The sequence below is a fragment of the Slackia faecicanis genome (genome assembly GCF_003725295.1).
Taxonomy (GTDB): Bacteria; Actinomycetota; Coriobacteriia; order Coriobacteriales; family Eggerthellaceae; genus Slackia; species Slackia faecicanis.
In genome coordinates this window covers 460,070-575,412 of record NZ_QICB01000001.1, presented here as the reverse complement: position 1 = coordinate 575,412, position 115,343 = coordinate 460,070, and the positions used below count along the sequence as shown (strand labels likewise).

General features: G+C 63.8%; 93 protein-coding genes and 2 tRNA genes (2 of these 95 running past the window's edge). 68 read left to right on the top strand and 27 right to left on the bottom strand.

Going from position 1 to position 115,343, the window contains the following annotated elements; translation table 11 throughout:
• From rnr to DMP07_RS08690, 4 genes are all read left to right on the top strand, one after another.
• Nucleotides 1-1,596, top strand: partial view of a ribonuclease R gene (gene rnr / locus DMP07_RS02565; RefSeq protein ID WP_123197570.1) — the 3' portion only. Its footprint begins 435 nt before the window's first position; only the last 1,596 of its 2,031 coding nucleotides appear in the window; its start codon lies off the left edge, out of view; it ends in the stop codon at nt 1,594-1,596.
• Nucleotides 1,597-1,704: 108 nt separating this feature from the next.
• Nucleotides 1,705-2,169: an SsrA-binding protein SmpB gene (smpB, locus tag DMP07_RS02560; protein WP_123197569.1), complete on the top strand. Its 465-nt coding sequence runs from the start codon at nt 1,705-1,707 to the stop codon at nt 2,167-2,169.
• Between the two features lie 18 nt (nt 2,170-2,187).
• Entirely contained in the window at nt 2,188-2,856 is a 669-nt protein-coding gene (locus DMP07_RS02555) for a hypothetical protein (protein WP_123197568.1), read from the top strand.
• A gap of 223 nt (nt 2,857-3,079) precedes the next feature.
• On the top strand, nt 3,080-3,523 hold the full coding sequence (locus DMP07_RS08690; protein ID WP_148039628.1) for a hypothetical protein: 444 nt from the start codon (nt 3,080-3,082) through the stop codon (nt 3,521-3,523).
• A gap of 357 nt (nt 3,524-3,880) precedes the next feature.
• Here DMP07_RS08690 and DMP07_RS02550 read toward each other — a convergent pair.
• From DMP07_RS02550 to rlmD, 3 genes are all read right to left on the bottom strand, one after another.
• Nucleotides 3,881-3,954 (bottom strand) — tRNA-Gly (locus tag DMP07_RS02550).
• A gap of 77 nt (nt 3,955-4,031) precedes the next feature.
• On the bottom strand, nt 4,032-4,466 hold the full coding sequence (locus DMP07_RS02545) for a universal stress protein (RefSeq protein ID WP_123197567.1): 435 nt from the start codon (nt 4,464-4,466) through the stop codon (nt 4,032-4,034).
• 165 nt (nt 4,467-4,631) lie between these two features.
• A complete protein-coding gene (rlmD, locus tag DMP07_RS02540) occupies nt 4,632-5,957 on the bottom strand; it encodes a 23S rRNA (uracil(1939)-C(5))-methyltransferase RlmD (RefSeq protein WP_123197566.1) in 1,326 nt (441 codons plus the stop codon).
• A gap of 55 nt (nt 5,958-6,012) precedes the next feature.
• Between rlmD and DMP07_RS02535 the strand changes: the two genes are divergently transcribed.
• The 12 genes from DMP07_RS02535 (at nt 6,013) to DMP07_RS02480 (ending at nt 16,508) form a co-directional block, all read left to right on the top strand.
• Nucleotides 6,013-6,088 (top strand) — tRNA-Arg (locus DMP07_RS02535).
• An 84-nt stretch (nt 6,089-6,172) separates the two neighbouring features.
• Nucleotides 6,173-6,703: a peptidylprolyl isomerase gene (locus DMP07_RS02530; protein WP_123197615.1), complete on the top strand. Its 531-nt coding sequence runs from the start codon at nt 6,173-6,175 to the stop codon at nt 6,701-6,703.
• Nucleotides 6,704-6,742: 39 nt separating this feature from the next.
• The gene (locus DMP07_RS02525) at nt 6,743-8,122 is read left to right on the top strand and encodes a tetratricopeptide repeat protein (RefSeq protein WP_123197565.1); all 1,380 of its coding nucleotides are present in this window, start codon (nt 6,743-6,745) and stop codon (nt 8,120-8,122) included.
• Nucleotides 8,123-8,206: 84 nt separating this feature from the next.
• Nucleotides 8,207-8,614 carry a nucleoside-diphosphate kinase gene (gene ndk / locus DMP07_RS02520; protein WP_123197564.1) on the top strand — a complete coding sequence of 136 codons (408 nt, stop codon included), beginning with the start codon at nt 8,207-8,209 and terminating at the stop codon, nt 8,612-8,614.
• Between the two features lie 62 nt (nt 8,615-8,676).
• Nucleotides 8,677-9,741 (top strand): 4Fe-4S dicluster domain-containing protein, encoded by a 1,065-nt coding sequence (locus tag DMP07_RS02515; protein ID WP_123197563.1) that lies wholly within the window; start codon nt 8,677-8,679, stop codon nt 9,739-9,741.
• Complete coding sequence (locus DMP07_RS02510) at nt 9,731-10,645, top strand: FAD/NAD(P)-binding protein (RefSeq protein WP_123197562.1); 915 nt, start codon at nt 9,731-9,733, stop codon at nt 10,643-10,645. Before DMP07_RS02515 ends, DMP07_RS02510 begins: the two co-directional genes overlap by 11 nt.
• Before the next feature lies 1 nt (nt 10,646).
• A complete protein-coding gene (locus tag DMP07_RS02505) occupies nt 10,647-11,429 on the top strand; it encodes an NADH-quinone oxidoreductase subunit B family protein (RefSeq protein WP_123197561.1) in 783 nt (260 codons plus the stop codon).
• On the top strand, nt 11,429-12,709 hold the full coding sequence (locus DMP07_RS02500; protein ID WP_123197560.1) for a Ni/Fe hydrogenase subunit alpha: 1,281 nt from the start codon (nt 11,429-11,431) through the stop codon (nt 12,707-12,709). The genes DMP07_RS02505 and DMP07_RS02500 overlap by 1 nt, the downstream gene beginning before the upstream one ends.
• Before the next feature lie 459 nt (nt 12,710-13,168).
• Complete coding sequence (fixA, locus tag DMP07_RS02495; protein WP_123197559.1) at nt 13,169-13,927, top strand: putative electron transfer flavoprotein FixA; 759 nt, start codon at nt 13,169-13,171, stop codon at nt 13,925-13,927.
• Nucleotides 13,928-13,947: 20 nt separating this feature from the next.
• Nucleotides 13,948-14,835 carry an electron transfer flavoprotein subunit alpha/FixB family protein gene (locus tag DMP07_RS02490; protein WP_123197558.1) on the top strand — a complete coding sequence of 296 codons (888 nt, stop codon included), beginning with the start codon at nt 13,948-13,950 and terminating at the stop codon, nt 14,833-14,835.
• A 78-nt stretch (nt 14,836-14,913) separates the two neighbouring features.
• On the top strand, nt 14,914-16,206 hold the full coding sequence (locus DMP07_RS02485; RefSeq protein ID WP_123197557.1) for an FAD-dependent oxidoreductase: 1,293 nt from the start codon (nt 14,914-14,916) through the stop codon (nt 16,204-16,206).
• The gene (locus tag DMP07_RS02480) at nt 16,203-16,508 is read left to right on the top strand and encodes a ferredoxin family protein (protein WP_123197556.1); all 306 of its coding nucleotides are present in this window, start codon (nt 16,203-16,205) and stop codon (nt 16,506-16,508) included. Before DMP07_RS02485 ends, DMP07_RS02480 begins: the two co-directional genes overlap by 4 nt.
• 524 nt (nt 16,509-17,032) lie before the next feature.
• Here DMP07_RS02480 and DMP07_RS02475 read toward each other — a convergent pair.
• Nucleotides 17,033-17,257, bottom strand: a complete 225-nt coding sequence (locus DMP07_RS02475; protein ID WP_161957006.1) for a response regulator transcription factor — start codon at nt 17,255-17,257, stop codon at nt 17,033-17,035.
• Nucleotides 17,200-18,477, bottom strand: a complete 1,278-nt coding sequence (locus DMP07_RS02470) for a hypothetical protein (RefSeq protein ID WP_123197554.1) — start codon at nt 18,475-18,477, stop codon at nt 17,200-17,202. Before DMP07_RS02470 ends, DMP07_RS02475 begins: the two co-directional genes overlap by 58 nt.
• 560 nt (nt 18,478-19,037) lie before the next feature.
• Between DMP07_RS02470 and DMP07_RS02465 the strand changes: the two genes are divergently transcribed.
• The 7 genes from DMP07_RS02465 (at nt 19,038) to DMP07_RS02435 (ending at nt 28,500) form a co-directional block, all read left to right on the top strand.
• Nucleotides 19,038-20,315 carry an MFS transporter gene (locus DMP07_RS02465; protein ID WP_123197553.1) on the top strand — a complete coding sequence of 426 codons (1,278 nt, stop codon included), beginning with the start codon at nt 19,038-19,040 and terminating at the stop codon, nt 20,313-20,315.
• A 154-nt stretch (nt 20,316-20,469) separates the two neighbouring features.
• A complete protein-coding gene (aes, locus tag DMP07_RS02460) occupies nt 20,470-21,438 on the top strand; it encodes an acetyl esterase (protein ID WP_123197552.1) in 969 nt (322 codons plus the stop codon).
• Between the two features lie 106 nt (nt 21,439-21,544).
• Nucleotides 21,545-22,696: a crotonobetainyl-CoA dehydrogenase gene (gene caiA / locus DMP07_RS02455; RefSeq protein ID WP_123197551.1), complete on the top strand. Its 1,152-nt coding sequence runs from the start codon at nt 21,545-21,547 to the stop codon at nt 22,694-22,696.
• A gap of 100 nt (nt 22,697-22,796) precedes the next feature.
• Nucleotides 22,797-24,011 carry an L-carnitine CoA-transferase gene (gene caiB / locus DMP07_RS02450; protein ID WP_123197550.1) on the top strand — a complete coding sequence of 405 codons (1,215 nt, stop codon included), beginning with the start codon at nt 22,797-22,799 and terminating at the stop codon, nt 24,009-24,011.
• A 94-nt stretch (nt 24,012-24,105) separates the two neighbouring features.
• Complete coding sequence (caiC, locus tag DMP07_RS02445) at nt 24,106-25,707, top strand: crotonobetaine/carnitine-CoA ligase (RefSeq protein ID WP_123197549.1); 1,602 nt, start codon at nt 24,106-24,108, stop codon at nt 25,705-25,707.
• A gap of 124 nt (nt 25,708-25,831) precedes the next feature.
• Nucleotides 25,832-26,722 (top strand): MaoC/PaaZ C-terminal domain-containing protein, encoded by an 891-nt coding sequence (locus DMP07_RS02440; protein ID WP_123197548.1) that lies wholly within the window; start codon nt 25,832-25,834, stop codon nt 26,720-26,722.
• A gap of 275 nt (nt 26,723-26,997) precedes the next feature.
• Nucleotides 26,998-28,500: an MFS transporter gene (locus tag DMP07_RS02435; protein WP_123197547.1), complete on the top strand. Its 1,503-nt coding sequence runs from the start codon at nt 26,998-27,000 to the stop codon at nt 28,498-28,500.
• A gap of 471 nt (nt 28,501-28,971) precedes the next feature.
• On the opposite strand, the gene DMP07_RS02430 is transcribed toward DMP07_RS02435, so the two are convergent.
• The 3 genes from DMP07_RS02430 to DMP07_RS02420 form a co-directional block, all read right to left on the bottom strand.
• A complete protein-coding gene (locus tag DMP07_RS02430) occupies nt 28,972-29,757 on the bottom strand; it encodes an enoyl-CoA hydratase/isomerase family protein (RefSeq protein WP_123197546.1) in 786 nt (261 codons plus the stop codon).
• A 682-nt stretch (nt 29,758-30,439) separates the two neighbouring features.
• Nucleotides 30,440-31,837 (bottom strand): NAD(P)H-hydrate epimerase, encoded by a 1,398-nt coding sequence (locus DMP07_RS02425; protein ID WP_123197545.1) that lies wholly within the window; start codon nt 31,835-31,837, stop codon nt 30,440-30,442.
• A gap of 191 nt (nt 31,838-32,028) precedes the next feature.
• Complete coding sequence (locus DMP07_RS02420) at nt 32,029-32,700, bottom strand: NAD(P)H-dependent oxidoreductase (RefSeq protein ID WP_123197544.1); 672 nt, start codon at nt 32,698-32,700, stop codon at nt 32,029-32,031.
• 266 nt (nt 32,701-32,966) lie between these two features.
• Between DMP07_RS02420 and DMP07_RS02415 the strand changes: the two genes are divergently transcribed.
• Nucleotides 32,967-33,728, top strand: a complete 762-nt coding sequence (locus DMP07_RS02415) for a MerR family transcriptional regulator (RefSeq protein WP_244594817.1) — start codon at nt 32,967-32,969, stop codon at nt 33,726-33,728.
• A gap of 288 nt (nt 33,729-34,016) precedes the next feature.
• On the opposite strand, the gene DMP07_RS02410 is transcribed toward DMP07_RS02415, so the two are convergent.
• Entirely contained in the window at nt 34,017-34,715 is a 699-nt protein-coding gene (locus tag DMP07_RS02410) for an HAD family hydrolase (RefSeq protein ID WP_123197542.1), read from the bottom strand.
• Between the two features lie 153 nt (nt 34,716-34,868).
• On the opposite strand from DMP07_RS02410, the gene DMP07_RS02405 reads away from it, so the two are divergent.
• Nucleotides 34,869-35,105, top strand: coding sequence for a hypothetical protein (locus DMP07_RS02405; protein WP_148039627.1), 237 nt, complete (start codon nt 34,869-34,871; stop codon nt 35,103-35,105).
• A gap of 89 nt (nt 35,106-35,194) precedes the next feature.
• On the opposite strand, the gene DMP07_RS02400 is transcribed toward DMP07_RS02405, so the two are convergent.
• On the bottom strand, nt 35,195-36,496 hold the full coding sequence (locus DMP07_RS02400; protein WP_123197540.1) for a solute carrier family 23 protein: 1,302 nt from the start codon (nt 36,494-36,496) through the stop codon (nt 35,195-35,197).
• Between the two features lie 359 nt (nt 36,497-36,855).
• Here DMP07_RS02400 and DMP07_RS02395 point away from each other — a divergent pair, with 359 nt between their 5' ends.
• Nucleotides 36,856-37,053 carry a hypothetical protein gene (locus DMP07_RS02395; protein ID WP_123197539.1) on the top strand — a complete coding sequence of 66 codons (198 nt, stop codon included), beginning with the start codon at nt 36,856-36,858 and terminating at the stop codon, nt 37,051-37,053.
• A gap of 83 nt (nt 37,054-37,136) precedes the next feature.
• Nucleotides 37,137-39,839, top strand: a complete 2,703-nt coding sequence (locus tag DMP07_RS02390) for a tetratricopeptide repeat protein (RefSeq protein WP_123197538.1) — start codon at nt 37,137-37,139, stop codon at nt 39,837-39,839.
• Nucleotides 39,840-39,962: 123 nt separating this feature from the next.
• On the opposite strand, the gene DMP07_RS02385 is transcribed toward DMP07_RS02390, so the two are convergent.
• The 3 genes from DMP07_RS02385 to DMP07_RS02375 are packed head-to-tail and all read right to left on the bottom strand — an operon-like array spanning nt 39,963 to nt 42,535.
• On the bottom strand, nt 39,963-41,867 hold the full coding sequence (locus DMP07_RS02385; protein WP_123197537.1) for a heavy metal translocating P-type ATPase: 1,905 nt from the start codon (nt 41,865-41,867) through the stop codon (nt 39,963-39,965).
• 33 nt (nt 41,868-41,900) lie between these two features.
• Nucleotides 41,901-42,119, bottom strand: a complete 219-nt coding sequence (locus DMP07_RS02380; protein ID WP_123197536.1) for a cation transporter — start codon at nt 42,117-42,119, stop codon at nt 41,901-41,903.
• A gap of 41 nt (nt 42,120-42,160) precedes the next feature.
• Nucleotides 42,161-42,535: an ArsR/SmtB family transcription factor gene (locus tag DMP07_RS02375; RefSeq protein ID WP_123197535.1), complete on the bottom strand. Its 375-nt coding sequence runs from the start codon at nt 42,533-42,535 to the stop codon at nt 42,161-42,163.
• Between the two features lie 201 nt (nt 42,536-42,736).
• Between DMP07_RS02375 and DMP07_RS02370 the strand changes: the two genes are divergently transcribed.
• From DMP07_RS02370 to DMP07_RS02360, 3 genes are all read left to right on the top strand, one after another.
• On the top strand, nt 42,737-43,420 hold the full coding sequence (locus DMP07_RS02370; protein WP_123197534.1) for a response regulator transcription factor: 684 nt from the start codon (nt 42,737-42,739) through the stop codon (nt 43,418-43,420).
• 92 nt (nt 43,421-43,512) lie between these two features.
• Complete coding sequence (locus DMP07_RS02365) at nt 43,513-45,291, top strand: sensor histidine kinase (protein ID WP_161957005.1); 1,779 nt, start codon at nt 43,513-43,515, stop codon at nt 45,289-45,291.
• Between the two features lie 206 nt (nt 45,292-45,497).
• A complete protein-coding gene (locus DMP07_RS02360) occupies nt 45,498-46,394 on the top strand; it encodes a TVP38/TMEM64 family protein (RefSeq protein ID WP_123197532.1) in 897 nt (298 codons plus the stop codon).
• Here the strand turns inward: DMP07_RS02360 and DMP07_RS02355 are convergent.
• Nucleotides 46,324-48,201, bottom strand: coding sequence for an MFS transporter (locus DMP07_RS02355; RefSeq protein ID WP_123197531.1), 1,878 nt, complete (start codon nt 48,199-48,201; stop codon nt 46,324-46,326). The two genes, DMP07_RS02360 and DMP07_RS02355, sit on opposite strands and share 71 nt — an antisense overlap.
• 808 nt (nt 48,202-49,009) lie before the next feature.
• Between DMP07_RS02355 and ahpC the strand changes: the two genes are divergently transcribed.
• Together ahpC and DMP07_RS02345 are read left to right on the top strand one after the other, a co-directional pair.
• The gene (ahpC, locus tag DMP07_RS02350) at nt 49,010-49,573 is read left to right on the top strand and encodes an alkyl hydroperoxide reductase subunit C (protein WP_123197530.1); all 564 of its coding nucleotides are present in this window, start codon (nt 49,010-49,012) and stop codon (nt 49,571-49,573) included.
• A gap of 110 nt (nt 49,574-49,683) precedes the next feature.
• Nucleotides 49,684-51,336, top strand: a complete 1,653-nt coding sequence (locus DMP07_RS02345) for an FAD-dependent oxidoreductase (RefSeq protein ID WP_123197529.1) — start codon at nt 49,684-49,686, stop codon at nt 51,334-51,336.
• Between the two features lie 291 nt (nt 51,337-51,627).
• On the opposite strand, the gene sstT is transcribed toward DMP07_RS02345, so the two are convergent.
• From sstT to DMP07_RS02330, 3 genes are all read right to left on the bottom strand, one after another.
• Entirely contained in the window at nt 51,628-52,863 is a 1,236-nt protein-coding gene (gene sstT / locus DMP07_RS02340; protein ID WP_123197528.1) for a serine/threonine transporter SstT, read from the bottom strand.
• Nucleotides 52,864-53,086: 223 nt separating this feature from the next.
• Entirely contained in the window at nt 53,087-54,715 is a 1,629-nt protein-coding gene (locus DMP07_RS02335; RefSeq protein WP_123197527.1) for a sensor histidine kinase, read from the bottom strand.
• Entirely contained in the window at nt 54,712-55,467 is a 756-nt protein-coding gene (locus tag DMP07_RS02330) for a response regulator transcription factor (protein WP_244594816.1), read from the bottom strand. Before DMP07_RS02330 ends, DMP07_RS02335 begins: the two co-directional genes overlap by 4 nt.
• A gap of 151 nt (nt 55,468-55,618) precedes the next feature.
• Between DMP07_RS02330 and DMP07_RS02325 the strand changes: the two genes are divergently transcribed.
• The gene (locus tag DMP07_RS02325) at nt 55,619-56,398 is read left to right on the top strand and encodes an ABC transporter ATP-binding protein (protein ID WP_123197525.1); all 780 of its coding nucleotides are present in this window, start codon (nt 55,619-55,621) and stop codon (nt 56,396-56,398) included.
• Nucleotides 56,388-58,493, top strand: coding sequence for an FtsX-like permease family protein (locus tag DMP07_RS02320; protein WP_123197524.1), 2,106 nt, complete (start codon nt 56,388-56,390; stop codon nt 58,491-58,493). The genes DMP07_RS02325 and DMP07_RS02320 overlap by 11 nt, the downstream gene beginning before the upstream one ends.
• A 370-nt stretch (nt 58,494-58,863) precedes the next feature.
• On the opposite strand, the gene pdxR is transcribed toward DMP07_RS02320, so the two are convergent.
• From pdxR to DMP07_RS02285, 7 genes are all read right to left on the bottom strand, one after another.
• Nucleotides 58,864-60,573: a MocR-like pyridoxine biosynthesis transcription factor PdxR gene (pdxR, locus tag DMP07_RS02315; RefSeq protein WP_123197523.1), complete on the bottom strand. Its 1,710-nt coding sequence runs from the start codon at nt 60,571-60,573 to the stop codon at nt 58,864-58,866.
• 417 nt (nt 60,574-60,990) lie between these two features.
• Entirely contained in the window at nt 60,991-62,601 is a 1,611-nt protein-coding gene (locus tag DMP07_RS02310) for a hypothetical protein (RefSeq protein WP_148039626.1), read from the bottom strand.
• Nucleotides 62,602-62,788: 187 nt separating this feature from the next.
• Nucleotides 62,789-66,037, bottom strand: coding sequence for an AAA family ATPase (locus tag DMP07_RS02305; RefSeq protein ID WP_123197521.1), 3,249 nt, complete (start codon nt 66,035-66,037; stop codon nt 62,789-62,791).
• Complete coding sequence (locus DMP07_RS02300) at nt 66,034-67,194, bottom strand: exonuclease SbcCD subunit D (RefSeq protein ID WP_123197520.1); 1,161 nt, start codon at nt 67,192-67,194, stop codon at nt 66,034-66,036. The genes DMP07_RS02305 and DMP07_RS02300 overlap by 4 nt, the downstream gene beginning before the upstream one ends.
• Nucleotides 67,195-67,315: 121 nt before the next feature.
• Nucleotides 67,316-68,314 carry an acyl-CoA dehydratase activase gene (locus tag DMP07_RS02295; protein WP_123197519.1) on the bottom strand — a complete coding sequence of 333 codons (999 nt, stop codon included), beginning with the start codon at nt 68,312-68,314 and terminating at the stop codon, nt 67,316-67,318.
• Nucleotides 68,311-69,600, bottom strand: coding sequence for a 2-hydroxyacyl-CoA dehydratase (locus DMP07_RS02290; RefSeq protein ID WP_123197518.1), 1,290 nt, complete (start codon nt 69,598-69,600; stop codon nt 68,311-68,313). The genes DMP07_RS02295 and DMP07_RS02290 overlap by 4 nt, the downstream gene beginning before the upstream one ends.
• The gene (locus DMP07_RS02285; RefSeq protein ID WP_123197517.1) at nt 69,597-70,607 is read right to left on the bottom strand and encodes an acyl-CoA dehydratase activase-related protein; all 1,011 of its coding nucleotides are present in this window, start codon (nt 70,605-70,607) and stop codon (nt 69,597-69,599) included. The genes DMP07_RS02290 and DMP07_RS02285 overlap by 4 nt, the downstream gene beginning before the upstream one ends.
• 253 nt (nt 70,608-70,860) lie before the next feature.
• Here DMP07_RS02285 and DMP07_RS02280 point away from each other — a divergent pair, with 253 nt between their 5' ends.
• From DMP07_RS02280 to hflX, 21 genes are all read left to right on the top strand, one after another.
• Nucleotides 70,861-71,799 carry a LysO family transporter gene (locus tag DMP07_RS02280; RefSeq protein WP_123197516.1) on the top strand — a complete coding sequence of 313 codons (939 nt, stop codon included), beginning with the start codon at nt 70,861-70,863 and terminating at the stop codon, nt 71,797-71,799.
• Nucleotides 71,800-71,898: 99 nt separating this feature from the next.
• Nucleotides 71,899-73,836, top strand: a complete 1,938-nt coding sequence (uvrC, locus tag DMP07_RS02275) for an excinuclease ABC subunit UvrC (protein ID WP_123197515.1) — start codon at nt 71,899-71,901, stop codon at nt 73,834-73,836.
• 47 nt (nt 73,837-73,883) lie between these two features.
• On the top strand, nt 73,884-74,819 hold the full coding sequence (gene rapZ / locus DMP07_RS02270) for an RNase adapter RapZ (RefSeq protein WP_123197514.1): 936 nt from the start codon (nt 73,884-73,886) through the stop codon (nt 74,817-74,819).
• A 2-nt stretch (nt 74,820-74,821) separates the two neighbouring features.
• Nucleotides 74,822-75,967 carry a gluconeogenesis factor YvcK family protein gene (locus tag DMP07_RS02265; RefSeq protein WP_123197513.1) on the top strand — a complete coding sequence of 382 codons (1,146 nt, stop codon included), beginning with the start codon at nt 74,822-74,824 and terminating at the stop codon, nt 75,965-75,967.
• A gap of 6 nt (nt 75,968-75,973) precedes the next feature.
• Complete coding sequence (gene whiA / locus DMP07_RS02260) at nt 75,974-76,897, top strand: DNA-binding protein WhiA (RefSeq protein WP_123197512.1); 924 nt, start codon at nt 75,974-75,976, stop codon at nt 76,895-76,897.
• 359 nt (nt 76,898-77,256) lie between these two features.
• A complete protein-coding gene (locus DMP07_RS02255; protein WP_123197511.1) occupies nt 77,257-78,681 on the top strand; it encodes a sodium-dependent transporter in 1,425 nt (474 codons plus the stop codon).
• 156 nt (nt 78,682-78,837) lie between these two features.
• The gene (locus DMP07_RS02250) at nt 78,838-80,637 is read left to right on the top strand and encodes an ABC transporter ATP-binding protein (protein ID WP_123197510.1); all 1,800 of its coding nucleotides are present in this window, start codon (nt 78,838-78,840) and stop codon (nt 80,635-80,637) included.
• A gap of 270 nt (nt 80,638-80,907) precedes the next feature.
• A complete protein-coding gene (locus DMP07_RS02245; protein WP_244594815.1) occupies nt 80,908-82,923 on the top strand; it encodes a ribonuclease J in 2,016 nt (671 codons plus the stop codon).
• Between the two features lie 74 nt (nt 82,924-82,997).
• Entirely contained in the window at nt 82,998-85,925 is a 2,928-nt protein-coding gene (locus DMP07_RS02240; protein WP_123197509.1) for an FtsK/SpoIIIE family DNA translocase, read from the top strand.
• 20 nt (nt 85,926-85,945) lie between these two features.
• A complete protein-coding gene (locus DMP07_RS02235) occupies nt 85,946-87,229 on the top strand; it encodes a helix-turn-helix domain-containing protein (RefSeq protein WP_123197613.1) in 1,284 nt (427 codons plus the stop codon).
• 73 nt (nt 87,230-87,302) lie between these two features.
• Nucleotides 87,303-87,800: a YajQ family cyclic di-GMP-binding protein gene (locus tag DMP07_RS02230; protein ID WP_123197508.1), complete on the top strand. Its 498-nt coding sequence runs from the start codon at nt 87,303-87,305 to the stop codon at nt 87,798-87,800.
• Nucleotides 87,801-87,816: 16 nt separating this feature from the next.
• Nucleotides 87,817-89,163, top strand: coding sequence for a 30S ribosomal protein S12 methylthiotransferase RimO (rimO, locus tag DMP07_RS02225; RefSeq protein ID WP_123197507.1), 1,347 nt, complete (start codon nt 87,817-87,819; stop codon nt 89,161-89,163).
• Nucleotides 89,153-90,280, top strand: a complete 1,128-nt coding sequence (gene pgsA / locus DMP07_RS02220) for a CDP-diacylglycerol--glycerol-3-phosphate 3-phosphatidyltransferase (protein ID WP_123197506.1) — start codon at nt 89,153-89,155, stop codon at nt 90,278-90,280. Before rimO ends, pgsA begins: the two co-directional genes overlap by 11 nt.
• A gap of 326 nt (nt 90,281-90,606) precedes the next feature.
• Complete coding sequence (gene recA, locus DMP07_RS02215; protein ID WP_123197505.1) at nt 90,607-91,632, top strand: recombinase RecA; 1,026 nt, start codon at nt 90,607-90,609, stop codon at nt 91,630-91,632.
• A gap of 275 nt (nt 91,633-91,907) precedes the next feature.
• Nucleotides 91,908-92,438 carry a regulatory protein RecX gene (locus DMP07_RS02210; RefSeq protein WP_161957004.1) on the top strand — a complete coding sequence of 177 codons (531 nt, stop codon included), beginning with the start codon at nt 91,908-91,910 and terminating at the stop codon, nt 92,436-92,438.
• A 219-nt stretch (nt 92,439-92,657) separates the two neighbouring features.
• Nucleotides 92,658-94,199, top strand: coding sequence for a ribonuclease Y (gene rny, locus DMP07_RS02205; RefSeq protein ID WP_123197503.1), 1,542 nt, complete (start codon nt 92,658-92,660; stop codon nt 94,197-94,199).
• A gap of 130 nt (nt 94,200-94,329) precedes the next feature.
• Entirely contained in the window at nt 94,330-95,409 is a 1,080-nt protein-coding gene (locus DMP07_RS02200; RefSeq protein WP_123197502.1) for an ATP-binding protein, read from the top strand.
• Nucleotides 95,410-95,494: 85 nt separating this feature from the next.
• Entirely contained in the window at nt 95,495-95,836 is a 342-nt protein-coding gene (locus tag DMP07_RS02195; protein ID WP_123197501.1) for a stage V sporulation protein S, read from the top strand.
• A gap of 37 nt (nt 95,837-95,873) precedes the next feature.
• Entirely contained in the window at nt 95,874-97,229 is a 1,356-nt protein-coding gene (gene miaB / locus DMP07_RS02190) for a tRNA (N6-isopentenyl adenosine(37)-C2)-methylthiotransferase MiaB (protein WP_123197500.1), read from the top strand.
• The gene (gene miaA / locus DMP07_RS02185; protein WP_425303981.1) at nt 97,225-98,232 is read left to right on the top strand and encodes a tRNA (adenosine(37)-N6)-dimethylallyltransferase MiaA; all 1,008 of its coding nucleotides are present in this window, start codon (nt 97,225-97,227) and stop codon (nt 98,230-98,232) included. Before miaB ends, miaA begins: the two co-directional genes overlap by 5 nt.
• Before the next feature lie 16 nt (nt 98,233-98,248).
• Nucleotides 98,249-99,553 (top strand): GTPase HflX, encoded by a 1,305-nt coding sequence (gene hflX / locus DMP07_RS02180; protein WP_123197498.1) that lies wholly within the window; start codon nt 98,249-98,251, stop codon nt 99,551-99,553.
• A 98-nt stretch (nt 99,554-99,651) separates the two neighbouring features.
• On the opposite strand, the gene lexA is transcribed toward hflX, so the two are convergent.
• Complete coding sequence (gene lexA / locus DMP07_RS02175; RefSeq protein ID WP_123197497.1) at nt 99,652-100,329, bottom strand: transcriptional repressor LexA; 678 nt, start codon at nt 100,327-100,329, stop codon at nt 99,652-99,654.
• Nucleotides 100,330-100,436: 107 nt separating this feature from the next.
• Here lexA and DMP07_RS02170 point away from each other — a divergent pair, with 107 nt between their 5' ends.
• From DMP07_RS02170 to dut, 4 genes are all read left to right on the top strand, one after another.
• The gene (locus tag DMP07_RS02170) at nt 100,437-100,820 is read left to right on the top strand and encodes a hypothetical protein (RefSeq protein WP_123197496.1); all 384 of its coding nucleotides are present in this window, start codon (nt 100,437-100,439) and stop codon (nt 100,818-100,820) included.
• Between the two features lie 185 nt (nt 100,821-101,005).
• Nucleotides 101,006-102,289: a dicarboxylate/amino acid:cation symporter gene (locus tag DMP07_RS02165; RefSeq protein ID WP_123197495.1), complete on the top strand. Its 1,284-nt coding sequence runs from the start codon at nt 101,006-101,008 to the stop codon at nt 102,287-102,289.
• A 284-nt stretch (nt 102,290-102,573) separates the two neighbouring features.
• Nucleotides 102,574-103,026 carry a transcriptional regulator NrdR gene (gene nrdR, locus DMP07_RS02160; protein WP_123197494.1) on the top strand — a complete coding sequence of 151 codons (453 nt, stop codon included), beginning with the start codon at nt 102,574-102,576 and terminating at the stop codon, nt 103,024-103,026.
• Between the two features lie 126 nt (nt 103,027-103,152).
• The gene (gene dut / locus DMP07_RS02155; RefSeq protein WP_123197493.1) at nt 103,153-103,599 is read left to right on the top strand and encodes a dUTP diphosphatase; all 447 of its coding nucleotides are present in this window, start codon (nt 103,153-103,155) and stop codon (nt 103,597-103,599) included.
• A gap of 288 nt (nt 103,600-103,887) precedes the next feature.
• Here the strand turns inward: dut and DMP07_RS02150 are convergent, their stop codons facing one another.
• Nucleotides 103,888-104,757 (bottom strand): DegV family protein, encoded by an 870-nt coding sequence (locus DMP07_RS02150; RefSeq protein ID WP_123197492.1) that lies wholly within the window; start codon nt 104,755-104,757, stop codon nt 103,888-103,890.
• Nucleotides 104,758-104,993: 236 nt separating this feature from the next.
• On the opposite strand from DMP07_RS02150, the gene ileS reads away from it, so the two are divergent.
• The 3 genes from ileS to DMP07_RS02135 all read left to right on the top strand — a co-directional run bounded on the left by ileS (nt 104,994) and on the right by DMP07_RS02135 (nt 109,530).
• On the top strand, nt 104,994-107,840 hold the full coding sequence (ileS, locus tag DMP07_RS02145) for an isoleucine--tRNA ligase (protein WP_123197491.1): 2,847 nt from the start codon (nt 104,994-104,996) through the stop codon (nt 107,838-107,840).
• A gap of 5 nt (nt 107,841-107,845) precedes the next feature.
• A complete protein-coding gene (gene lspA, locus DMP07_RS02140) occupies nt 107,846-108,391 on the top strand; it encodes a signal peptidase II (RefSeq protein ID WP_123197490.1) in 546 nt (181 codons plus the stop codon).
• A gap of 182 nt (nt 108,392-108,573) precedes the next feature.
• Entirely contained in the window at nt 108,574-109,530 is a 957-nt protein-coding gene (locus DMP07_RS02135; RefSeq protein WP_244594814.1) for an RluA family pseudouridine synthase, read from the top strand.
• Between the two features lie 142 nt (nt 109,531-109,672).
• On the opposite strand, the gene DMP07_RS02130 is transcribed toward DMP07_RS02135, so the two are convergent.
• Nucleotides 109,673-110,083 carry a peptide deformylase gene (locus DMP07_RS02130; RefSeq protein ID WP_123197489.1) on the bottom strand — a complete coding sequence of 137 codons (411 nt, stop codon included), beginning with the start codon at nt 110,081-110,083 and terminating at the stop codon, nt 109,673-109,675.
• A 730-nt stretch (nt 110,084-110,813) separates the two neighbouring features.
• On the opposite strand from DMP07_RS02130, the gene rpsO reads away from it, so the two are divergent.
• The 6 genes from rpsO to trmD all read left to right on the top strand — a co-directional run.
• Complete coding sequence (gene rpsO, locus DMP07_RS02120; RefSeq protein WP_123197487.1) at nt 110,814-111,101, top strand: 30S ribosomal protein S15; 288 nt, start codon at nt 110,814-110,816, stop codon at nt 111,099-111,101.
• Nucleotides 111,102-111,236: 135 nt separating this feature from the next.
• A complete protein-coding gene (locus tag DMP07_RS02115; RefSeq protein WP_162843071.1) occupies nt 111,237-113,492 on the top strand; it encodes a polyribonucleotide nucleotidyltransferase in 2,256 nt (751 codons plus the stop codon).
• A 137-nt stretch (nt 113,493-113,629) separates the two neighbouring features.
• A complete protein-coding gene (rpsP, locus tag DMP07_RS02110) occupies nt 113,630-113,875 on the top strand; it encodes a 30S ribosomal protein S16 (protein WP_123197486.1) in 246 nt (81 codons plus the stop codon).
• A 2-nt stretch (nt 113,876-113,877) separates the two neighbouring features.
• Complete coding sequence (locus tag DMP07_RS02105) at nt 113,878-114,135, top strand: KH domain-containing protein (RefSeq protein ID WP_123197485.1); 258 nt, start codon at nt 113,878-113,880, stop codon at nt 114,133-114,135.
• A 117-nt stretch (nt 114,136-114,252) separates the two neighbouring features.
• Entirely contained in the window at nt 114,253-114,702 is a 450-nt protein-coding gene (locus DMP07_RS02100; protein ID WP_244594822.1) for a ribosome maturation factor RimM, read from the top strand.
• A 4-nt stretch (nt 114,703-114,706) separates the two neighbouring features.
• Nucleotides 114,707-115,343, top strand: partial view of a tRNA (guanosine(37)-N1)-methyltransferase TrmD gene (gene trmD, locus DMP07_RS02095; protein WP_123197483.1) — the 5' portion only. 95 nt of this gene lie beyond the right edge of the window; the window shows 637 of its 732 coding nt (coding positions 1-637); the start codon lies at nt 114,707-114,709; the stop codon falls past the right edge of the window.

Below are 115,343 nucleotides of genomic sequence, written 5' to 3'. Positions count from 1 at the left end.
GAGCCCGCGCAGGGCGTGGTCGAGGAGGTGGTGGGCCATACGGGAGACGCCGGCATCGATGTCGAGCTGATCGTGGCGCGCCATAAGCTAGAGACGCGCTTCTCGGCCGCATCGCTCGAGCAGGCGGCCGCGGTCGAGCACGATGCCGAACGCGCGCTGTCCGACGGGCGCTATCGCGACCTGACGGGCCGCACGGTGTTCACCATCGACCCCGACGACGCGAAAGATTTCGACGATGCGCTTTCCATTGAGCGTCTCGACGACGGGTCCATGCTTCTCGGCGTGCATATCGCCGACGTGTCGCATTATGTGGAGTGGGGCAGTCCGATTGATTTGCAGGCGCGCCGCCGCGGCACGAGCGTGTATCTGGTCGACCGCGTCATCCCCATGCTTCCCGAGTCGCTTTCCAACGATGTGTGCTCGCTACTCCCAGGCGAACTGCGCCGCACGATGAGCGTCGACATGAAGGTCTCGCCCGCAGGCGAGGTGCTGCGCGCCGATATCTATCCGTCCGTGATCGAGTCGTGCGCGCGCCTGACCTACGGACGGGCGCAGGAATGCATCGATGCGCTGCGTCGCGGCAAGTCCGACGCGGCCGCCAAGGCGGTAGGCGTGGCCTCCGATGCGCTGGCCCGCGATATCGCTTCGTGCATCGGCGCGTTGAACGAAACGGCGCAGCGTATCCATACGGCCCGCATCGCGCGCGGCGGTATGGATTTCGAAAGCGTCGAAGCGAAGGTGCGCCTCGACGAGGCGGGCAGGCCCGTGAGCGTGGACCTGCGCACCAAGACCGATGCCACCGCGCTGGTGGAAGAGGCCATGATCGCCGCTAACGAGGCGGTGGCGCGCTTTCTGCGCGACAGGAAGACGGCCAACATCTACCGTGTGCACGAGGCGCCGACGAAAAGCGACATGGCCCAGCTCAAACCGATCCTGCAGGAGTTCGGCTACGACGGACACGTGTCGCTCGACGCGTTTTCCTGCGCCGACCCGCGCGCGATCCAGCGCGTGCTGGCCTACGCGCGTGGCCGCAGGGAGGAATTCCTCGTGTCGTCGCTGCTCGTGCGCAGCATGAAGCGCGCCGTCTACCGCGACGTCTGCGAGCGCCACTTCGGTCTGGCAAGCGACGCATACTCGCATTTCACGAGCCCCATCAGGCGCTATCCCGATCTCATGGTGCATCGCATGGTGAAAACGGCGCTTTTCGGCCGCAGTCAGGAAACCACGGCGGAAGAGCACGCCATGGCGGCGATCGCCGAGCATTCGTCGGCTGCGGAGCGCACGGCGGAAGAGGCCGCGCGCGAATCGCAGGAGCTCAAGCTCTACGAGCTTTTGCAGCAGCAGGTCGGCCAGGTCGCCGAGGGCATCATCTCGGGCGTGACCGCATCGGGCTTTTTCGTGCGCTTGGAAAACACGGCCGAAGGCTTCGTTTCCCTGGGCGGACGCGAAGAGTATTTCGCGCTCGACCCGGTGCGTCGCATGCTCACGGGTTCCGACACGATGGCGGTCTATCGCTTGGGCATGCGCGTGCGCGTGCGCATCGGCGCCGTCTATCCCTACGAGCGCCGTGCCGATTTCAAACTGGTGGAGCGATAGGTCGCCTGACGGGCCTCGGTGTACTTGCGCGAAACGAACGGATATACTGAATCGATGCCGCGGCGCAGGGGCGCCGCATGGCGGACGAATGGAAGGTTTTCGAAACAGGTGGCGAAAGAGAAGAAGCAGATAGCGAAGAACCGCAAGGCGTTTCACGAGTACGAGGTGCTCGAGACGTTCGAGGCGGGCATGGTTTTGTCGGGCACGGAGGTCTGCTCGCTGCGCGAGAACAATTGCCAGCTGACGGATTGCTTCGCGCTGATTCGTCACGGTGAGGTGTGGCTGCACGGGCTGCACATCGCGCCGTATTCGCACGGCAACATCGCCAACCCCGACCCCGATCGCAAGCGCAAGCTGCTGCTGCATCGCAATCAGATCCGCTATCTCGAGGAGAAAACGCGCGAGAAGGGCATGGCTCTCGTTCCGCTGAATATCTATTTCGCCACGAACGGCCTGGTCAAGCTTGAGCTGGCCGTCGCGCGCGGTAAAAAGCTCTACGATAAGCGCGCCTCCATGGCGGAGCGCGATTCCAAACGCGAAATCGAGCGGGCGCTGAAGGCGCGTCTGCGATAGTCAAGGGGGTTTCGACCGATGGGTCTGTTCAGGAAGGCTACGCGCACCGCGGGCCGTGTCGCCAAAAACGTCGCCAAGGAAGCCGTGTTCGGCGACCTCGATCTTGACGACAGCAAGTCGTCCAAGAAGCATGGCCGCAGGGCTTCTGCGAAAAAGTCCAAAGAGCGCCGCGAGTACGAAGAATATCAGCGCCTGAAGGAGAAGTTCGAGCCCAAAGACGACGCCACCATGCGCGCCGAATGGGAGCGCTACTACGAAGAGCAGTGCGAAGGGGAGTGCGATACCTGCCCTTACTACGACTGGTGTCCCGATGAGTTCGAGGACGAGCAGGTCGAAGAAGAGGCCGAGGTTGTCGAGGACGCAGCCGAAGAGGTCGAGGAAGAAGCCGAACCCGAGCGCGAGATGACCGAAGAGGAAAAGGCCGCCAAGGCCGCGGCTGAAGAGTTCTACGAGGCCGGCTGCGATGGCGAATGCGAATCGTGCGAGCACTACGACTGGTGCCCTGCCGAGGAGGAGTCCGATCCTGACGACAAGGTCATCATGATGGGCATGACCCAGGGCGAGATGAAGGATATGGCGAAGGGCAGCGTCGAGCTTGCCCGCGAAGGCGCGCTTGCCGCCAAGGAGCTCAAAGAGGCCATGGACGACATCATGGGCGGACTCGATCTGAAGCGCTACCTGAAATAATGCGAAGCGCTCTTTGAAAGAGCATGCGTGAAGCCGGCGACTGCCGGCTTTCTCTTTAGGCGCGCGTCGTCGGCCCTCGCCTTGTCGCGCATGCGTTCATAAATTCCCTGGTCAGTTAGGTGCGCGTCTATTTCCCCATGCACTTCGTGCCGGGTCGTCCTGTCGCCGAGGGGCTGGGGCGCGGATAATAACTCGGACCTCCGGGGCCCCGATTGGAGTCCGAATGCGCGGCAAAGAAGATGTCGAGTCGTTCCCGCTCGCCCGTGACGAGGGAATGACCGTCGGTGAAGCGGCCGACTTCGCCGGGGTCGGGCGCAAGACGGGCCGAGCTTGGTCCGCGTTCGGTTTTACGTGGCGTGGTCGGGGGAGGCGCGCCACGGCTGGATTTCTCGCGATCTGGAAAAATAACGCCTTCGAGACCGAAAAAACGCCGGTTTGGCACGAAAACGCTCGACGAGGGTCGAAAGCGGATTCTTTCGCCGCTCAATATGCAACGTATAGCGTGAAACCGTCCATTAACTTAGTCATCGGAGCGCGTTTGTCCGTCGAATTCGTGCCAAAACGCGAAAAAGATGGCCGAGGGGGGCGAAATTTTCCAAGAAAGGCTTCCGCCGCCGTGTTTCAGCGTATCGAAGCGCGGCTGCGCGACGTTTCGGCCGTACCTTGACGCGTCGAAGCCGGCCCGGGCGACGTTTCGGCCCTGCTTTCCGCCTTGGCGTCGCCGGCGGGTCGCTTTACCGGCCGAAAGGCGCCTGATTGCATGTGGAATCGTGGGGCTAAATAGAAAATACGTGGGATTCGCCGAGCAGCCTCCGTATCGCCGTAAATAGTGCATAGATAGGCGCCCTTTTGAATAAGTATTCGCTTTGAAAAGGCCTGAAAAACCGACTTTTTCGGGGTCTTTTTTCGATATTTGGCGCACATTTGGCGCACCCTTTGGCGCACGATTTAGCATTCATATAGCATCGGATTGAGCATTGAAAGCAAAAGGCCAGGTCAAAAAGGACCTGGCCTGGGGTTTTGATGGAGCGGGTGACGGGAATCGAACCCGCGTCATGAGCTTGGAAGGCTCAGGTTCTACCATTGAACTACACCCGCGTTAGTGCGTTTGGATATGTTACTACTCTTCCGACCTTTGCACAAGATGTAATTTCGTCGGCGCGACGCGAACCGCGTTATTTGGCGATCAGGACGGGCTTGCTGCAGATGCTCAGCAACTTGTGGCCGACGCTGCCCAGATAGCCCTTGATGCCGCCGAGTCCGCGGCTCCCGATGATGACGATGTCGTAGTCATCCTGCTCGGCGAGCTTGGCGATCTCGGTGGCCGTGTCGGTGCCGTTGAGGATGTAGGTCTCCACGTCGTTGTCGATGTCGTGCTCGTCGAGGCGCGCCACGGCATCGGTAAGCAGGGCTTCGGCGTCGCGTTCCATCAAATCGAGCACCGATGCGAAGCTGACCAGCTGGTCATCGCTGAGCAGCGGAATTGCCACGACATTGACAACATCGATGCCGATTTCGTCGTTGCCCGCTCCGATATCGGCGGCCAGGTCGAGTGCGGCAGAAGCGGCTTCGCTGCCGTCGTAGGCAACGAGGATTTTCTCAAGAGCCATGATGCCCTCCTTCATGGTCGGCTCGCGACGGCGCTCGCTGCGTGCCCGTCGCTGCGCGGGCTATTCATCCGTGCAAGCCCAGTATACCGCTCTGCCGGCAAGCGCATGCGGGTTCCGGCTACGCCCGGCCGGGAGGGCGTTCGTCCTGGCCGGGCATGCGCGCCGTTAAGCCTTGCGCTCGAAGATCGACACCACTTCGGTGTGGTAGGTCTGCGGGAACATGTCGACGGGCGTGGCGCGCAAAAGGCCGTAGCCGGCCTCTTCCAGGCGGGCCACGTCGCGCGCCCAGGTGGACGGGTTGCAGCTCACGTAGGCCACGCGGCGCGGATTGGCCTCGGCGATGCTGCCGATGATCTCGGCCGCAAGGCCTGCGCGCGGCGGATCCACCACGAGCGCGTCGAGCTCGCCGAGCTCGGGAAGCTCGCGGGCCGCGTCGCCGCCGATGACCTCGATGTTGTCCAGGCCCGCCTCTTCGCTGACTCGACGCAGGTCGCGCACGCTGCTGCCGTAGCTTTCGACGGCGAACACGAGGTCGCAGGCGCGCGCCAAAGGCAGCGTGAACGTGCCCACGCCGCAGTAGAGGTCGGCCACCACGGCGTCGTCGTCGAGCTCGAGCCCCTCAAGGGCGATCTGCACCAGATGCTCCGCCTGGGCGGTGTTCACCTGGAAAAACGAAGGGGCGCTCACCTTGAAGTCCTCGCCGCAGACGGACTCGGTCCAAAAGCCCTTGCCGGCGAGCACCTCGACGCCTTTGAGCTTGCGGGCCTTGCCGCGGTCGTCGGTCATCACGCGCACGATGCTCGTGGCCTTGACGGCCTGCGAAAGGGTTTTGGCCACGGCCGCGCGGGGGAAGGCGCCGGGGTTGGTCCACAGGGCCACCTCGAGCGACTTGGTGCGCAGCGAATGGCGCACGCCCACGCGATAGATGCCCAGGTCGTTGCTGCCGCTCAGATAGCGCAGCGCGCCGCGGACGGCCTTCGGGGTATTCTCGATCGCCCTGTGCGCCAGCGGGCAGGAATTCACGGGCAGGATGTCGTTGGTGTGTTTGCGGTAGGGGCCGGTGACGAAGCCGCCGCGTGCGTCTTGCGCGCAGCCGAATTCCAGCTTGTTGCGATAACCCATCTGGCGCTTCGACGGCACGCAGGCGGCCACGAGCTCCTGGGCGCGCTCTTCGCCGAAGCCCGCCGTGCGGGCGAGCTGGGAAACCACGTTCTCGCGCTTGGCCTCGAGCTGGCGTTCGTAGGCGACGTGCTGCCACCCGCAGCCGCCGCATTCGGCCGCGTAGGGGCAGACCGGCGTCACGCGGCTCGGGGAGGGCGTGACGATATCGACTGCGCGCCCTTCGAGGTAATTGCCTTTGTCGGCGGTCATTTCGACCATCGCCACGTCGCCCGGGCAGCCGCCGTCGACGAAGACGGTCTTGCCGTTCGAGGCGCGTCCGATCGCGGCGTCGCCGTAGGCAAGTCGTTCTATGGTTATTTCTTCATGCATGCGTCCTCTTTTCTCGCGTCTCGCCATTTTAGCGTATAATTCCGAACGCTAATGTGCCCCCTTAGCTCAGGGGATAGAGCGTCTGCCTCCGGAGCAGAAAGCCGCAGGTTCGAATCCTGTAGGGGGCACCAGCCGTTATGAAGAAACCGCACGCCGCGCATGCGGCCTTGCTGCAGTCTTTTTACGGGTACGCACGAGAAAAGGAGCGCATGGGCATGGCTATGTACACCCCCGAATACCAGCCGAATGGCAACGAAATCGCCGTCATCAAAACCTCGAAGGGCGATATCCGCGTCCAGCTCGCAGGAGCCGACGCGCCGATCCACGTGGGCAACTTCGTCGAGCTCGCTCGCAAGGGCTTCTATGACGATCTGAAGTTCCATCGCTACGTTCCCGGCTTCGTGATCCAGGGCGGCTGCCCCAATACGCGCGACCTCGATTCCGAGCAGGTCATCGCCGCAGCCGGCAATCCGTGGGCGGGTCTCGGCACGGGCGGCCCGGGCTACACCATCAAAGAGGAGTTCAGCACCAACCCCAACAACTCCCACGAAGACGGCGCCCTCGCCATGGCACGTTCCCAGAACCCCGATTCCGCGGGTTCCCAGTTCTATCTGTGCCTCGGCCCCCAGCATAACCTGGACTCCGGCTACACGGTGTTCGGCCAGACCATCGAAGGCAAAGACGTCATCGCCTCGCTTCGCGTCGGCGACGTGATCGAGACCGTCGAAATCGAAAACGCCGACTAACGGCCTCATCGGCCGCATCGGCATCGAAGGAAGAATCTCATGGATAATCAATATATCGCCCAGGCTCGCGCAGCGTATCAGGCGCGCGATTTCCAGACCGCGCTCGAGCTGTTCAACCAGTGCCTCACCGACCTCGCCGTCGCGAAGGGGCCGGGCGATCTGGGCTATATCTACCATCAGATCGGCAACTGCTTCTTGCAGATGAAGGATTTCGACCAGGCCATCCACGCCTATACGCAGGCTACGGCGGACACCGCCTACGATGCGTGCGGCGCGGTGAACTGCAACCTGGGCAAAGCCTACGCCTTCCTGCATGATTACGAAAACGCCGTGTCCCATTTCGAAATCGCCGTTTCGGATGCGAAATACGACGCGCCCTACAAGGCGTATCTGGGCCTCGGCAACGCGCTGCTCAAGCTGGGCAAGAACGCCGAAGCGGGCGTCGCATTCCGCGAGGCCGCGCTCGACGTGAACAATCCCGACCGCACCAAGGCGCTGCTGAACCTGGGCGTGTGCTTCATGGCCCTGGGCCGTCCCGCCGATGCGGTGCAGTCCTACGAAAGCGCCCTGCAGTTCGACATGGACCCCGCCACGCGCAATAAGATGTATGCCAACCTCGGCCAGGCGTACGTGGCGTGCGGCCAGATGCAGCAGGCCATGAGCGCTTTCGAGGAGGCGCTGGCCGATAAGACCTACTTCCTGAGCGATTCCGCGAGCGTCGATTACGGTCGCGCCGCGCAGGCCGTGGCCACCGGCACCGCCGCCATGCAGCCCATCGTGGTTCCCGACGAGCCCGAAAACGACATGTCGGGCCTCGACGTGGCCGCCGACGGCGCGCCGCTGCCTCAGGAGGCCGTCTACGACCAGGCCACCCAGGCCTTCGAGCCCTACAACGACCCGCAGTACTATCCGGTCGAGGCATACGGTTACACCGTTCCCGACGGCTACGCCTCGGGCGACGAGCGCTTCTTCAACGCGAGCGACGAGGAGCTCGAGCGCTATTCGAAGGGCATCGCGAAGCAGGACCGCAAGCGCCGCAACGTGGGCCTGAAGATCCTGGTGGTCTTCTTCACGCTGCTGCTGATCGCGGCCGCGGGCTGCGTGTTCCTCTACACGCAGGGCTGGGGCTATCCCACGCAGGAAAGCGTCGCCCGCAGCCTGTTCTCCGACACCGCGAACGCCTCGCAGTATTTCGTCGAGAGCATGGGCGAAGACAACATCGATGCCGCGATGCGCGGCGTCGTGCAGGATGCGAACATCACGATCGACGGCGTGGACAAGAGCATGTCGAACTCCACGGTGTACGTCTCGGCGAAAACCGCCGAGGGCGGCGATGTCGACTACCAGGTGCAGATGGTCCGCGACCTTCTGGGCTGGAAGGTTTCCGGCATCGAGATGTCGTTCCCCTCGCAGCAATAATTCCGCGCGCCGCATTCGCGGCGCGTTTTTCTCGCACAGGTTCCCATTCCGCCGACCGGCGGATTCGAAGAAAGGAAAAAAGATATGGCAATCGAGAAGACCTACTCCATGCTCAAGCCCGACGCCGTGCGCAACCGCCACGTGGGCGAGATCATCGCTCGCATCGAGCGTTCCGGCCTGACCATCGAGCGCATGGAGCTCGGCATGGTCACCCCCGAGCAGGCTGCTGCCAACTACGCCGAGCATGAGGGCAAGCCCTTCTACAACGGCCTGATCGAGTACATCACCAGCGGCCCCGTGGTCAAGATGGTCGTTTCCGGCGAGGGCGCCGTCAAGAAGATGCGCACCCTCATGGGCGCCACCAACCCTGCAGAAGCCGCCCCTGGCACGATTCGTGGCGATTTCGGCCTCATCATGGACGAAAATGTCATCCATGGCTCCGATTCCCCCGAGTCCGCCGAGCGCGAGATCGGCGTGTTCTTCGGCGCGTAAGCGAACCGAATGCGGTGCGGCGGGGCCATCGATCGAGAGTCCCTGCATAGGAGGAGGAGCGCGTGCTCTACCGAATCATCGATGCCGATGACCTTCCGTCGCTGATCCGAGCTTTCATGGAATCATACGAACTTGTAGCCCCGGTCGCACAAGGCCAGGGCTACATTTTCGATGTGATCGAAAACCCCGACGACGTGGTGCTCGACTATCCCACCACGATGGCATCGCCGAAAAAATACTTCCTCCCTCCCGAGGAAACGCTTTTCAAATTCGATGTGGCCGAAAACGACGTGAGCGAATACGAGCTCGATGTGAAGCCTCGCGTGCTCTTCGGCGTGCATCCCTGCGACCTGAACGCTATCGAGCGTCTGGACGCCGTATTTCTCGATTCGCGCTATAGCGACCCGTATTACCGGGCACGCCGCGAAGCAACCCTTATCGTCGGCGTAGGCTGCATGCCCACGTCGAGCTGCTTCTGCCACCGCGTCGATGCCGACGAGGCTCCGCGCGGCTACGACCTGTTCCTGCAGGACCTGGGAGACCGCTACTGGGTCTCCATCTCTTCGGTCGCTGCGGCCGAAATCCTCGAAGAAAGCACCCATCTGCGCGAAGCGACCGACGACGACCGCGCCGCCTTCGCCGCGGCCAACCATCGCCGCGCCGCCGCGTTCGACGAATCCATTCCCAACGTGCAAGACATCGCCATGCTGATGGACACCTATCATCGCGATCCTTTCTGGGCCGAACTGGGCTCGCGCTGCCTGAACTGCACGGCATGCGCGGCGGTGTGCCCCACCTGCATGTGCTTCGACATCAAAGACATCCTTTCGCCCGACGCCAAGACGGGCGAGCGCGTGCGCACGTGGGATTGCTGCACCAGCCCCGAATTCGCCCAGGTGGCAGGCGGGCATAACTTCCGCGCCGACGAGCGCGGCCGCGTGCGCCACCGCATGTATCACAAGCTCAACGGCTTCAAGATGAAGCACGGTACCATGCTGTGCGTGGGCTGCGGCCGCTGCGTGCGCGCATGCAAGACCAACATCAATCCCATCGAAGTCTTCAAATTCTTCGCCGAAAAGACCCGTTCGTCGGCCGTGACGACCAAGGAGGCAAACGATGCCGAATAGCCATGCGCACACGACGTCGGTGCAGGTATCGCGCCTCGGCAGCGCCGACCATGTCAAAACGGGCGCCGAACTGATGGCGGAAAACCCGTACCGCCCCTGGCCTGCGCGCATCACGTCGATCACCGACCTGACCGCCACCGAGAAGCTTTTCGAATTCCGCCTGATCGACGAGCGCATCCGCTCGGCGTTCCATCAGGATCCGGGCCAGTTCGTCGAGCTGTCCATCTTCGGCGTGGGAGAGGCGCCCATCTCCATTTCGTCCGCTCCGTCCAAGCAGGGCTTCATCGAGCTGTGCGTGCGCCGCGCGGGCCGCTTCACCGAGGTGCTGCACACCATGCAGTGCGGCGACGTGGTGGGCATCCGCGGGCCATTCGGCCGCGGCTTCCCCTTCGAGGAAATGAAGGGCCACGATATCCTGCTTGTGGCAGGCGGCCTGGGCATCGCGCCGCTGAAGTCGCTCATCAACTACATCCACGACGAGCGCCACGCCTTCGGCAAGGTCACGATCATCTACGGATCGAAGAACCCGCGCGAAGTGATGTTCCGCCATCAGTTCGAAATGTGGAAGCATCGCAACGACTTCGACCTGCACCTGACCGTGGACAATTACGAAGAGGGCTGGGACGGCGAAGTGGGCCTGGTCACCAAGCCCTTCGAGAACATCGAGGTCGATTCCGAGAACACCTACGGCGTGCTGTGCGGACCTCCAGTGATGTATAGGTTCGTCGTCGAAGAGATGCGCAAGAAGGGCATTCCCTACGACCGCATCTACATGAGCTTCGAGCGCCATATGAAGTGCGGCATGGGTAAATGCGGCCACTGCCAGGTCGGTCACCAGTACGTGTGCATCGACGGGCCGGTGTTCAATTATTGGGAAGCGAAGAATATCCAGGGGTCGATGTAACATGGCTTGCTCGAACAATACGGCCGGCATGCCGCCTCGCGTGGTCATCGTGGGGCTTGCGAGCTGCTTCGGCTGCCAATTGCAAATCACCAACGACGAAGCGCATCTGCTCGACGTTTTGGGCCAGGTCGACCTGCGTTACTGGCAGCTGGCCTCGAGCGCGCCCGAGCCCGAAGGCGACGTGGACGTGGTGGTGATCGAAGGCGCGGTGACCACGGAGGAAAGCAGGCGCTGCGTGCAGCAGTGGCGCGAGCGCGCCCGCACGCTCATCGCGATCGGCGCGTGCGCCGTCACGGGAGGTATCCCCGGCATGGCCGCGAAGGGGCTCGATCCCCGCTACGACGCGGTCTACGGCGCCGACGTGCCCGAGGCATGCGGCGAGACCTGCGCGCCCTGCAGCGTGTCTTCGGTGGTCGACGTCGATTTCGAGGTGCGCTCGTGCCCGATCGACACGGCCGACTTCATCCGCATCCTGGAGCGCGCCCTGTACGGCAGCAATGCGCTCGATCTGACCGACACCATGTGCGGCAGCTGCAAGCGCAACGAAGGCGGCTGCCTGTGGCGCCAGGGCAAGCAGTGCCTCGGCCTGGTCACGCTTGCGGGCTGTGGCGCGAAGTGCGTGAACCTGGGCCGCGAATGCAATGGCTGCCGCGGGCTTTCCCCGCATGCCAACCTGCCGGCCGCGCGCGCCATGGTGGAGTCCATGGGCATGAGCGTGTCTGATTTCGACGAGGCGCTCGAGCTGTTCAACCAGACGAACCCGATGCTGCGAGAGGGGAAATAATGACGGCGACGACGCTGACCATGCATCATATCGCCCGTGTCGAAGGCCACGGCAACGTGCATGTTTCCATCGAAGACGGCGTGGTGCGCGACGTGCGCATGAACATCGTCGAACCCGCCCGCCTGTTCGAGTCCATGGTGGCGGGGCGTCCCTTCGGCAAGGTGAGCTACATCGCATCGCGCATCTGCGGCATCTGCTCGTCGAGCCACGTGGTGACCGACCTCATGGCCATCGAAGATGCATTCGGCATCGAGGTGTCCGAGCGCACCCGCATGCTGCGCGAGCTGCTCATCTACGGAAGCTATCTGCAAAACCACGCGTCGCATCTGTTCGTGTTCGCCGCGCCCGACTTCGTGGGGGAGGAGAGCCTGTTCCCGGTTGCGGAAAAGGACCCCGAGCTTTTCGAGGGCGGCCTGGCCGTCAAAGCGCTCGGCAACGAGCTGTGCACGAAGATCGGCGGCCGTTCGATTCATCCGATCACGGCGGTGGTAGGCGGCTTCACCCATGAAATCGAACGCGACGAATATCTCGAACTGGCCGACAAGCTGGCGGCCATGCGTCCGTTCGCGGAGCACGTGGTGGACGTGTTCGCGGCGTTTTCGGTGCCCGACATCGCTTCGAAGGGCGATTTCATGGCGCTCTACGAAGAGGGACATTATGCGGTGGCGTCAGGAAGCCCGCGCTTCGTGAAAGACGGTCGCGTCTTCGACGTGCACGATTATCGCGAGCTGATCGACGAGTACCAGGTTGATCATTCCGCCGCGTACTTCTCGCGCCGCGCCGACACGGGCGAGACGTTCGCCACGAGCGCTCTGGCGCGCATCAACACGAGCTGGAACGAGCTCACGCGCGAGGCGCGCTTGGCGGCGGCGAAGGCGGGCCTGAGGCCTCCTGCGCTCAATCCGTACGACAACAACGTGGCCCAGGCGGTCGAGCTCGTCGACGCGTGCGTGCGCTGCGAGGCTATGCTGCGCGAGCTCGCCGAGATGCAGGGCTCCAGCGCGCCCGTGGCGTTCGAGCCGCGCGCAGGCCGCGGCGTGGCCATGACCGAAGCGCCGCGCGGAACGCTCGTGCACGACCTCGAATTCGATGCGCAGGGCCGCGTGCTCAAGGCGAACATCATCACGCCGACGGTCCACAACCTCAGCGATACCGAGAATAACATCCGTCAGGTCGCCGAGCTCCTGACGGCCCAGGGCGCCGACGAGCCGATGCTTCGTCTTGAAATCGAGAAGCTCGTGCGCGCCTACGACCCGTGCCTTTCCTGCTCGGTCCACTAGGGCGGAACGCCTGTTTTCGAGAAGCCTTTCAAAGGGCGGCAGAGTAATTCTGCCGCCCTTTCTTTTTGTCGACCCGCGCCGCGCCGTACTGCTTTTTTCGGCGTGCTTCGGCGTGCTTCGGCGTGGCGGAAATGCGCCTCTTCGGGGCGCGAAAAGCGCCTTAAAGCCCTCTGCGAGCCGTTCGCGGGCGTCGGACGCTCAGAAAGCCATTAAATTCCCATTTTGCAAAACCCCACGTCAAACGCATAACGGGCATCACATGAAATTGAGTAAAAGCCGGTTCACGGTGTTTGCGGGATGAATCGGGCCCCGGAAGCGTCGCATAATGGCCGCGTTCGTTTTCGAGTCCCGCAGCACGGCGCGATAGCTTCTCGCGATAGCGGCGAGCGCTGGCACGAAACATGCTTAACAGGGATCAATGGATTGCTCCCATAAGAAATGAGAAAGGAAAGGTACAGGATGAAAATCGTTGTTTCTTTCAAGGTCGTCCCTGACGATCAGGACATCCAGGTGTCCGGCGACGGCAGCCTCGATTTCTCCAAGGCGCACAAGATCGTTTCCACCTACGATCTGAACGCGATGGAGGCCGCTGCTCAGCTCGCTGCTGCCAACGAGGGCTCTTCTGTCGTTGGCGTCACCGTGGGCGACAAGAAGATCGACGACTCCAAGCTGAAGAAGAACGTCCTCGCCCGCGGCGTCGACGAGCTCTTCATGACCGCCGATGATGCCTGCGCCGACATGGACGCCCATGCCACCGCAGCCGCTCTCGCCGAGCTGGTCGCCAAGGTCGGCGATTACGACCTGATCCTGTGCGGCGACGGTTCCGCCGACAACTACGCGCAGCAGGTCGACGTGCAGCTCGCTGCCAAGCTCGGTCTTCCCGTCGTCAACGGTGCGACCAAGATCGAGGCCGGCGACGGCTTCGTGACCGTCGAGCGTACCCTCGAAGACGTCGTCGAGACCGTCGAGGTTCCGCTCCCGGCTGTCGTTTCCGTCACCCCCGATGTCGCCCTTCCGCGCATCCCGGGCATGAAGGACATCCTGGCCGCAGGCAAGAAGCCGATGAACGTCGTTGCTGCCGAGGGCACCTTCGCCAACGCCATCAAGGTCGTCGACTGCAAGGCTCCCGAGCAGGCCGACCGTAAGCTTGAGATCATCGACGCCTCCGAGGACGGCGCCATCGAGAAGTTCGCTGCCGCCATCAAGGCCGCGCTGTAAGGGAAAGGTGGATCGTAAAGATGAAAGCACTCGTTCTCGCTGAACGTTCCGACGCAATCGCCGAGCTCTGCGCCGGCGCCCGTACCGTTGCCGACGAGGTCGTCCTGGTCGCTTTCGGCGACACCCAGGTCCCCGAGGCCGTCGCTGACAAGGTCGCTCACATCGCTCTTCCCGAGGGCGCTGTCGTCGACGATGCCGCCGACACCGTGATCGCCGCTTTCGACGCCGAGAAGGCCGACGTCGTCTTCGTCGAGCCGACCAAGCACATGAAGGTCGTCGCCGGTAAGCTCGCCGCTCACCTGGGCGCTTCCGTGATCACCGACGTCATCGCCTTCGAGGGCGACGTCGCCACCAACATGTTCTTCGGCGGCGTGGGCATGAAGAAGCAGAAGGCTGCCGGTGTCGCTATCTACACCGTCGGCGCAGGCGTGTTCGCCGAGGCTCAGGCTTCCGGCGCCAACGCCGTCGAGGAGCTGGCTTGGGTCGCTCCCGCCAAGGCCGTCAAGCTGGTTTCTTCCAAGGCCATCGAGAAGAGCGGCGTGGACCTGTTCAAGGCCGACGTCGTCGTGGCCGCCGGCCGCGGCTTCGCTGCCAAGGAAGACCTCAAGATGGCTGACGAGCTGTGCGAGAAGCTGGGCGCAGGCCTCGGCTGCTCCCGTCCGCTGACCGAGGGCGTCGACTGGCTGCCGACCGAGGTTTACATCGGCGTTTCCGGCCTCATGCTCTCCCCGAAGGTCTACATCGCTGCCGGCATCTCCGGCCAGATGCAGCACATGGTCGGTTGCAACCGTGCGACCACCCTGTTCGCCATCAACAAGGACAAGAACGCTCCTATCTTCAAGCAGTGCGACTTCGGCCTGGTTGGCGATATCAACACCGTTCTTCCCGCGCTGACTGCTGCTCTGTAATCAGCTTCGCTTTCGAGGACCGGCGCGGGCGCTGCTTGCGCCGGTCCTTTATCAACCATACAAGGAAAGGATGAGTCAATGGCAGACTTCGACGCGATTGTCGTCGGCTCTGGCTGCGCTGGCTCCGTCGCCGCCTACGAGCTCGCCAAGGCGGGCAAGTCGGTCCTCGTGGTCGAGCGCGGCAACTTCGCCGGTGCGAAGAATATGACGGGCGGCCGCATCTACGGACATTGCCTGCGCGCCGTGTTCCCCGACAACTTCGACGAGATTCCCTTCGAGCGCAAGGTGTCTCACGAGCGCATTTCGCTCATGTCTCCCGATTCGAACTTCACCATCGATTTCGCTTCCGACGAGCTTCTCAAGGACGGTCAGGAATCCTACACCGTTCTGCGCGGCCCCTTCGACCAGTGGCTGGCCGAGCAGGCTGAGAACGCCGGCGCCGAGTACATCTATGGCATCGCGGTCGAAAAGCTGGTGAAAGACGAATCCGGCAAGGTTATCGGCATCTTCGCCGGCGAGGACGAGATCACTGCCGACGTCGTGGTTCTCTGCGACGGCGCGAACTCCCTTCTGGTCGAGCAGGCCGTGGGCGCCAAGCGCGTTCCCGCCTCCCAGATGGCTGTCGGCGTGAAGCAGGTCTTCGAACTTCCCGAGGAAGAGATCGAGAAGCGCTTCCAGTGCAACCCGGGCGAGGGCGCCGCGTGGTTGTTCGCCGGCGACTGCACCCATGGCACCTTCGGCGGCGGCATCATCTACACCAACAAGGACTCCATCTCCATCGGTATCGTCGCGGGCATCGAGGCGACCGCCGAGAAGGCCACCGTCCCGGTGTATCAGATGCTCGAGGATCTGAAGAACCGTCCCGAGGTCGCTCCCGTGCTCAAGGACGCCAAGCTGGTCGAGCATTCCGGCCACATGGTTCCCGAGGGCGGCATCACCACGATGCCCGAGCTGACCGCCGACGGCGTGCTCATCGCAGGCGACAACGCCACGATGTGCGTGAACCTCGGCTACACGGTGCGCGGCATGGACTACGCCGTCGCCGCAGGCCAGATGGCCGGTCAGGCCGCCGTCAAGGCGCTTGACGCGGGCGACACCTCCAAGGCGGGCCTGAAGTGCTACATCGACGCCCTGGAGGACTCCTTCGTCATGAAGGACATGCGTCAGTTCAAGAACGTTCCCGCGTTCATGGAGAACTTCGACCGCATGTTCTGCGGCTACCCCGAGATGATGCGCGACATGATGAACACCATGTTCGTCGTCGACGGCACCCCGGTCGGCCCGATGAAGAAATCCATGATGCCTATCGTCAAGGGCATGGGCATGATGAACCTGTTCAAAGACGTTCGAGGAGCGATGAAGGCACTATGAGTGACATCAAATTCACGGTGAACGTCGACGAGTACCTGTCTCTGAACAAATACGAGGTCGACGAATCCAACGCGCACATCGAGCTCAAGGGCGGCGCCGAGGCGTGCGACCCCGCCGAGTTCGATAAGCTCATCCGCGTGTGCCCGGCCGCGCTGTACAAGCGCGACGAGGACGGCAAGCAGTCTTTCGACTACGCCGGCTGCCTCGAGTGCGGCACCTGCCGCATCGCATGCGGCGACACGATCGTCGAGAAGTGGGAGAACCCGCAGCCGACGATGGGCGTCGAGTACCGTTTCGGCTAGGATTTCAGCGGCCGTGCGAGCCGCCATCCGCATCCGTTGCATCCGAAAGGAGGCGATTCCCTTCGAGGGGTCGCCTCCTTTTTCGTTGTTCGCCGTTTTCGTCGCCGATGGGGCGAAAGGGGAGCGGGTCCCGACCGATGCGTGCGGAGAGCCTTTATAAGACGCGCGGTTCGATAATCCGAATCTGCACTCATCGGACATCCATACAAGCCCTGAGAATCGCTCTCAGGGCTTCGCTTTCGCGGGCATCGGCGGCATCGGCGTGGGTTCGGGCATGGCTGGCGCGCGATTGCGCGCAGGGCGCTTTCCCAGGCCCGGTTCACGCAGGCGCCCGCGCTGCCGCTTCCGCCGCGCGGGCGCCTGCGTTCTTCTCGCCTCGCGGACCGAACGGCGCGCTTCGTCGCGCGCGGAGGCCGATCGCGGGTCGTTTGCTCTTTCTTCGATTCGCGCCGTCCCAGCCGCTTTCAGGGCGAAAAAAGAGCCGCCCGAGAATCCTCGGGCGGCCCGTGCGAAGCCTTCGTGGGTTAATCGTTGTTGTCGCCGCGGTGCATGTTGATGTAGTCGAGCAGCTCGCTGCGCTTGTGCACGTGCATCTTCGAGTAGATGTGGCGCACGTGGGTCTGCGTGGTATACGGCGAAATGACGAGCTTTTTCGAGATGTTGTCGACCGTGTAGCCGCGTGCGATATACTTCAGGATCTCGCCTTCGCGCTTGGAGAGCGAGAACTCCTCGATGGCCGCGTCGCACACCTCTTCGATCTCGGACGGGCCTGCGTGAGCTGCACTAGCGTATTTTCTTTATGCAGCAGCGGGACCAGCATGGCGGCAAGCACGCATAAAAGCACGAGGGACGTGCCTTCGGTGAAATTATCCGCTAAAAATGCGTTGTGCTCGTATACAACGGCCCATGCGTCGCCGGCGAAGAAGCCCAGGCGAACGATGGCGCTCGAAATGGCGAATGCGAAGACGGGGGAGAGGTGCCCCTTGTTGGCAAGGGCTCCGAAGTAGGCGATCAAGAACACCTCGAACACGCCTGCAAGCGTCACGGTGATGACGAATGAGAAGTCGAAGTAGTTGGAATTTGCATTGACGAACACCGCCAGGGCGACGATGCATGTCACCACAAGCCACGGAAGCAGGCGATACGACGCGATATTGCGTTTCATGACTTTCTGCACGATCGCGATGGCAAGGCAGATGACTGCAGCGCCCATGATGCCTATCACATACGACAGGCCCTCGGGCAGCAGGTCATCCACGGGGATGATCGCGATGTTGAAATAACATCCCACGCAGGTGAAGAAAATCACCACGGAGATGACCGCAGTCGCCTTGGACGTTTTTGCGCGTGTGGCCTTGGGCAGAAGCGTGGGAAGCTCGCGGTCGCCCAGCTCGGCGTTTTCTTTCATATAGGCGAATGCGCTTGCGAGCGGGAACAGCGCGACGAATACGTCGACCACGTAGTGCGGTAGAAGCGACGATACGGTAATCGCGACGAGCATGACGCTTCCGAAGATGAATGCGAACTTGCTCAGCGAGAAGTTTGATTTGCGTCGCGCGTGGAATTCGCCCCATGCCACCCAGAACACGGCGTTGCAGGCTGCGAACAGCAGCGGAAACACCAGAAGCCCGAGCAGCGGAGACGCCAGTGTGAAGGCGAGCACGCCGAATGCGAACGTCGCCACGCTCATGATGCCTGCGACCACGAGGATGGCCTTCTGATGATCGTAGAAATGGATCTTCTTGAAGATCATGGGGGTCACGAGGAACGCGGCGCCTGTCAGGGCCAGGGTGGAAAGCCATGAAAAGGTGACGGCGTTGTCGGTTATCGTCGTGGACGTGAAGAAGTTCGGCGTGAACCAAAGGCAGTAATACCATGCCAGAATGAGGCTGATGCCTAAGTAATGCAGCCCGACCTGCTCCCGATTTTCCGATGAAAGCAGCGCTTCCTTCACGCTTGACTCTCCCATTCCAAGCCTTTCTCCCAGTTACAGATATGAGCATAACATAGATAAAAACAATCTATTTTGTGCAACGGATCCGGTGTTTATCGCAGATTTAGGTATGCGGCGTTTCGGGGGACCGTTAAAAAGCAGAAATCAATAATGACAGATTTCCCAAGGTCAATCTATCACTTGATTTTGAGTACATGTCTTAAGAATGCTCCCATCAAGTTGAGTAAAGCTCTTTTAGCGGCATTTACGCGATGGCAGGACGGGCCATGCAAGCACAAGATATCCACATCTGATCCGCATGTCTCCATGGACGACATCCGAGGAGACACGAGACGACATTCCCGCGAGAGGAGGCGCGAACAAATCGGCGAAGGGGCCGAAACGACTTGATCGCTTCATGGCGGTCTCATCCCCCGCGAGTCCTTATAGAGGTCTCCTTTTCTTCGAGTATCGCGCAACGCCAACTTATATGTATGTGTGTGCGAGGCGCGGCACCGGGACCTCTCTAAGCATGGATGGGGATGTTGGGAATTCCGCGGCCATTTATCCGCGGATATTTGAGAAAGGGAAATCACATGTCTTTTCTTGCTAAGAGCAAGGGCGAGGTGACGTACAAGGACCTGACCGGTATCCACAAGTGGTTCTTGATCATCCTCATCTCGATGGGTTCTTCCATCATCTATACTCCGATGTATCTGAAGAACGTGTTCTACGAGCCCTTGATGCAGGGTCTCGGCTGCACCAACGCCGACCTCGGCGCCATGGTGTCCTTCTACGGCATCGCCGCCGTCGTGTTCTACCTGCCCTCCGGCGTGCTTGCTGACAAGTTCCGCATGCGCACCCTGGCAACGTGGGGCTTCCTCGGCACCGCGATCCTGACCTTCGTCTACGCCACCCTGCCCTCCGTCACCATGTGCTACGTGCTCTTCGGCGGCATGGGTATCACCTCCATCCTGATTTGGTGGGGCACCCGCTTCAAGGTCATTCGTCTCTGCTGCGAAGAGGACGAGTATCCCACCAAGATCGGTATCAGCTACTCGATCTATGGTGCTGTGGGCCTGGTCTTCGGTCTGATCAACGCGGCTATCGTCGCCGCCATCCCCGTGCCCTCCCAGGGCATCCAGGCTGTCCTGATCTTCCTGGGCGTCGTTATCGCGCTGCTCGGCGTGCTCTCCTACATCTTCATGCCTGACTTCAAGGGCGAGATCAACAAGGATGCCAAGGGCTTCAGCGTCGCCGACGCTATGGAGGCCATCAAGACTCCGGGTGTTATCTGGGCTTGCCTCGCATACTTCTGCGTGTATACGGTTTACCAGGGCGCTACCTACACCACCCCGTACCTCACCTCTCTTGGCACCGACTCCAACCTCGTCAACGTCGTCGGCCTCATCCGTACCTACGGCATCGGCCTGCTCGCAGGCCCCGTGCTCGGCGTGATCGCTGCTCGCATCAAGAGCACCAAGACCATCATGGGCTGCTTGGTTCTGGCTCTTGTCATCCTCGGCGTGTTCATCTTCCTGCCGCAGGATCCCGGCATGGCCATCGTCGCCGTCTGCCTGGTCGTCGTCTTCGGCTTCGCCACCTACGGCGCCTTCTCCATCGGCTCCTCGCCGCTGTCCGAGCTGGGCATCCCCATGCGCATCTTCGGTACCGCCGCAGGTCTGCTGTCCGTCATCGGCTTCTGCCCGGACATCTTCATCCACACCTGGTATGGCGGCATGATCGACGCTTCCGGCGACGCTGCTTACAACATGATCTTCGCGATCGAGGCTGTCTTCGCAGTTGCCGGCGTCTTCTTCCTCTTCATGTGCCTGCGCACCGTGAAGAAGCATCTTGCCGCGAAGAACGCCTAGTCAGCGCTTCGCGTAGGTCGGCCGTCATCGTCGGCGGCCGGCCCGGTTCCCTTCGCCGGATTCACGCCGAATCCGATTCGACGAATACGGTGCGGGGCTTCCCGCCCCGCACCTCCCATACAACTTTTCCGATGTACGCAAAGGACTTATGCTCATGGAAAACAAACTTGACGCAATGTCTCTCATGAACGATCAGATGAAGGCCGTTCTTCAGAAATCGGCCGAGCTTGCCGGCGACGCGTTCGTCACCGACGTGGGATTCGAGGAAATGCGCGCCAACTACATCAAGGAGCGCGGTTTCTGGAACGAGGGCGGCCCTGTCATGGCTAAGACCGAGGATGTCGTCTTCGAGGGCCCGAAGGGCGAGTTCACCGCCCGCTTCTACTATCCAGTAGAGGCCGAGAAGCTTCCTGTCATCGAGTTCATTCATGGCGGCGGCTTCGTCGTGGGCAGCCCTGCCACGCACGACCGCGTCTGCCGCATCCTGGCAGACCGCACGGGCGCTGCAGTCGTGAGCGTCGATTACCATCTGTCTCCCGAGTCCAAGTACCCTGCGAACATCCAGGAATGCGCCCTGGTCGCCAAGTACCTGCATGAGCATGGTGCCGAGCGCGGCATCGACGGCAACGACCTGTCCTTCGCGGGCGACTCCGGCGGAGCGGTCCTGTCCATGGCCACCAACCTGTGGCTGCGCGACGAGGAGGGCGACAACTCCTTCGTCAAGTCCCTGCTTCTCTACTACGGCTTCTACGGCCTGGTGGATTCCGTTTCCCGTCGCCTTTACGGCTGGGATATCGACGGCATGCGCAAGGAAGACCTGGTCTATTACAACCAGTGTTGGCTCAACGACCTCGAGGCAGAGACGAGCGCTCCTTACGTCGACATGCTGTCCAACGACCTCAAGACCGGCATGGCTCCGTGCTACATCGCCGCTGCCGGCCTCGATCCGCTGCGCGACGACAGCGAGTGCCTCTCGCGCGTCCTGACGCACAACGGCATCGATAACCAGTTCGAGGTTTTCGACGGCGTGCTCCACGCGTTCGTCCACTACTCCCGCATGCTCGACGCCGCTACCGAGTGCATCGAGCACAGCGCCGAATTCTGGAAGACCCGCCGCGCTTAGCGCGGCTCGGCGGACCGCTGCGGCCGCATAGAAACCCTTTTGGTATCAGCGCGCTTCCCTCAGATGGGGCGCTGGTGGAAATCCTTATAGCAAACAGGAGGTTATCATGGATTTCAATCTGTCCGACGAGCAGGAGCTTATCGTTGCATCCTACCGCGACTACATGGAGAGCGAAAACTGGGAGACCTACTTCCATGAGTGCGACGAGAAGCATGAGTATCCTCTGCGCTGGACGCAGGGCCTGTGCGAGCTCGGCCTCGACCGCATCATGCTCGACGAGGAGCACGGCGGTCTGGGTCTCGAGGAGCCCCTCACCACTCTGATGGCCATCTACGAGGTCCTGGGCCAGTACGGCGCTCCGACCTACGTTCTCTATCTGCTGACCGGTTACAACACCATCGTCCGCGAGGGCACCGAAGAGCAGATCGAAGCTTGCCTGAAGTACCTGGGTACCGGCGAGCAGGTCGTCAACTCCGCTTGCACCGAGCCGGGCGCCGGTTCCGACGTCTCCGGTCTCCAGACCACCTACAAGCGTGAGAACGGCAAGATCTACCTGAACGGCACCAAGACCTTCATCACCTCTTCCTTGGGCGTCAAGTACCTCATCATCATGTGCCGCGACGCCGACAACCCGGATGTCATCTCCGAGTTCTTCGTCGACATGTCCAAGCCCGGCATCAAGCTGTCCCCGCTGACCAAGCTTGGTCTGCGTATGGACTCCTGCTGCGAGGTCTACCTCGACAACGTCGAGATGGAGGAGAAGGACTTCTTCGGCAAGGAGGGCAACGGCTTCAACCGCGGCGTTGCCGACTTCAACTTCGAGCGTTGGCTCGTCGGCGCTTGCGACTACGGCACGGCCATCTCCGCTTTCGAGGATGCCGCCAAGCATGCCTGGACCCGCATCGCCTTCGGCAAGCCGGTCGCTCGCTTCCAGCTGAACTCCCTGAAGTTCGCTCACATGGCTATCAAGCTCGACTCCATGCGCAACATGCTCTACGAGACGGCTTGGGACGCTGACCACAACCGTGGCGGCGACGTCGACGCCGGTCGCGCCGCTATGTGCAAGTACTACTGCGCCAACTCCTCCTTCGAGGTCGTCGACGACGCTATGCAGGTCATGGGCGGCATCGCCGTTGCTTCCGAGCATCGCATCAACCGCATCTGGCGCGACCTGCGTGTCGACCGCGTCTCCGGCGGCACCGACGAGATGATGATTCTCACCGCTTCCAAGAACGCTATCAAGCCCTATCGTCAGTAATAGCGCTTCATCGTTCTTAACCCTCAGGGATTGACGGGGGAGGGGCGGTCGTATGCCGCCCCTCCGAACCCGCCTGGATATAAGAAAGGTCGTGTCTATCATGGCAATTCCTACCGAAAAACCGTCCTTCGGCCCTCTTGATGGCGTCAAGGTCGTCTACGCTGCAGTCGAGCTCGCTTGCCCGAAGGCCGCCGACCTGATGGCTGACTGGGGTGCGGATGTCATCTGGCTCGAGAACACGGGCGCAGGCGACACCATCCGCGACACCGCCAACGTCAAGCAGGCCGAGCGTCGTAACCAGCGTTCCGTCTCGATCAACTACTTCTCCGAAGAGGGCAAGAAGGCCTTCTTCGAGATCGTCAAGGATGCCGACATCTTCATGGAGGCCTCCAAGGGCGGCACGTGGGCTCGTAAGGGCATCACCGACGATGTCCTGTGGGAGCTCAATCCCAAGATGGTTATCGTCCATGTTTCCGGCTTCGGCCAGGAGGGCGACCCCAAGATGGTCAAGCGCGCCGCTTACGACCTGACCGTCATGGCTTACTCCGGCATCATCATGCAGAACGGCACCCCCGAGCAGCCCATGCTGCCCGGACCCTACGCCGGCGACTACTTCAACACCCTGATGATCGGCTTCTCCACGATGGCCGCTCTCTACAAGGCCGAGAAGTCCGGCAAGGGTGAGTCCATCGACCTCGCCATGTACGAGACCCTGCTTGCCATCGGTCAGTACTACCTGGTCGACTACCTCAACGACGGCGTCAAGTGGCCTCGTCCCGGCGCCCGCAACCAGAACCTCTGCGGCATCGGCGAGTTCGAGTGCAACGACGGCTTCCTGGGCGTCTGCCTCTACGGCGTCGACCAGAACAAGCACTTCCTGGAGACCATCGGCCTCGGCCACCTCTGGGGCACCGAGGACATCCCCGAGGACACCTCCGGCCTCTGGCTGTCCAATCCGCACGCCGACGAGATCCAGGCTGCATTCGAGAAGTACTGCCTCGAGCACTCCAAGTTCGAGATCGAAGAGGACTTCGCTGCTCACCGCATCGCCGCTCAGGTGATCAACGACCTCGAAGACCTGCCGAACCAGGAGCACATGAAGCTTCGCGGCAACTGGCTCGACTGGGAGACCGCCGACGGCGAGACCTTCCACGGTCTGGGCGTGTTCCCGAAGTTCAAGAACAACCCCGGCCAGGTGTGGCGTCCGATGCCGCATCAGGGCGGCGACACCATCGATGTGCTGGTCAGGGCCGGCTACACCGAGGAGCAGGTGCGCGAGCTCGCCGAGCAGGGCGTTGTCAAAATCAGCGAATAACGCGATTCTCGCAGTCGCTTAGTCGCAAGGAAGAGAGGAGCCCGATCTATGTCGGGCTCCTTTTGCAAGAACGCATAGGTGGAGTGAGCTAGCAATGAGCACTATCGTCGGCAACGACAACCTGCGCAATCTGTGGGAGAGGCTGGGCACGGATCGCGCCGACCATGTCTTTATGGAGTTCCAGGACAGGGAAGGACGGAGGCAGGCGTTCACGTATGCCGAATTCGACCGCTGCATCAACCGTACGGCGAATTACTTCCTTTCTTTGGGCGTGAAGAAGGGCGACAACGTCGCCATCCAGCTGTACAACTCGCCCGAAAGCGTTTCGACCGCTATGGCGCTTGCGAAGATCGGCGCGGTGGCCGTGCCGATCAATATGGCGCACATGGTGGATGAGTGCGCGTTCGTCTACGAGAAGTGCGGCATCGACATGGTGGTGGCCGAGCCCGATTGCCAGCCGTTCTATATCGCCGACGTGCCCGAGGGTATCGAATGGCGCATCCCCGTGCCTGCCCGCATCGAAGAGACCTACCCGATGAAGCATGTGCTTATATCGCATCTTCGCGGCGGCGAGCCCCTGCTGGACGGAGCGGTCGATTTCGACGCCGAAGTGGCGAAATGTTCCGACGTGCTGGAGGCTTCCTGCGAGCTTTCCGCGTTGGACGCGGCCATGATCATCTTCACGTCGGGAACCACATCGCGTCCGAAGGGCGTCGAGCTCACGCATGGCAACATGCTGTTCGGCGGCTATTTCGGCATCTGGCAGTGCGCATTGACGCCCGACGACCGCCTGCTGACCACTATGCCTGCGTTCCATTCCAATTTCCAGACCGCCGCTTTGATGCCGGTGCTCGTCGCCGGCGCGACGCTGGTCTTCATCGAGAAGTACAGCGCCCGCCGTTACTGGAAACAGGTACGCGAGTATCGGGCCACCTCGCTTCAGCTGACCGCCATGATCGCACGCACGATGATGGTCCAGCCTGTCGACGAGGGCGAACGCGACCATCGGGTCCGTTCGATCCAGTACTACCTTGCAATCACCGACGAGGAGAAAGACGCCTTCGAAAAGCGCTTCGGCGTGCGCCTGATGAACTGCTACGGCTCCACCGAATCGGTGTGCTGGGTCCTGACCGACCTGCCGTTCGGCGAGCGCCGCTGGCCGTCGGTCGGCCGTGCGGGCCTCGGCTATCGGGTCGACGTGGTCGATGACGAAGGCCGCGCCGTCGAAACGGGGTGCGTGGGCGAGATCGTCGTCCACGGCATGCCGGGCATCACGCTCATGAAGGGCTACTACGACGAGCCCGAGATCACGGCGGAGACGCTCGGTTCCGACGGATGGCTGCATACGGGCGATAAGGGCTACCGCGACGAGGAGGGGTGGTTCTACTTCGTCGACAGGAAGTCGAACATGATCAAGCGATCGGGCGAAAACATCTCGGCCTCCGAGGTCGAAGGCGTTCTCGCCAGCCACCCCGACATCGCCGAAGCCGCAGTCATCGGCGTGCCCGACCCTGTTCGGGACCAGGCCGTCAAGGCGTTTTTGATTCCCGAGGCGGGATGCTCGCTCGATCCCGACGAAGTGACCCTGTACTGTAAAGGCCGATTGGCGGGCTTCAAGATCCCGTCCATCATCGAAGTGGTCGACGATCTGCCGCGCACGAGCGTGGGCAAGATCGCCAAGAAGCTCTTGAGCTAACCGGTCCGCCTTTCGTAGGGGACCGCGCGCGCCGCCCGGCAGGCTGCCTTCGTCGGCGCGGCGGAATGCGAAAGGCGGGTCATCGCCGGCTTCGGGAGAGCCGGCGCGAACCCAAGGAGGACAGATGATCAGCACTGAAATCGTAGGAAAGACCTTCGGTCCGTTCGTCCGCGACTACACCTTCAAAGACCTCGAGATCTGCGCGCTCGGCTGCGGCTGCGCGTGGGACGGCCGGGTCGACCTGGAGTGCGTCAACGAGGGCGACGCCAAAAACCCCGATCTGAAGGTGCTGCCGATCTTCGGCGTGCCCCTGACCGTGAACGAGGAGATGACCACCACCCTCGACTACGGCTTCGATTATTCCGGTTCCCTGCATTACGGCATCGACGTGCATTTCCATGCGCCGTTCAAGATGCAGGACCACATCGAGACCTATGTGACCCAGGAGGCCATCTGGGACCGCGGCGAAGGTCGCGGGTCTCTTTCCAAGCAGGTAGGAAAGTCTTACAGCTCCGATGGCACTCACCTGTGCACGGTCGAAACCTATGACTGCTGCATCTACGACGGCGGTTTCGGCGGCGAGCAGCCTCCGAAAGACGTCGTGGAATACCCCGATCGCGAGCCCGATCTGGTGTACGAAGAGGTCTGCGGCCTGCAGTGGCCGTTGATTTACCGCATGATGGGCGATTGGCATCAGCAGCACATCGATTGGTCCTATACCGAGCAGACCGGCCTCGCACGTCCGATCAACCACGGCGTGTGCAGTGCGGGTATCGCGATGCGCCACGTGATCAAGCTGCTGTTCCCGGGCGAGCCCGAGCGTCTGAAGCGCTTCAAGTGCCGCTTCACGTCGCCGGTTTTGCCGGGCACCAAGCTTCGCACCCAGGTGTGGAAGGTTTCCGATACCGAGGCTCGATTCCGCATGGTCGATGCCGAGGCGTTCGATGCGGCGCTCGCCAACGGCGAGCGCACCCCTAAGCCCTTCCTGAATTCCTGCATCGTCGAATGGGAATAACGGCGGCGCGTTCGGATGCGACGGCCTTTTCGTAATGGGCCGGATGCGCTTCCGACGCATGCCGAAGAAAGCGGCGTAACGCTTTCGGAACAGTTGGGGGCCTTGGGTCCCCAACTGTTTTACCAGGGGATATACTGAAATTACTCGTGCACTGGGCGGCGCGCCACGCTCCCTGATTCTTTTGCACGACTTCCCCTCCCAACACTATAAGCACTACCTCATGCGGCAACCGAAACGGATGCGCGGCGCGGCGCTTTGCCACGAAGGAGAAACGCATGGATGACATCAAAAAAGACACGCAGGTCGTAAGCCCGCCCGAGCATCGGATGGCAAGCATGGTTCCCGCGGACGTCCGCACGCAGCGCTCGTACAAATCGGAGCGCGCGCACAGGGTGAAGGAGAAGGTGAAGGGAATTCCTTCGTCGGCGAAGAAGGTCGCGAAAAAGACGATCGACGATGTCGCGATGACGCCGTTCCTTCGCAAGATATCGTTCTTCTCGAGCGGCGGATCGTTTTTGGACGGCTATGTCCTCTCGCTGATCGGCGTCGCGCTGACCCAGATCGTTCCTTTGTTCGACCTGACGGCGGCCGAAAGCGCCGCGATCGGCGCCTCGGTCATGCTCGGTATTTTCTTCGGCACGGTGTTCGGCGGATATCTGACCGATGCCATCGGGCGTAAGAAGATGTTCACGATCGACATCATCGCTATCGCGGTATTCTCCATCTTGAGCGTCTTCGCCACCACGCCGCTCCAGCTCGTGCTGGCGCGCTTCTTCATCGGCGTGTTCGTGGGCGCGGATTACCCGATCGCCACGTCGCTGATCGCGGAGTTCACGCCGAAGAAACATCGCTCCGTTTCCATGGGCATGGTTTCCGCCGCATGGTATCTGGGCGCCACCGTCGCGGCCGTGGTGGGCTACTGCCTCTACGGCGTGGAAGACGGCTGGAAATGGATGCTCGGCAGCGCGGTGGTTCCGTGCATCATCTTGCTGATCGGCCGTCACGACATCCCCGAATCTCCCATGTGGCTCGCGCAGAAGGGCCGCATCAAGGAGGCCGAGGAAGTGGTGCATCGCGTGTTCGGCGACGACGTGGAGCTTGAGCCCGAGGCGGTGACGCAGAAGACGTCGCTCGGCGTGCTGCTCAAGTCGGGCTATATGAAGCGCATGGTGTTTCTGGGCATCTTCATCTTGTGCCAGGTGGTTCCGATGTATGCCATCTATACGTTCGGTCCCGACATCATGTCGGCGTTCGGCCTGGGCGAGGGCCACGAGGCCATTCTGGGCGAAAGCGCCGTCAGCCTCTTCTTCCTGGTCGGCAGCATTCCTGCGATGTTCTGGCTCAACTCCATGGGGCGCCGCAAGCTTCTGCTGATCAGTCTCGCCATGATGGCGGTCGGCCTGCTCATCCTGGGCTTCTGGCCGACGGCTCCTGTCTGGGTCGTGATCGTGGCGTTCGGCCTGTACGCGTTCTTCAGCGGCGGACCGGGCATCCTGCAATGGCTCTATCCCAACGAGCTGTTCCCGACCGAGGTCCGCGCATCCGCCGTGGGCATCGCGATCGCGTTCAGCCGCGTGGGCACCATTCTGGCGACGTATGCGACGCCGATCTTCCTGGAGGCCTACGGCATCGGCCCCACCATGCTGGTGGCCGCCGGCCTGGTGGTGTTCGGCTGGGTGCTCTCGCTTGTGATGGCGCCCGAAACCAAGGGCAAGTCGCTCGCGGAGACGAGCGCGATCGAAGATGTGCCCGCCGTTCGCCAGAAGCGTTCGGCCTAGACATCCGTTTTCTTTCGGGGCATCGAGATTTCGAAGAAGGCCCGCTGCGTATTGCTGCGCAGCGGGCCTTCGTGCGTTTTCGGGCATATCTTGCCCGCGAGGGTGTCCATACGGTCCTGAAACGGGCTTATATGAGCGCGTATAACGGGTCGATCGCATGTCGTTCGTCTTCTGATGCGGGGAGGAAACGGTATGCGGCTGACGCGTTGCTGCGGCGCCCGGGCAGCTTGCGAGCGCTGTCGGGCGGCGGGCGAGAGGCGGCGGCGCGGCCGCGCGTTGCTGCGGCGAATGGGCGATGCCGATGGGAAGGCGGCGGGTCGATGCGAGAATACCATCGCTCATCTGGCGAATGCACGCTGTTCGCATCGGCGCCCTTTCGTCGCGTAGCGGGTGCGAGCGTGCGCCGTTCCCGAGGCGGGCACCAAAAAAGGCACCCCGAAGGGTGCCTTTCGAAAGCACTGCAAGAAGGAGTTACTTGCCCTGCCACTGGGGAGCGCGCTTCTCGACGAAGGCAGCGGGGCCCTCGATACCGTCGGCGGTCTTCTCCAGGAAGCGATACGCGGCATCGCTGTAGCGCATGGCGTCTTCCTCGGACATCTGGGAGGAAGCGTGAACGATGTACTTGGTCCACTTGAGGGCGAGGGGAGCGTTCTTCAGGCACTCTTCAGCCAGCTCGATGGCCTTGTCGAGAACTTCCTCGGCCGGGACGACGTAGTTGATCAGGCCGAGAGCCTTGGCCTCGGGAGCCTTGATTTTCTTGCCGGTGAGCAGGAGCTCCATGCAATCCTTGCGGTTGATGTCGCGAGCGAGGCGAACCAGGCCGCCGGTGGAAGCGATGATGCCCAGGCCGACCTCGGTGCAGCCGAACTTAGCGTTCTCGGCAGCGACGACCATGTCGCAGGAGACGGCGATCTCCATGCCGCCGCCGGCAGCGGAGCCGTTGCAAGCAGCGATGACGGGCTTGGAGCAGAGACGTGCGGTCAGGCCGCCGAAGCCGTGCTCGGTGACGGTCTGGCACTCGCCGCCCTCAGAGAGCTCGGAGAGGTCCTCGCCGGCGCAGAAGACTTTGCCGGTGCCGGTGACGATGATCGCGCGAACCGCAGGGTCGAGCTCGGCGTTGTTCATGATGTTTTCCATCGCCTTGGACGTAGCGCCGTTCAGAGCGTTAGCAACCTCGGGGCGGTTGATGCGGATGATCAGAAGACCATCTTCGCGAAGCTCGGATACGACCGTGTCGGTTCCATAGTAATCTGCCATTTTTCCTCCTTGAGTCTTGCTCATCAGGTTCGGTCGGCCGAAACGCGGCTGTCGGCGCACGGCGCCTTGATGCTTCGGCCACTGGTTCAAGATTACGCACTCGCCAAGGTTTCGCATATCGCCTGGATTGCAGTATTCCGAAGAAGAAAATTGGAGAGAATATCGCAGAATTATCGGTATCGAAGCGCGAAGGTTTTTTGAATATGCATAAAAGATGCATATTCGCTAATTTTGCTCGAAGCGCGAGCTTTTGTTGATAAAAGGCCAGGTGAATACTTACGGCTGAAAAGCTGGATAAAACAGCCCACCTTTTTTACCGCCCCAAACACGGTCACGAAAAAATGAGTAGAACACCAGATGAGGCATGTTTTATGCATAATGTGCAGCTATTGTTTTTCGGTGTCGGCTCTTGCGCTCGATGGCCTTTTTCGCAAGACCGCGCGATACGGGCGTGGCCGCATCGGCAGGCGTTCGGCGCCGAATCGATGCGCGGCGCATGTATCGCCACCGGGTTTTCGCCTCGTTTTCGAAACGAAAAAGGCCCGCAGGTCGTGCGGGCCGGGAAAAGACGGGAGCTTCGATGGCGCTGCGCGCGGATTTGTCGCCACGTCGTCCGCAACGGATCTTTCGACGCGGTTCGTGCGCGCATCGTCGGTTGCGGGTCGTGCGCCGGTTCGGGCGATCAGCTCCACGGGTCGCTTTGGAAGAGCGGCTCGGGTTCGGGCTTGCGGTCCGAATACGGGTCGTATCCATCGTCGTCTTCCGCCTCCGCGCGCAGGAATTCGGCGTTCGCGTCTCGTTTCGCCGCCTTCGCGGGCGAAGGCGCGGCGTCGTTCTCGACGCAGGCGGAGGCGTATTCGGCTTGTTCGGCGCCGCGGCTCGCGTCTGCGAGCAGCGGTTCGATGTAGGCGATCGACGCGATGCTCGTCTCGCCGCAGAAAGCGAAGGCGTACGGGGTGGCGAGCCCCGGCTTCGAGGCGATCATGGTCACGGTGGCGTCGGCTTTGATGCACGGGCGCGCCGCTTTGCCCGTCTGGGCATTCATACCGCTCGGCACGTCGGCGGCCACGACGCGCAGGCCGCGGGAGCGCGCGTCGCAGACGGCTTCGATCCAGCCGTCGAAGGGCGCGCGCACCGTGTCGTGCTCGAAGCCCGTGCCGAGCAGCGCGTCGATCGCCACGTGGGCCCGCGCGAGCGCCGCCTTGAACGCTGCGGCGTCGGGGCGGGCCACGATCCGCGCGTTCGGACGGCCTTCGAGCACGCGCTGCGCTTCCAGGGCCGCCGCGCGTGCGGGATGTGCGGTTATATCGGCGGGCGTCGTGGCGCATATGACGTCGACGCCGAACCCTTCTTCGGTCAGCACGCGGGCGGCCACCCATCCGTCTCCGCCGTTGTTGCCGTTGCCGCACAGGATCGCGAAGCGCGCATCGGCGCCGCATCCTGCGGCTTCGGCCACGGCGCGCGCCTTATGCGCAAGGGCGCGCCCTGCGCGGCGCATGAGCGTGGAAAGCGGGGTGCCCGCGTCTTCGATGCGGCGCTCGAGTTCCACGACGCGCTTCACGTCGAGCACGGGCGGCTCGAAGGGGTTCAGGTGCTCGAGCAGCGCGGCGGCGTAGGCCTTCGTCAGCGATTCGACGCTTTCCTTCGCGTTCGCGGGGCTCGTCGAGGGCAGGGTCGTGCAGGGTTTGCCGAAGCGCTTTTCGCACAGGCGCGCGTAGAGTTCGCCCGCCTTTGCGCCCGTGGCGAAAACCGCCTCGATGTCGGCGGTCGAGAAGATGCGGTCGAGGTCGTTCGGCTTGGCATTGCGGATGCTTGCGTCGCTCGCGCCTTCGATGTCGCATGACGCAACCACGTCCCACAGGGCGATATGCCGGCGTAGCAGCAGGTCGCGCTTGTCTTCGATCGTGGCGGGGGCGGGTTCGTCGAACGCCGCCGCCAGCACCTGCCAGAACCGGTTGCGCGGATGCCCGTAGAAAAAGCCTTCTTCGCGGCTTTTGGGGGAGGGGATGCTTCCGAGCACGAGCACCCGGCTGTTGCGGTCGAAGACGGGATCGATTCCATGGACGACATGTTCTGGCATGGGGCTCCTTCGTTTTCGCGGGATGCGGTTCGGGCTGCTTTTCTCTTGGCGGCATCGCCTGTTTCGCCGCGCCCGATTCCGGCGAGCATGCGGTCGCGCTGCGTGCGGGGCCATGCCGCCTGTCGCGCGCACGGCGTTTCGAGGGCGCGCCTTTCGCTTCGCGGCGGCAAGGCGCGCCCGGTCTTTTCGGCCTATTCGACGAACGAGAATACGTCGGCTGCCTCTTGGCGGGTTTTCGGGTTTATGGCATGCGAAGGGTCGCGATAGCCGATCTGGATTGCTACGGCTACGCCGAATTCTTTAGGATCCATCAGGCCTTTTTCGGCAAGCAGGGCGTTCACGGCGTCGTAGTTCAGGCCTTCGACGGGCGTGGAGTCAACGCCGAGAAGCGCGCAGGCGGCCAGCATGTCGGCGAGCGCGATGTAGCACTGGCGGCACGACCATTCGAACATCAGGCGCGGGTCGTCGGCGACGCCCAGGTCGTTTTTCTGAAACGACGCGAACATGGCCTGGCGCTGCGCCATGTTCTCGGGCGTGGCGCGCTGCACGTCGGCCATCATGTGCTCGACGTGCGCGTTTTCGGGCTCCATGTGCTTGCGGGCCAGGATGACCACGGTGTACGGGGCGTTGCGCTTCATGCCCCAGGCGCGCTCGAGCAGTTCGTCGGTCAGCGCGGCCGATTTCTTCACCACGAGGAATTTCCACGGCTCCAGCCCGAACGAGCTGGGGGACAGGCGCGCGACTTCCAGGATGGTGCGCAGGTCCTTTTCGTCCACGTCGCGCTCGGGGTCGTAGCGTTTGCAGGCGAAGCGCTCGGCGAACGCGGTTTCGATCGTTTCGTTCAGCGGGGTTTTCGGGGCCATGGGGTCCTCCTTTCGCCGGCGCGGGGCCGGGTCGCGATGGCTTCCTCCATCATAAACCGTCGTGGCGAAACCTGTGCGCCTCGTTGCGGCGACGGGTCGCGCGCGTTTCAAGCGTGGGATATTTCCCCGTTTTCTCCCTTGACCCTCACGTCGCGTGATGGCCTAGACTGCGAAACGTCGATGCGGCCCGCGCCCCGGAGCGCGGCGGGCGTCGGCGTCGATTCGAATCGAGATGGGCGATGCCGCGCAGCGGCAAGGAGGATGCGATGGGCTATGCCGTCAAAGAGCTCGCGGCGCTTTCGGGCGTCAGCGTGCGCACGCTCCATTATTACGAGGAGCGCGGGCTGCTTGTTCCGCGCAGGCTGGCGAACGGCTATCGCGTCTATGACGCCGGGGATGCGGCGCGCCTGCAGCAGATATTGCTGTATCGCGACGCCGGCATGGCGCTCGCGGATATCAAAGACCTGTTGGATGACCCTGCATTCGATGCGCGAGAGGCTTTGCGCGCGCATCGGGAGCGGCTCGCGCGCAAGATCGAGCAGACCGAGGCCATGATGCGCGCGGTGGAACGCACGCTTGCGAATTTAGAGAAAGGAACGGCGATGGACGATGCGAAACGATTCGAGGGCATGAAGCGCCTCGCGGTTGAGGAAAACGAGCGTCTCTATGGAGAAGAGGCCCGTGCGGCTTACGGCGACGCGGCGGTCGACGCGTCGAACGAGAAGGTGCTCGCGATGGACGAAGGGCAGTGGGAATCGGCCGAAGGCCTGGCCGAGGCAATTTTGGACAAGCTGGCCGAGGCCGTGCCCACGCGGGATGCGCACGGCGGCGCGGCGCGCGAGCTGTGCGCGATGCACGAGGCGTGGCTCAAGATGTATTGGCCTGACGGCATGTACACGCGCGAGGCTCATGCGGCGCTGGCTGAAACGTATGTGGCCGACGAGCGCTTCCGCATGTATTACGATGCGCGCGTCGAAGGCGGCGCGCGATTTCTGCGCGACGCCTTGAAGGCGTATTGCGCGCAGTAGCGGGCCGCGGCGCGCGGCGTTCGGCCGCCGCCAGATTCCGGCCGCCTGATGCTGTGCTGCGGCGTCGGGCGGGGTTCGAGCAAGGGCGCATCGGCCGCCGCCGCAGCCCGGGCCGCCGCGCGGTTGCGGGCGCTGGCGTTTCGGCCGGTGCGCCCGCAACCGCGTTTCGTTGCTCTGACCCGGAGCGAAGAAAAGCTTCCTGCCTCCCGGGCGAGGCGAGGTCCAAGAGGTAGGAAGCTGTGCGGTTCGGGCGAGGCCGGGGATTTCGCGCCCTGTTTCACGCGCGGCCTACGCCGACGCGGCCAGGTGCGCCGCCTGCAGCGCGAGAAGTTCGTCGATATCCACGTCCTCGAGCGTGAGCACCGTCGTGTCGGCGGTTTCGCGCAGTTGGTCCACGGTGCCTGAGGTGTCGCGGTCGTAGACGCCCACGGTTTTGAACCCCGCCTTCTTCATGGCGTGCAGCGCGTATACGGCGTCATCGAAGCACCATGTCAGCTCGGGAACGGCCTTCATCGATTTGGCGGCGGCGTCATAGATTTTGCGCTCGCGCTTCGAGGCGCCCACGTCTTCGGTGGAAAACACCGAGGTGAACGCGCCCAGAAGTCCCGTGCGGCCCAGGCCCGCTTCCAGGTAGGCGTGCGGGCTCGACGACGCGATCGCGCAGGGGATGCCGCGGCGGCGCACTTCTTCGATGAGCGCGCCTGCGCCGGGCGTCATCTCGGCGCGTTCGCTGTAATAGCTCATGAAGTATTCGTCGATTTCCGCTTCGAGTTCGGCGGGCGATGCGCCCACGCCGAACGTCTCGTGGAGAAAGACCGCCTCTTCGGGCATGGTCATGGTGCACAGCGCTTCGCGCATGGAGGAATCGATTCGTCCGCCCACGCGGGAAGCGAACGTGTCTTCCATTGAGAGCCATGCGTCCATCGTGTCGAGCAGCGTTCCGTCGCAGTCGAAAATGAATCCGACGCCTGCCAGAGAAGGTCGCATCGTCGCTCCTTTCGCTCGGGCCGAATGGCGCGCTTGCGTTCGGCCCGTATTCCGATAATTCTTCGTGGTTTATTCTGAATCCGAAGTGAAACGCCTGAGTCAAGGACGTGCGAAATCGATGCGAAGAAAGGCGAAGGCATGGGAGGCTGCTTTGTGTTCGTGATGGGAGGCGTGCTCGCTTTAGGCTTGGCCGCCGCCATGGCGGGGCTTTTCGGCTTCGGCTGCGTGGCGGCGTCTGTTGCGCTCGGCATCGTTTTCGCATATTTGCGTAAAAAACATGCTGCCGAAGAAAAATCATTTGTATGGGTGGCTGTTATGGCGGTCGTTTTGTTTGCGGTGGGGGCGCCGCTCGCCGCTTTCGCATGCTGGCTCTTCTTCATGCCCGCATAGCTCTGGTCGCCGCGTACGAAAAGCGCCCTCTCCTTCGCCGCGCGTGTCAGGGCGAGGGCGCTTTTCGGTTCGAATGCGGTACTTGCCGCTTATACGTCGCCGCCCGCAGAGCCTGCGGGATACGTTTCGTCGGCGACGGTCTCTTTCGGCAGGCACAGGTTCAACACCACGCCGATGATGGCGCTCGCCGCCATGCCGGGCAGCTCGTAGACGCCCACGGGAATCTTGATGCCTGCGGTTTCCATGCCCACGCCCACCACCAGGACGGCGGAGACGATCATGAGGTTGCGCGCCTTGCTGAAGTCGACGCGGTTGCTGACCAGCATGCGAAGGCCGTTGGAGGCGATCAGGCCGAACAGCAGCAGGCTCACGCCGCCCATGACCGAGGTGGGGATGGAGTTGATAAGCGCTTCGATCTTGGGGCAGAAACCGCCTACGAGCAACGCGATGCCGCCCGCATACCAGAAGATCTGCGTGGAATAGACGCGTGTGGCGCTCATGACGCCGATGTTTTCCGCATAGGTGGTGGTAGGAGTGCCGCCCAGGAAGCCCGAAAGCATCGTGGACAGGCCGTCGCCCAGAAGCGAACGGGGCAGCATGTCGTTGTAATTCTTGCCGACCACTTCGCCCACTACGAGCAGGTGTCCGATGTGTTCGATGATGATTACGATCGCGACGGGTGCGACCAGGATGATGGCTCCCAGGTCGAACGTCGGCGCCGTCAGGGTGGGAAGGCCGACCCACGCCGCGTCGATCACGGGCTGGAAATCGACCAGGCCGACGAAGCAGGAGGCGATGTAGCCGGTAGTCACGCCGATCAGCACGGGGATGGTGGACCAGAACCCGCGGAAGCAGGTGGAGAACACGATCGATACCGCAAGCGTGAGCGCCGCCACGGCGAAGCCTTCGTAATTGAACGGCGCGCCTGCGTCGTAGCCGCCGTTGAAGAAGGCCATCTTGATGGCCGTGGCCGACAGGCCCAGGCCGATGACCACGATCACCGGCGCGACGACAGGCGCGGGCAGAATCGCGTCGAGCCATTTGGTCCCCGCGATCTTGATGATGCCCGCCACGGCTACGTATACCAGACCTGTCACGATGAGCGCGCCGCCGACGGCGCCGATGCCTTGGCTTTGCGCCACCACCGCGATAGGCGTGATGAATGCGAACGACGATCCCAGGTAGCTGGGGATTTTTCCTTTCGTGACCAGGAGGTAGAGGATCGTGCCGATGCCCGAGCACATGATGGCCAGCGACGGCGAGAGGCCGGTGAGAAACGGCACGAGCACCGTGGCGCCGAACATGCTCATGAAGTGCTGGATGCCCAGGGGAATCGCCTTTGCGACGGGCACGCGGTCGTCCACCCCGATGATGGGGCGTTCTTCTGCCATTGCGTTCCTTTCGTTCGAGCCGCATGGCCTTGGCGGCGACGCGGCGAGCGGTCTATGCGCGCCAATAATACAGTACTTTGCTGCGATAAAGCGCACGCGACGGCGAATATCGCGTTTGGAAAGAGGTTTTCGAGCGAAGTCCGCTTGCCGCCGCTTCTGCTCGTTTTCCCGCCGTCGTCGGCCTAAAACGGCCGTCGGTCGCGATTCTTGCTTTCATGCGGAAAGGCGGAGAAGACATTGCGTAGTATGCAAGAAAGCGATGCATGCGACGGACGCATGGGCATCGCCGCTGCGCGAAGAGAGAGTCGCGTAGGCATTGGGCCGCGGCCTTGCGCCGCGACTTCGAGGGGAGTTCTTAGATGGTTGATTCTGCGGATACGATGCGTGAGATCCGTTCTTCCGGCTTCGGCCGTCGACTGACGGCCGAAGAGGCCGAATTCTTGAAGCGCTGTTTGCTCGAGACCGAGCCCGTCGTGGTGACCGGCGAAGCCGCGCCGCGCAAGACGCCTCCCATGGGCGTTCCTCACCTTCCTCGTCCGAAGCGCGCCTCTCGCTGATGCAGGCTCGGCGCGCCCTGCGTTTCGTGCCGTATAATCGGCATCGAATAACGGTCGTGCGCGACGAGTCAGCGAGGTGGCATATGACGGCGAGTTTTCCTTTCGAATTGGACGCGTCGGCGAAACGCAGAGCGTTTCCCGATGTAGACGACGAATCCGAAGGCCGTGTGTTCGGCCTGGTGGAAAGCGGTATCGCGCTTCCTGAGGGAGGCGCGTTCTATCTGGTCGAATTCGATTCGCCCGTGCTTTCCCGTGCGAGGATCTTGGCATACGTCGACAAGTACGGCCGCGTCTTCGAGACGAGCGAGCCGCTGATCATTCCGCCTGCCCGCTTTCCCGATTTCAAGGGGTTCTCCCAAGAAGGAACAGCGCGCGAGCGCGGCTATCTGGCGGTCGTTTCGCGCATCGGCGAGGAGACGGCGGTCGGCTCCTATTCGTGCAAGGATCCCGGCGGAAACGAGCGCTACCGCATCGAGGGCGTCATAGGCCCGCGCGTGTTTTCGGCGCCGCTTCCCGGTCCCTGGGAACCATACGACGACTTCATCGGCAAGGCGTATTTCCGCTTCGTCGGGCTTGCGCGCGAGCGGGCCGCATCGAGGCCCTTCGACCTGGGCGCGGTGTTCGCGCGCTTCGACACGACCGATTTGTTCGATGCGGTGAACAGGGAAATCCTCGAGGTCGAATCGTCTTTCGGCGAAGGCGGGGCGTGCGACGTCGAGCGCTACCTGGCCGCTCTTCTGCGCGATTCGGGGATCGTGGGCAAGACGCGCGATGACTTGGCGTTCACGGCGCCCGACGGGCGGCCGTGCGTGCCTGCCGTGCGCCTACTGCGCACCGCGTTCTACGCGAACACCTATTACGTCGATTTCTATTATGCCGACGCGTCGGGAACCGTTGTCGAGAACGGCGGGTTTTCCACGCTGCCCGAGACGGCCGAGGCGCGCCGGACGTTTTTGCGCGCCGAGGCGGCGCTGAATAGGTTTTTGCTGCTGACCGAATACCTCGAGCAGCACTTCGAGGGCGGCTCGCGCGCGGCCGACGAGGCGTTTTGCAGCGCGGCCGACAGATGGCTGTGCGACCGCATCTGCGTTCAGGCGTACGATCCCGCCCAGGCGCCGCTGCTCGAGAGCGCCTGGGACAAGCATCTGGCCTATGCGCGCGCATGCGAGATGCTTCGTCTGCCGTATCGCGTGGGCTACGAGTTCTACAGCGACCAGGGTGCCGCGTCGTTCGGCGTGAACGTGTTCTGCCCGCCCGCCGACGTCATGGCGGGCATCGCGTGGGACGAGGCGGCCGGCTGCTACGTGCCGCGCGACGAAGCCGCCCGCAACGGCGATGCGGCTCGATACGCCGCCCATGCCGCCATCCTGTTCGCGGCCCAGGCATTTTCCGTCTCCTCCGATATCGAGCGCGTGTATCTGAACTGCATGCGCGACGGCGGCGACGAAGCCGTGGCGGCGGGCGTTTTCGAGCGTGCGGCGTTTTGCGCGGCCTTCGCTTCCGATGCCGAGCATGCGTTCGCCGATCCCTTCGCATTCCTGCACAATCTGGGCGTCGCGTTCGAATGGGGCGATGAGTTTGCCTTGCGCGCCGTGCCGACATGCTTCCAGAGGGGAGAGGGCGTTTTCGCGGAGACGCGCGAGCCGCTCATCCATCGCGATGCCGTGCCGTTTTCCGAAGAGGCCCGCGAGCTTGCGGGCGTGGCGGCGCCGTGCGATCTGACCATTTTCGAAGACGGCGCGCGCTCGGCCTACGCCGAAGAGGTGTCGGCCGCCCTCGACGCCGGCGTCGCGTCGGCGCTCGAGTGCCTGAAAGGCATCCATGACCGCACCGAGAACATCCTCGTGCGCCGGATCTGCGGGGCGTTGATGGACGGCTTCATGCTGGGCGATCTGGACGAGCATTCGTATCTCGAGGTGAAAGAGGCTTTCATCGATGCATACGGCTTCAAGCCCCTCATGGCCCGCGCCACGGCGCTCGTGCGCGCCGACGACGAATCGCAGGCGATCGCGGTGCTCGAAGACCTCCTGGCGAAGGTGGAGGCCACCGAAGGATTCGCCGACACTGCCCAGACGTGCTACCGCTTCTTCGACAGCTACGAGACGCGCTACATGTATGCGCGCCACTGCGCCGACGACGCCGCGGGCAGGCGCGTGCTGCCGCTGCCCGACGAGGCGTTTCTGGTGCACGACGCGCTCGCCCAGGTGTACACCACGTCGATCGCGGGCGCCGATGCGGCCCTCGAGCACGCGAACCGCTGCATCGAGCTTGCGCCTGCGCGCGCGTATTCATATCTGCGCGCCGCCCGCGCCTATTTCATGCGCGGCGAATTCGAGCAGGAGATTTCCATGTGTTCCAAGGCGATCGAGGTGGCGTGGCACCCGGCCGATGCGGGCCTTGCGCTGTATTGGATGGCGTATGCCTTCTGGAAGCTCGAGCGCTACGATGCCGCGGCGGCGTGCTATCGGCGCTGCGCGGCCCTGCGCTCGGCGATGGCCGACCAGGCGATGGTCGAGTTCGAAGAACTGCTCCAAAGCGTGAAGGGCCTGCAGCGCCACACCGAGGAGGAAGAGGACGAGATCTTGCGCAAGGAGGGCGTGGCCGTGGGCGCGCTTTCCGCCAACTGCGAGAGCATGCTCGACATGGCTAAGGCGGCGGCCGATTCGGGCTGCAATTCGCTGTGCTGCGTGATGGCGGCGTCGGGCGCGCGCGTGGTGCGCGACGACGCGCTCATGCCCACCGTCAGGTCGTTCTCGGCGGGAAGGGACAAGCTGTCGATCCGCTGATGCGCGCGGGATGACCGGGGGGGGCGAACCCCAAGAACAGGGAAGGGGGACGAGGCCGTCGGGCTTCGTCCCCCTTCTTCGCATTGCGGCGGTGGATCCGCGTGCCGTCTGCGCGGCGGACCGCTACATCTTCCTCACGTTCATGGCGCGCATGGCGTTGAGGATGGCGATGACCGCAACGCCTACGTCGCCGAACACGGCAAGCCACATGTTGGCGATGCCGAGCGCGGCAAGCACGAGGATCAGCACCTTCACGCCGATGGCGAACACGATGTTCTGCCACACGATGGCCATGGTCTTACGCGCGATGCGGATGGCGCACGCGATGTTGGACGGCTTGTCGTCCATGAGCACGATGTCGGCGGCCTCGATTGCAGCATCCGACCCCATGGCGCCCATGGCGATGCCGACGTCGGCGCGCGTGAGAACCGGCGCGTCGTTGATGCCGTCGCCTACGAAGGCCAGGTTTTCGCGCGCCGTATCCATGATGCGCTCGACTTCCTCCACCTTGTCGGCCGGCAGCAGCTGCGCGTGCACCTCGTCGACGCCCACTTGGTTTGCGACGGCTTGCGCCACGTCGGCGCGGTCGCCCGTGAGCATGACGCAGCGTTCGACGCCGGCTGCGCGCAGGTCGCGTATCGCCTGCGCGGCATCGTCTTTCACCGTGTCGGCGATCACGATGCGGCCGATGAGGCGTCCGTCCGCCGCGACGTTCAGGACGGTTCCCGCCAGGTCGCACGCGTCGCATGCGATGCCGTGCGCCGCCATGAGCCGGTCGTTGCCGACGAGCACCGCGCGTCCGTCGATCGTCGCGGAAACGCCGTGCCCCGACTCTTCGGCGGCTTCGCCGATGCGGTTTCGGTCGATGGGCATCGCGAAGGCGCGCTTGACCGAAGCGGCGATCGGATGGTCGGAAAAGGCCTCGGCATATGCGGCGGTCTCGAGAACGGCATCGGCATCGAAGCCGTCGCATGCATGGACGGCGGTCACGTCGAAGGTGCCGTCGGTCAGCGTGCCGGTCTTGTCGAATACCACGGTGTCCACATGGCTGAGAGCTTCGAGATAGTTCGACCCCTTGACCAGGATGCCGAGCCTCGATGCGCCGCCGATGCCTCCGAAAAACGATAGAGGAACGCTGATCACGAGGGCGCAAGGGCAGCTCACCACGAGGAATGTCAGGCCGCGCAAGATCCAGTCGGACCAGGCGCCCATGCCGAGAAGCGGCGGGATGACGGCGATCGCAAGCGCCGCGAAGGTGACCGCAGGGGTGTAGACGCGCGCGAAGCGGGTGATGAAGTTCTCGGTGCGCGCCTTCTTCTCGCTGGCGTTTTCTACGAGTTCGAGGATGCGGCTCACGGTGGAGGCGCCGAAGGGCTTGAGGGTGCGCACGCGCAGCACGCCCGTCATGTTGATGCAGCCGGAAACGACCTCCGCGCCCGCTTCGACATGACGAGGCATGGATTCGCCGGTCAGCGCGGCGGTGTCGAGCTGGGACGATCCGTCGACGACCACGCCGTCGATCGGCACGCGCTCGCCGGGCTTGACCACGATGATGTCGCCCACGGCCACCTCTTCGGGGCTTGTCTGCACCAGCTCGCCATTGCGTTCGATATTGGCGTAATCGGGGGCGATATCCATCATGGCGGCGATGGATTTGCGGCTTTTACCTACGGCGTAGCTTTGGAAAAGCTCTCCTACCTGGTAGAACAGCATGACAGCCGCGCCTTCGGCCATATGCGGGTCGGAATCGGGGAAGGCGACCATCGCGAATGCGCCCAACGTGGCGATCGACATAAGCAGGCTTTCGTCGAAAGCTTCGCCGCGGCGGGCGTTGCGCCACGCCTTCAGCAAGACGTCGTGGCCCACGATGAGGTAGGGGACCAGGTAGAGGGCGAAGCTCGCATACACCGCGCCTCGCGCGCCGAAGACGAGTTCGAGCGCTCCTATCTTGTCGACGGCCATGATGGCGAAGAACAGGACTAGTGCGACTACGATGCGTTTGAGCAGCTTCTTCTGCTTTTTATTCATGGGAAACTCCTATCGGCCGTTTGCGTGGCCGCATTAGCGGATGATTTCGCAATCCGGCTCGATGTCGCTTACCAGGGCGACGACGCGGTCGAGCACGGCGTCGAACTCGGCGTCTTCCGCCTGCAGCGTGAGCTTTTGGGCCATGAAGTTGACCGAGGCGTCCTGTACGCCGTCGAGTGCGGCGATCTTGTCCTGGATCTTGCGCGCGCAATTGGCGCAATCGATTTCGTCGAGCTTGAAAGACTTACGCATGATGGGTTCCTTTCGTTCCTTTGGTTTTGCGGGTGGAGGCGTTATTCGCAGATGTGGTTCATGCCTTGGGCCAGCATGGTGTGCACGTGGTCGTCTGAAAGCGAATAGCGCACGTTTTTTCCTTCGCGTTTGAATTTCACCAGATGGGCCTGCTTCAAGGTGCGCAGCTGATGCGAGACGGCGCTTTGCGTCGCGCCTACGATGGCCGCGATGTCGGCCACGCATAGTTCGGTTCCCATGAGGGCGTAGAGGATCTTGATGCGTGTCGTGTCGGCGAACACTTTGAAGAGATCGGCTAGGTCATAAAGCAATTCTTCGTCGGGAAGCTCGTCGAAAGCGTCGTTCCCTTGAGAATGGACGCTTCCGCAGCACGATGCGGCCGCATGGTCGTGCGCGAGCGTTTCGTCTTCGGACATCTTCAAACCTTTCAACATATGAACAACTGTTCATAAGTATAAGAGCGAAGAAGGGAATGTCAAGAGGGCCGTTGCGGTGCGATCACCGATTCCTGTAGAGCGAAAGTTGATATTTGCGCGGTATCGTGTTCGGTGCGCGGTTGTCCCGCGCATGAAGCGGCGCATGCCGCGAACGAATGTTTCGAAGAGATTGGTGTCGCCATGGATAGCGCAAAAAAGCCGCTCGTGCTGATCGTCGACGACGAGCGCGATATCGCCGACATGCTCAAAAGCTATTTCGAAATGTCGGGCTATCTGGCCACGGTGGCGCTCGATGGGGCGCAGGCGCTCGAAAAAGCCAGGTGTTCGCCCGACGTGATCCTGCTCGATGTGGGACTTCCCGATATCGATGGGTTCTCGGTCTGCCGCATGCTGCGCGACGTGCATGCCTGCCCGATCATATTTTTGACGGCGCGCGTGGAAGACGCCGACGCCATCGACGGGTTTTCCGCAGGCGCTGACGACTACGTGACCAAGCCGTTTTCGCTCGAGGTGCTCGGTGCTCGCGTAAAGGCCCAGCTCGCGCGCGGCGAACGCATGAAGCGCGTCAGCGCCGTGCGTGTCGACGATGTGCTGTCGATCGACTATGCGGCCATGGCGGTGTATGTCGAAGGGGCGCAGGTGCCCCTTGCCCGCAAGGAGTACGAAATCTGCACGCTTCTATCGAAGCATGCGGGTCAGGTATTCGACCGCGACATGATATACGAGCGCGTCTGGGGCACTTCGGGAGATTCCGCCGTGGTGACCGAGCACGTGCGCAGGCTGCGTCGGGCTCTTGCGAAGGCGGGCGCCGAGAAAGATTACGTGAAAACGGTGTGGGGAGTGGGCTACACATGGCAGGGCTAGAGCGTTCGGATTTGGGGAATAGCGGCGGTTGCGCGCAGTCATCGTTCTGTGCGACCGAAGGAGAGCGTGCGGAAGCGCTCGAGGAAGAGGGGATGGAAGCAGGCGGGCGGTTCGATGCGACCTCCTGTTCGAGCGATTCGTCCGGCGGGAGGTCTTGCGAGGGCGGTCCGTGCGGCGATGGGCCGAATGCGCCCGACGAGGCTGATGGGGCCCCTTCGTCTCCTGTCGGCGACGAGGCTGTCGACGAGGTCCTCGAAAGCGACGGATCGAATGCCGCCCGTGTTCGCAGGGCCGCGTTCGCGTGGCTTCGCCATCCGTTGCGTTCGACGCGCGCGTTTTTGGATGCATGTTCGGTGCGCGCCGCGTTCTTCTTCTACTCTCTTGTCGGCGTTGCCGTCGCCCTTGTCGTGTCGACGATGGCCGCTATGGGGCTTTCGGCTCTTTCGGAGAGCATTTTCTATGGCGGCAGGGAAGTGTATCCCGGGCTTTATATCTACGATTCCGAATCCGACGAGCTCGTCAAGGCGGAAGAGGTGAGCTGGTATCGAGGCGATGGGGGAGAGTTCACGAATTACGCCGACGGAACGACGCCCGTCGTCGTCAACGACATCACGCTTTATGTCGAAAGCTATTCCGCACGCGCCGATTCCTGGCATTCGATTTCCGTGGGGAACCCTTCCGAGGAAGAGGAGGGCGTGGTCATTCACGATATGGACGAGACTCTTCGCGGCGGGCCTGACCGTCTTGATACGAGCATTTCTCTTGACGGCCTCGCAGCATATGATGCGTCGGCTAATGAGCAGCGGGGCAATGTCGACGCTCTTGAAAGCCAGCTTCCGGTCGATGCCGACGGCAACCATCCCGTCGCTTCACTCGTCGGTTATTACGTGTATTTACCGTCGAGCCCGTTGTATCAGATGGTGAACCTGGGCGTGTTCGTCGTCGTTCCTCTGACCTTCGTCGTCTGCTTTCTCGCGGCGAGTCGCGGCTTCTACAAGCGCAAACTGCAGCGTCCCATCCAAGTGATGGATGACGCGGCGCGACGCATCGCCGAAGGCGACCTGTCCGTTCCCGTGGCTGCGCCGCCTGCCGGTTCGCGTAGCGAGCTCGATCGCCTTTGCGTCTCGTTCGAGGATATGCGCGCCGCGCTCGAGCGCAACAACAAGGCCATGTGGCGCGTGGCCGAGAACCGTCGCAAGGTGAACGCCGCGTTCGCGCACGACCTGCGCACGCCGCTTACGGTGCTGAAAGGCCGGGCCGAGATGCTTTCCACGTTCGCGCCCGAAGGACGCGTGGATGCGGCGGGGCTCGCGGAAGCGTCGGCCGCCATGTCACGCCAGACCGAGCGGCTGCAGCGTTATGTGGAGTCGATGAAGGACCTCGCCGACCTCGACGAATGCGCGGTCGATCCCCGCCCGGTCGATCTGGGCGCCTGGTTCGTGCGCGTCGCGGCCGAAGCATCCGACCTGGCGGGCGCCGCCGGGATCGACTTCGAGGCGAAGGCGGGCGGCTTGCCGCGCATCGTCTCTTTCGACGATATCGCGCTTTCGCGAATCGTGGAGAACGCGCTCGCGAATGCGCTTCGCTACGCGCGCACGAGGGCGTCTTTGTCGTGCATGTGGAACGAGGGCGTGCTGACGGTACGCGTGGCCGACGACGGCCCCGGCTTCGACGCGGCCGCGCTCGAGCACGGGTGCGAGCCGTTCTGGCGCGATGCCGCCGAAAAGCGGCGCGACGATTCCGCCCATTTCGGCCTGGGCCTCAATATCTGCGCCGAATTGTGCGAAAAGCACGGCGGGTCGGTCCACCTGTCCAATGCCGACGCGGGCGGCGCCGTGGTGGAAGCGTCGGTGCATGCCCCGCTTGCGTGATGCGGCTCCGTTCGCCGGCATTTCGTCAGAATCGCGTTTCCTTGCGTTGATAGCGATTTGATATTCGCTTCGTAGACTTTTCAGTATCGAAGGATCCTTCGATCGCGGCTTTGAGGCCGCGGCGGAATGCGCATCCGCCCGCCTCGCCGCCGGCCGGTTTTTCGCCGGCGTCGTGCGAATCTGCAATGCTGAAAGGTGCATCGAGTATGAAGACGAACGAAACAAGAATGCGTCGTGCGATCGCGTGCTGCGCTGCAGCGACGATCGCGATCGCGCTCATCGTCGCCTGCGTCGCGTACGGCCCCGAGCTGTTCGCCTTTTTCGCCGACGGCCCGCGTTTGCAGGCATGGGTCGACGACCGCGGGATTTTCGCGCCGCTTGCCATGGCCGCGCTGATCGTGTTTCAAATCGTTGTGGCGGTTTTGCCGGGCGAACCGCTCGAACTGGGAGCGGGATATGCGTTCGGGTTCTGGGAGGGAACGGTGTTGTGCCTGGCGGCGGGCTTGGTAGGAACGCTGATCGTGGTCGCGCTCGTACGCACGCTGGGCATGAAAGCCGTCGAGCTGTTCTTCTCGCGCGAGAAGATCGCGTCTATGAAGTGGCTGCAGGATTCCGCTCGATTCGAACTGCTCATGTTCGTATGCTTCCTCATTCCGGGCACGCCGAAAGACATCATGACGTACATCGCGGGCCTGACGAATTGCCCTGCGTGGCGCATCGCCCTTATAACCACCGTGGGTCGCATTCCTGCGATCGTCTCGTCGACGGCGATGGCGGGATTCGCGGCGGCGGGGGATTGGACGGCTACGGCTGCGGTCGTGGCGCTGACTGCGGCGTTCGCCGTCGCCGGTTTGGCGGTGTATGCGATGGTCGTGCGTCGCGAAAAAAGCGCGAAAGCGCGGCGGCTTCGTCGGTCGGGCTTGCGTTGGGGGAGCGTTGCGACGAGGATGTGCGCCTTGCGGCATAGGCGGCACGGCGGGAAAGGAGGGGTCCCGACGTCGCGGTTCGTGCGTCGGGACCCCTCTCGTTCGTTTACGGACGCGGTTGTGCGTCGGCTTCGCCTGCGCGCCGCATCGCATAGCGGATCACGGCCGAGCGGTTGATCGTGCCGACCACCTTTCCGTCGCGCACGACGGGCACCTTTTTGAGCTTGTGACGCGCGAGAAGCGTGCAGGTCTCTTCGAGCGTCGAGCGCTCGTCGATCGAGACCAGTCGATCGGTCGCCACCGTTTTCACGGGCAGGGCCATCAGTTCGCGCAGGCGCTTGTCGAAGCCGCCTTCTTCGGCCATCGCGATGAGCGAATAACCGTCCATGACCAGGGGATGCTTGTCGGCGAGATAGCGCATGATGTCGCCGTCGGACAGAAAGCCCGTGCCGCGTCCTTCGGCGTCGACGACGGGCATGCCGCCCACGCGGCGCTCGACGAATGCCTCCATGGCATGCGCGACCGTGTCGGTCTCGTTGAGGAGGAAGGGTTCGCGCTCCATGATGGCGCCCAGCTCCGCATATTCGACGACGGGCGCCGCCGCGTTCTCGCGCCGTTTCGCCGCGAGCGCGTAGACGAGCGCGGTGCCGAAGCCGATCGCTGCCACCGCGGCGGCCACGGCCATCGTCGCGCCGAAGCCTTCGGCGCATGCGAGCCGGGCCGATGTGCCGTTCGCGATCGCATCGGCTTCGACCGAGGACATGATGCCCGTGTAAAGCGAAGGGCCGATGCATGCGGCTATCTGGACGAACGTGGTGGAAAGCGCCACGCCGAAGGGGTGCAGTTCGGGCGCGAGCGTGCGCAGGCCCGCGGTCTGCGAGGGCGAGAAGATCAATCCGACGCCCGACAGCGTGACGAGAGAACCGATCAGCATGGCGACAAGCGACAGGCTCGGGGCGCTTGCCGCGACGAGCGCGAAGCCGATCGTCACCACGGCGAATCCGACGGGCAGCAGGGGCCATTCGCCGTATTTATCCATGATGCGGCCGCCGAGCAGCGTGATGAAGGTGTTGGCCAGAACGGGCACGAGCATGACGATGCCGGCGAAAAACGCCGTGGTGCCCAGCGCACCTTCGAAATACAGGGGCAGAAGCACGCTCATGGAGAACGTCGACATCATGGCCACGGTCACAAGGAGCAGCGTCGGCCAGAAGCGGATGCTTTTTGCGGGGGCGAGGTCGATCAGGGGATGCTCGCAGCGAAGCTGGCGGACGATGAACGCGGCTCCCATCAGGACGGCCGCGACAAGTGCCGCGACGGCCGCAGGCGTGTTCATCGCCAGATTCGCCAGGCCGAACGACAGAAGGAACAGGGCGATCGAGGAAAGCGCCACCGACGCGAGGTCGAGATGCGCGCGGCCGATCTCGAGGTTTTTCACGAAGAAGAAGCCGAGAAGCGCGATGACGGCCATGGCGACGGCAGGTACCGCGAAGACGAATCGCCATCCGAAGCCGGTCACGATCGCGCCGCAGACCACGGGGGCGAATGCGGGACCGAATGTGATCATGCAGCTGCCGATCGACATATAGGTGCCTAGCTTGTTCTTGGGCGTGACGGCGAGGATCGTGTTCATCATGAGCGGGATGAAGATGCCCGTGCCGACGGCCTGGACGAGGCGCGCGCACAGAAGCATCGCGAAGCTTTGGGCGAACAGGCCCATGGCCGAGCCTGCGAACGCGAGCGCAGACGCCGAGAAAAACAGCGTGCGCAGCTTGAAACGGCGGTAGAAGAAGGCCATGCAGGTCACGACGACGGTGGCGACGATCATGTAGCCCGTGACCAGCCATTGTGCGGTGATCGAGTCGATGGCGTATTCGGCCATGATCGACATGAGCGCCATGTTGACGAGGTTTTCGTTGAATCCTGCGAGAAATGCTCCGCCATAGAGCACGCCGAGCAGCAATACGAGGGGTTTTCCCTGCATGGGCGTCCTTTCGTGTCCGATGTGCGAAACGCCAAGGTGCCGTATGCGGGTAAGCCTTGGACGGCAGCCTAGACTTACGTTGGAAGGAACTGCATGCTGCGAACGCTATTGTAACGAAAGGGCGAACGGCGCCGTAACCGCCGACCATGAAAGCTTCATATCGCGCGGGCGCGTATAGGGGAGGGCGGGGCGTTTCGTCTCGAAACGAAAAAGCGGCCCCGCGAAGGGGGCCGCTGCGCCTATCGAGTGCAGGTCGGCGCGGTTCCTGCAAGCGTCAGTATTTTCGCGCAGTCTGACCGCGCATGGAGGAAGTGCGGCGGGCGGCGCACCAAGGGGGTGGGTGCGTGCCCGCCTTCGGAAAAGCGTTTCGTGGAATCCGCCGCGACCAGGCGGGAGGGCCCGTATGCTGCCGATGTGCGAATCGCCCGCCGCCCGAAACGGAAAGGGGCGCCCGTCCGAGCGACTGCTGCTTTCGCGGTGGATGTTAACCACAGGAAACTTTATATCGCGCAAAAGCCGCTGCGTCAAGGTTTTTTTCGATGAAAGTGCTATTAAACATATAAAAGAAGTAGGCCTAACAAATAATGTGGTAATGAGCTGGTGAAACGTTGCTCTCGGCGCAATGGTGCATTGAAGTGCGCCCAGGATTCGCCGTCAGCATGCCGCGCATTTCTCCCCGTAGTCCGATCATTTCCGCTAATTGTTACAAAAATAGTTGCAATTAAAATCACGTTGGCTACAATAGAAGGCGTCACAAAGAGAGAGGGCGGGGAACGACCCCGCCGCATACGTACCAAGGAGCCCTACCATGTCTTTGATCAATAAAGAAATCGCCGACTTCTCCGTTGAGGCTTTCCATCAGGACGACTTCAAGACCGTCACCAAAGCCGACGTTCTGGGCAAGTGGAGCGTGTTCTTCTTCTATCCGGCCGACTTCACCTTCGTCTGCCCGACCGAGCTCGAGGACCTCGCCAATAAGTACGAGGAGTTCCAGAAGATCGGTTGCGAGATCTACTCCGTTTCCACCGACACGCACTTCGTGCACAAGGCCTGGCATGACGAGTCCGAGCGCATCAAGAAGATCCAGTACCCCATGCTCGCCGACCCGACCCATGCTCTGGCCAAGGACTTCAAGGTCCTGATCAAGGAGAACGGCCTCGCCGAGCGCGGCACCTTCATCGTCGACCCCGAGGGCCGCATCCAGTCCTACCAGGTCAACGCCGGCGGCGTCGGTCGTAACGCCGACGAGCTGCTCCGCCTGGTCCAGGCTTGCCAGTTCGTCGCCGAGCACGGCGATCAGGTCTGCCCCGCCAAGTGGCAGCCGGGCGCCGAGACCCTCAAGCCGAGCCTCGATTTGGTCGGCCAGCTGTAAGTCCGGACGCTTTCGGCCGTTCGGCCGCGCCGGACGGCGTTATCCGGAAATGAACGAGAACCCAGAAGAGGCCGCGATCGCGGCCTCTTTTTCTGCAAAGGAACATGTATATGGAACATGAGAATATGTACGATGCCGTCGTCGTGGGCGGCGGCCCCGCCGGCCTTACCGCGGCTCTGTATCTGGCGCGCGCCCGCATGCGGGTGCTCGTCGTCGAGAAGGATCGCTTCGGCGGCCAGATTGCCATCACGTCCGAAGTGGTGAACTACCCGGGCGTCGAGAAGATCTCGGGCGCGGCATTGACCGACACGATGCGTGCGCAGGCCGCATCCTTCGGCGCCGAGTTCATGGCGGCTGAAGTGCTCGGTCTGGATATGGACGGCGACGTGAAGACCGTGCATACGTCGAAGGGCGATTTGGGCGCCTTCGCCGTGTTGATCGCCACCGGCGCCCGTCCGCGTCGCGCGGGCATCGAGGGCGAGGCCCGTTTCGCGGGCCGCGGCGTGGGTTATTGCGCCACCTGCGACGGCGAATTCTTCGCCGGCAAAGAGGTGTTCGTTATCGGCGGCGGCTTCTCCGCGGCCGAAGAGGGCGTGTTTTTGACCAAATACGCCGACCACGTGACCATTCTCGTGCGCAGCGACGATTTCACCTGCGCTCCCGGCGCCGCCGCTGCGGCTCGCAACCACGAGAAGGTCACCGTGCTGACGAATACGGAAGCGACGGCCATCGAAGGCGACGAACTCATGCGCGCGCTGCACTATCGCAATAACGTCACGGGCGAAGAGTTCGTGTATCGTGCTCCCGAGGGCGACACGTTCGGTCTGTTCGTGTTCGCGGGCTACGAGCCTGCGACCGAGCTTGCGGCCGGCTTGGCCGAGATGACCGATTGGGGCTACATCGTGACCGACGAGGGCCAGCGCACCGCCGCGCCCGGCCTGTTCGCGGCGGGCGACGTGTGCTCCAAGGAGCTGCGTCAGGTGGTCACTGCCACGGCCGACGGCGCGAAGGCCGCCGCGTCCATCGAGCATTACGCGGTTCAGATGCAGGAGAAAACGGGCATCGTCCCCGCGCGCGTCGAGCATGCCGCCGCTGCGCCCCGGGCCGAGCAGCCCGTGGCCGAGCAGCCTGCGCCTCAGGCCGGCTCCGCCGCCGCTTCCGAGCTTTTCGACGAAGGCATGCTGGCCCAGCTGGGCGCGGTGTTCGCTCGCATGACGGCTCCGGTCGTGCTCGAACTGCATGAGAACGCGACCGCCGCTTCGGGCGAGCTCGTCGCGTACGCCGAGGCGCTCGCGGGGCTGACCGACCGTGTGGACGTGACGCGCGGCGAGGCTGCTCCTGCCGATGCGGCCCCGTTCGTGCGCGTGCTGCGCGTCGACGGAACCGACAGCGGCCTGGCATTCCATGGCGTGCCGGGCGGTCACGAGTTCACCTCGTTCGTCTTGGGCCTGTATAACGTGGCGGGCCCGGGCCAGCCGCTCGACGACGCGGCGCGCGAACGTATCGCCGCGGTGCAGGGCCCGGTCGACATCAAGGTGATCGTCTCGCTTTCGTGCACCATGTGTCCCGAAACGGTGGTCGCCGCGCAGCGCGTCGCCGCTGAAAACGGAGGCGTGCGCGCCGAGGTCTACGACATCGCCCATGCGCCCGAGCTCAAGGAGCGCTACAACGTGATGAGCGTGCCGTGCGTCGTGGTGAATGACGGCGAAAAGGTCCTGTTCGGACGTAAGAACATCGAGCAGATCCTCGACGCTTTGGCATAGGCCGCCGCCTTGTCGAAGCAAGCGCCCCGGTCGCGTGCCGGGGCGTTTTTGCGCTTCGCGGCAGGGGCCATGGCGTGTTCCCATCGCTCCATCTCGTATTCGAGCCAGTGCTCGCGCGGCTCTTTTCGGTATGCGTGATGCCTGCCTGGGCTATGTCGATGCAGCCGGCGGATTCGTGGAACGTACGCGCATCGTCGGCGCGATGCGCGAGGGGAGGGCGGCATGCATCGTCGTTCGGCTATAAAAAAAGAGCCGCGATGCGGCTCTTTTTCGTGATGCGGGAAAGGGGATTTACTTCTCCCACTCGCTGTAGTCGATGGCCTGGCCGTTCTTGCGGCGCTCGCGGTATTCCGCGGCGGCCGTGAACAGAACGTCGGTGGAGGAGTTCAGCGCGGTTTCGCAGGAGTCCTGGATCACGCCGATGATGAAGCCGACGGCTACGACCTGCATGGCGATGTCGTTGCCGATGCCGAACAGCGAGCATGCCAGAGGAATCAGCATGAGCGAGCCGCCCGCGACGCCGGATGCGCCGCATGCGGACACGGCGGCCAGCACGGACAGGATCACTGCAGTGGGAAGGTCGACGGCGATTCCCAGGGTGTGGGAGGCGGCCATGGCCATGACGGTGATGGTGACGGCCGCGCCGCCCATGTTGATGGTGGCGCCCAGCGGGATGGAGACGGAGTAGATGTCCTTATCCAGCTTGAGCTTGCGGCACAGCTCCATGTTCACGGGGATGTTCGCGGCGGAGCTGCGGGTGAAAAACGCCGTGAGGCCGGATTCCTTCAGCGTGCGCATGACCAGCGGATAGGGGTTCTTGCGGGTGAAGAAGTACACGATGAGCGGATTGGCGACGAAGGCAAGGAACAGCATGCAGCCGACGAGAACCAGCAGCAGCTTGCCGTATTCGGTGAAGATCTCGAGGCCGTTGGTGGACACGGCGGTGTAGACCAGGCCGAAGATGCCGAAGGGGGCGAGGCTGATGACCCAGCGCACGACGTGGCCCACGGCGTCGGAGATGTCGGTGAAGATGGTCTTGGTGGCTTCGGAGGCGATGCGCAAGGCGACGCCCAGCAGCACGCCCCAGGCCAGGATGCCCAGGTAGTTGGCGTTGACGAGGGCATCGACCGGGTTGGCGACCAGGTTCATGATGAGCGTGCTCAAAACCTCGCCGACGCCTTCGGGCGACGCCTTGTCGGCAGCCTCGAGGCCCTCGAGCGTGAGCTCGATCGGGAAGAGGTAGCTGGCGACGACGGCCGCTAGCGCGGCGATGAAGGTGCACAGCACGTAGAGGAGCATGATCGTCTTCATGGAGCCGTCGGCGTGTGCGTTGGTAAGCGCGGCGATGACCAGGAAGAAAACGAGGATGGGGGCGACGGCCTTCAACGCCCCGACGAACAGTTGGCCGAAGATGCCGAGCCATGTAAGGTTCGGCGCGATGACGCCGAGGACGGCGCCGAAGACGAGGAAGACCAAGATCCTCTTGATGAGGCTGATCTCGTTCCATTTCTGCCAGATTTTTTTCACCACAGGTCCTTTCGTACGTCGATGGATCGCGGCGCGACTGATTCGAATACCGTCGAGGCAGTCGCGCTGGCCACCTGAATGTCATGCATGCCACTATAGCCGTTTCCCGCTCTATTTGGCTGGAGTGCTTTTCAAATAAGGCAAAGGGCCGCTCACGGGTGCGAGCGGCCCTTTTCGGGTGAAACTCAGCTATCGGCGCCATTGCATCGCGCATCGCGCCTTCTTATGCCACGACGGCTGGGCGCTGCGTGTCGAACGGACGCAGGGGAATCGCGATCGTGGCGACGAACCCGCCTTCGGGGCCGCTCGAGAATCCGACGCGTCCGCCATGCGCGGCGGCGATGCGCGCCACCAGCGAAAGCCCGAGTCCGTGCTCGTTGAGCCCGACGAGGTCTTTGGGCGCAAGCGTCGGCTCTTCGCCGCACGGCGACGCGGCGGGTCCGGTCCGCAGCGCGCCGGCCGCAGCTGCCGCCCGGTATTCGTCGTAATGCGGCGGCGGCACGGGGCCTTGCGCGGGCTCGTCTTCCTCGACGGCGCTTGACGCGATCGCTTCGGCTTCATGGTTCAGACGCGCGATCAGCGCTTCGTCGAGCCCCTTGCCGTCGTCGGCCACGCCCAGGGCCAGCTGCCCGTCGTGCGCGTCGGCGAACAGGCGGACGGTGCATCCGCTTTCGTTATGCCTGACGGCGTTGTCGATCAGGTTGCGCAGCGCGCGGTCCATAAGGCGTTCGTCGATCAGCGCTTCGGCGTCGCGCGCCTCGTCGCCGACATCGGCTTCGATGGCGAAGGGGCCTTCGGGATAGGTGTTGGCGTAGTCGGCCGCGATGGAGCGCAGCAACGGCGCGATGCGCGCGGGTCTCGCCTCGACGGGCTGCATGTCGTATTCGAGCTTCGAGGCTATGTTGAGGTCTGATACCAGGTCGCGGATGCGCGCGTTCTGCCGCTCGATGATGCGGGCCGACTCGCGCGCCTCGTCGCCTGCCGCTTCATCGGCCGCGATGCGTTCGGCGTGTCCCATGGAAATGGCGAGCGGGGTGCGCACGTCGTGGCTGACGCCCGATACCCAGCGCCTGCGCGCCTCGTCTTTGCGCCGCATCACGGCGCTTGCCGCGTTGATGCTTTCGCCCACGTCGCGCAGCGACCCTTTGAGCTGTACGTGCACGGGCTTTCCGCGCGCCAGCTCGTCGAGCGCTTCGATCATGGGCGCGATGCTTTTGGCCACGCGGCGTTTCGACACCATATACACCAGATAGAGCACGGCGGCGTCGATGACGAAGATGAGCAGCGCATAGAGCGGCATGTGGCCGAGACTTTCCTGGGGGAGATACGACACCACGCTCATGGCGTAGGAGTCTTTCGGGAATCCCGTGACGAGCAGGCCGTCGTCGCGCTTCCAGACGAAGCAGGGGAAGTCGTTCAGGTATCCGCTGCGCGAAAACACGGCCACCTCGGAAAGCTCGTAGGGGTGTAGCACCGCGTCGGGGGCATTGCGGCTCCAAAGCACGTCTCCCTGCTCCGAAAGCAGCATTCCCCAGCATTGCTCGTAATCCATCCAGTCCGCTTCGTCGGCGGGGAGGGCATAGGCTCCGTCGCTTTCCTGCACGAGCGCTTCGCCGACGGCGCGCGTGACGCTTTTCGGCGAACCGTAGCCGAACGCCTGCGTGTTCTCGTAGATGGCGATGCCTATATATAAGAAGAGGTCCAAGACGAGCAGCACGACGCACACCGCCGCGAAGGCGATGGCCTGCTTGCCGAAGAAAAACGGCGCCGATGCGTTCCTGCGCGCCCGTTCCGCCCGGCGCCGGGCGGGCTTTTCGGCCTGGCGGGCGCGTGCGGCGTCGGTCGGTTTCATGCTCGCGGTCCTTTCTGCGCGATTAGCTTGTAGCCGATGCCTTTCGCGGTGACGAGCGAACGGGGGTGCGACGGGTCCGCTTCGATTTTCTCGCGCACGCGTCGCACATGCGTCATGAGCGATTGCTCGTATCCGAACGAATCGCCCCAGACCGCCTCGCACAGGGCGTCGGTGGTCACGATGCGCCCTGCGTTGCGTGCGAGGGCTTCGAGGAGGGCGCGCTCTTTTACGGTGAGCGATACGTGCTCGTCCGAATCTTTGCGCAACACGTCGGCGTTTCCCAGGTCGAGCACGCAATCGGCTAATTCGACGGTTTCGGGCTCGGCCGGATAGCATCGACGCAACACCGCGGCTATGCGAAGGGCCAGTTCTTGAGGGCTGAACGGTTTGGTGACGTAGTCGTCGGCGCCCGAACGCAGTCCCGAAAGGCGGTCGTCGGTCTCGTCTTTCGCCGTGAGGAAGATCACGGGAAGGGGAGCGTCGGGATCGAAGGCGCGCAGGTATTGGCATAGCGTGAACCCGTCGCCGTCGGGAAGCATCACGTCGAGAAGCGCAAGCTCGGGCTTGACGCGGCGAAACGCCTCGAGGGCCTCTTTGACGTTTCCCGCCTGGGTCACGTGCGTGAACCCCTCGGCGGAAAGCATCGACGCCACCATGCGCCTGAGCTCGGGTTCGTCGTCGACCACAAGGATGCGTCGTGATTTCAGATTCGCGTCGGTCATGGCGGCATGCTCCTTTCTCATCGCCTTCATTAAAGCACGCGGGCCCGGTCGGCGGAAACGCGCGCTTCGTTTCGTCAGGCAAATGTCAGGTCGGTTCAAGGTTGGCGCCGGCGGGTCTCGGTATCGTCGAATCACGCAATGGCCGTGCCGGTGCACGCCGGCATTCGAGAAAGGATTCGAAATGGCAGGGCATGTGCTCGAGGTGCAGGGCGCGACGAAGCGCTACGGAGAAAAGGGTCGCGATGAAGGGGCTCAGACCTTGGCGCTCGACGACGTGAGCTTTTTCGTGGACGAAGGCGAGTTCGTCGGCATCATGGGGCCGAGCGGGTCGGGCAAATCGACCCTGCTCAACTGCATTTCGACGATCGATTCGGTCACGAGCGGCGCGATCCGCATCGCAGGCCGCGACGTGACGAACCTCTCGTCGAAGGAGGTGTCGCGCTTTCGCCGCGACGAGCTGGGTTTCGTGTTCCAGGATTCCAACCTGCTCGACACGCTCACGCTGTACGAGAACATCGCGCTCGCGCTGACGATCCAGAAGGCGCCCGCTGCCGAAATCGATGCGCGCGTGCGCGACGTGGCGGCTCGGCTGGGCATTGCCGACATCCTGGAGAAATACCCCTATCAGGTGTCAGGCGGCCAGAAGCAGCGTGCGGCGGCGGCGCGTGCCGTGATCACGCGTCCGAGCCTGGTTTTGGCCGACGAGCCCACGGGCGCGCTCGATTCCCGATCGGCGACTCGATTGCTCGAGACGTTCGACCTGCTCAATAAAATGGGGTCGACCATCGTCATGGTGACGCACGATGCGTATACGGCCAGCTGGTGCGGTCGCATCGTGTTCATCAAAGACGGACGTCTGTGGGGGCAGCTGCGCCGTGCGGACGAGCCGCGCGAGGCGTTTTTCGCCAAGATCGCGGCCGCGGCGACGCAACTGGGAAGCGAGGCCCGCGATGATCGCTAAGCTCGCTTTCGCGAACGTGCGCAAGTCCGCGAGGGACTTCGCCGTGTATTTTTTCACGCTGGTCTTGGGCATCGCGGTGTTCTACGCGTTCAATTCGATCGCCGATTCGGCGGCTGTGGCGCGCATCTCGGAGGACTCGCGCTCGATGGTCGAGCTGTTGAGCATGGTCATATCGGGCGTTTCCGTATTCATCGCGGCGATTCTGGCGTTTCTGGTGCTTTATGCCGACAGGTTTCTGGTCAAGCGCCGCGATAAGGAGTTCGCGCTGTATCTGACGCTCGGCATGCAGAAAGGCGATTTGCTCAAGCTGTCGGCCGCCGAAACGCTGATCGTGGGCGCGGCCTCGCTGGCGGCGGGCCTTGCAATCGGCATTGCCGTGTCGCAGGGCCTGTCGAACTTTGCGGCGTCGATGTTCGATTCGACGGTCGAAGGCGTCGCGTTTTCCATATCGGGCGCGGCGGTCGCGCGCACCGCGCTGGCGTTCGCGGCCGTGTTCGCCGTCACCGTGGTGCTTAACGCGGGCCGCCTGTCCAAGGCGAAGCTGATCGACTTGCTGCATTCGGAGCGCAGAGGCGAGCGGATGAAGCTGCGCAGCCTGCCGCTTTCGTTCGTTTTGTTCGTCGTGTCGTGCGCCATGATCGGGGCGGCATACAAGCTGCTGGTCGACAACGGCCTGATGAACGTGAACGCGCAGCTTGCCGCCGCGACGGTTCTCGTGTGCGCGGGCACCGTGCTGTTCTTCTATTCGCTGGCGGGCTTTCTGCTGCGCGCGGCCCAAATGATGCGGCCGCTGTATCTGCGTGGATTGAACATGTTCTTCCTCCGTCAGCTTTCGGCGCGCGTGAACTCGGCGTTTTTCAGCATGAGCGTGATTGCCCTTACGCTGTTTACCGCTATGACCAGCGTATGCGGCGGTATCGGCATCTGCAACGCCATGAGCTCGGGCATCGAGGCGGGAACGCGCTACGATGCCACCGTCTCGACGACGCATGCCGTGTACGATTTCGGGAAAGACGACGGCAGCGTGCTTCCGGCCTACGACGCGCCGTTCGCGGAATTCGTGCGTGCGCACGATTACGACATGGCGCGCGGTCTGGCCGATAGCGCCGCCGCGGTGGGGGCGCCCGCGTGGGACTCCTTCGTGGAGCAAAGCGCGCAGCTCGACTTCTACGCTGCGGGCGTCACTTATGCCGACCTGCAGGACGCGTCGGGCGAATCGCTGTTCGACTACGTGGGGGCGGGCCTTTTGGCCGATGATGCCGACGAGATGGGCCTGGACGCCGTGGCGCTTTCTCGTTTCAACGCGGCGCGCGAGCTTGCGGGCCTCGATCCCGTGACGCTCGGCGAGGGCGAGTGCCTGCTGTGGAGCGACTTCGCCACCACCGCTCCGTATTTGGAAGCCGCGGCCCGCAAGGAGCCTTCGATCGCGGCGTTCGGGCGCGAGCTGCGCGTGCAGCCCGAGCTGTGCCGCGATACCCTCGAAGTCACGGGCGTCATGATGCGCGCCGGCGTCGTGGTGGTGGATGATTCGTGCCTTGCCGGGGAAGGCGTGCCGTATCAGTCGATCCTCGACGTGCGTTGCAGGCCCGGCATGCAGGCGGAGTTCGGGTCGTTCGCATCGGCGGTCGCGCAGACGCTCGATACGAACACGCAGCCGGTGGCCATGGTGCAGACCGCCGAGGACGTGCGCAGCCAGAGTTCGGGATTGACGGCGGTGGTGAGCTATCTGGCGATCTATATCGGCTTCGTGCTCGTGATCGCATGCGCGGCCATCCTTGCGATCCAGCAGCTGACCGATGCGTCCGACAACGCGCGCCGCTACGAGCTTCTCGAAAAGCTCGGCGCGCCGCGGCCTATGGTCGACGGGGCGTTGTTCAAGCAGATCGCGGTGTATTTCGCCTTCCCGTTGATCTTGGGCATAGCCCATACGCTATGCGCGATGCGGGTGGTGACCGACGTGGTGCGCGTGTTCGGCAACTTCGACATCGGCGCCACGAGCGCCGTCGCGGTGGCGTCGTTTCTGTTCGTGTACGGAGCGTATTTCGCGGTGACGTATTTCGGGGCGCGGTCTATGACGCGCAAGCGGAGCCGCTGAAAGCGCCGCGCCGTTTCGGCGACGGGCGCATGAGGGCATAAGAAAAGGCCGACACGCCTTAGCGGGTGTGCCGGCCTTTTGGGGAAGAAAGGCGCATGAGAGAGGTGCGCCAAAGGAGTTTGACCCGACCCGGGGTAAGCGGGCCGAATCGAAGGAGGTCCGATCCGTCACGAGGGGAACGGGCGGATCGGATAAGGGGCATGTCCGATGGGTGTCATTCGGAACGATTTGCATAATACGCCCCTCCAAGAGGTCGCAAATCGCTCGAAGGCCGGTATTCTCGAAGGGAAAATCGGATACTCATTTTTTAGTGACCAGTACAAAATCCCAGGTCACACACATTCCGAATCGATTATTTTTCAGGAGGCGCTCAAATAAAGGGAGCAATGCCCCTCCAGAGCGCTTCGGCGGCCGCGCGGGCCTGCGTTTCGGAAAGGGCCGCGAAACCGACGACCAAGCGGCATGCGATGCGTCCGGGCTCGGCGGTTTCTTCGTCGGCGCGAAGGCCGGCCGCCGCCGCTCCGAAGCTCGACAGCGCCGCAACGCGTACGTCTTGGCGCGCGAGCGATCGCACGAGCGCACCTTCGAGGCGTTTTTTCGCATCGTCGTCGCGCTCGGGTTCCGATTCGGGCTCGGCGGCCTTTCGCACGGCGCCGCCGCATGCCGAAGGACGCTGCCAGCCCGCGTGGGCCGCGGGTTTTTTCGCGGGACGCTCGGGGCTTTTCGCCTCGATGCGCATGATCAGGTGCAGGCCCGCATCGGCGTTTTCGAACGCGATGCGCTGCGCGGCGGGCGTTTTCTCGATCGCATCGACCAGGGCGTCGCGCACGGCGCGGCAGCGGGTTTTCGTGCGGTTGACGAACCGTTCGAAATCGCCGCGCTCCATGAAGCGGGCCAGGGCGATCTGCTCGATCGCGGACACGGTGCAGGAATAGAACCCGAGCCTGTCCGCGAACGCGTCGCGAAGCGCGCGCGGCAGCACCAGGTACGCGATGCGGAATCCCGGGCCGAGCGTCTTCGAGAACGTGTTCGCGTAGATGACGCGTCCCGATCCGTCGATGCTCGCAAGCGTGGGAAGAGGCTTTCCTGCAAGCCTGCATTCGCTGTCGAAATCATCTTCGACGATATAGCGGTCGGGCGATTCGCCCGCCCATGCAAGCAGTTCGTATCGTCGGCTAACGGGCATGGCGATTCCCGTGGGGAACTGATGCGAAGGGCCGACGTGCGCAAGCGTGCAGCCGCAGGCGCGCAGGGCGTCGATATCCATGCCGTGCTCGTCGAGCGGTATGCGGCGCACGGAAAGGCCGTGGGCTTCATAGACGCCCGGCACGCCCGCCGAGCACGGGTTTTCCACGGCGACGCGCGCGGGGCGTCCGAACAGTTGTGCGACAAGGGCGAAAAGCACCTGCGACCCCGCGCCCACCACGATGCAGTCGGGGTCGACGCAAAAGCCGCGCGTGCGGCGCAGGTGGTCGGCGATAGCGCGACGCAGGCGCTCTTCTCCGCGAGGGTCGCCGGCGCCGATCAGCGTTTCTTTCGGCTCGAGCGCAAGGGTGTCGCGCAGCATCTTCGTCCACAGGGCGAACGGGAAGGCTTCGCTCGATACGGCTTCCGGCGAAAGGTCGAAGCGCGAGCGCGCGGTTCGCGGGGCCGCTTCGCGCTTCGGGGCGTCGGCGCGCGTCCAGGATCGCGCCGCGGCACGGCGCGCCTCGGCCTGGGAGATGGGGGGCCGGCCCGCAGGGGCCGCGCCGCTGCGGCGTGCGGGCGCGCGGTCGTGCGAGGGCAGGGGAGACGTCGCGTCTTCGTCGGCCGCATCGGGGGCGTCGTCGTTTGCATGCTGCAGTTCGCAGGCGAAGTATCCACGCCGCGGCTCGGCGTAGAGATAGCCTTCTGCGATCAGCTGGGCATAGGCTGCTTCCACGGTGACCACCGCCACGTCGAGGTTGCGGGCCAGGGCGCGCTTCGAAGGCAGCTTCTCATGGGGCGCGATCGCGCCTGCTTCGATGTCGTTTCTGATGCATGCGCACAGATGCACGTACAGGGGGTTTTCACCGTGCGCGTCCATATCGTAGCTGAGCATGAACTGACCTTACTCGTTGAGAATCTGGCTTTATTCTGATTCTAACAAAAGGAATAAATTAATCTACTTCGATATGTCCAGAAAGATATTTTCCTGGGAAAACGTCGTTGCGCATTGCGCGATGGGCGGCTCTTGCACGCGGAGACCTTCGAGGGGCAGGGTCGGGTAGCCGTCTGGCGACGCACTGCCAGGGGCCCTCTCGGGGCTCGGCCGAACCGCGGATTCTGCACCCAACGGCCGTCGCCGATGCTTGCCGGATCGCCGGTGTCTGTCGGCGGCTTGCTTCGGATCGTCGCCGATGCTTGTCCGCGGCCTATCTCAAGCCGCAATAAGCGGCGCGTGCGCGCGGCGAGCGCCCGATGCGGGGCGAAAAAAAGCGCCGCATCGGGCGCTTTTCTCGGTATGCTCGAAAGCCGCTTAGGGCCGTATGCCGTCGAATGCGTAGAGCATCTCGATGACGCCTTCGCGCGTGCACGGCTCGCCGAGCCTGTTCTCGCTTTCCTCGAAGGGCAGAAGGCCGTGCTCGAACGCCCAAGCGGCCGCATCGGCGTCGTCGCCCGCGCCCGTGCGTTCGCCGACTTCCTTCTCGTCGGCGCGCGTCGATGCCGCGTCGCCCGCGGAATGGGCGGCGTCGGACGCCTGGCTCTCGGGGGTTTCGAGCAGCATGGCGTAGCGCCAGAACAGCGTGGCGAGCTCGCCGTAGGTCATGCCGTCTTGGGCCCTGAACGGCTCCGCGATGCTCAGGCCGTCTTCTTTGAGCCACTTCACCGCTTCGGCGTAGTAGCTTCCGAAGGCCACGTCCGAGGCGGGGTCGGCGAAGGAGGGGGCGTGGCCGAGCAACACTTCGCCGGGCCTGCCGGCGTAGCGCCACAAGAACACGGCGACTTCGCCGCGCGAGGCCATGTCGCGCGGCCTGAAGTCGTCGTAGCCGTCCGAACCCACTTCGGCGACGTTGCAGGCGAGCGCCCACGCAAGGGCGTCGTAGCAGTCGTCTTCGGGCGCCACGTCGCCGTAGCGCTGGGCTATTTCGCCGCCTTCTACGGTGACGCGGGTCGAATAGTTGTGGAACTGGAAGGCGCAGCGGGTGTAGCCCTCGCGCGCGGCGCTCACGGATGCATCCGATCGGCATTCGATGAAGCGCACGTCGTTGGCTCGGTTGCCGCCGAAGTTGTACAGGTTGCCCGAAGCCTTGCAGTCGCGTACCACGTAGCCCTCGGCGCGCTTCGCCGTGGTGACGGGGTTCTCGAAGATCGTCTGGTGCTCGAAGAAGAACCCGTATTTCGTGTTGTCGTAGGACACGCAGTTCTCGATGAGCATCGATTCGTCTTCCGAGTGCCCGATGCCGACGCCGAAGCCCGAGGCGCCCACCGATTCGGACGTCGCGTTCTTGCCGCATCGCACGGCGATGCAGTCTTTCATCGTGCAGTTGACGGGGAAGTCGGCGCCGAATCCGGTGCCGTCGGTGTTCATGACCTTCACGCGTTCCCAGTCGCAATCTTTGAACAGGGTGAAGAAAAAGCCTTTGCCCGAGGCGTTGTAGCCGTCGGGGTCGCCCTGGGTGGCCGATCCATCGATGGTGAAATCGGCGAAATCGGCGTTGACGAGGTATTTGCCCGTCTGGCCGCCGTCGTAGGAGAACATGTCCACGCCGTGCTTCGCCTCGACGGTTTCGGGGTAGGTGCCGAGCGGCATGAGGAAGGTCTCGTCCATGCCTGCGCCGACGACGGACACGTTGTCGCGCATGATGATGGCGTAGCTGCTCCACTCGTCCTCGTGGCTCCAGGAGAAGTAGTAGGTTCCCGCAGGAAGCCTGAGCTCGCCGCCGCCTGCATACGACGCGGCGTTGATGGCGTGCTGGAGGGTCTGCGTATTGTGCGCGGCGGCGCTTCGTCCCTGTTTCAGATCGACGTCGACGACGTCGTGTCCGGGTGCGCTCGTGCAGCCCGCCGCGGTCAGGACTGCGAAAAGCGCACATGCGCAGCAAAGCGCGCGCAGGGCTGCGGCGAGGGTTTTGTGCCGGGAATGCAAGGCGGCTCGATTCTCTTCGATGGACAAACGACACCATTCTATGCCATCGGCTGCGCTCGGTCGCGTATTTCATCCGCGCGCCGCCTTGCGTCTCCTTCGAATCCTCGCATGCGCCTTGGGGCGATCCCGCATCGAGGCGCGCCCCGCTGACGCCATCGCAGGCTCGGCAGGGCGCGCCCGATGCGGGCTACGCCTCGATGCGCAGGGTGGAGCCGTTCCGGCCCCTGCTTACGACGATCTTGCGGTCGATGGCCTCTTTGAGGTCGTCGACGTGGCTGATGATGCCGATGAGCTTGTCGCCGCCGGAAAGTTCGGTGAGCGTTTTGATGGCGAGCTGGAGCGACTGCCTGTCGAGCGATCCGAATCCCTCGTCGATGAACATCGTGTCGAGCTTGATGCCGCCTGCGTGGGATTGCGCGATATCGGACAGGCCCAGCGCCAAGGCGAGCGATGCCTTGAACGATTCTCCGCCCGAAAGCGATTCCGCGCCGCGCTCTTTGCCCGTGTAGTTGTCGCGCACGTTCAGATCGAGGCCGCTTTGCACCGATCTATTCGCCGCGACGCTGCGGCGAACGAGCTCGTAGCGGCCGTCCGTCATCGCGCGAAGGCGGCGATTGGCCGATTCGATCATACGGTCGAAATGCATGCTCTGCACATACGTTTCGAAGGCGACCTTGTCTTTGCCGCTCATCTGCCCGTTCGCGGTTTCCGCCAGCGCGGCTATTTCGCCGTAGCGTTCATCGAATGCTCCGACGCGCTCGGCTATGCGCTCGACCTGCTTCAGTTCGCGCCCATTGGCCTCTTTGCGTGCCCGCAGCCCCGCGTTGGCCTGCCTTTCGGCGGCAAGACGTGCGCTTGCGTGCGCCGCCCGCGCCTCAAGGGCCTCGGCGTCGTGCTTGGGCGTGTCTGCGAGGGAGCGCTCGAGCGTCTCGATGCGCCCCTTTGCGACGGCGAGGTCTCCTTCGTGTTTTTCGACGGCCGCGCGGGCGCGTTCGTGCGCGTCGTCGATCGCCTTGATGCGGCCGCGCAGCGCTTCGATCGAGGCGACGGCCTCGGCCTTGCCGGCGTGCTTGAGGCGTTTCGCCAGGTATTCGACCTCTCCGCGTGCGCGTTCGAGCCTTGCGTGGGCCGATGCGCGCTCGCGCTCGGCTTCGACGACCTGCGCACGGGCCGTGTCGGCCGCCTTGGCGGCTTCGCGCTCGAGCTTGCGCGCCTCGGCGAGTCTGTTCCGATTCCGCTCGGCCGTCTGCACGTGCTCGTCGGCCGCCGCGACGGAGTCTTTGGCGGCGCGGTAGGCGTCGGCAAGCGCATCCTTGCTTTCGTAGGGGATGCTCTCGAAAGCCGCCTTGGCCGTCTTGTCGAGACGTACGGCTTCGGCGCGTGCATCCGCCGCCTGGGAAAGCGCCGCGCGGGCGGCTGCTTCGGCCTCTTCTCTGCGTCTGCGCGCGCGTTCGACGCCTTTTCGCGCCTCTCCGAGCTTTCGGGCGTCTTCGCGCGCTTCGGCGAGGTCTCGTTCGACATTGCGCAGATTCGCGGCCGCTTCTTCGGCCTGTGCTTGCAGGCTTTCGGCCGAACCGTGCGCTTCGACGATGTCGCGATGGGCGCGCTCGCGCTCCTCGGCCGCTCCGCGCGCCGCCGCCGCTTCGGCCGATGCCGCGGCGGTCTTGTCTGCGGCGGCGTTCCATGTGCGGCGAAGGCGTTCGACTTCGCCTTCGCTCGGCGCGCTCGCGCCCGCCTCGGCGGGGCGGGGGTGCTCGGTCGAGCCGCATACGGGGCAGGGCGAGCCGGGGACGAGCGTGGCGGCGAGCACGCCCGCCTGGTCGTCGAGGTAGGCGGCGTTGGCGCTGCTCCAGTCGCGTTCCGCCCGATCCAAGCGTTCCTTCAGGGCCGTATACGTTGCGACCGCCTCGCGCGCCTTCGCCTGCGCCGCGACGCTCGCCTGCGCTGCGGCGCGCTCGCTTGCCCGGGACCCTTCGATGCGTTCGATGAGGTCCGTCAGGCGTTTCGTCTCGGCTTCGTGGCGCGCCGCCTGTTCGGGCGCCGCGGCCAGGGCCGCGCACAGCGCATCGCCGTCTTTGATGGCCTGTTCCTCTGCGCATCGCCGCTCTTCGGCTTCGCAGGACGCCTTCTCTTCCTGCTCGGCTTTCGCCTGGGCCTCGCGCGCGCTTCTGCCGAGCGCGGCCGCTTCGTTCCATGCGTTCCGGTATCGGTCGGTTGTATCGAAACGGGCTTCGGCTTCGCTTCGGGCGATGCTCGCCTGCGCGTACGTCTCGTCGGCGTTCGCGAGCTCTGCGATGGTGTCCGACGCCTGCTCTTTCTTCTGCGCCGCCGCCGCTTCGTGCGCGGCAAGCTTCGAGAGGCGTGCGTCGGCGGAGCGCATGAGCGCCTCGGCCTCGGCCGCTTGGGCGCGCGCCGCCTCGAGCGCATCGTAGGAATCCAGGGCGTTTTCTTCGACGGCGACCTCGCTTGCCAGCGCATCTCGACGGCCGAGCGATTCCGAGGCGGCGTCGAGCGCTCGCCGCGCCTCTTCGAGCGCCTCTTCGAGGGCCTGTTTCTTCGATCGCTCCAGGCCAATGTCGCTTTGGAGCTTTTGCGCGCGCTCGCGTTCCTTCTCGGCCCGTTCGACGTCGCGGCTTTCGGCCTCGGCTTCCGCGAGGCGCAGGTCGGATGCTTCGAGCAGGGCGGCGTCTCGCTGCGTCGCCTCCTGCAGCATCACGCGCAGCCACTCGGCCTGCAACGTGTCGGCTTCGATGCGGCGGTGCAGTTCGTCGGCTTCGTCGGTTCCCTCGTCGATGTGGACGGCTTTGGCGTGGAGCTTGAGCTCTTCGACCAGCGCCTTATGCTCGCTGTCCAAAGCGCGCTTGCGCGCGGCCAGGCTTTCCTGGAAGGCCTGGTAGCGTTCGGTGCCGAAGATGCGGCGGAATATATCGCGTCGCTCGTCGGTTTTCGCCGAAAGAAGCTTGCGGAAATCGCCCTGGGCGATCATGACGATGCGGGCGAATTGCTCGCGGTTGATGCCGAGGATGCCGACGATGGCATTGCTGACGCTTTTCGGACCGGTGACAACCGACCCGTCGGGCATGGTGAGCGTGGCGTCGGCGTTGACTTGGGTCATTCCTTTTCCCCGCCGGCTCTCGCGTTCTTGCGCGGGCCTGCGCGATACGGCGTAGACGCGGCCGCGGTATTCGAATTCAAGCTTGACGCTCGCCTCGAGGGTCGGCGCGGCGAAATCGCTGCGCAACGTTTTCGCGTCGCGATCTTCGCCGCTCGCTTTTCCGAACAGCGCGTACGCGATGGCGTCGAATATGGTGGTCTTGCCTGCGCCCGTGTCGCCCGTGACCAGATAGACGCCGTTGCGTCCCAGTTCGGAGAAATCTATCTCGGTCGTGCCCGCATAAGGGCCGAACGCGCACATGGTCAGATGGATCGGCCTCATCGGTCCTCCTCGCTTTCCTCGAGCGCTTCGCGCACCGTTTCGTATTGGCTCGCCGTCAGACCGGCGCCGTTCTGTTCGTGATAGAAGCGCGCGAACAGCTCGATCGGATCGAGATGGTCGACGTCTTCGGCGATGGCGCCGCACTCCGCCGCTTCCGTCGCCGTCGCGCGCGCGTTGTCGAACGAGATGCTCATCACGTTCGGGTAGACGGCGCGCAGCGCCGAAAGCGCGTCGATCGGCTGGAATTCGTCGGTCAGGACGACATGGATGTAATCGTCGCGCTCGCTTTTCGATAGGCCGGCGACCGTTTCTTCGCTGACCAGCTGCTTCAGAGGGCCTTTGATCTGGCGCATATCTCTGGCAGGGATAAGCGGGACGAGCTCGATGTCGACCTCGCCTTTCGCGCCCAGCGTGACCAGCGGCGCCGACTTCGGGTAACGGATTTCGGAGGCCGAGTATTTCAGGAGACTTCCGCTATAGCGCACCGTGTCGCGCCCGATGCGCTGCGGGCGGTGGATGTGGCCCAGGGCGACGTAGTCGAACGCGTCGAAGACGCTTGCGTCCACGTTGTCGAGGCCGCCGAGCGAAAGCTCAGAATCGCTGCGGTCGGGTTCGCGTCCTGCGCAGGTGACGAATTGGTGGGCGATCGCCACGTTGCGCCGGGCGGGGTCGATATCGCAGGATTCGACGACGCGGCGCATGGCGGCGGTGTAATCGGGGATGTCTTCGTCGGGAAAGAACGGTCGCACGAGCGCCGGCTTGAGAAAGGGAAAGAGCCAGAAGACGGTTTCGCCGTGTTCGTCGGTCAAGGTGCGGCTGACGATCGACCCGTTGTAGACGGGGGATATGTGGACGTCGTTTTTCTCGAGCAGGCCCGCGGCGTAGGCGATGCGCTCCGCCGAATCGTGGTTGCCGGGAACGATGAAGCATGCGGCGCCCGTTTCGGCGACCGCCGAAAGGAACCTGTCGAAGCAGGCGACGGCATCGGCGCTCGGAGCCGACCTGTCGTAGACGTCGCCCGCGACGACGAGCGCGTCGACGTTTCGCTGCTCGATGATGCCGATCACCGATTCGAGCATGCGCGACTGGTCTTCGAGCAGGGGGAATTCGTTGACCTGCTTGCCGATATGGAGGTCGGAAAGATGCAGAAGGCGCATAGGGGTCCTTTCGCTTATATCGTACCGATGTTCGTAATTTAGCGCACGGACGCAAGCGATGCAACCCCGGATGCATGGGAAAAGAAAAGGACACGGCGCCCTTCCGCCGTGTCCTCGATGCTTATGCGCGCTTGCGCGCCGTTTTCAGGGCTCCCTTGTCGCAGCGGTTGCCCCACGAATCGATCAAGTCGTCGTCGCGGTAGACGCAGACGATCTCGCAGTGGTTCGGGCATTTGCCGCACACGACCTCCCTCGTCTTGAATTCGAAGTCGTCGATGTCGAATTCGAAGGAGCGCCTCGCGCTTTCGGGCGCCGCGGCCGCGAGCAGCGCCGCGCCGAATGCGCCCATCAGGTGGCCGTCTTCGTCGACGGTCACGTCGCAGCCGAGCGCCTCTTCGAAGAAGTGCACGACGCCGACGTTTTTGCTCACGCCGCCCTGGAACACCACGGGCGAGACGATCTTCTTGCCTTTGCCCACGTTGTTCAGGTAGTTCACGGCGACCGCCTTGCACAGGCCCGCGATCACGTCTTCGCGGGCGTAGCCCATCTGGATCTTATGGACCAGGTCGCTTTCGGCGAACACGGTGCAGCGCGCCGCGATGTTCGCGGGGTTTTCCGAGGTCAGCGCGATCGGGCCGAAGTCTTCCACCTCGACGCCCAGGCGATGCGCCTGGCTCGAGAGAAACGATCCGGTGCCGGCGGCGCACAGCGTGTTCATGGCGTAATCGACCGCCACGCCGTCTTCGACGCAGATGATCTTGGAGTCCTGGCCGCCGATCTCGAGGATCGTCCTCACGTCGGGGTGGAGAAACGTGGTGCCCACCGCGTGCGCGGTGATTTCGTTTTTGACCACCTGGGCGTCGAGCATCGCGCCGACCAGACGTCGCGCGCTTCCCGTGGTGCCCACGGCCACCACGTCCACTTCGTCGCGGTCTATCTGGGAGGCCAGGTCGTCCACCACGCGGCCCGCGGCGCGGGACGGGTCGCCTTCGGTCCACAGATACGTGCGGGCGATGATGGCGCCCTTCTCGTCGATGATCACGCCCTTTGTCGAAATGGAGCCGGTATCGATGCCGAGGAATGCCGTGCGGCGCTTCTCGGAGGGGGTGCTGTCGGTCATCGTGAAGCCTTTCTCATGGCGATCATGTCGTAGAACGCCTCGACTCTGGTGTCGAGGCCGGTGTCGCTGGTCTGCGAGTCATAGCTGAGGAAGAGCACGGGAATCTTGCGTTCGCGGCTGATGCGTTGCAGCACGGGCATGCAGTCGATTTCGGGGGTGCAACCCGACGATTTCAGATGCACGATTCCGTCGAAGCCCTCGTCGGCGTAGCGTTTCGCCGACGCGATGGTGAGCGTCGAGGTGGGGCCCATGTCGTAGGCGACGTACTCTTCGATCTCGCGGCGCAGCTCGGGCTCGTTGTAGCGGATGTTGCGGTTGGTGACGTTCATCGAGCACGACACTTCGACGCCCATCGCGAGCAGCTTGCGCTCGATGTCGAGGTTGCTGCGCGGGTCGGCCGCCGTGAAATACTCGCCCACGATGCCGATGCGCAGCGCGTCGGCGGGCTTGTCGCGCTCGATCGATTCGAGCTTCTCGATGCCCGCGCGATACACGTCTTCCACGTCGCGTCGCGTTTCGCAGCGCGCCATTGCCGCGAAGAACTCCTCACGCGCCGCGTCGGAATCGCCCGGGTGCGCGTCGAATCCCGCCAGTGCGAGGTAGCGGGCATGGTAGGCGTCGAGGCATTCGACCATCTTGAAGGCCGCGAGCATGCCTTTGACGCCCTGCGCCACCGAAAGGTCGGGGTTGACCAGCTTCTTGCATGCGGCCACATATTCTTTCAGCGGCTTGCCTGCGATCTCGGCGAAGTTGAGCATCTCGAACTCGTAGCCCATGTCGCGCAGAATCGATTCCTGCAGCTCTCCGTAATAGCCTAGGCGGCACGGGCCCGTGAACTGCACGAGCACGTCGGCGCCCGCGTCGAGCGCCTCGATGTAATCGCCCAGGATGTGCTTGAAGGGCGCGCAGACGAAGTCGTTGCTGTGCATCGCCCCCAGCTCGAGCGTCACCTTGGTCGGCTCGCCCAAGTCGACGAACTCGGCGTCGAGCACGCGTTCGACGAAGAAGCGGAACACCACGTCGTAGTAGCTGTAGCGCAGGAAGGCGACCTTCGTCTTGGCGTGGCGGTCGCGCTTGCGTTTCGCGCGCTTGGCCACCAGCCTCGTGCGCACGCCTTCGGAATCTTCGGCGCGCACGTCGGCGCGCGGACCGTCGTCGTAGCGGCGCGTGAGCGTGTCGAAGGCGTCGATCGTGTCTCCGAGGAAGTTCGCCGCGCGCAGGGGCAGCGAGTCGTTGGGCCGCTCGCGCTCCAACGCGGTTTTATGCGGCGATTCGGGCGTCGTCATTGCAGGTAGCCTCCTTTCCGGCGATAGCGAAGGATGTCGATGAAGCTCTCGACGCGCGTCTCCAGGCCGGCGGTGCCGCTTTGGGCGTCGACGGTCAGCGAGAGCAGGGGGGTGTTGCCGGCGCGTCGGGCGATCGCGTCGTTGGTCATGGAATCGGGCCCGCAGGGAAACGCGCTGACCGCCACGATGCCGTCCACGCGCTCGCGCAGGCACAGCATGGCTCCGATCAGCTCCCTGTTGATGAGCCAGGGCATGGTCGAGGAGAACTTGCCGCTTTCCTTATAGGCGCGCTCGCGGTCGAATTCGTCGGCGAACAAGACCGTGACCCCCATGTCGCGCAGCGCATCGACGACCGGGCCGCCGATCAGGCGGTCGTGCGACACGTAGGGATGCGCCGCCACCAGGATGGCCAGCGACTCGTCGGCGTCTTCGTCGCGGCGCTCCTTGCGCGCCCGCTCGACGCCCTGCAGCGCCTTTTCGAACGATTCGCGGGCGTCTTTCTCGGCGCGCTCGAGCGCGACGCGCCCGGCTTTATAGGCGGCCTTGGCCTCCTTCGGCGTCGCGCCGAACTGTGCGGCCAAATCGAGGAAGGCCGTCCTCATGGACGTCTTGGACTGCTGGTCTTCGACGACGCACGAAACGAGCCTGATGGACTCTTCGTCGAAGGTGTTGCGCACGAGGTCGGGGAGGGCCTGGTACTTGGTGCAAAAGCTCTTGAAGCGGCCCAGGTTGGCCAGGCTCGGCACGAACACGGCGTCGCAGGCGTCGAGAAGCGATTCGACGTGGCCCATATAGAGCTTGGACGCCAGGCAGCACTCGTCGACGGAGCGCGCCGATCCGCGCTCGAGCATCGCGCGGTCGGACTGCCGGCTTACCACCACTTCGCGTCCGAGCGCTTCGAAAAACGCTTTCCAAGCAGGCGCGTAGCGGTAATACATCAAGGCCCTCGGCAAGCCGATCGAGCGCACGTCGGCGTAGGGGGCGCTGTCTTTATTCTGCGTGGGCATAGGATTCCTTCTAATATATGGTCGGAAATTCATTATTGCCGGCGTGCCCTCGCCTCGGGCGCAGGCTCGACGATTCGTCAACGTATCGTGAACTTCTCCCGGGGTTTCGGTGCGGCCGCCTCGCGGCGGCGGGCCGCTTGTTTTTCGCCGTCGTTCGCCGCCGTCGGTCGAAAAACGCCGCGTGCGGTTGGTATACTGTCGCTCGCCCGAAAAACGGACGATTCCATCGAAAACGAGACGAGAGGTTTGCGTCGTGGAAATACTGGTCGTGATGTGTGTGGGCGTCCTCGTGGGCGCAACGGTGTTCCCCGATTCGCTGAAGAAGGCCAACTCCACGCTGACGCTCGTCTGCACGGGCCTGCTGATCTTCTCGATGGGCGCCATGCTCGGCGGCCGCGAGGGCTTTCTCGACGAGCTCGCGCAGCTCGGCCTGGCAAGCCTCGCCTTCGCCGTGCTTCCCATCGTGTTCTCCACAGCGGCCGTCTATTTCCTGTCGCGCGCGTTCATGTCCGACATTACCAAGCGCCATGCCGAAGACGCCGAGCACGAGGCCGCCCGCGAGTCGGTCGATGCCGACGGCGGGGAAGGCGTCATGATCGCGATCGCGGTGGGCGCCCTGGCGTTCGGCGTGCTGGCGGGCCTGGCTCCGTTCGACCTCGCGCCGGTCGATTTCCTCGTCGCCCATTCCGACTGGGTGCTGCTCGCGCTCATGTTCTTCGTCGGCATCAGCGTCGGCGGAAGCAAGGGCTTGATCGGCAAGATCAAGCAGTATCACGTGCGCGTGCTCATCATCCCCTTCGGCATCGTGGTCGGCTCGGTGGCGGGCGGCCTGCTCGCGGCCGTGCTGTGCGGATTCTCGCTGCCCGTGGGCGGAGCCATCGCGTCGGGTCTGGGCTGGTACAGCCTTTCGGGCGTCATGCTGACGCAGATCGCGGGCGCCCAGGTGGGAAGCGTGACGTTTCTGGCGAACCTGCTGCGCGAGCTCATCTCGTTTTTCACCATTCCCTGGATCGCGCGTCATCTGAACTATCCCACCTGCATCGCGCCCGCCGGCGCGACGAGCGAAGACACCACGCTTCCCATGATGATCCGCTGCACCAACGGCGAAACCGTGGTGCTCTCCGTCGTCAACGGCGTGATCTGCTCGGCTCTGGTGCCCGTGCTCATCGAGTTCTTCCACGCGCTGATGTAGCGCGCCCGCCCGTGCGCCCCGGCGCGCGGGTTCTGACGAAACGGTGCCGACGCGCCGCCCGGGCCGCGTCGCCTGCGGCCGTGCTCTATACTTGCCCGCATGAGCAACGAAACCCGCATTCAAGAAATAAGGCAGGAGCTGGCAGGCGTGCCCGCGCTTCCCGGCGTGTACCTGTGGAAAGACAGCGACGGCCGCGTCATCTACGTAGGCAAGGCCAAGCAGCTGCGCGCCCGCATGAAGCAATACGTCATGGGGCAGGACGAGCGCGCCAAGATCCCGCTCATGCTGGAGCAGATAGATTCATTCGAATACATCGTGGTCGAAAACGAGCACGAATCCCTCGTGCTCGAGAAGAATCTGATCAACCAGTACGCGCCGTTTTTCAACGCCGACTTCAAGGACGATAAGAGCTATCCGTTCATCGCGATCACCAAAAGCGACGTGTTTCCCGCCATCAAGTACACGCGCGAGAAGCACGTGGCGGGCACGCGCTATTTCGGACCGTACACCGACAGCCGCGCCGCGCGCGACCTGGTGGACATCGTGCGCAAGATCGTGCCGGTCTGCGCGTCGAAGTGCGCCGAATGGCGCAGGCTCAAGCGCCGCCTGGAAACGGCGTCGGTCGAAGAGGTCCTGTCCGACGAATCGTGCCGTCCCTGCTTCGACGCCCACGTGGGGCTGGGGCCCGGCGCATGCTGCGGATGGGTGACGCCCGAGGAGTATCGCGAGAACGTCGCGCGCGTCGAACGCTTCCTGGCGGGCAATCGCCGCGAATTCGTCGACGAGCTTTCCGGGGAAATGGCCGCCGCGGCCGCCGAGCTCGATTTCGAGCGGGCGGGCCGCATCAAGGCGCGCATCGACACGATCGAGTCGCTGACGGACCGCCAGCATGCGGTGTCTTCGCGCAACCTGAACGCCGACGTCATCGGCATCGAGCGTGAGGAGACCATCGCTGGCGTGCACGTGTTCATGGTGCGCGAGGGCCGCATCGTCAACGGCAACGAATTCGTGCTCGACCGCGGCCGCGACGTGCCCGACGTGGACCTGCTGCACAATTTCTTGCTGCGCTACTACGATGCCGCCACCTCGATCCCGCACGAGGTGATCGTCGATTGCGAGCTCGAAGACGCCGAGGCCATGGAGGCGTGGCTTACCGAGAAGCTGGCAAGCCCCCACGGCGCCAAGGTGCGCTTCACGGTGCCGCAGCGCGGCGAGAAGGCCGAGCTTTTGGCCATGGCCCGCAAGAACGCGGGGCATACGCTCAGCCGCTACAAGGTGCGCACCAACTACGAGGATAAGCGCATCAACGACGCGCTCCTGCAGCTCGAAAGCGCCCTTGCACTCGACGCGCCGCCGATGCGCATCGAATGCTTCGACATCTCCACGATCCACGGGTCGTATACGGTGGCGTCGATGGTGGTGTTCACGGGCGGACGCCCCGACAAAAACCAGTACCGGCGCTTCAAGATCAAGACGCCGCTCGAAGAGGCCGACGACTTCCTGAGCATGCGCGAGGTGCTCGGCCGCCGCTACGCGCCCGAGCGCATGGCCGACGAGCGCTTCGGCAAAAAGCCCGACCTGCTGATCGTCGACGGCGGCAAGCCGCAGCTTACGGCCGCGCTGGCGCAGCTGGCCGAGCTGGGCATCGACGACATTCCCGTGGCGGGCCTTGCGAAGCGCGACGAGGAGCTGTTCGTGCCCTGGCAGGAGAGCGGCCCCGTGGTGCTGCCGAGCGGGTCGAGTTCGTTGTACCTGGTTAAACACGTGCGAGACGAAAGCCACCGCTTCGCTATCGCGTTCCATCGCGAGCTGCGCGGCAAGGGCATGACCAAATCGGTGCTCGACGACGTGACGGGACTGGGCCCCGTGCGCAAGAAGGCGCTGCTTGCGGCCATGGGGGGCTTTCGCAAACTTTGCGAAGCGAGCCTCGAAGACATCGTCGCCGCGAAGGCGGTTCCGGTCGAAGTGGCCGAAGAGGTCTACGCGGTGCTCTCGCAGTATAATGAACGACGGCTCCGTTCGGAGCGAAGCGTGTAGTCCGCCGGCCCCTGGAGAGGACCGAGCGTTCGAGAAAGAGGGTGCCCATGGGATTCGAGACCGCCGCATACGAAGGCGAAAGCGCCAATGATTTCGTCATCGTCACGGGCATGAGCGGCGCCGGCCGCACGGAGGCCATGCACGCCTTCGAAGACCTGGGGTATTTCTGCATCGACAACCTTCCGGCGAACCTGATCCCGCAGCTGCTCAGCACGGCGCGCGGCGCCTGCGAGAAGGCCCGCAAGCTCGCCGTGGTCTGCGACGCGCGCAATAAGGATTTCTTCGCCGACTTGAAAGGCGAGCTCGAAGGCCTGTCCGCGGCGGGCGTGGCGTATCGCGTGGTGTTTCTCGACGCCGACGACGACAAGCTGGTGGCGCGCTACAAGGCGAGCCGTCGCCGCCACCCCATGTGCGAAGAGGGCATGACCATCGCCCAGGGCATCGCCGCCGAGCGCGCGCTGCTGTTCTCGCTGCGCAATATGGCTCACGACGTGATCGACACGAGCGAGCTTCTGCCCATGCAGCTGCGCACGAAGATCCGCGACCTGTTCGCGGGCGTCGACGAGCGCGAGGGCCTGGCCGTCACCGTGTACTCCTTCGGGTTCAAACACGGGGCGCCGCTTGACGCCGACATGGTGATGGACGTGCGCTTCCTTCCCAATCCCTATTACGACCCCGCCCTGCGTCCGCTGACGGGCCTCGACGCGCCCGTGCGCGATTTCGTCATGTATCGCGACGAGACGGTCGAATTCCTGAAGCGCTGGCGCGAGCTGCTCGACGTGGTGATGCCGGGCTACGTGAAGGAAGGCAAGCAGCAACTGGCGATCGCAGTGGGCTGCACGGGCGGACAGCACCGCAGCGTCGCGCTGGCGGAAAGCACGGGCGACTACCTGAAAACCCGCGGCTATCGCGTCAGCGTGAGCCATCGAGACCTCGCGCTGGCCGAATCGGTGCGCTCGGCGCTCGATGGAAAGGCCGAATAGCCATGGCCGAATTCACTCCGCGCGATGTGCCGTTCGCCTACGACCCGGCGGCGACGGCCGCTTTCGCGCGCCTTCGCTCGGAAGTGGGCGATAAGGCGTTGCACGACACGGCGGCCCCCGTGAAGGCGGTCGTGATCGGCGGCGGCACGGGGGCTCCCGTGTCGATTCGCACCCTGCTCTCGCTCGAGGCCGAGGTTTCCGCGGTCGTGGCCATGGCCGACGACGGCGGCTCGACCGGCATCCTGCGCGAAGAGGCGGGCGTCTTGCCGCCGGGCGACATCCGCAAGTGCCTGGCCGCCATGGCGGCCGACGCCTCCGACCCGCTGACGCGCGCGTTCAAATACCGGTTCTCGTTCGCGCGCAACCATACGCTGGGCAACCTGATGCTGTCGGCGCTCGAAGACGCCACGGGATCGTTTCCCGAGGCCATCGCCATCTGCGAGCGCCTGCTCGGCGCGCGCGGCCACGTGTATCCTTCGACGCTGGACAAGGTGCAGCTTTCCGCCGAGACCTGCGACGGCGTGGTGCTCGAGGGCCAGGCGAAGGCGTGCAAGTCCACCACGGCGCTGCATCGCGTATGGCTCGAATCCGATACGCCGGTGCGCGCCTACGGTCCCGCCCTCGATGCGATTCGCGCGGCCGATCTGATCGTGCTCGGCCCGGGGTCGCTGTTCACGTCGATCATTCCCAACCTGTTGGTGCCGGGCGTCATCGACGCGATCAGGGAATCGAGCGGCGTGGTGGCGTTCGTGTGCTCGCTGGCCGATATGCAGGGCGAGACCTGGGGCCTTTCGGCGCGCGAGCATTTCGAGGCGCTGATGCGCCACGGCATGGACGGCCTGGTCGATTACGTGCTGGTGCACAGCCCCGAGGCATTGCGACCCGCGAATCGGGCCGACCGCATGGCCCGCGCCGTTTGCGGCGACGTGCCTCAGGCGGGGCCGTCGGCCGTACCGGCCCGGCCGTCCGACGCCATCCGTCCGGTGCGGATTTCTTACGAGGACGCCTTCGCCATCCAGCAGGCGGGCCCCGTGGTGCTCGTCCGCAACCTCGTCGATCCCTTGAGGCCCACGTGGCATGACGCGTCCGCTTTGCGCGAGGCCATGCGCACCGTGGTCCGCCTTTCCCGTCTGCGTTTGAGAAAGTAAGATTCCATGTCGTTTACCGCCGATGTCAAAGACGAGCTCACGCGCGTGGCTCCGGGGTGCAGCCATTGCGACAAGGCTACCTTGGCGGCCCTTATCCGCATCGAGGGCACGCTGTTCTTCTCGGGGCCGGGGCGCTACCGCCTGGAGGTGGCCACCGAAATCAGCTCCGTGGCGCGCTTGATCATCAAGTCGCTCCATCAGACCTACGCCCTTAAGACCGAGCTCACGGTGCGCCGCAGCGTGCTGCATAAAACCCCGAACTACCTGATTGTGGTCCCGTCTCAGCCCGGCATGGAGGAGGCCCTGCACGACCTGGGCGTCCTGGGCGATGCGGGCCTGGAGATGGGCATTCACGCCCATCTGATCGAAAAGCCCTGCTGCGAGGCGGCGTATCTGCGCGGCGCATTTCTGGGCAGCGGCTTCATCGCCGAGCCGCGCGGCGATTTCCACTTCGAGATCACGGTCGAAAACGAGGGACTGGCCGAGGGACTCGTGGCCTTGATGACCGAGCGCGGCATCAAGGCGCGCATCCTGCACCGCCGCAACTCGTATATCGTGTATCTCAAGAGCGGCACCGCCATCTCGGAGTTTCTCGCGTTCGTGGGCGCGCACCAAAGCGCGCTCGCCATGGAAAACGAGCGCGTGCGCAAAAGCGTGCGCAACGACATCAACCGCAAGGTGAACGCCGAGCTGGCCAACCAGGCCAAAAGCGCCGAGGCCGCGATCGACCAGATCGTGAGCATCCGCAAGCTGGCGGAAAGCGGCAAGATGGCCGATCTGCCGCCGGGACTGCAGGAGTTCGTGCGCCTGCGTCTGCGCTATCCCGACGCGAGCCTCAAAGAGCTCGGCGAACGGGCGAATCCGCCGCTGTCGAAATCGGCGGTGTATCATCGCGTGCGCAGGTTGGAAGACCTCGCGAAGAATCTGTGATCGCGGGCGCCGCGGGCGCCCTTTTTCGCGCGCGTCTTCGCGCGCGTCTTCGCGCGGAGGGCCGAAGGCGGGCGAGCGGGTTCGCGTCGGCGGCCGCGGGTCGGGCGAACCCGCGATGCCGCGTGCATCCGTTTCGGCTGAAACCCGCCGCTGCGAGACCGTTGCACCGCGCGCGCCCACGAAAGCCCGGGCCCGCCGCGCCGGTGACGCACCCGGCGCGGCGGGGGCCGTTGCGCCGCGCCGCCCGGCTTGCGGCTCCCGCTCCTTTCGCCCGACGCCTCGGCGGCCGATATTCCTCCTCTTGAGTATTCATGCTAAAATCCTCCTCATTTCGTCGCTTTAGTCAGAAGGAGTGATTTATGGCCGATACGACTTCCGTGAAGCCTGCGGGCGGGGAGCAGAAGCGCGAACACTTCGCGTCCCGCCTGGGCTTCATCCTCGTGGCCGCAGGCTGCGCCATCGGATTGGGCAACGTGTGGCGTTTCCCGTACATCGCGGGCGAATACGGCGGCGGCGCCTTCGTGTTGCTGTACCTGATCTTCCTGGTCATCCTGGGCCTGCCCGTCATGGTGATGGAGTTCGCCGTGGGCCGCGCCAGCCAGAAGAGCTGCGCGCAGGCCTTCGACGTCCTCGAGCCCAAGCGCCGCTTCCACTGGTTCTCCTGGTGGGGCTACATCGGATGCATGATCTTGATGATGTTCTACACTACGGTGGCGGGCTGGATGCTGGCCTACGTGCCCAAGATGGCGTCGGGTATGTTCGACGCCGGCACGGCCGAGGTCACGGGCGCGGCGTTCTCGTCGATGCTCGCGAACCCCTCCGAGCTTTTGGGCTGGATGCTCGCCGCGGTGGTCATCGGATTCCTCGTGTGCAGCCTGGGCCTGCAGAAGGGCGTCGAGCGCATCACGAAGTGGATGATGGCCATCCTGTTCGTCGCCATGATCGCGCTCTGCATCCGCTCGGTCACGCTTCCCGGCGCCGCCGAGGGCCTGGAGTTCTACCTGATCCCCGATTTCAGCCGCATGTTCGCAGGCGGCTGGGCAACGTTCGGCGAAGCGGTCTATGCGGCCATGGGCCAGGCGTTCTTCTCGCTTTCGCTCGGCATCGCCGCGATGGAGATCTTCGGCTCGAAGATCGGCCGCGAGCGCAGCCTGACGGGCGAGGCCGTCAACGTCACGCTGCTCAACACGCTCGTCGCCATCCTGGCCGGCCTGATCATCTTCCCGGCCTGCTTCGCGTATAACGTCACGCCCGACTCCGGCCCCTCGCTCGTGTTCGTCACGCTGCCCGTGGTGTTCGGCCAGATGCCGCTCGGCAACGTCTGGGGCGCGCTGTTCTTCGTGTTCATGAGCTTCGCGGCGCTGTCCACCGTCATCGCCGTATTCGAGAACCTGATCAGCTTCACCATGGACAAGTGGGCCATCGACCGCAAGCGCGCGGTGGCGATCAACGCCGTGCTCGTGGTGGTTCTGAGCCTGCCGTGCGTATTCGGCTTCAACGTGCTTTCGGGCGTGGCAGTTCCGGGCATCGGCGATATCCAGTCGATCGAGGACTTCATCGTGTCCAACAACATGCTGCCGCTTGGCGCGCTGATCTTCGTGCTGTTCTGCACGCAGCGCTTCGGCTGGGGCTGGAAGAGCTTCCTCGCCGAGGCCGATGCGGGCGAGGGCATGAAATTCCCCGCATGGAGCCGACTGTGGGTGAAGTGGGGCATTCCCGTGCTGATCGTGATCATCTTCATCATGGGCTATGCGCCGAAGGTCGCGCTCTGGCTGGGCTTGTAGCACTCGTCCGAAATCGCATACGAGAGATTCGAGGCGGCGTCGCATGGTCGGCGCCGCCTCGCCGTATACGGGGGCAGCGCCTGCGTCGTTCCCGCGGCGTTTCGTCGCAGGGCGCGTGCGCTGTGGCATAATCGGATGCTTGACGAAAGGGGATTCATGGCGACCGATGGTGAAAAGAAGAAGGCGGCATCGACCACGAAGCGCACGCTGCATTACTACTGGCAGGTCACGCGCAAGCATTTCGGCCTGTTCTCGCTGCTTATGGTTTCGACGTTTTTGTTCGTCGCCTTGCTTTCCTACGGCAATCCGTACGTGATGAGCCTGGTGGTCGATAAGGTAAGCGCGGGCCCCGTGCCTTCCGACCAGGTGTTTTCGGTGTTCGGGCCGTTCATTTTCGCGTTGATCGCGATCAACGTGTGCGGCCAGGCGGCAAGCAAGCTGCAAGACTACGCCATGTACAAGCTGCAGATCGCGGCGTCGTACGACCTGGCCACGATGAGCTTCGATGCGCTGTGCAACCAGTCCATGAGCTTTCATTCCAACCGTTTCGGCGGCACGCTGGTCAGCCAGACCGCCAAGTTCATGAGTGCCTATCAGCTGCTGCTGGAAACGATCACGTTCCCGTTTCTGCCGGTGGCCTGCTCGATTATCTTCACCTGCGCCATCCTGGCGCCGCGCGTGCCGGTGTATGTGGCGATCCTCATGGCGCTGCTCGCGCTGTACGCCTGCGTTTCCTACTATATGTATAAGCGCATCCTGCATCTCAACGAGCAGGCGGCGGGCGCGCAGAACCACCTGTCGGGCGAGCTGTCCGATTCGGTGGCCAATATCTTGGCCGTGAAGACCTACGGCCGCGAAGATTACGAGCGCGGCCTGTTCGACGCCGCGAACAAAGACGTGGTGGCGCGCGATTCGAAGCGCATGCAGGCGTCGCTTACGCGCGGCATCGTCACGGCCTGCATCGCGGTGACGATCATGGCGGCGGTGTCGGTGTTCATCGCGGGCGGCAACGCATGGTACGGCATCACGCCCGGCACGCTCGTGATGATGTTCACCTACACCTACACGGTGACCAACCAGTTCAATTTCATCAACAACGGCCTGCAGCGCTTCAACCGCGCCTTCGGCGACGCCTCCGGCATGACGGCCGCGCTCGACGAGCCGCGCCTGGTGGCCGACGCTCCCGACGCGTTCGACCTCGAAGCGCGCGAGGGCGCGATCGATTTCGCCGGCATCGGCTTCGATTACGTCGACGGAGGCGTGAAGACCCGCGTCTTCGACGGATTCGACCTGCATATTCCCGCAGGCCAGCGCGTGGGATTGGTGGGGGCGAGCGGCGCGGGCAAGACCACGCTCACCAAGCTTTTGCTGCGCCTGTCCGACATCCAGGAGGGCGGGATCGAAATCGACGGCCAGAACATCGCCGACGCCACGCAGCGCTCGCTGCGCCGCCAGATCGCCTACGTGCCGCAGGAATCGCTGCTGTTCCACCGCAGCGTGGCCGAAAACATCGCCTACGGCAGGCCCGATGCCACGATGGAGGAAATCCGCGAGGCGGCGCGGCGCGCCAACGCCCTCGAGTTCATCGAGCGCCTGCCGCAGGGCTTCGACACCGTCACGGGCGAGCGCGGCGTGAAGCTTTCGGGCGGACAGCGCCAGCGCATCGCGATCGCGCGCGCCATTCTGGCCGATTGTCCGATCCTGGTTTTGGACGAGGCTACGAGCGCGCTCGATTCCGAGAGCGAGAAGATGGTGCAAGACGCGCTGGAGGAGTTGATGCGCGGACGCACCGCGGTGGTGGTGGCCCATCGCCTGTCCACGGTGGCGGGCCTCGACCGCATCGTGGTGCTCGAGGGAGGTCGCGTCGTCGAGGACGGCCCGCACGCCGAGCTGATCGAGGCGGGCGGCGTGTATGCCGACCTGTGGAATCGCCAGACGGGGGCCTATCTCGACTAGCCTGTTCCGTCCGCTTCCGCGCCCGTTTTTCCGCCGCCCGCGCGCCCGGCGAGTTGTGGCGTTTGGACGTGCTGCGTTCCGTCGATGGAGCGAAGTGCGGTTAATTGGTACAATAAAGCGTTGATTATCAAGGAAGCGAACGCTTCGTGCGCCTCGTCGCGCGCGGCGTTTCGGGCGCACGCGCCCCTTTTCACGAACGAAGCATCGGCCCATGGGCGCCGATGTTTGTATAGCAACCATGTCGTCCGATATCAAAGGAGCATTACCGTTTTGAGCAACGAACATATCAACGGCGAAGCGAACGCCGGCAATTCCCAGAAGAGCGCGGCCGACCGTTCCGAGACGCGCCGCGCGCCTCGCAGCCAGAATCAGAACCAGGGCCAGAACCAGGGCCGCTCGCAGTCGCGCGGCGGCCAGGCCAAGCCCGCCGCCGAGGGCGCAGCCTCCGAGCAGCGCAGCCAGAACCGCCGTCGTCGCAACACGACGCGCCACAAGACCGTCTCGGTCGAGCACAAGCGTCCTCAGATCACGCCGGAAGACCAGATGGAGCAGGAAAGCTTTTCCAAGCCGCGCACGCGCAACGCCTCCAAGACCACGGGCGGCACGCGCCGTCGCGCGGGCGTGAAGAAAAACCCCGCCGCCAAGCTGAAAATCATTCCCCTGGGCGGCCTCGACGCCATCGGCAAGAACATGACCGTGTTCGAGTGCGGCGACGACATGCTGCTCGTCGACGCGGGCCTGATGTTTCCCGACGACGACCATCCGGGCATCGATTTGATCCTGCCCGACTACACCTACGTGCTCGAAAACGAGCACAAGCTGCGCGGCATCATCATCACGCACGGCCACGAAGACCACACCGGCTCGCTGCCGTATCTGATGAAGGACCTGTCCCGCAAGGTGCCGATCTACGGCACCAAGATGACGCTCGGCCTGATCGAGGGCAAGTTCAACGAGCATCGCGTGAAGGCGAAGCTCGCCGAGATCAAGGCGGGCGACGAAATCAAGCTGGGCGGCTTCATCGTCGATTTCTTCGCGGTGAACCACTCCATCCCCGGCGCCGTGGGCGTGTTCATGCAGTCCGCCGCGGGCAACGTGCTGCACACGGGCGACTTCAAGCTCGACCAGAGCCCCATCGACGGCGTGCACACCGATTTCGGCGCGCTCGCGCGTTTCTCCAAGATGGGCGTCGACCTGATGATGTCCGACTCCACGAACGCGCAGAACCCCAACTTCACGCCTTCCGAGGCCGAAGTGGGCCGCACGCTGCGCCGGATCATCGAAAACGCGAAGGGCCGCGTGATCATCGCCAGCTTCGCAAGCCATATCCACCGTCTGCAGCAGATCGCCGACGCCGCCGTGGCCAACGGCCGCAAGGTGGTCGTCACGGGCCGTTCCATGGTGCAGAACACCGATATCGCCCGTCGCCTGGGCTATCTGAAGATCCAAGACGTCGACCTGATCGACGCCTACGACCTCAAGGGCACCCCGCCCGAGAAGGTGGTCATCATGTGCACGGGCAGCCAGGGCGAGCCCCTGTCGGCCCTCGCGCGCATCGCCAACGGCGAGCACCGCACGATTCAGATCGACCAGGGCGACACCGTGATCATTTCGGCCACGCCGGTCCCCGGCAACGAGAAGGCCGTCACGCGCGTCGTCAACTCGCTCGCCAAGATCGGCTGCGAGGTCTATGACAAGAAGCGCGCTATGGTGCATGTGTCCGGCCACGCAGGCGCCGAAGAGCTCAAGCTGGTGCTTTCCATCGTGCAGCCGAAGCATTTCATGCCGGTGCACGGCGAGTCCACGCACCTGCGCGCCCATGCGCGCCTGGCCGAGGCCACGGGCGTCGACCCGCGCAAAATCTTCCTGTGCGAGAACGGCGACACGCTCGAGCTGTCCGAGGCGGGCGTCCGTTTCGGCGAGCCGGTCGAAAGCGGCATCGTCTACGTGGACGGCCTGTCGGTGGGCGACACCTCGCGCGACGTGCTCGACGAGCGCCAGGCGCTTTCCAACTACGGCATCGCGACCATCGCGGCCGCGGTCAACGTGCGCAAGAAGCAGATCGAAGGCCCGGTGCGCGTTGAAATGCGCGGCATCACCGGCGGCGACGTGGCCCAGCTGCGCCGCGAGGCCGGCGAAACCGTGAAGGGAACGCTGCGTCGCGCGCTCGACAAGGGCACCAAGGGCAAAGACCTCGAGAAGGTCTGCCGCGACGCCCTTCTCTCGCTTCTGTGGGAGCGCACCAAGCAGCGTCCCATGGTGGTGTGCGCGATCATCGAGCTGTAAACGGGGCGCACACGCGTTGAAAAACGCAGGTCGAATGCATGATAGACGCGGCATGAGGCAAGGAGTGCAGTAACGTGGCTCGCGGTTCCAAGACCACCGAATCACAACCGAAGAAGAAAAGCGATGCGGCCAAGGAAGGCCGCGTCGCTTTGAAGGACGCGCCTTCGAAGAGCAAGGGCCGTCGCAAAGAGCCCGAGGCCGAAGCGCCCGAAAGCGCCGCTCCGCTCATTTTCGACGAGCGCACCAAGCGCGACATCGCGGGCGTCGCCATCGCCGTGGCGGCCGTCGTCTTGTTCGTCACGGCCGTCTTTCCGCCCTCGGGCTTCATCACCTCGGCTTTGGCCGGGGCGCTTCATGCCGCCCTGGGCGTGGGCGCCTACGTCCTGCCCGTCCTTCTGGCCGCGGTGGGGGCGTGCTTTCTCCTGCGCGGCGAGACGGACGTGCTCGCCTTGCGCATGGGCGTCGGCTTCATCATGCTGTTCGTGGCGTTCGAGGCCCTGCTGTCGCTGTTCGTGCCGGGGGCCGATGCCGATCCGTCGCTGCTGTTCGGCGCCGAGGCGCTGCGCACGCACGGCGGATACCTGGGCGCGGGCGTCGCGTGGGCCTTGCTCGAGCTTCTCGGCCGCGTAGTGGGCGCCATCGTCATGGTGGGCCTCGCCCTGGGCGGCGCGGTGGTCATCGGATTCTCCGTGTCGGGGGCGCTGCATACCGCCCATGACGCTATCGCCTCGGTCAAAGAGCGCGTCGAGCGCCGCCGCGAGCAGCGCGAGGCCGCGGCCGAGGAAGACGAATCCGACGCGCTCGATTCGCCCGCGTATCGTCCCGCGCAAAGCTCCGAGCCGCCGGCGCGCATCGTGCGCCGCCCCGACCCGATTCCCCGCGTCCCGCGTGACCTGTCGCGTCCGCGACGCGCGTCGCAGTCGCTTTCCACCCAGGTGCTCGGCGCCCCGAGCACCGCGCAGGGCGGCCCGTCCGCGATGTCGGTCGACATGTACTGGCCTTCCGACTACGCCTACGACGAGGCCCGCGCCATCGCCGACGAAGGCCGCGCGATCGAGGCGAAGCGTACGAGGGTCCTCGGCGTGGAAGACCCCCTCGACGAACGGGGCATGGTGCCCGCGGCTTCCGACGAGGCCCCGGCGGAGCCTGGATTCCTGCGCTCCGAGCGCACGGCGGCGCCTGCGCCTGCGCCTGCGCTCGAGTCCGAGGAAGAAGACAACGTGTTCGAGGCCGCGCCCGTCGCGCCCGCCACGGCAACGCGCTCGCTTTCCGCGCGCAAAGAGGCGCCTGCCAAGCGCGCCCTTCCGTGGGAAGACCCCGAAGACGATGTATTCTCGCCGGCTGCTCCCGTCATCGAGGAGCCCAAGGCCGTGCCGCCCGCGCCCATGACGCGCAAGCTCGAACGCGCCGCGAGCGCGCCCGAGGCCGCGGTTTCGGGCGTGACGCGCTCTCTCAAGAAATGCGCCGCTCCCGCCGCATCGCGTATCGCGGGCGGCGAGGGCGAGACGCGCGGCGGCTTCACGCTTCCCGCGTTCAGCCTGATCCGCCATAGCGAGCATGCCGCCGAAGCCGACGAGCGCGAGCTCGCGGCCACGGCTGCCGAGCTGCAGGGCACGCTCGAAGACTTCAACATCATGGCCACGGTGGTCGGCTGGGTCGCCGGCCCCACGGTGACGCTGTTCAAGGTTGACCTTCCCAGCGGCGTGCGCGTGAGCAGGATCATGGCGTTGCAAGACGACATCGCGCTTGCGCTCGCGGCGCCCGGCGTGCGCATCTTCGCCCCGATTCCCGGCACCAACCACGTGGGCATCGAGGTTCCCAACAAGGTGCGCCAGAACGTGCTTTTGGGAGACGTGATCAAAGACGCCAAGGGTTCGCCGCTCGAGATGGCCATCGGCAAAGACGTCGAGGGCCATTCGATCGTCACCGACCTGGCCAAGATGCCCCATCTGCTGATCGGCGGCACCACGGGCTCGGGCAAATCGGTGGCGATCAACGCCATGATCATGTCGATCCTCATGCGCGCCACGCCCGACGAGGTGCGCTTCATCATGATCGACCCCAAGCGCGTCGAGTTCACGCCCTACAACGGCATTCCGCACCTCTATGTCCCGGTGGTCACCGAGAACAAGGAGGCGGCGAGCGCCTTGGCATGGGGCGTGGCCGAGATGGAGCGCAGGCTCAAGGTCATGTCGAAGGCGGGCGTGCGCAACATCGCCCAGTACAACAAGAAGGTCGAGCAGGGGGTCTTCGACGAAGAGGCCGACGAAGGCGCCGAGCCCGCCAAGAAGATGCCCTACATCGTCATCATCATCGACGAGCTCGCCGACCTGATGATGAACGTGGGCAAAGAGGTCGAGCTTTCGATCAGCCGCATCGCCCAGCTCGCGCGCGCCGCGGGCATCCATATGATCGTGGCCACGCAGCGCCCGTCCACCAACGTGGTCACGGGCCTGATCAAGGCGAACATCACCAACCGCATCGCCTTCAACGTGGCGTCGGGCATCGACTCGCGCGTCATCTTGGACACGCCGGGCGCCGAGAACCTGATCGGCTTGGGCGACATGCTGTTCAGCAAGCCCGAATACGCCAAGCCGCAGCGTCTGCAGGGCTGCTTCGTGTCCGAGGAGGAAATCGAGGCCGTGGTGGCGCATCTCAAAGAGCAGGGCGAGCCCGAATACCACCAGGAGATCTTGCAGACCAACGTCATCGGCCTCGGCTCGTCGATGCCCGACGGATCGGGCGGGTCGTCGAGTTCGGACGACCCCTTGCTGTGGGAGGCGGCCGATATCGTGGTGGCGAGCGGCCTGGGGTCGACCTCGAACATCCAGCGGCGGTTGAGCGTGGGCTATTCGCGCGCCGGCCGTATAATGGACATGCTTGAAGAGAAAGGCATCGTCGGCCCCCCGAACGGCAGCAAGCCGCGCGAGGTGCTGGTCGATGCGATGGAACTTGAAACGCTCAAGGCATTCGAAGCCCAGGATGCCTCGGAAGGATTCTAAGGAGGAACGGCGTGGACGAAATGAATTTCGGCGACGTGTTGCGCCATGCGCGCGAGCAGAGCGGCGAAGACCTCGTGTCGGTCGCCCGACGCATCCGCATACGCCCCGATATCCTCGAACGCATCGAGGACTCCGATATCGACGCCATGCCGCCGCGCGGCTACTCTCGCAATATGATCAACGCCTATGCGCGCTATCTGGGCCTCAATACCACCGAAGTGGTGAAGATGTACCAAAACGCCCAGTATCGCAGCCAGGTGGAGCATGCGCGCGAGAACATCAGGCCGTCCGGCTTCGACATGCCTTCGTCGCGCCGCTCGGCGGTGCTCGACCGCGGGCATGAAGACGAGCGTGCCGCTAAGGAGCAGGCCGCTTCCCAGGCGGACCGCGAGCGCGCCCGTCGCTCGTCGGGAGGCTTCGACGACCGGCTGTTCGACGATATCGACGCCGCGATCGCGCCGCCCAAAGAGCCCGCCAGCCGTATCGGCGCGGTGCACGTGGGCTCGTACAACGCCTACGGCCAGGGCCTTTCTCAGCGCAACGCGCGCCGCTCGAGCGACCAGACGCGTCGCATCGAGCCGGTCGAGGACGGCCGTCGCCATGACGCGCGCAGCACCCACCGCGCCCGCCGTTCGAGCATGCCGGGGGAGCACTACACCAACCTCTACGCCGCGCCTAAAAACATCGGCGTGCGTCCTCCCAGCTGGCGCGACAAGATGCCCTTCATCGTCGCGGGCATCATCGTGCTGTTGCTCGTGGTGGTCATCGCGGTGCTCGCCAACGGCATCGGCCGCGCCCAGAACGTCGAGCAGGAACCCGCGCCCATGAATATCACGGGGCTTCCCGGCTCCGCCACGACCGATTCGTCCGCCGACGACGCGGCGGCCCAAGACGGCGCCGCCAAGGCCGAGGAGGACGCGGCGAAGGCCGAAGAGGCCGCCAAGGCCGCCGCTCCCACGAAGACCGTCATGGCCTACGACATCCCCAAGGGCGTCACCACCTATTTCGAGGTGTACATAGACGGCAAATACGTCGACGGCGGCGACGCCACCGGTCCCAAGAGCCAGTCCTACGACGTCACGGGCGATTTCGAATTCCACGTCACGCCGCCTGACGGCGTGAAGCTGACGCAGGACGGCGTCGAGATCCCCCTCAAGGCGGGATCGTCGGGCGTGGCCACGGTGAACGTGAGCTTCGCCGACGTCCTCGCGCAGTGGAACGAAGAGCACGCCGCCGCGGGCGACTCTTCGAGCGAAGGCTCGGGCGAGGCCGCCTCGAGCGCGGGGAATTCCTCTGCCGCATAATGCGTTTTTCCACGGGCGGGCCGCACGACTCGCCCGTTCGTCGTTTTTCCATCCAAGAAGAAAGGTTGCCATCATGGCGAAAGAATCCAGCTTCGACGTCGTGTCCACCGTCGACATGCAGGAGGTCGATAACGCGTTCGGCCAGGCGAAGCGCGAGCTCGCCCAGCGCTACGACCTCAAAGACTCGGGCGCCGAGATCACGCTCGACAAGGGAGGCCGCAAAATCACCGTGGCCGCCCCGGCCGACTTCGTGGCCAAACAAGTCATCGACGTCTTGGCCAGCAAGCTCATCCGCCGCGGCATCGATCTGAACTCCGTGAAGTGGGGCGAGCCCGTGGCCGCCGCCGGCCAGAGCGTTCGTCAGACGGGCGAGATCGTCGAAGGTATCGACAAGGAAACGGCTTCCAAGATCAACAAGGACATCAAGGCCCAGAAGCTTAAGGTGAAGGTGACCATCGAGGGCGACAAGCTGCGCGTGAGCTCTGCTTCGCGCGACGCGCTCCAGGAGGTCATCGCGTTTTTGAAGGGCAACGACTACGGACAGCCGTTGCAATACGTCAACTATCGATAAGCAAGGCGGTGCATCTGTGACCAACATCGACGTCACGACGGCGCACCTCGGCGAGCGCGCGGCGGCCCCTGCGGTCTGCTTCGTCACGCTCGGCTGCGCCAAGAACGAAGTCGATTCGGCCGAAATGACCAAGCGCGTCCTTTCCGCCGGATTCGACGTGGTGGAAGATCCCTCCGCGGCCGATGCCGTCGTGGTGAACACGTGCTCGTTCATCCAGGCCGCCACCGAGGAAAGCCTCGATACGATCTTCGACATCTGCGGGCTCGACAACTTCGAGAACGGATCGGCGAAGCTGATCGTGGCGGGCTGCATGCCCGCCCGCTACGGCGCCGACCTCGAAGACGAGCTGCAGGAGGCCAAGGCGTTCGTTCCGTGCAGCCGCGAAGACGATATCGTCGAAGTGCTCTGCGCCGTTTTGGGCGTGCGCCCCGAGGCGAGCTGCGACGCGTTCGATTCTCCGTACGCCGAAAGCCCGTCGTCCTACGTCAAGATCAGCGACGGCTGCGACCGCTTCTGCAGCTTCTGCGCTATTCCCTATATCCGCGGCCGCTACCGCAGCTTCCCGCTCGACGACGTGAGGGCCGCCGTGGCCGAGCGCGTGGCGGCGGGCGTGCGCGAAATCACGCTGATCGCGCAGGACACCGGCCGCTGGGGCGAAGATTTCGACGAGCCCGACACCACGGCGCACCTGCTCGACGTGCTCGCGCGCGAATTCCCCGCGACGTGGTTCCGCCTCATGTACATCGAGCCGCAGGGCGTCAGCGACGAGCTGCTCGACACGATCGCCGCGCACGACAACGTGTGTTCGTATCTCGATGTTCCGCTGCAGCATGCCAGCAAGCCTGTGCTGCGCGCCATGAACCGCGCGGGCGACGCCGAATCGCATCGCGCGCTGGTCGAGCGCATCCGCGCGCGCGTTCCCGGCATCACGCTGCGCACCACGCTGATCGCGGGCTTTCCAGGCGAGACCGACGACGATTTCGAAGAGCTGTGCGCGTTTCTCGAAGACGCCGAGTTCGATTACGCGGGCGTGTTCCCGTACTCGGCCGAGGAGGGCACGCGTGCCGCGACGCTCGACGGCCAGGTGGATGAAGAGGTCAAGATCGAGCGCGCCCAGCGCATCCGCGACATCGCCGACGCCATAGGCGAGGGCCGCGTGTCGGCCCGCATCGGCAGCGAGATGGACGTGCTCGTGCTCGGACGCGAGGAAGACGGCCAGCTGTTCGGTCGCGCCATGTGCCAGGCCCCCGAGGTCGACGGCGTCGTGTATCTGGAAGAGGGCGAGGTCGGCGACATTGTGCGCGTGCGCATCGTCGACACGCTCGTGTACGAGATGGAAGGCGAGCTGTGCGATGGGCGATAACGTTTCGAAGCCGACCGATAGCGTGATGACCCCCGCGAACATCATCACCATGGTCCGCATCTGCCTGGTGCCCGTGTTCGTGGCGGCGATCATCAGCCCGTGGCCCGAGTGGATCGGCTTCGCCGAGCTCGACGTGTGGAAGGCATGGATCGCGGCGGGCATCTTCGTCGTGATCTCTTGCACCGACTGGCTCGACGGCTATCTGGCGCGCAAGCGCAACGAAGTCACCGACTTCGGCAAGTTCATGGATCCGCTGGCCGACAAGATCCTCGTCACGGCGGCGTTGCTCGTGCTGATCGAGCTGGGCGCCATTCCCAGCTGGGTCGTGCTGATCATCGTCGCGCGCGAGTTCATCGTGTCGGGCGTGCGCATGGTGGCCGCCAGCAAAGGCGAGGTCATCGCGGCGTCGTGGTACGGCAAATTCAAGACCGTGTTCCAGATGGTCGCGATCGTGCTGTTCGTGGTGAAGGAAAGCCCCGCGTTCGGCGACTCTTCGTCGGGCTTTTATATCGGCCTGTACGTGCTGAGCTGGACCGTCATGGGCATCGCGCTGATCCTTACCGTGGTGTCGATGATCGACTACATCTCGAAGGCGCGCCATCTGATCGGCTTCAAGCCGAAAGGCGATGCGGCCGTCGTGAAGGAGCGCCCGCTCGCCGAGCGCGTCATCGACGCCGCCAAAGAGCGCGAGCTGCGCATCGGCACGGCCGAAAGCTGCACGGGCGGCCTGGTCTCGGCCGCGCTGGTCGACGTGCCCGGCGCCTCCGACGCCGTCTGGGGCGGCGTGGTGAGCTACGCCAACGACGTGAAGCGGTCCTGCCTGGGCGTTTCGGGCGACACGCTCGCTGCCCACGGCGCCGTCAGCGAGCAGACCGCCTGCCAGATGGCCAAGGGCGCCCGCGCGACCCTCGGCGTCGACGTGGCGGTGTCCACCACGGGCATCGCGGGTCCCGGCGGCGCGGTCGAGGGCAAGCCGGTCGGAACCGTTTGGGTCGGCGTGTCGTCGGCCGCGGGCGAGCATGCCGCGCTGCACCATTTCGACGGCGACCGCGCCGCGGTGCGCCGCCAGGCCGTCGATGCCGCCTTGGAAGCGCTTCTCGACGAAGTGCGGCAATAGCCGCACGGCCGGATTTCCGCCGCTTTTCAGGCCCCGCTCTCTTCCATCGCCAGGTGGGGAGGGCGGGGCTTTTTTCGTCGGAAGGGTGCACGCCGCGCCTGCGGCGGCTGGGCCGGTTTCGCGCCGGATGCGGGCCGGCCGACGCCCGGATGCGCGTCTTACGCCCGCCGGCCCGCGCTGTCATGCGGGCAAGGGCGTTGTGGTTTCATGGGGATGCGCTCGCTTCGCGAAGCATTTCTTCGCAGGCGATTGACATGAGAACATCTGTTCGCAATAATAATGCGGCTGCCGTTTCGCGGCTGCACGGTCGATATCAAGGAGCAGGGATGAATCAGGACAAAGAACAAACGCTGAAGCTCGCCACCGAGCAGATCGAGCGTAAATTCGGCAAGGGTTCGATCATGAAGCTCGGCGAGGACGGATGCGACCTCGAGGTCGGCGTCATTCCCACGGGAGCGCTCCCGCTCGACGCGGCGCTCGGCATCGGCGGCGTGCCGCGTGGCAGGATCGTGGAAATCTACGGCCCCGAATCGAGCGGCAAGACCACGCTCGCGCTGCAGATCCTTGCCGAAGCGCAGGCGCTCGGCGGCGTGGTGGCGTTCATCGACGCAGAGCATGCGCTCGATCCCACGTACGCGGCCCGTCTCGGCGTCGATATCGACGAAGTCCTGATCTCTCAGCCCGACACCGGCGAACAGGCGCTTGAAATCTGCGACATGCTGGTGCGCTCCAACGCGATCGACGCCATCGTCATCGACTCGGTGGCCGCGCTGGTCCCGCGCGCCGAGATCGAGGGAGAAATCGGCGATAGCAGCGTGGGCCTCCAGGCGCGCCTCATGTCCCAGGCGCTGCGCAAGCTGGCGGGCTCGCTTTCCAAGTCCAACACCACGTGCATTTTCATCAACCAGCTGCGCGAGAAGATCGGCGTGATGTTCGGCAATCCCGAAACCACAACGGGCGGCCGCGCCTTGAAGTTCTTCTCGAGCGTGCGTATCGACATCCGCCGCATCGAAACCCTGAAGAATAAGAGCAACGAACCCATCGGCAACCGCGTGCGCGCGAAGGTCGTGAAGAACAAGGTGGCCCCGCCGTTTCGTCAGGCCGAATTCGATCTCATGTACGGCACGGGCATCTCGCGCGAGGGCTGCATCGTCGACATGGGCGTCGAGGCGGGCGTCGTGAAGAAGAGCGGCGCTTGGTACACCTGCGGCGAGCAACGTCTCGGCCAGGGCAGGGAAGCGGCCAAGGAAATGCTGCGCACCAACCCCGACCTGCGCGACGAAATCGAGGGGAAGGTCCGCGAATTCTTCGGCATCCCGAGTGCGCGCGGCGATCAGGCCGAGGCCGAATAGAAGAGGGGATTCCTTTTCGCCCGCCGCCTCGCGGCCGCATCTCGCGCCCGCGCCGTGCGGCTGCATCGTGCGACGGCGTTGCATGGCGATGCCGCAAGGCGTGCATGCGGAGTCTGCGTGTCGCGATATCGCGAGGCTGCGTACAGCGCCGCGCTTCCGTGCGGCGCGAAAGTCGCAGCGTTCGAACGAGGGGCGGGGCCGTCGCCGCGATGCGAACCCCGCCCCTCGCGCATCCGAAACCTGCTCTTGGAAACCTGCGTCCGATAGGAGAAGCCATGCCGGTCATCGACGACGAATTCCTCTCGAAACTCGTGCGCGAGCCCATCGCGGCATGCGTCTCCGACGATCAGGAAAAGGCGTTTTCGAAGATCGTCAGACTCTCGGCTGCCCGCGACCGCTGCGTGCGCGAGCTCGCCGACCGCCTTGCCCGCGACGGTTTCTCCGATGACGATATCCATGCGGCGATCGATCGCGCGACGGCATGCGGCCTCGTCGATGACATCCGGTACGCGGAAACGCTCGTGCGTTCGCGCCTTTCGCAGGGCAAGGGCAGGGCGGGCATCGAAAACGAACTGGTCGCCGACGGCATCGCCGTGTACGACATTCCCGGCTGGCCCGACGAATACTTTCCCTCCGACGGGCTTTCGGAAGAAGAGCGCGCATTCGAGCTGCTGTGCAAAAAGCCCCCGCGGTCGAAAAACGTCTACGCGTCGGCGTGCCGCAAGCTCGCTTCGCGCGGGTTTTCCAGCGATGCGGTGTTCGCGGCTGCGCGCCGCTATACACAGGCGAACGATAGGGTTTTTTGACGAAACGCGGAGGGTTTTCTCGCGGTGTCGGTGTATTATGGGGAGAGCTTGAGTGTATTCGCATCGAATGTTCGATGCTTTTCGATAAAAACAATCGCATATGCATGCCTTTATCGTTCCATGCGCTTCGCTCATGCCAGGTGTTTATGCCCGGCTTTTTTATTTCCGGTACACCGATACATCATTTTGTCTGAATCGAATCTAAGAAAGGGGAAGCCGATGCCCGAATTGCCATGGCTTATCGCCGTAGTCATCGTCGCCATCCTCGGCGTCGCTGTCGGTTTCGTTATCTCCCGCTATCTCGTCAACGCCTCGAGCAAGAAGGCCGCCGAAGAGGCCGAGCAGCTCGTCGCCTCCGCCAAGCGCCAGGCCGAAACCCTGCGCCGCGAAGCGGTGGTCGAAGCCAAGGACGAAGTCTTCAAGATGAAGCAGGAGGCCCAGGCCGAGAACAAGGAGCGCATGCGCGAGGTGCGCAATGCCGAAAACCGCATCAACCAGCGCGAAGAGAGCCTCGATCGCCGCGTCGAAAGCCTCGATGCCCGCGAGCACCAGCTCTCCTCCATGCAGGGCCAGGTCGAGCGCCGCGAGCGCGATCTGAAAAACGCCATGCAGGAGGTCAACGTGCGCCTCGAGCGCGTCGCCGGCATGACTCCCGACGAAGCCAAGCAGGAGCTGCTCGACAGCCTGCGCGACGAGGTCACGCATGAAAGCGCCGCGATCATCCGCGAGGCCGAGCAGCGCACCAAGCTCGAGGCCGATAAGAAATCGCGCGAGATCTTGAGTCTGGCCATCCAGCGCGTCGCCGCCGACCATTCCGCCGAGACCACGGTCAAGACCATCCATATTCCCTCCGACGACCTCAAGGGCCGCATCATCGGCCGCGAGGGCCGCAACATCCGCTCCTTCGAGCAGCTCACCGGCGTGAACCTGCTCATCGACGACACGCCCGAGTGCGTCACCATCTCGTGCTTCGACCCCGTTCGTCGCGAGGTCGGCCGCGTGACCATGGAAAACCTCATCGCCGACGGCCGTATCCATCCCGCTCGTATCGAGGAGATGTACGCCAAGGCTGAAAAGCAGGTCAACCAGCAGGTCCAGGACGCAGGCGAGCAGGCCACCTTCGACGTGGGCATTCACGACCTGCACCCCGAGCTCGTCCGCACCCTCGGCCGTCTGCGCTTCCGCACCTCGTTCGGCCAGAACGTGCTGAACCACTCCCTCGAGGTCGCCTATCTCTGCGGCGTCATGGCCGCCGAGCTCGGCCTCGACCCGGTTCCCGCGAAGCGCGCAGGCCTTCTGCACGACCTGGGCAAGGCCATCGACCACGAAATCGAAGGCCCCCACGCCGTGATCGGCGCCGATCTGGCCCGTCGTTTCGGCGAGAAGCCCGAAATCGTCCATGCCATCGAGGCCCATCATGCCGATGTCGAGCCCAACAGCGTGCTCGACGTGCTGGTTCAGGCCGCCGACGCCGTTTCCGCCGCCCGTCCCGGCGCCCGCAAGGAAAGCCTCGAAAGCTACGTGAAGCGTCTCGAGAAGTTCGAAGAGATCGCCAATGCCCACAAGGGCGTCGAGCGCACCTACGCCATGCAGGCCGGCCGCGAGATCCGCGTCATGGTCGTTCCCGACCAGGTCGACGAGGCCGCAGCCGTCGTGCTGGCGCACGATATCGCCAAGCAGATCGAGGACGAGATGCAGTACCCCGGTCAGGTCAAGGTCGTGGTCATCCGCGAAAGCCGCGCGGTCGATTACGCGAAATAGCATCGAATGAACCAGGCGCGCCCGTGTTTCGAACGGGCGCGCCTTTCGTATCCGACGGGCGCACGCGGCACGGCAGCATGCGCCCTCTTCGTTTTCATGCCGCCGCATGCGGCATCGGAAGGAGGGCCGCATGGAAGGCCGCAGCCTGGCATCGTTCATCGACGAGGCGTCGGACGGATCGCTTCTGCGCGTCGAAGACGATTGGGGCAACGGATTCGTGCGCCTGCGCGTTTCCGAGGCCCAGAAGCGTCAGGCGAAGCAAGATATCCGCTGCGTCGAGGACGCGGTGATCGAGATGCTGCGCAACGCGCGCGACGCCCACGCCCGCACCGTCTTCCTGGCAACGGCCCGCAACGCCGACGTGCGTACGATCGCGATGGTCGACGACGGCGACGGCGTGCCGAGGGATATGAGCGAGCGCATCTTCGAGTCACGCGTCACTTCGAAGCTCGATACGTTTTCCGAAGACGACTGGGGCGTCCATGGCCGCGGTATGGCGCTGTATTCGATCAGGGAAAACGCGCTCGAGGCGCGCGTGGTCGCGTCGGTCCCGGGCGAGGGCAGCGCGTTTCGCGCGTCGTTTCGCATCGGCGATATCTCCGAGCGCAAAGACCAGAGCACGCTGCCCGAGCTTTCGGGCAGCGTGCGGCTCGGATGGCGGCTCGGCACGGGTCCGCGTAACATCGCGCGCGCGGCGGCCGAATTCGCCCTGTCGTGCCGTTCGGCCTGCACGCTGTACTTCGGCAGCCCCGTCGAAATAGCCGCGACGCTTGCGGCCTACGGCCGTCGTTTCGCGAGGGATGCGGCCGAAGCGGGCATCGCGCCCGAAGACGCGGCGCCTGCGAAGCGGCTTGCGCTCTGCTCGGATGCGGCCGCCTTCTCGCAATGCGCGCAGGGAATCGGCCTCGACGTGTCGCAGCGAAGCGCGTATCGGATTCTGCAAGGCGAGGTCAGTCCCCTCGCGCCGCTTCTGGGAATCCTGCGCGAACGCTGTGCGCGCGACGATGCGCCGGCCGACCGCCGCGACGCCCCGCGCGACATGCGCGGCCTTTCGATCGCGCCCGACGACCTCGACGACTTCGCCGCCGCGCTCAAGCGCGCCTGGCGCGACCTGGCCGCTGCCTACTATCTCGATCCCGACGTCGAGCCCGTCGTGAAGGTTTCGCGCGATGAGGTGAGGGTCGCGTTTCCCGCCTCTAAACAGCTGTAGTACAATGGCGATTCGCGGTCGGAACGGCCGCAAGGCATGCCGTCCAGGCTTACAACGCAGTTCAAACATCGTATAAAGGAAACACATGCCTCAAGATACCGACCAGAAGCCCGCATCGGACTGTCTGAAAGTCTCATCGAAATCGTCGGCCGCATCCGTCGCGGGCGCCATCGCCGGCATGATCAAAGACGGGTCGTGCGTTGAAATCCAGTCCGTGGGCGCGGGGGCCGTCAACCAGGCCGTCAAGGCCATCGCCATCTCCCGGGGGTTTCTTTCTCCCGTCGGTATCGAAATCGTCTGCATTCCTTCATTCGCCGATATCGTGATCGATGGCGAATACCGCACCGCGATCCGCTTCAGCGTGGAGCCGCGCGGCCCTCGGGGCGCCGCTCCTTCGCATCGCGAAACGCTCGAACCCCTGTCTTAAAGAGCGCGGGCCCGCATCCCGCGAAAAGGAGTCATTTATGCCCAATCTGCCTCAGAAGACGTTCTGCCTTTACACATACGGTTGCCAGATGAACGAGCACGATTCCGAGCGCATCGCCGGCATGCTCGAGTCGCACGGCGCGATTCAGGTCGAGACGGTCGAAGAGGCCGAAATCGCCGTTTTCGTGACCTGCTGCATCCGCGAGGCCGCCGACGTGCGCCTCATGGGCCAGGTCGCTTCGATCAAGAACATCCCGCTGCCCGAGGGGAGCACCCTGAGCAAGCGCATGGTCTGTATCGGAGGCTGCATCGGCCAGCGCGACGGCGACGCCCTTCCTGGCAAGCTCGCCCATGTCGACGTGGTGTTCGGCACGCAGAATGTCGAGCGCCTTCCGTACCTGCTCGAGGCCGCTATGGCCGAGGGCGGCCATCATGTCGAGGTGCTCGAGAAGTCCGACTCGTTTTCGACCGACCTGCCCTCCAAGCGCGATCGCGCCTGGTCGGCATGGCTTCCCATCACGGTTGGCTGCAATAACTTCTGTACGTACTGCATCGTGCCCTACGTGCGCGGCCGCGAGCGTTCGCGCACCCTCGAAGATATCGCCGCCGACGCCCGCGCGCTCGTCGCGGACGGCGTGAAGGAAATCACGCTGCTCGGCCAAAACGTCAACTCCTACGGCCGCGACCTGTACGGCGAGCCCCGCTTCGCCGACGTTTTGCGTGCCGTTTCCGAGTCGGGCGTCGAGCGCCTGCGCTTCGCGACGTCTCATCCGAAGGATTTGACCGATGAGGTCATCGGCCTGTACGCCGAGCTCGACAACCTTATGCCTTCGCTGCATCTTCCCGTGCAGTCGGGAAGCGACCGCATCCTCAAGGCCATGAACCGCCGCTACACCGCCGAGCGCTATCTCGCCTTGGTGGACGCCGTGCGCGAGGCCAATCCCGACGTCTCGCTTTCGACCGATATCATCGTGGGCTTTCCGGGCGAAACCGAAGAGGACTTCCAGGCCACCTACGACCTGGTCAAACGCGTCGGCTATTCGCAGGTGTTCACGTTCATCTATTCGCCGCGCGAAGGCACGCCCGCCGCGTCGATGACCGACGACACGCCGCGCGAGGTCATCCAGCGCCGCTTCGATTCTTTGGTCGACCTGGTCCAGGAAAACGCGCTCGAACAGAACCGCCGATTCGTCGGCCGCACGCTGCCGGTGCTCGTGGAAGGCGCGTCCAAGCGCGACGATCGCGTGCTCGCCGGCCACAGCCCGCACAACGTCACGGTGCATGCACCCGTGCCCGAGGGTCTCGATGCCGCAAGCCTCGCGGGCACCACGGTCATGGTTCGCATCGACCAGGCGCGCGCCTGGTATCTGTCGGGAACGGTCGTCGGTGATTAGCGGCGCCGGGCAGGCCCAGGCGCCTGCAGCGTCCGAATTCGAGCTGGCCTTGGCGCATCCGGTGGTCTGCGTGGTGGGGCCTACGGCCTCGGGCAAGACCGATGTGGCCCAGGAAGTGGCCGCTCGCATCGGCGGCGCGGTCATTTCGGCCGATTCGATGCAGATCTATCGCGGCATGGATATCGGCACGGGCAAGATCGCGCCCGACCAGCGCCGCGTCGAGCATTTCGGACTCGATATCTGCGAGCCGGGCGAGCCGTATTCGGCGGCGCTGTTCCAGGATTACGCTCGTTCGTGCTTCCGATCGCTCGATGCCGAAGGGCGTCGCAGCGTGTTGGCGGGCGGTACGGGGCTTTACGTGCGCGCGGCGATCGACGACTATCGCTTCCCGCGCGGAGAACAGACCGGAAATCCCGTGCGCGACTATTATGCGCGCGTGCTCGAAGGGCAGGGTGCGCAGGAGCTATGGAGCATGCTCGAGCGTCGCGACCCCGAAAGCGCGGCGTTGATCCACCCCAACAACACGCGCCGCGTCATCCGCGCGTTCGAGATGATCGAGTTGGAAAATACCACCTACGCCCGTCAGCACGAAGGCTTCTCGCATATGGCGCAGTCGGTGCCGGCCGTTTTCTTCGGCCTGTCCGTCGACCCGGCCGTATTGAACGAGCGCATCGAGCGCAGGGTCGATTCCATGGTCGAGCGGGGCTTGCTCGACGAAGTGCGCTCGCTTGCCGCCCATGGGTTCGAAGGCGCGTTGACGGCGCGCGAGGCTATCGGATACAAGGAAATCGTGGCCGCGCTGCGCGGCGAATGCACGCTTGACGAGGGGGTCGAGCAGATCAAAACGGCCACGCGCCGGTATGCGAAGCGTCAGCGCACCTGGTGGCGCAAAGACGAGCGCGTCCGCTGGATCGATGCCGACGACGCCGATGTGGCGCGTATGGCCGACGAAATCGTCGCTTCGCTGGACGCGGCGCGCGCGAGCGCTTCGTCGGTCCGATGACGGAAGGGAAACGCCTATGTCGTTCGCCGAAATGTCCCAGACAAGCTTCACCGAAGACGCCGAGCGCGCCATTCTAGTGGGCATCGAATACAAGGACGCTTCGCTCGACGATTCCGAATCGTCGCTTGCCGAGCTGGCGCGCCTGACCGATACAGCGGGCGCGACCGTCGTGGCCACGGCCACGCAGAAGCTCGACGCGCCCAACCCGCGCACGTTCATCGGATCGGGCAAGGCCGAAGAAATCGCCGGAATGTGCCGCAGCCTCGCCGCCGACGTGGTGATCTTCGACGAAGAGCTCTCGCCTTCGCAGCAGAGCAATCTCGAGAAGGCCATGCCGAAAGAGGTGAAGGTGATCGACCGCACGGCGCTCATCCTCGATATCTTCGCGTTGCATGCCACCACGAAGGAAGGCCGTCTGCAGGTCAGGCTTGCGCAGAACCAATATCTGCTTCCGCGCCTGCGCGGCATGTGGGCCCATCTGGCCAGCAACCGCATGGGCGGCGGCGTGGGATCGCGCTTCGGCGAAGGCGAAAGCCAGCTCGAGGTGGACCGCCGCATGGTGCGCAAGCGCATCACGTCGATCCGCCGTGAGCTCGAGCAGGTTTCGCGCATGCGCCAGACGCAGCGTTCGGCGCGCTATGCGTCGGGCGTGTTCAAGGTGGCCGAGGCGGGCTATACCAACGCGGGCAAGTCGAGCCTTTTGAACAGGCTCGCCGATGCCGAGGTGCTCAGCTACGACAAACTGTTCGCCACGCTCGACTCCACGACGCGCAAGCTCGTGCTGCCCGAGGGCCGCGAGGCCACGCTGACCGACACGGTCGGCTTCATCCAGAAGCTCCCCACGACGCTCGTCGAGGCGTTCAAGAGCACGCTCGATGAAATTCGCGGCGCCGACTTGGTGCTTCATGTCGTGGACGCCTCGTCGCCCGAATACGATAAGCAGATGCGCGCCGTGGAAGACACGCTTGAGCAGATCGGTGCGCACGGCATCGCGCGCATCCTCGTGTTCAACAAGATCGACCTGGTAGATGCTTCGGCACGCCTTGCACTGGCGTCGCGTTTTCCCGGCGCGGTGTTCGTTTCGGCCGAGACGGGGGAGGGCGTCGACGAATTGATCGACGCGATCGCCCGCGCCGCCACGGCCAGCGAAACGCTGATGGAAGTGGTCGTGCCGTTTTCGCGCGGCGATTTGACCTCGGTCGCGCATAGCAGGTGCACGGTGCTCGCCGAATCGTACGACGAGCGCGGAACGATCATGTCGGTGCGCGTTCCTGCCGAGATGAAGGCGCTGTTCGAGCCGTACGCGGCCAAGCCCGAATAGGTTTCGGCGAAGCTTGCGGCGTGCCGGCCTGTCTTCGCATGAAAAAAGCGCGAGGGAGTTTTCCCTCGCGCTTTTTCGTTGCCGCGATCAGATCGGGGCTAGAGGCGGCGGAATACGGCGACCACTTTGCCGGCGATCGAGACGTTCTCGCGCACGATGATCGGCTCCATCGACGAATTCTCGGGCTGAAGGCGCACATGGTCGTGCTCTTTGTAGAAGGTCTTCACCGTTGCCCCGTCTTCCACGATGGCCACGACGACATCGCCGTTATTGGCCGTGGGCTGCTCTTGGACCACGACGAAATCGCCGTCGTTGATGCCGATTTCGATCATGGAATCGCCGCGCACCTTGAGCAGGAACGAGCTTGAATCGCCGACGATTTCGGTTGGCAAGGGGATGGTTTCGGTGATGTTCTGGTCGGCGAGGATCGGCAGACCCGCCGCGACGTTTCCCACCACGGGCAGCGACACGACGTTCGCGAATGCTCCGGCGCCGACCGGCGGCTCGTTTTTCGCCTGGTCGTCGGCTGCGGGACGTTCGTGGCCGACGATGGTGATGCAGCGCGACTTCAGGGGATCGCGATGGATGAGGCCTTTGTCCTCGAGCGTTTTCAGATGCACGTGGACGGTGGAAGGAGACGATAGACCGAGGCCGTCGCAGATATCGCGCACGGTGGGCGCGATCCCCGTTTCGTCGATGGTTTTGGCGATGAAGTCGAGCACCGCTTTCTGCTTCTTAGTGATCTTCTTCGTGTTCTTGATTTCCGCTTCGGCCATGGCCTTTCCCCTTTATCGAACAAACGTTTGAAAAACGTTGACACGAACTTTTGTGCGCTTTATTATACATCCGAACAAAAGTTCGTTGCAAGAGTCTGGAGGTCGTAATGGGGAATCGTGGAACTCATCCGTACGTCGAAGGCACCGCGGCGCTGAAAATCGGTCGGCTGCGGCCGCAAGGCGAACCGCGGCTGATCCGCGTCGACTTCGGCGCAACGAACCGTCCTGTCGTGCAGGAGGGCCTTGCGTCGCGCGCCGATTGCGGCCCGCGCGTCATGCCGCTCGAGCGAGCCTCTCGCCGTTGTGCCCGCTGTGCGGCTCCGTTGCGCGGCGATGCCGCGGTCATCGTCGACGCGTTGGGGTTGCGGGAGATGCGCGACGAGCTTGAAAGGGGAACCGCTTCGGGCGTCGCCTCGGAAGGCTCGTTCGCGGTCACGCTGGCATGCTGTGCGGCGCTGTTCGCGTTCTGCCTTTTCTTACTTGCTTGGTAGCGCTGTCTTTCCGCTCCCGTCTTCGGGCCGCGCCTCCTGCCGCCGGCGGATGCCGTCCGTTCGATAGCCGATTTGCCCCTTGCACGGTTTTTTGCAAGCATATGTGACAATTCCATGTACTATCTATCAGTTCAATAGAGAAGGGGCATTTCGCTCCTTGGCATACCAAGAGGGGAGTACGAATCATGACGGATACGCTTACGCAATCTCAGGCGCCCGCCGAAGAGCATAAGCCATGGTATAAGCGCTTGTCCCTGACCACGTGGATTCTCGTCGCGTTGGTTCTCGGCGTCCTGTGCGGTCTGGCGCTTCAGTCCAATCCTGATATCGCGAACACTTACATCAAGCCCATCGGCACCATCTTCCTCAACCTGATCAAGATGATCGTCGTGCCCTTGGTCGTGTTTTCCATCATGACTGGCGTCATTTCGCTGCAGGACGTCAGGAAGGTCGGCGCCATCGGCGGCAAGACCGTCCTGTTCTATATGGTCACCACCGCTTTCGCAGTCGTGATCGGCCTGGTTTTCGCTAATGTCCTTAATGTCGGCGGCGGCTTTACGATGCCCGTGTCCGAGCTGTCCTACGAGGCCAAGGAGGCCCCTTCGTTCATCGATACCATCGTGAACATCTTCCCGTCCAATTTCTTCAAGCCCATGGCCGACGCCACCATGCTCCAGATCATCGTCATTGCCTTGGTTTTCGGCTTCGGCGTCATCGCGGCTGGCAAGAAGTCCGAGCCCGTGGTCCGTTTCGTCGAGGGCATGAACGAGGTCTGCATCAAGGTCATGCACGGTATCATTTGCTTCGCCCCCTTCGGCGTGTTCGGCCTCATGGCTCCCGTGGTCGCCTCCAACGGCCCCGATGTCTTGCTGCCGCTGCTGTGGCTGATCGTGGTTGCTTACCTCGCCATGGGCGCGCACCTCGTGGTGGTGTACTCCGGCATGGTCAAGCTGCTCGCGAAGATGAGCCCGCTGAAGTTCTTCCGCGGCATCGCCCCGGCGTTCTTGTTCGCATTTTCTTCGGCCAGCTCCGTGGGCACGCTTCCCATGAACATGGAATGCACCTCCAAGTTGGGCGCCCGTAAGGAAATGACCAGCTTCATCCTGCCGCTCGGCGCCACCATCAACATGGACGGCACCGCGATCTACCAGGGTGTCTGCGCGATTTTCATCGCCCAGGTGTTCGGTATCGATCTGACCATTTCGCAGCAGTTCATGATCGTCATGACCACGGTTCTCGCGTCTATCGGCACCGCAGGCGTTCCCGGTTCCGGCATGATCATGCTCGCCATGGTCCTCACCTCGGTGGGTCTGCCGGTCGAGGGCATCGCTCTGGTCGCCGGCGTCGACCGCATCCTCGACATGATGCGTACCGCCCTCAACATCACGGGTGACTCCGCTTGCTGCCTCTGCCTGGACTCCATGGACAAGCGCCGTAGTGCGCGCAAGGCCGAGAAGGCCGCTGCCTAACCGGAATTCGCACCGCAGCATTTCGCACGAACGAATGCGGTGGAAACCGAGAAGGTTGAAGCCTGCATCGTGAATCGATTCTTACGGCGGGCCCGGAACGAAGAGGATTCGTTCCGGGCCCGTTTGCATGAAGGGCGGTTCGCCGCCGTGTTTGCGTATCGCGTCTCGTGATGGTTTCGGGCGTGGCATCCTCTTTTTTATGCCGTCTGCGTGATTGCGAAACGGAGCGTGTATTATATGCGCCGTATGTAAAGATGCCCCGAAGGGGCCGAACGGAGGAACCGATGCGCTGTCCGTCTTGCGGTCATCCCGAATCCAAGGTCGTTGATTCCCGGCCTTCCGATGAATTCAATTCCATTCGCCGCCGCCGCGAATGCCTGAAGTGCGGCAATCGTTTTACCACGTACGAAAGGCTGGGCGACAATCCCATCATCGTCATCAAATCCGACGGAACCAGCCAGGTGTTCGATCGCGAGAAGCTCTATCGCGGCATCAGCATCGCATGCGCGAAGCGCCCCAATATCCCCAACGACAAGAAGTCCGAAATCATCGACCAGATCGAAGCCGAGCTGCGCAATTCGGGCCGCAACGAAATCAAGTCGAAAGACTTGGGCGATATCGTGCTCAACCATCTCAAGGGTCTCGACGACGTGGCCTACATCAGGTTCGCAAGCGTCTATAAAGACTTCCAGACGATCGAAGAGTTCCAGGAAGCGTTGCGCGGCCTGGAGCACTAACGCCGTTGTTTTCAAAAGTCGCCCGCATGGTTTCATGCGGGTTCTTTTGTTCTGTCCGCGTTCGCTGCGCGGAAATCCGCACGCCGTCGCGGCGTGCATGCCATACGAAAGAAAAGGAGAAGCATCATGGCCGATACGCTCAACATCGCCATCACGACCCTTGCCGACGACGTGACCATTCCCGCCTATGCCTACCCGGGTGATGCCGGCATGGACCTGCGCGCCATCGAGCACGTTTCGCTCAAGCCGTTCGAGCGTGCGCTCGTTTCCACGGGGCTGGCCATCGCCATTCCCGAAGGATACGCGGGCTTCGTGCAGCCGCGCAGCGGCCTGGCCATCAAGCAGGGCGTCACGGTGCTCAACACGCCCGGCCTGATCGACAGCCATTATCGCGGCGAGCTCAAAGTGGCGCTGATAAACCTCGACACCGAACACGTCTTCGAGGTGCAGCCCGGCGACCGCATTGCGCAGCTCGTCGTCCAGAAGGTCGAAAACGTGTCGTGGACCGTGGTCGATTCGCTCGACGAGACCGAGCGCGGCGAAGGCGGCTTCGGTTCGAGCGGCGTCGCCTAGGCTTGCCGTTTTCGCCGCGCGCCATGCGGTCGCGCCGAAAGCGGCCACGCATGTCTTTTCCGCATGCCGCCCGTGGGCTGTTGCCTCCGGCAAGGCGGATTCGAAGTGTCGGTCCGTCGCATCGAATCCGCGAACGCCGGGCGAGAACGAAAAGGCCGACCCCTGGCAGGAGTCGGCCTTCGTCGGCGCCCCGGCCGCCTCGCTCTATACGATGTTTCTAAATTCGGGGCGCGGTCCAGTACGGACCGCGCCCCGAATTCATTCATGTGCTCGGCGAACGCCGGGCGGCTATTTCTCGGTTCCCAGGAAGAACAGTGCAAGCGTGCCGGGGCCCGAATGGGCGCCGATCACGGGATCGATGTAGTTCACCACGAAATCGGTCACGCCCAGGTGTTCGGTGATTTCGCTTTTCAGCACTTCCACGTCGTCGATGCAGTCGCCGTGCGTGATGAAGACGGTCTGCGACGCGGGGTCGATGGCGGTCTTTTCCATGCGGTCGACCAGCGCCTTGATAGACTTCTTGCGGCCGCGCACCTTTTCCACGGGAATGAGGGCGCCGTCGGCATCTACATGCAGGACGGGCTTGATGTTGAGCATCGTTCCCGCCCAGGCGCTCGTACGGCTTACACGCCCGCCGCGGAACAGGAACATCAAGTCGTCGACGGTGAACCAGTGGCACAGATGGTCGCGGGTTTCTACGACGAAATCGCCCACCTCGTTGAGCGTCGCGCCCGCCGCGGCCTTCTTGCATGCCAGATACACGAGCATGCCCTGGCCGCCCGACGCCGCGAACGTTTCCACGGCGCGCAGCGTGCGTTCGGGATATTCGCCCGCAAGACGCTGCATCAGCAGGTCGATCGACCCGAAAGCGCTCGACAGCGCGCTCGAGAATCCCAGATACAGGATGTCTTCGCCCCCGTCGAGGATCGCGCGCATCGTGGTTTCGGTTTCCTGCAGGTTGGGAAGGGATGTGGTGATGACCTTGCCTTCGCGCATCATGGTGTAGAACTGCTTGAGGTCGGTTTTCTCTCCCTTGAGATAACTGCGTCGTTCGACGCCGTCTACCATGAACGTCATGGGCAAGATTTCCAGACCGAATTCGTCAATCATCTCTTCGCTGAGATTGCTGGCGGAGTCGGTCACGATACGGTATGCCATGGGTCACTCCTTGGATCGTGTCGATGTCCATCCTGGAATTATAGGTCTTTCGCCCGCGCTTCGGCATTGCGGCAAGGTTACGAAGCGGCGCATGCGTCCCCTTTTGCAACCATGCAGCCCGAGTTTGCGGAAAATGAGAACGATAACGGCGTGAAGTTACCTATAATAAGCAAGATTGTCCAATACACCGTGCTGGAGTGCAGCGCGGAAGACGAACGAAAGGATCGGAGTACACGATGGGAAACGATTACAAGCATTCGATGAACCTGCCGAAGACGGATTTCGCGATGCGCGCGAATCTGCCCGAGAATGAGCCGAAGCGCTTGGAGAAGTGGGCCGAGCAGGATATCTACCACAGGGTTTTGGAGAAGAACAAAGACGGCGAGCCGTTCGTCTTGCATGACGGCCCTCCGTACGCGAACGGCCCGATCCACATCGGCCATGCGTTCAACAAGATCCTCAAGGATTTCGTCGTCAAATCGCATGCTCAGCGCGGTTACTACACCCCCTACATCCCCGGTTGGGATTGTCACGGCCAGCCGATCGAGCACGAGGTCGAGAAAAAGCTCGGCACCGAGAAGATGAAGCAGCTGCCCCAGGCCAAGGTTCGCGAGCTTTGCCGCGAGTGGGCCGAGCGCTTCGTCGACGTGCAGCGCGACGGCTTCAAACGTCTGGGCGTCGGTGCCGATTGGGATAGGCCGTATCTGACCTTCCAGCCCAACTTCGAGTCCGCCAACGTCGAGGTGTTCAAGCAGATGTACCTGGACGGCGCCGTCTATCGCGGCCGCAAGCCGATCCATTGGTGCAAGCACTGCCACACCGCCCTGGCCGAGGCCGAAATCGAATACGCCGACGAGATGTCGCCGTCCATCTACGTGAACTTCAAGCTCAACGAGGTGCCCGCGGTCTTCGCCGACGCCGGCGTCGAGCTCGAGAACGCCTATGTGCTGATCTGGACCACCACGCCGTGGACCCTTCCCGCCAACGCCGCCGTGTGCTTCGGCCCCGAAATCGACTACTGCTTCGTCGAGGCCGACGGCAAGTTCATGCTGTTCGCGCACGAGATGGTGGAAACCGTCGCCCAGGCCGCAGGCTGGGAGAATTACCGCGTGGTCGAGGCGAACGGCGAGCCCGTGCTCATGAAGGGCAACCAGTTCGACGGCATCACCTACGCCTGCCCGATCATCGAGGGCAACGTGGGCCGCATCATCTGGGGCGACCATGTCACGCTCGATGCCGGCACCGGCGCGGTCCATACCGCTCCCGGCCACGGCGTCGAGGACTACCTGGTGGGCCAGGAGTTCGGCATCGAGACCATCATGCCCGTCGACGACGACGGCCGCTTTACCGACTACGTGAAGGAGTTCGCGGGCCTCGACACCGACGAAGCCAACCCGAAGATCATCGAGTGGCTCAAGGAGCGCGGCACGCTCGTGTCCCACGTCGACATCAACCATAGCTACCCGCATTGCTGGCGCTGCCACCAGCCCGTCATCTTCCGCGCGACCGACCAGTGGTTCGTCTCCATGGAAAAGACCGGCCTGCGCGAGCGCGCCCTCGACCAGATCCGCAACCACGTGAACTGGGTTCCCGAGTGGGGTCAGAACCGCATCGGCGCCATGGTGGAAGACCGTCCCGACTGGTGCATCTCCCGCCAGCGCAGCTGGGGCGTTCCCATTCCCGTGTTCAAGTGCGCTTCCTGCGGCGAGACCGTGGCTGACGAAGGCACTTTCGACGCCGTCATCGACCTGTTCAACACCGAAGGCGCCGACGCGTGGTTCACGAAGGAGCCTAAGGAGTACCTGCCCGAGGGCACGTGCTGCCCGAAGTGCGGCTGCACCGACGTCATCCCCGAGAAGGATATCCTGGACGTGTGGTGGGAGTCCGGCGTTTCCCACGTCGGCGTTCTGAAGCATCGCGCCGAAGAGGACGGCCTGCGTTGGCCTGCCGATATGTACCTCGAAGGCTCCGACCAGCATCGCGGCTGGTTCCAGAGCTCGCTTCTGTGCGGCGTGGGCGCATTCGGCGAATCGCCCTATAAGAGCGTCATGTGCTGCGGCTTCACGGTTGACGAGAACGGCGAGAAGATGTCGAAGTCCAAGGGCAACGGCATCGATCCGCGCGAAGTGACCGACAAGTACGGCGCCGACGTGCTGCGCCTGTGGGTCGCCTCCACCGACTACTCCGTGGACGTGTCCATCGGCGACACCATCCTGCAGCGCACCTCCGACGCCTACCGCCGTTTCCGTAACACCTTCCGCTTCCTGCTGGGCAACCTGGACGGCTTCGACTGGCAGCGCGACCGCGTCGAGTTCGACGCGCTCAAGCCGATTGACGTCTGGGCGCTGCTGCGTCTGCGCGAGGTGCTGCACGAGGTGGAGCGCGGCTACGACGAGTACCGCTACCACCAGGTGTTCCGCACGCTCTACGATTACGTCATCACGGACCTTTCCGCCGTGTATATGGACGTCATCAAGGACCGTCTGTACGCCGAGGCCCCCGATTCTCCGTCGCGTCGCGCGGCCCAGACCGTGCTCATGAACATCCTCGAGGTCATGGTGCGCATCATGAGCCCGATCCTCACGTTCACCTGCGACGAGGTGTGGGAGCATTATCCCGAGGCCGAGCGCAACCGCGAAGGCCGCGTTCCGAACGTCCAGCTCGCCGGCTGGCCGACGGACGACGATTTCTGCCCCGCGCTGCCGCAGGGCGAGCAGGCCGAGGCCTTCATGGCCCGCTTCGACGCGCTGCTCGAGGTGCGCGACGCCGTGACCAAGGCGCTCGAAGACGCGCGTAACGCGAAGACGGTCAACAAGAGCCAGGAGGCCGCGCTGACCATCGTCGCTCCCGAGCGCGCCTACGAGGCGCTGGCCGCATCCGCCGATGAAGACCTCGAAGAGCTCTTCATCGTGGCCGAGGTGGCCGTCGAGCGCGGCGAGGGCGAGGACATCGAAGTGACGGTTGCCAAGACCGCCGCCGAGAAGTGCCCGCGCTGCTGGAACTACCGCGAGCTCGGCACGGACGCCTCCCATCCCGAGGTGTGCGCTCGCTGCGCGGCGGTCCTTCAGGGCATGGGCGAATAGCGTCCATGGCGCTCAACGGGAAGAGCTCGTTGGCGAGAAGCGGCGGCGTCTTCGCGGGCGTCGCCGCGATCTGGCTCGTCATCGACCAGCTGACCAAGGCGTATTTCGAAGGCGCCTATGCGCTCGGACAGGCGTCCGAGGCGACGTACGGGCTGTTCAGGTTCCGCCTGGTGCACAATACCGGCATGGCATGGGGCATGTTCGGCGATTCCACGTTCGCGCTCGGCGTCATGTCGCTTGTCGTGTGCGCGGGCATCGTCGCGGCGTTCGTGTTCTATCGGCGCCTGACGGGCCATGCCGCCACCATGCTCGAGACCTGCGCGCTTTCGCTCGTCTTCGCGGGCGGCCTGGGCAATGCGATCGACCGCTTCGCCCAGGCGTACGTGGTCGACTTCATCGACCTCACCTTCATCGACTTTCCCGTGTTCAACATCGCCGATATCGGCGTGACCTGCGGGTTCGTGCTGCTTGTCGCGGGTTATCTGCTGGCGACGCGAAGCGGCGGCGAAATGCGCGGAGACGAAGCGGAAGGGAGGGACGCCGCGGTTTAGGACGCAGGCGCGCCGCGCGGCTGTGATGGACGTTTTCCGCGAAGGAGGGCGTCGCGGCCGTTTCGCCGCGTGCGCCCGGCATAATCGAACGATCCGCATCGGAGGGTCTTCGCAGGGTTCCGTTTCGCACGGATCCGCGAAGGCCCTTCGCGATATATGAGAACGAAGAAAGGAGCGTCGTCGTGACCGATGTCGCGCGCATAGAAGTTTCGCCGGAGTTCGCCGGCATGCGCCTCGACGCCTTCATGGCTGCCGAAGGCCTGTATCCGACGCGTTCGGCGGCGGCGAAATGCATCGCCGACGGGTGCGCCGCGCTGAACGGCAAGATCGCCCGCAAGAGCGCCACGGTGGCCGAAGGCGACGTGTTGGAGTACGAGACCTTCGAAGACCCGCATGCGCCCGCCCTCGAAGCGGTGGAGATTCCGCTCGATGTGCGCTACGAGGACGATTACCTGCTGGTCATTTCCAAGCAGGCGGGCCTGGTGTGCCATCCCGCCGACGGCCATTACGGCGATACCCTGGTCAACGCGCTGATCGCCCATTGCGGCCGCGAGAACCTGTGCGATGTGCAGGGCGAGCAGGACAGGCTGGGAATCGTGCACCGTTTGGACAAGGATACGAGCGGCCTGATGCTGTGCGCCAAGACCAATGAAGTGGGTCTGGCGCTGATGGAAGATATCCGTACGCGCGACGTCGACCGCCATTACCTGGCGCTCGTGCAGGGTTGGATTCCGCTTGAAACGGGCCTGGTGGATGCCCCGATCGCCCGCGGTGATCGCGACAGGCTGCGCATGAAGGTGTCCGACCGTGACAACGCGCGTCCGTCGATCACCACCTTCGAGGTGAAGCGCCGCTTCGAGCCCGGCAGAAACGACGACGGCTACACGCTGATCGACTGCAAGCTCTATACCGGCCGCACGCATCAGATCCGCGTGCATATGGAATACATCAAGCACCCGTGCGTGGGCGACCCGGTGTACGGCTGGCAGAAAAAGGACAACCTGGGGCTGGACCGCCAGTTCCTGCATTCGTACAAGTTGGCCTTCACGCATCCGGTGACAGGCGAGCGCCTGGAGTTCGAAGACACTCTGCCCGACGACCTGCAGTGCGTCATCGACGAGCTCGACGCTCGCGAATAAGCCTTATGAACAGGTAAAAGAAAGGAGGGGAGACCCTCCTTTCTTCATGTCTGCGCCAGGCGGCGTTTTCGTGCCAAGTTTTGGATTATCGGCCCGGCGTCCTATTTTCCGGAGTTTGCGGCGTTCGCCCTTCTGTCGACGCTTATATCACCACGCCGTTGCAGTGGTCTATTTCGTGCTGGATGATCTGCGCGGAAAACTCTTCGAACGTTTCGGTGTGCTCTTCGAAAGCCAGGTCGCGATAGCGCACGCGGATCGTGCGGAACCGCTTCGCCGGGCGACGGCCGTCCAACGAGAGGCATCCTTCTTCCGTTTCGTAGGGGCCCTTCGCCGCGATGATCTCGGGGTTCATCATGGCGCGCGGCGTTTCGCCGTCCATGAACACGATGATGCGCTTGCGCTGTCCGATCATGTTGGCCGCCATGCCTACGCATTCGTGCGCGTGCAGCGCCAGCGTGTCGAGCAGGTCGCGGGCGATCGGCGCATCGAGCGGCGTGGCGTCTTCGCTTTGCTGCTGAAGGAAGAATTCGTTTTTCATAATGGGACGAATCATGGGGCTGTTCCGTTTCTTTCAGGTCGTTGGGACGGCATGCATATCAGACATGCGGGGGTGGTCGGGCCGTGCGTTCGATGCGCTCGCGAGAACGCCACGGTCGACGTCTTTCATGGTACCATCACGGGACGGGCGCGCGGGGCCTCATGGGCTTTCGTCGCTCTATGCATGAAGCACGATTTCAGAGGAGGTGAGGCGAGTGTCGAAGAAGGCGAAGCGGACGCACGCAAAGCGTATTCGCGGCGTTTCCAAGACGGGGGCCGTGTGGCACCTGTCGGTCGAAGAAGCGACGTTGGCGAAAAAGCCGCGTTACAACGGCTACGCGTGCGGACATGGCGCGCATGGCGATGCGAAATACAATCGCGCCAAGGCGCAGCGCGCATGGAAGCATTCGATGGAACGGGAAGGGACCCCTCGGGGTCCCTTCCCGTTTTTCGGCGCGCGACACACGGTCTCCCTCAGGTGCTTTCCCGGCCGCCCAAGCATGGAATAGGGGAGTCGTCCGCTCGTCATGATAGGGCGAATTGAGGACGTCCGGTGGATTCGACGGAAAGCGCCGATTCGTCATTGCATCAGGCCTTCGGCTCTCGTATACTGCAACGGTTGCTTTTTTACCCGACGCTTCGCAGCCACGCACCACCTGCATGGTTTCGCAGCATCGGGCGTATACGGTTCGCGGCTCGCAACGGCCGCACGAAAGCGGGGAAGGCCCGCAGGAAAGGTGGAGCACATGGCTAGCAAGCTCAGCATCAGCAAAGAGCGCACCGCAGAGCTCGTCAAGGAGTTCGGCAAGGGCGAGGGCGACTCCGGCAGCGCCGAGGTTCAGGTCGCTATTCTCTCCGAGCGCATCCGCAACCTCACCGAGCACCTCAAGGTCCACAAGAAGGACAACCACACCCGTCGTGGCCTGATGATGCTCATCGGTAAGCGCCGCGGTATGCTGAAGTACATCAAAGAGCGCGACATCGAAGAGTACCGTGCCCTCATCAAGAAGCTCGGCATTCGCGACAACATCTAGCTTCAAGTCAAGCATTAAGCCCGCTTATGCGGGCTTTTGCATATTGCGGTCGGTGCGGGCAGGGGCCTGCGCTGCTCGCGAGGACGCATGAAAAGCGTGCGTTCCGAAGAAGAAGAGAAAGTGATGAGAATCTTTATGGAAAAGATTTCGACGAGCTTCGAGCTGTACGGCAAAGAGTACCGTCTCGAAACCGGCGAGCTTGCCAAGCAGGCCACCGGCGCCGTGCTGGTCAGCCAGGGCGAAACCACGTGCCTGGTGACCGCCGTCGTGTCCAAAGAGCAGAAAGACTACGACTTCTTTCCGCTGACGGTCGACTTCATCGAGAAGATGTACGCGGTCGGCCGCATTCCCGGCGGCTACCTGAAGCGCGAGGCGAAGCCCTCCGACAAGGGTACGCTGACCGCCCGTATGATCGACCGTCCGATCCGCCCCGGCTTCGTCGACGGCTTCAAGCAGGAAGTCCACGTGGTCGCCACCACGCTGGCCTGCGACGGCCAGAACCCGCCCGACTGCATCTGCGTCGGCGGCGCGTCCGCTGCGCTTCTGTGCGGCGGCACCCCCTTCGACGGTCCCGCGGCCTGCGTGCGCATCGCCCGCGATAAGGAGACCGGCGAATTCATCGTCAACCCCACCTACGCCGAGCAGGAGAATTCCGACCTCGAGCTCACGATCGCAGGCACCCGAGACTACATCTCCATGGTCGAGGCCGGCGCCGACGAGGTGACCGAGGAAGACATGCTCGCCGCCATGGAGTTCGGCCAGGAGGCCATCGCCGCCTTCTGCGAGAAGCAGGCCGAGTTCTTGGCCCTCGTCGCTCCCGAGCCTAAGGAATACCCGATTCACGTGGCCGATCCTTCGATCGCCGAGCGCGTGAACGCCCACTTCGACGAGATGAGCGCGGCTCTCAAAGACGCCGACAAACTTTCCCGCATGGGCAAGGTCGAAGAGCTCAAGGCCTCCATCAAGGAGAACGATTTCTCCGAGGAGGAGCGCGAGATGTGGCGCAGCGACATCGCCGCCGCCTGCAAGGCGCTCGAGAAGCACGCCATGCGCACCATGGTGATCGAGACGGGCGAGCGTGCCGACGGCCGTAGCGCCACGGAAATCCGCCCGCTCTACATTCGCCCGGGCTACCTGCCCCGCGTCCACGGCTCCGGCCTGTTCCAGCGCGGCCAGACCCAGGCGCTGTCCGTGTGCACCCTGGGCCTGCTCAACGAGGCCCAGCGTCTCGACACGATCGACCCGCAGGAATCCAAGCGCTACATGCACCAGTACAACTTCCCGCCGTACTGCACGGGCGAAGTGGGCCGCATGGGCGCCCCGAAGCGCCGCGAAATCGGCCATGGCGCCCTCGCCGAGCGCGCCATCCTGCCGATTCTGCCCTCCGAGGACGAGTTCCCCTACGCGATCCGCGTGGTGTCTGAGATCCTCGAGTCAAACGGCTCTTCGTCCATGGCTTCCACCTGCGGTTCCACCCTGGCGCTCATGGACGCCGGCGTGCCCATCAAGGCGCCCGTCTCCGGCATCGCCATGGGCCTGATCAAGGAAGGCGACGACGTCGTCATCCTCTCCGACATCCAGGGCCTCGAGGACTTCCTCGGCGACATGGACTTCAAGGTGACGGGCACCGCAAACGGCATCACCGCGCTGCAGATGGACAACAAGGCCAAGGGTCTGTCCACTGAAATCCTCGGCCGTGCGCTCCAGCAGGCCAAGGAAGGCCGCGCCCACATCCTGTCCGCCATGCTCGACGAAATCGCCGCGCCGCGCGAAGAGCTGCGCGACACCGCTCCGCGCATCGAGACCATCCATATTCCGGTCGAGAAGATCCGCGAGGTCATCGGCAAGGGCGGCGAAACGATCCGCGGCATCCAGGATTCCACCGGCGCCAGCATCGACATCCAGGAAGACGGCACCGTGCATGTGGCCGCCGTCGACCAGGAGGCCGGCCGCGCCGCGCGCGCTGCCATCGAGGCTATCGTCAAGGAGCCCGAGGTGGGCGAGGTCTACGAGGGTCCCGTCGTCGGCATCCAGAGCTTCGGGGCGTTCGTCAAGCTCACGCCTTCCAAGGACGGCCTGCTGCACATCTCCCGCATGGCCAACGGCCGCGTGGGCCAGGTCGAAGACGTCCTCAACATGGGCGACGTGGTGAAGGTCGAGGTCATCGAAATCGACCCGAAGAACGGCAAAATCTCGCTCGACCGTCTGGACAAGCCCGACGCTCCCGAGAGCAGCGCCCCTGCCCGCGAGCAGCGCGGCGAGGGCCGCGAAGGCCGTGACGGTCGCGAAGGCCGCGGCGGCGACCGCCGCGAGCGCGCCGACCGCCGTCCGGGCCGCGCCAACCGCGAGGCTGCGAACAATGAGCATCGCACCCCGCGCCGCCGCCACTAGGCGCATCATTCGTCGAATCGTCCGTGCTCTCGTCGTTTTTGCGGAGCGCGGACGCTTGAAAAACGAGGTGGTACGTTATATCATGTCCCCTCGCATGTTTTTTGAAGCAACTTGTATACATGAAGGAGTCTACTGAAATGGCAGTTAAGATTCGTCTCGCCCGCCATGGCGCCAAGAAGAAGCCGATCTACCGCGTGGTCGTTGCCGACGCCCATAGCCCTCGCGACGGTCGTTACATCGAGCAGGTCGGCCGCTACAACCCCAACGTCGAGCCCTCCGAGATCGTTCTCGACCTCGAGAAGGTCGAGAAGTGGGTCGCCAACGGCGCTCAGCCTACTGACACCGTCAAGCGTCTCATCGAGACCGCCAAGAAGGCTCAGTAGCAATGTCTCAGACGTCATCCGACATCGTCGCCTTGGTGCGTGAAATCGTCGAGCCTCTTGTCGAAGACAAAGAGGCTGTCGAGGTGTCCTCTTCTTTTTCCGAGAGCGGCTCCGAGCTCGTCGAGATTCGCGTCGCCGCCGATGACGCCGGAAAGGTCATCGGCCGCCAGGGCCGCGTCATCAAGTCCATCCGCATCCTCGCTCGCGCCGCGGCCTGCGCCGACGGCGGCGATGTCGAGGTCGAGCTCATCGAGGATTAGCTTATGGCGCGTCGTTGGGCTGACGTAGCTGAACTCATCGCAACCCAAGGACTCAAAGGAAGGCTTGTCGCACGTCCGGTGCGCGGCCTTCCTTTCCTTCTATGCGAGGGTTTGGACGTGCATTTCGTGCCGCCGACGCTCGACGGGCCCCGCAAGGCCCGCGTGCGCGGCGTGCAGCATCTCGGAGCAGGCGAATACGCCGTCGAATTCGATTGCGTGAAAAACCGCGACGCGGCTGAGCTTCTTGCGGGAAGCCATTGCCTCGCGGCCCGTGCCGACCTGCCCGAAGATTTCGAAGACTTCATGCATTCGAGCGCCGATTACCTGGCAGGATTTCTGGTCGTCGACAGCACGCTCGGCGCCATCGGAACGATTGAAGACGTGCAGGAGATGCCTACGCAGGACCTCCTGGTGGTCGCAGGCGAGGCGGGGGAGATTCTGATCCCGCTCGTCGACGATTTCATCGTCGAGTTCGACGACGAAGAACGCGTGCTCACGATGGATTTGCCGAACGGCCTCGTCGATCTTGACGCGGCCGAAGACGCATCGGCTGAGGACGACGCATAGCATCATGAAGATAGAAACGCTTTCCACATTCCCCCACATGTACGATTCCGTGATGGGGGAATCCATCATGAAGCGCGCCCAGGCTTGCGGCGCGCTTGATTTCCATGCCTATGATCTGCGCGATTGGACGCATGACCGCCATCGCACCACTGACGACGACCCTTATGGCGGAGGCCAGGGCCTCGTCATGAAGTGCGAGCCGATCTTCGAGGCGTACGACGACATCGCCGCCGAAGGCCCCAAGCCTTACACGATCTTTCTCACCCCGTGCGGCGAGCCGTTCGACCAGGGCCTGGCCACCGAGCTGTCGGCGCAGGAGCGCCTGCTGTTCGTCTGCGGCCACTACGAGGGCATCGACGAGCGCGTCTACACGCTGGCCGACCGCTGCATTTCGCTGGGCGATTACGTGCTCACCTCGGGCGAGCTCGCGTCCATGGTGGTGATCGACGCCGTGGTAAGGCTGCTCGACGGCGTGCTCGGCGACGAAGGAAGCGCCATCGACGAGAGCTTCTACGACGGCTTGCTCGAGTACCCGCAATACACGCGTCCCGCCAGCTATCGCGGCATGGACGTTCCCGATATCCTGAGGTCGGGCAACCACGCCGCTATCGAGAAGTGGCGGCGCGAACAGTCTCTGCTGC

Excerpts from the sequence above, each read along its gene's own strand:
- DMP07_RS02555 (WP_123197568.1), top strand. The coding sequence starts at position 2,188 with ATGGGTCTGTTCAGGAAGGCTACGCGCACCGCGGGCCGTGTCGCCAAA.
- DMP07_RS08690 (WP_148039628.1), top strand. The coding sequence starts at position 3,080 with ATGCGCGGCAAAGAAGATGTCGAGTCGTTCCCGCTCGCCCGTGACGAG.
- DMP07_RS02545 (WP_123197567.1), bottom strand. The coding sequence starts at position 4,466 with ATGGCTCTTGAGAAAATCCTCGTTGCCTACGACGGCAGCGAAGCCGCT.
- rlmD (WP_123197566.1), bottom strand. The coding sequence starts at position 5,957 with ATGCATGAAGAAATAACCATAGAACGACTTGCCTACGGCGACGCCGCG.
- DMP07_RS02530 (WP_123197615.1), top strand. The coding sequence starts at position 6,173 with ATGGCTATGTACACCCCCGAATACCAGCCGAATGGCAACGAAATCGCC.
- DMP07_RS02525 (WP_123197565.1), top strand. The coding sequence starts at position 6,743 with ATGGATAATCAATATATCGCCCAGGCTCGCGCAGCGTATCAGGCGCGC.
- ndk (WP_123197564.1), top strand. The coding sequence starts at position 8,207 with ATGGCAATCGAGAAGACCTACTCCATGCTCAAGCCCGACGCCGTGCGC.
- DMP07_RS02510 (WP_123197562.1), top strand. The coding sequence starts at position 9,731 with ATGCCGAATAGCCATGCGCACACGACGTCGGTGCAGGTATCGCGCCTC.
- DMP07_RS02505 (WP_123197561.1), top strand. The coding sequence starts at position 10,647 with ATGGCTTGCTCGAACAATACGGCCGGCATGCCGCCTCGCGTGGTCATC.
- DMP07_RS02500 (WP_123197560.1), top strand. The coding sequence starts at position 11,429 with ATGACGGCGACGACGCTGACCATGCATCATATCGCCCGTGTCGAAGGC.
- fixA (WP_123197559.1), top strand. The coding sequence starts at position 13,169 with ATGAAAATCGTTGTTTCTTTCAAGGTCGTCCCTGACGATCAGGACATC.
- DMP07_RS02490 (WP_123197558.1), top strand. The coding sequence starts at position 13,948 with ATGAAAGCACTCGTTCTCGCTGAACGTTCCGACGCAATCGCCGAGCTC.
- DMP07_RS02485 (WP_123197557.1), top strand. The coding sequence starts at position 14,914 with ATGGCAGACTTCGACGCGATTGTCGTCGGCTCTGGCTGCGCTGGCTCC.
- DMP07_RS02480 (WP_123197556.1), top strand. The coding sequence starts at position 16,203 with ATGAGTGACATCAAATTCACGGTGAACGTCGACGAGTACCTGTCTCTG.
- DMP07_RS02470 (WP_123197554.1), bottom strand. The coding sequence starts at position 18,477 with ATGGGAGAGTCAAGCGTGAAGGAAGCGCTGCTTTCATCGGAAAATCGG.
- DMP07_RS02465 (WP_123197553.1), top strand. The coding sequence starts at position 19,038 with ATGTCTTTTCTTGCTAAGAGCAAGGGCGAGGTGACGTACAAGGACCTG.
- aes (WP_123197552.1), top strand. The coding sequence starts at position 20,470 with ATGGAAAACAAACTTGACGCAATGTCTCTCATGAACGATCAGATGAAG.
- caiA (WP_123197551.1), top strand. The coding sequence starts at position 21,545 with ATGGATTTCAATCTGTCCGACGAGCAGGAGCTTATCGTTGCATCCTAC.
- caiB (WP_123197550.1), top strand. The coding sequence starts at position 22,797 with ATGGCAATTCCTACCGAAAAACCGTCCTTCGGCCCTCTTGATGGCGTC.
- caiC (WP_123197549.1), top strand. The coding sequence starts at position 24,106 with ATGAGCACTATCGTCGGCAACGACAACCTGCGCAATCTGTGGGAGAGG.
- DMP07_RS02440 (WP_123197548.1), top strand. The coding sequence starts at position 25,832 with ATGATCAGCACTGAAATCGTAGGAAAGACCTTCGGTCCGTTCGTCCGC.
- DMP07_RS02435 (WP_123197547.1), top strand. The coding sequence starts at position 26,998 with ATGGATGACATCAAAAAAGACACGCAGGTCGTAAGCCCGCCCGAGCAT.
- DMP07_RS02430 (WP_123197546.1), bottom strand. The coding sequence starts at position 29,757 with ATGGCAGATTACTATGGAACCGACACGGTCGTATCCGAGCTTCGCGAA.
- DMP07_RS02425 (WP_123197545.1), bottom strand. The coding sequence starts at position 31,837 with ATGCCAGAACATGTCGTCCATGGAATCGATCCCGTCTTCGACCGCAAC.
- DMP07_RS02420 (WP_123197544.1), bottom strand. The coding sequence starts at position 32,700 with ATGGCCCCGAAAACCCCGCTGAACGAAACGATCGAAACCGCGTTCGCC.
- DMP07_RS02415 (WP_244594817.1), top strand. The coding sequence starts at position 32,967 with ATGGGCTATGCCGTCAAAGAGCTCGCGGCGCTTTCGGGCGTCAGCGTG.
- DMP07_RS02410 (WP_123197542.1), bottom strand. The coding sequence starts at position 34,715 with ATGCGACCTTCTCTGGCAGGCGTCGGATTCATTTTCGACTGCGACGGA.
- DMP07_RS02400 (WP_123197540.1), bottom strand. The coding sequence starts at position 36,496 with ATGGCAGAAGAACGCCCCATCATCGGGGTGGACGACCGCGTGCCCGTC.
- DMP07_RS02395 (WP_123197539.1), top strand. The coding sequence starts at position 36,856 with ATGGTTGATTCTGCGGATACGATGCGTGAGATCCGTTCTTCCGGCTTC.
- DMP07_RS02390 (WP_123197538.1), top strand. The coding sequence starts at position 37,137 with ATGACGGCGAGTTTTCCTTTCGAATTGGACGCGTCGGCGAAACGCAGA.
- DMP07_RS02385 (WP_123197537.1), bottom strand. The coding sequence starts at position 41,867 with ATGAATAAAAAGCAGAAGAAGCTGCTCAAACGCATCGTAGTCGCACTA.
- DMP07_RS02380 (WP_123197536.1), bottom strand. The coding sequence starts at position 42,119 with ATGCGTAAGTCTTTCAAGCTCGACGAAATCGATTGCGCCAATTGCGCG.
- DMP07_RS02375 (WP_123197535.1), bottom strand. The coding sequence starts at position 42,535 with ATGTCCGAAGACGAAACGCTCGCGCACGACCATGCGGCCGCATCGTGC.
- DMP07_RS02370 (WP_123197534.1), top strand. The coding sequence starts at position 42,737 with ATGGATAGCGCAAAAAAGCCGCTCGTGCTGATCGTCGACGACGAGCGC.
- DMP07_RS02365 (WP_161957005.1), top strand. The coding sequence starts at position 43,513 with ATGGAAGCAGGCGGGCGGTTCGATGCGACCTCCTGTTCGAGCGATTCG.
- DMP07_RS02360 (WP_123197532.1), top strand. The coding sequence starts at position 45,498 with ATGAAGACGAACGAAACAAGAATGCGTCGTGCGATCGCGTGCTGCGCT.
- DMP07_RS02355 (WP_123197531.1), bottom strand. The coding sequence starts at position 48,201 with ATGCAGGGAAAACCCCTCGTATTGCTGCTCGGCGTGCTCTATGGCGGA.
- ahpC (WP_123197530.1), top strand. The coding sequence starts at position 49,010 with ATGTCTTTGATCAATAAAGAAATCGCCGACTTCTCCGTTGAGGCTTTC.
- DMP07_RS02345 (WP_123197529.1), top strand. The coding sequence starts at position 49,684 with ATGGAACATGAGAATATGTACGATGCCGTCGTCGTGGGCGGCGGCCCC.
- DMP07_RS02335 (WP_123197527.1), bottom strand. The coding sequence starts at position 54,715 with ATGAAACCGACCGACGCCGCACGCGCCCGCCAGGCCGAAAAGCCCGCC.
- DMP07_RS02330 (WP_244594816.1), bottom strand. The coding sequence starts at position 55,467 with ATGAAGGCGATGAGAAAGGAGCATGCCGCCATGACCGACGCGAATCTG.
- DMP07_RS02325 (WP_123197525.1), top strand. The coding sequence starts at position 55,619 with ATGGCAGGGCATGTGCTCGAGGTGCAGGGCGCGACGAAGCGCTACGGA.
- DMP07_RS02320 (WP_123197524.1), top strand. The coding sequence starts at position 56,388 with ATGATCGCTAAGCTCGCTTTCGCGAACGTGCGCAAGTCCGCGAGGGAC.
- pdxR (WP_123197523.1), bottom strand. The coding sequence starts at position 60,573 with ATGCTCAGCTACGATATGGACGCGCACGGTGAAAACCCCCTGTACGTG.
- DMP07_RS02305 (WP_123197521.1), bottom strand. The coding sequence starts at position 66,037 with ATGAGGCCGATCCATCTGACCATGTGCGCGTTCGGCCCTTATGCGGGC.
- DMP07_RS02300 (WP_123197520.1), bottom strand. The coding sequence starts at position 67,194 with ATGCGCCTTCTGCATCTTTCCGACCTCCATATCGGCAAGCAGGTCAAC.
- DMP07_RS02295 (WP_123197519.1), bottom strand. The coding sequence starts at position 68,314 with ATGACCGACAGCACCCCCTCCGAGAAGCGCCGCACGGCATTCCTCGGC.
- DMP07_RS02290 (WP_123197518.1), bottom strand. The coding sequence starts at position 69,600 with ATGACGACGCCCGAATCGCCGCATAAAACCGCGTTGGAGCGCGAGCGG.
- DMP07_RS02285 (WP_123197517.1), bottom strand. The coding sequence starts at position 70,607 with ATGCCCACGCAGAATAAAGACAGCGCCCCCTACGCCGACGTGCGCTCG.
- uvrC (WP_123197515.1), top strand. The coding sequence starts at position 71,899 with ATGAGCAACGAAACCCGCATTCAAGAAATAAGGCAGGAGCTGGCAGGC.
- rapZ (WP_123197514.1), top strand. The coding sequence starts at position 73,884 with ATGGGATTCGAGACCGCCGCATACGAAGGCGAAAGCGCCAATGATTTC.
- DMP07_RS02265 (WP_123197513.1), top strand. The coding sequence starts at position 74,822 with ATGGCCGAATTCACTCCGCGCGATGTGCCGTTCGCCTACGACCCGGCG.
- whiA (WP_123197512.1), top strand. The coding sequence starts at position 75,974 with ATGTCGTTTACCGCCGATGTCAAAGACGAGCTCACGCGCGTGGCTCCG.
- DMP07_RS02255 (WP_123197511.1), top strand. The coding sequence starts at position 77,257 with ATGGCCGATACGACTTCCGTGAAGCCTGCGGGCGGGGAGCAGAAGCGC.
- DMP07_RS02250 (WP_123197510.1), top strand. The coding sequence starts at position 78,838 with ATGGCGACCGATGGTGAAAAGAAGAAGGCGGCATCGACCACGAAGCGC.
- DMP07_RS02235 (WP_123197613.1), top strand. The coding sequence starts at position 85,946 with ATGAATTTCGGCGACGTGTTGCGCCATGCGCGCGAGCAGAGCGGCGAA.
- DMP07_RS02230 (WP_123197508.1), top strand. The coding sequence starts at position 87,303 with ATGGCGAAAGAATCCAGCTTCGACGTCGTGTCCACCGTCGACATGCAG.
- pgsA (WP_123197506.1), top strand. The coding sequence starts at position 89,153 with ATGGGCGATAACGTTTCGAAGCCGACCGATAGCGTGATGACCCCCGCG.
- recA (WP_123197505.1), top strand. The coding sequence starts at position 90,607 with ATGAATCAGGACAAAGAACAAACGCTGAAGCTCGCCACCGAGCAGATC.
- DMP07_RS02210 (WP_161957004.1), top strand. The coding sequence starts at position 91,908 with ATGCCGGTCATCGACGACGAATTCCTCTCGAAACTCGTGCGCGAGCCC.
- rny (WP_123197503.1), top strand. The coding sequence starts at position 92,658 with ATGCCCGAATTGCCATGGCTTATCGCCGTAGTCATCGTCGCCATCCTC.
- DMP07_RS02200 (WP_123197502.1), top strand. The coding sequence starts at position 94,330 with ATGGAAGGCCGCAGCCTGGCATCGTTCATCGACGAGGCGTCGGACGGA.
- DMP07_RS02195 (WP_123197501.1), top strand. The coding sequence starts at position 95,495 with ATGCCTCAAGATACCGACCAGAAGCCCGCATCGGACTGTCTGAAAGTC.
- miaB (WP_123197500.1), top strand. The coding sequence starts at position 95,874 with ATGCCCAATCTGCCTCAGAAGACGTTCTGCCTTTACACATACGGTTGC.
- hflX (WP_123197498.1), top strand. The coding sequence starts at position 98,249 with ATGTCGTTCGCCGAAATGTCCCAGACAAGCTTCACCGAAGACGCCGAG.
- lexA (WP_123197497.1), bottom strand. The coding sequence starts at position 100,329 with ATGGCCGAAGCGGAAATCAAGAACACGAAGAAGATCACTAAGAAGCAG.
- DMP07_RS02170 (WP_123197496.1), top strand. The coding sequence starts at position 100,437 with ATGGGGAATCGTGGAACTCATCCGTACGTCGAAGGCACCGCGGCGCTG.
- DMP07_RS02165 (WP_123197495.1), top strand. The coding sequence starts at position 101,006 with ATGACGGATACGCTTACGCAATCTCAGGCGCCCGCCGAAGAGCATAAG.
- nrdR (WP_123197494.1), top strand. The coding sequence starts at position 102,574 with ATGCGCTGTCCGTCTTGCGGTCATCCCGAATCCAAGGTCGTTGATTCC.
- dut (WP_123197493.1), top strand. The coding sequence starts at position 103,153 with ATGGCCGATACGCTCAACATCGCCATCACGACCCTTGCCGACGACGTG.
- DMP07_RS02150 (WP_123197492.1), bottom strand. The coding sequence starts at position 104,757 with ATGGCATACCGTATCGTGACCGACTCCGCCAGCAATCTCAGCGAAGAG.
- ileS (WP_123197491.1), top strand. The coding sequence starts at position 104,994 with ATGGGAAACGATTACAAGCATTCGATGAACCTGCCGAAGACGGATTTC.
- lspA (WP_123197490.1), top strand. The coding sequence starts at position 107,846 with ATGGCGCTCAACGGGAAGAGCTCGTTGGCGAGAAGCGGCGGCGTCTTC.
- DMP07_RS02130 (WP_123197489.1), bottom strand. The coding sequence starts at position 110,083 with ATGATTCGTCCCATTATGAAAAACGAATTCTTCCTTCAGCAGCAAAGC.
- rpsO (WP_123197487.1), top strand. The coding sequence starts at position 110,814 with ATGGCTAGCAAGCTCAGCATCAGCAAAGAGCGCACCGCAGAGCTCGTC.
- DMP07_RS02115 (WP_162843071.1), top strand. The coding sequence starts at position 111,237 with ATGGAAAAGATTTCGACGAGCTTCGAGCTGTACGGCAAAGAGTACCGT.
- rpsP (WP_123197486.1), top strand. The coding sequence starts at position 113,630 with ATGGCAGTTAAGATTCGTCTCGCCCGCCATGGCGCCAAGAAGAAGCCG.
- DMP07_RS02105 (WP_123197485.1), top strand. The coding sequence starts at position 113,878 with ATGTCTCAGACGTCATCCGACATCGTCGCCTTGGTGCGTGAAATCGTC.